General features: G+C 67.2%; 115 protein-coding genes, 1 tRNA gene, 1 other RNA gene and 2 pseudogenes (2 of these 119 only partly in view). 89 read left to right on the forward strand and 30 right to left on the reverse strand.

Going from position 1 to position 111,438, the window contains the following annotated elements; all coding sequences use genetic code 11:
- On the reverse strand, window positions 1-868 hold the 5' portion of the coding sequence (gene livM / locus ULB03_RS10295) for a high-affinity branched-chain amino acid ABC transporter permease LivM (protein WP_322483053.1). It extends 449 nt beyond the left edge of the window; the window shows 868 of its 1,317 coding nt (coding positions 1-868); its start codon is at window positions 866-868; its stop codon lies beyond the left edge, outside the window.
- Between the two features lie 4 nt (window positions 869-872).
- Complete coding sequence (locus ULB03_RS10300) at window positions 873-1,805, reverse strand: ABC transporter permease subunit (protein ID WP_004273582.1); 933 nt, start codon at window positions 1,803-1,805, stop codon at window positions 873-875.
- Window positions 1,806-2,179: 374 nt separating this feature from the next.
- Here ULB03_RS10300 and ULB03_RS10305 point away from each other — a divergent pair, with 374 nt between their 5' ends.
- Window positions 2,180-2,590, forward strand: coding sequence for a hypothetical protein (locus ULB03_RS10305; protein WP_322483054.1), 411 nt, complete (start codon window positions 2,180-2,182; stop codon window positions 2,588-2,590).
- Here the strand turns inward: ULB03_RS10305 and ULB03_RS10310 are convergent.
- The 3 genes and pseudogenes from ULB03_RS10310 to ULB03_RS10320 all read right to left on the reverse strand — a co-directional run.
- A complete protein-coding gene (locus tag ULB03_RS10310) occupies window positions 2,567-3,103 on the reverse strand; it encodes a GNAT family N-acetyltransferase (protein WP_322483055.1) in 537 nt (178 codons plus the stop codon). The two genes, ULB03_RS10305 and ULB03_RS10310, sit on opposite strands and share 24 nt — an antisense overlap.
- A 21-nt stretch (window positions 3,104-3,124) precedes the next feature.
- Window positions 3,125-3,496, reverse strand: coding sequence for a cupin domain-containing protein (locus tag ULB03_RS10315; protein WP_322483828.1), 372 nt, complete (start codon window positions 3,494-3,496; stop codon window positions 3,125-3,127).
- A 92-nt stretch (window positions 3,497-3,588) separates the two neighbouring features.
- Window positions 3,589-3,717 (reverse strand): annotated as a pseudogene (locus ULB03_RS10320) (hypothetical protein); the annotation flags it as partial.
- A gap of 190 nt (window positions 3,718-3,907) precedes the next feature.
- On the opposite strand from ULB03_RS10320, the gene ggt reads away from it, so the two are divergent.
- From ggt to ULB03_RS10345, 5 genes are all read left to right on the forward strand, one after another.
- Entirely contained in the window at window positions 3,908-5,623 is a 1,716-nt protein-coding gene (gene ggt / locus ULB03_RS10325; protein ID WP_322483056.1) for a gamma-glutamyltransferase, read from the forward strand.
- Window positions 5,624-5,816: 193 nt separating this feature from the next.
- Complete coding sequence (locus ULB03_RS10330) at window positions 5,817-6,131, forward strand: hypothetical protein (RefSeq protein ID WP_322483057.1); 315 nt, start codon at window positions 5,817-5,819, stop codon at window positions 6,129-6,131.
- Window positions 6,132-6,222: 91 nt separating this feature from the next.
- On the forward strand, window positions 6,223-6,435 hold the full coding sequence (locus ULB03_RS10335) for a hypothetical protein (RefSeq protein WP_322483058.1): 213 nt from the start codon (window positions 6,223-6,225) through the stop codon (window positions 6,433-6,435).
- A gap of 287 nt (window positions 6,436-6,722) precedes the next feature.
- Window positions 6,723-7,292 carry an elongation factor P gene (gene efp, locus ULB03_RS10340; RefSeq protein WP_145729568.1) on the forward strand — a complete coding sequence of 190 codons (570 nt, stop codon included), beginning with the start codon at window positions 6,723-6,725 and terminating at the stop codon, window positions 7,290-7,292.
- A 140-nt stretch (window positions 7,293-7,432) separates the two neighbouring features.
- Window positions 7,433-8,242, forward strand: a complete 810-nt coding sequence (locus tag ULB03_RS10345) for an inositol monophosphatase family protein (protein WP_322483059.1) — start codon at window positions 7,433-7,435, stop codon at window positions 8,240-8,242.
- Window positions 8,243-8,314: 72 nt separating this feature from the next.
- Here ULB03_RS10345 and ULB03_RS10350 read toward each other — a convergent pair whose 3' ends face one another.
- Window positions 8,315-9,703, reverse strand: a complete 1,389-nt coding sequence (locus ULB03_RS10350; protein ID WP_322483060.1) for an ATP-binding protein — start codon at window positions 9,701-9,703, stop codon at window positions 8,315-8,317.
- Entirely contained in the window at window positions 9,700-10,428 is a 729-nt protein-coding gene (locus tag ULB03_RS10355; RefSeq protein WP_416211112.1) for a response regulator, read from the reverse strand. The genes ULB03_RS10350 and ULB03_RS10355 overlap by 4 nt, the downstream gene beginning before the upstream one ends.
- Before the next feature lie 274 nt (window positions 10,429-10,702).
- Here ULB03_RS10355 and ULB03_RS10360 point away from each other — a divergent pair, with 274 nt between their 5' ends.
- Window positions 10,703-11,467, forward strand: a complete 765-nt coding sequence (locus tag ULB03_RS10360; RefSeq protein ID WP_322483061.1) for a MipA/OmpV family protein — start codon at window positions 10,703-10,705, stop codon at window positions 11,465-11,467.
- Window positions 11,468-11,527: 60 nt separating this feature from the next.
- On the opposite strand, the gene ULB03_RS10365 is transcribed toward ULB03_RS10360, so the two are convergent.
- The gene (locus ULB03_RS10365) at window positions 11,528-12,037 is read right to left on the reverse strand and encodes a glutathione peroxidase (RefSeq protein ID WP_322483062.1); all 510 of its coding nucleotides are present in this window, start codon (window positions 12,035-12,037) and stop codon (window positions 11,528-11,530) included.
- A gap of 432 nt (window positions 12,038-12,469) precedes the next feature.
- Here ULB03_RS10365 and ULB03_RS10370 point away from each other — a divergent pair, with 432 nt between their 5' ends.
- The 3 genes from ULB03_RS10370 to ULB03_RS10380 all read left to right on the forward strand — a co-directional run bounded on the left by ULB03_RS10370 (window position 12,470) and on the right by ULB03_RS10380 (window position 15,478).
- Window positions 12,470-13,180: an OmpA family protein gene (locus ULB03_RS10370; protein WP_322483063.1), complete on the forward strand. Its 711-nt coding sequence runs from the start codon at window positions 12,470-12,472 to the stop codon at window positions 13,178-13,180.
- Window positions 13,181-13,249: 69 nt separating this feature from the next.
- Window positions 13,250-14,425 (forward strand): flagellar motor protein MotA, encoded by a 1,176-nt coding sequence (locus ULB03_RS10375; RefSeq protein WP_322483064.1) that lies wholly within the window; start codon window positions 13,250-13,252, stop codon window positions 14,423-14,425.
- A 3-nt stretch (window positions 14,426-14,428) separates the two neighbouring features.
- On the forward strand, window positions 14,429-15,478 hold the full coding sequence (locus ULB03_RS10380) for a peptidoglycan -binding protein (protein ID WP_322483065.1): 1,050 nt from the start codon (window positions 14,429-14,431) through the stop codon (window positions 15,476-15,478).
- Here the strand turns inward: ULB03_RS10380 and ULB03_RS10385 are convergent.
- Window positions 15,475-16,461, reverse strand: coding sequence for a lipid II:glycine glycyltransferase FemX (locus tag ULB03_RS10385; protein ID WP_322483066.1), 987 nt, complete (start codon window positions 16,459-16,461; stop codon window positions 15,475-15,477). The two genes, ULB03_RS10380 and ULB03_RS10385, sit on opposite strands and share 4 nt — an antisense overlap.
- 116 nt (window positions 16,462-16,577) lie before the next feature.
- Here ULB03_RS10385 and epmA point away from each other — a divergent pair, with 116 nt between their 5' ends.
- The 3 genes from epmA (at window position 16,578) to ULB03_RS10400 (ending at window position 18,403) form a co-directional block, all read left to right on the forward strand.
- Window positions 16,578-17,633 (forward strand): EF-P lysine aminoacylase EpmA, encoded by a 1,056-nt coding sequence (gene epmA, locus ULB03_RS10390; RefSeq protein ID WP_322483067.1) that lies wholly within the window; start codon window positions 16,578-16,580, stop codon window positions 17,631-17,633.
- 75 nt (window positions 17,634-17,708) lie between these two features.
- The gene (locus tag ULB03_RS10395; protein WP_322483068.1) at window positions 17,709-18,017 is read left to right on the forward strand and encodes a hypothetical protein; all 309 of its coding nucleotides are present in this window, start codon (window positions 17,709-17,711) and stop codon (window positions 18,015-18,017) included.
- The gene (locus ULB03_RS10400; protein WP_322483069.1) at window positions 18,014-18,403 is read left to right on the forward strand and encodes a type II toxin-antitoxin system VapC family toxin; all 390 of its coding nucleotides are present in this window, start codon (window positions 18,014-18,016) and stop codon (window positions 18,401-18,403) included. The genes ULB03_RS10395 and ULB03_RS10400 overlap by 4 nt, the downstream gene beginning before the upstream one ends.
- A gap of 14 nt (window positions 18,404-18,417) precedes the next feature.
- Here the strand turns inward: ULB03_RS10400 and thiE are convergent, their stop codons facing one another.
- The 5 genes from thiE to ULB03_RS10425 form a co-directional block, all read right to left on the reverse strand.
- Window positions 18,418-19,047 (reverse strand): thiamine phosphate synthase, encoded by a 630-nt coding sequence (gene thiE, locus ULB03_RS10405; protein WP_322483070.1) that lies wholly within the window; start codon window positions 19,045-19,047, stop codon window positions 18,418-18,420.
- A 4-nt stretch (window positions 19,048-19,051) separates the two neighbouring features.
- Window positions 19,052-19,981: a class I fructose-bisphosphate aldolase gene (locus tag ULB03_RS10410; protein WP_322483071.1), complete on the reverse strand. Its 930-nt coding sequence runs from the start codon at window positions 19,979-19,981 to the stop codon at window positions 19,052-19,054.
- A 145-nt stretch (window positions 19,982-20,126) separates the two neighbouring features.
- Window positions 20,127-20,339 (reverse strand): diguanylate cyclase domain-containing protein, encoded by a 213-nt coding sequence (locus ULB03_RS10415; protein WP_322483072.1) that lies wholly within the window; start codon window positions 20,337-20,339, stop codon window positions 20,127-20,129.
- Window positions 20,312-23,257 carry a two-component regulator propeller domain-containing protein gene (locus tag ULB03_RS10420; protein WP_322483073.1) on the reverse strand — a complete coding sequence of 982 codons (2,946 nt, stop codon included), beginning with the start codon at window positions 23,255-23,257 and terminating at the stop codon, window positions 20,312-20,314. Before ULB03_RS10420 ends, ULB03_RS10415 begins: the two co-directional genes overlap by 28 nt.
- Window positions 23,258-23,486: 229 nt before the next feature.
- The gene (locus ULB03_RS10425; RefSeq protein WP_322483074.1) at window positions 23,487-23,894 is read right to left on the reverse strand and encodes a hypothetical protein; all 408 of its coding nucleotides are present in this window, start codon (window positions 23,892-23,894) and stop codon (window positions 23,487-23,489) included.
- A 79-nt stretch (window positions 23,895-23,973) separates the two neighbouring features.
- Here ULB03_RS10425 and ULB03_RS10430 point away from each other — a divergent pair, with 79 nt between their 5' ends.
- Window positions 23,974-25,083, forward strand: coding sequence for an AAA family ATPase (locus ULB03_RS10430; protein ID WP_322483075.1), 1,110 nt, complete (start codon window positions 23,974-23,976; stop codon window positions 25,081-25,083).
- Entirely contained in the window at window positions 25,080-25,709 is a 630-nt protein-coding gene (locus ULB03_RS10435; protein ID WP_322483076.1) for a DUF4276 family protein, read from the forward strand. Before ULB03_RS10430 ends, ULB03_RS10435 begins: the two co-directional genes overlap by 4 nt.
- Before the next feature lie 64 nt (window positions 25,710-25,773).
- On the opposite strand, the gene gap is transcribed toward ULB03_RS10435, so the two are convergent.
- Window positions 25,774-26,781, reverse strand: a complete 1,008-nt coding sequence (gap, locus tag ULB03_RS10440; RefSeq protein WP_322483077.1) for a type I glyceraldehyde-3-phosphate dehydrogenase — start codon at window positions 26,779-26,781, stop codon at window positions 25,774-25,776.
- Between the two features lie 219 nt (window positions 26,782-27,000).
- Window positions 27,001-29,016 carry a transketolase gene (gene tkt, locus ULB03_RS10445; protein ID WP_322483078.1) on the reverse strand — a complete coding sequence of 672 codons (2,016 nt, stop codon included), beginning with the start codon at window positions 29,014-29,016 and terminating at the stop codon, window positions 27,001-27,003.
- A 445-nt stretch (window positions 29,017-29,461) separates the two neighbouring features.
- Between tkt and ULB03_RS10450 the strand changes: the two genes are divergently transcribed.
- From ULB03_RS10450 to thiD, 21 genes are all read left to right on the forward strand, one after another.
- The gene (locus ULB03_RS10450; protein WP_322483079.1) at window positions 29,462-29,716 is read left to right on the forward strand and encodes a hypothetical protein; all 255 of its coding nucleotides are present in this window, start codon (window positions 29,462-29,464) and stop codon (window positions 29,714-29,716) included.
- A 6-nt stretch (window positions 29,717-29,722) separates the two neighbouring features.
- Window positions 29,723-30,073 (forward strand): cell division protein ZapA, encoded by a 351-nt coding sequence (locus ULB03_RS10455; protein WP_322483080.1) that lies wholly within the window; start codon window positions 29,723-29,725, stop codon window positions 30,071-30,073.
- 14 nt (window positions 30,074-30,087) lie between these two features.
- Window positions 30,088-30,247: non-coding RNA, 6S RNA (gene ssrS, locus ULB03_RS10460), on the forward strand.
- A gap of 82 nt (window positions 30,248-30,329) precedes the next feature.
- Window positions 30,330-31,040 carry a 5-formyltetrahydrofolate cyclo-ligase gene (locus ULB03_RS10465; RefSeq protein WP_322483081.1) on the forward strand — a complete coding sequence of 237 codons (711 nt, stop codon included), beginning with the start codon at window positions 30,330-30,332 and terminating at the stop codon, window positions 31,038-31,040.
- Window positions 31,041-31,066: 26 nt separating this feature from the next.
- Complete coding sequence (locus tag ULB03_RS10470; RefSeq protein ID WP_322483082.1) at window positions 31,067-31,897, forward strand: TIGR00282 family metallophosphoesterase; 831 nt, start codon at window positions 31,067-31,069, stop codon at window positions 31,895-31,897.
- 281 nt (window positions 31,898-32,178) lie between these two features.
- Window positions 32,179-32,928: a YebC/PmpR family DNA-binding transcriptional regulator gene (locus ULB03_RS10475; RefSeq protein ID WP_145729547.1), complete on the forward strand. Its 750-nt coding sequence runs from the start codon at window positions 32,179-32,181 to the stop codon at window positions 32,926-32,928.
- 26 nt (window positions 32,929-32,954) lie between these two features.
- On the forward strand, window positions 32,955-33,479 hold the full coding sequence (gene ruvC, locus ULB03_RS10480) for a crossover junction endodeoxyribonuclease RuvC (protein WP_322483083.1): 525 nt from the start codon (window positions 32,955-32,957) through the stop codon (window positions 33,477-33,479).
- The gene (gene ruvA / locus ULB03_RS10485) at window positions 33,476-34,102 is read left to right on the forward strand and encodes a Holliday junction branch migration protein RuvA (RefSeq protein ID WP_322483084.1); all 627 of its coding nucleotides are present in this window, start codon (window positions 33,476-33,478) and stop codon (window positions 34,100-34,102) included. The genes ruvC and ruvA overlap by 4 nt, the downstream gene beginning before the upstream one ends.
- Window positions 34,099-35,184, forward strand: coding sequence for a Holliday junction branch migration DNA helicase RuvB (gene ruvB / locus ULB03_RS10490; RefSeq protein WP_322483085.1), 1,086 nt, complete (start codon window positions 34,099-34,101; stop codon window positions 35,182-35,184). Before ruvA ends, ruvB begins: the two co-directional genes overlap by 4 nt.
- On the forward strand, window positions 35,177-35,767 hold the full coding sequence (locus ULB03_RS10495; RefSeq protein ID WP_322483086.1) for a YbgC/FadM family acyl-CoA thioesterase: 591 nt from the start codon (window positions 35,177-35,179) through the stop codon (window positions 35,765-35,767). The genes ruvB and ULB03_RS10495 overlap by 8 nt, the downstream gene beginning before the upstream one ends.
- An 8-nt stretch (window positions 35,768-35,775) precedes the next feature.
- Window positions 35,776-36,504: a protein TolQ gene (gene tolQ, locus ULB03_RS10500; protein ID WP_322483087.1), complete on the forward strand. Its 729-nt coding sequence runs from the start codon at window positions 35,776-35,778 to the stop codon at window positions 36,502-36,504.
- Window position 36,505: 1 nt separating this feature from the next.
- Window positions 36,506-36,955 (forward strand): protein TolR, encoded by a 450-nt coding sequence (tolR, locus tag ULB03_RS10505; RefSeq protein ID WP_322483088.1) that lies wholly within the window; start codon window positions 36,506-36,508, stop codon window positions 36,953-36,955.
- Window positions 36,956-36,975: 20 nt separating this feature from the next.
- Window positions 36,976-37,938 carry a hypothetical protein gene (locus tag ULB03_RS10510; protein ID WP_322483089.1) on the forward strand — a complete coding sequence of 321 codons (963 nt, stop codon included), beginning with the start codon at window positions 36,976-36,978 and terminating at the stop codon, window positions 37,936-37,938.
- Window positions 37,938-39,272: a Tol-Pal system beta propeller repeat protein TolB gene (tolB, locus tag ULB03_RS10515; protein WP_186455577.1), complete on the forward strand. Its 1,335-nt coding sequence runs from the start codon at window positions 37,938-37,940 to the stop codon at window positions 39,270-39,272. The genes ULB03_RS10510 and tolB overlap by 1 nt, the downstream gene beginning before the upstream one ends.
- A gap of 173 nt (window positions 39,273-39,445) precedes the next feature.
- The gene (pal, locus tag ULB03_RS10520; protein ID WP_322483090.1) at window positions 39,446-39,949 is read left to right on the forward strand and encodes a peptidoglycan-associated lipoprotein Pal; all 504 of its coding nucleotides are present in this window, start codon (window positions 39,446-39,448) and stop codon (window positions 39,947-39,949) included.
- A gap of 294 nt (window positions 39,950-40,243) precedes the next feature.
- Entirely contained in the window at window positions 40,244-41,296 is a 1,053-nt protein-coding gene (gene ybgF, locus ULB03_RS10525) for a tol-pal system protein YbgF (protein ID WP_322483091.1), read from the forward strand.
- A gap of 24 nt (window positions 41,297-41,320) precedes the next feature.
- Entirely contained in the window at window positions 41,321-42,781 is a 1,461-nt protein-coding gene (tilS, locus tag ULB03_RS10530) for a tRNA lysidine(34) synthetase TilS (protein WP_322483092.1), read from the forward strand.
- 114 nt (window positions 42,782-42,895) lie between these two features.
- A complete protein-coding gene (gene ftsH / locus ULB03_RS10535) occupies window positions 42,896-44,836 on the forward strand; it encodes an ATP-dependent zinc metalloprotease FtsH (protein WP_322483093.1) in 1,941 nt (646 codons plus the stop codon).
- Between the two features lie 158 nt (window positions 44,837-44,994).
- Window positions 44,995-46,104 (forward strand): dihydropteroate synthase, encoded by a 1,110-nt coding sequence (gene folP, locus ULB03_RS10540; protein WP_322483094.1) that lies wholly within the window; start codon window positions 44,995-44,997, stop codon window positions 46,102-46,104.
- Between the two features lie 157 nt (window positions 46,105-46,261).
- The gene (gene glmM, locus ULB03_RS10545; protein ID WP_322483095.1) at window positions 46,262-47,641 is read left to right on the forward strand and encodes a phosphoglucosamine mutase; all 1,380 of its coding nucleotides are present in this window, start codon (window positions 46,262-46,264) and stop codon (window positions 47,639-47,641) included.
- Between the two features lie 4 nt (window positions 47,642-47,645).
- Window positions 47,646-48,458, forward strand: a complete 813-nt coding sequence (gene thiD / locus ULB03_RS10550) for a bifunctional hydroxymethylpyrimidine kinase/phosphomethylpyrimidine kinase (RefSeq protein WP_322483096.1) — start codon at window positions 47,646-47,648, stop codon at window positions 48,456-48,458.
- Window positions 48,459-48,465: 7 nt separating this feature from the next.
- Here the strand turns inward: thiD and ULB03_RS10555 are convergent, their stop codons facing one another.
- Window positions 48,466-49,857, reverse strand: a complete 1,392-nt coding sequence (locus tag ULB03_RS10555; protein ID WP_322483097.1) for an aminotransferase-like domain-containing protein — start codon at window positions 49,855-49,857, stop codon at window positions 48,466-48,468.
- Window positions 49,858-49,972: 115 nt separating this feature from the next.
- Here ULB03_RS10555 and ULB03_RS10560 point away from each other — a divergent pair, with 115 nt between their 5' ends.
- From ULB03_RS10560 to ULB03_RS10585, 6 genes and pseudogenes are all read left to right on the forward strand, one after another.
- Window positions 49,973-50,779 carry a PhzF family phenazine biosynthesis protein gene (locus ULB03_RS10560; protein WP_322483098.1) on the forward strand — a complete coding sequence of 269 codons (807 nt, stop codon included), beginning with the start codon at window positions 49,973-49,975 and terminating at the stop codon, window positions 50,777-50,779.
- Between the two features lie 398 nt (window positions 50,780-51,177).
- Window positions 51,178-52,884: a hypothetical protein gene (locus tag ULB03_RS10565; protein WP_322483099.1), complete on the forward strand. Its 1,707-nt coding sequence runs from the start codon at window positions 51,178-51,180 to the stop codon at window positions 52,882-52,884.
- Window positions 52,885-53,199: 315 nt separating this feature from the next.
- Window positions 53,200-54,368 (forward strand): annotated as a pseudogene (locus ULB03_RS10570) (phosphoserine transaminase).
- A 118-nt stretch (window positions 54,369-54,486) separates the two neighbouring features.
- Window positions 54,487-56,070: a phosphoglycerate dehydrogenase gene (gene serA, locus ULB03_RS10575; RefSeq protein WP_322483100.1), complete on the forward strand. Its 1,584-nt coding sequence runs from the start codon at window positions 54,487-54,489 to the stop codon at window positions 56,068-56,070.
- A gap of 250 nt (window positions 56,071-56,320) precedes the next feature.
- A complete protein-coding gene (locus ULB03_RS10580; RefSeq protein WP_004273812.1) occupies window positions 56,321-56,668 on the forward strand; it encodes a methyl-accepting chemotaxis protein in 348 nt (115 codons plus the stop codon).
- A 292-nt stretch (window positions 56,669-56,960) separates the two neighbouring features.
- Window positions 56,961-58,010 carry a GGDEF domain-containing protein gene (locus ULB03_RS10585; protein ID WP_322483101.1) on the forward strand — a complete coding sequence of 350 codons (1,050 nt, stop codon included), beginning with the start codon at window positions 56,961-56,963 and terminating at the stop codon, window positions 58,008-58,010.
- 53 nt (window positions 58,011-58,063) lie between these two features.
- Here ULB03_RS10585 and ULB03_RS10590 read toward each other — a convergent pair whose 3' ends face one another.
- On the reverse strand, window positions 58,064-58,420 hold the full coding sequence (locus tag ULB03_RS10590) for a hypothetical protein (protein WP_322483102.1): 357 nt from the start codon (window positions 58,418-58,420) through the stop codon (window positions 58,064-58,066).
- A 235-nt stretch (window positions 58,421-58,655) separates the two neighbouring features.
- Here ULB03_RS10590 and ULB03_RS10595 point away from each other — a divergent pair, with 235 nt between their 5' ends.
- Complete coding sequence (locus ULB03_RS10595; RefSeq protein WP_322483103.1) at window positions 58,656-61,088, forward strand: ATP-dependent helicase; 2,433 nt, start codon at window positions 58,656-58,658, stop codon at window positions 61,086-61,088.
- 62 nt (window positions 61,089-61,150) lie between these two features.
- Here ULB03_RS10595 and ULB03_RS10600 read toward each other — a convergent pair whose 3' ends face one another.
- Entirely contained in the window at window positions 61,151-61,816 is a 666-nt protein-coding gene (locus tag ULB03_RS10600) for a YbhB/YbcL family Raf kinase inhibitor-like protein (protein WP_322483104.1), read from the reverse strand.
- Window positions 61,817-61,948: 132 nt separating this feature from the next.
- Here ULB03_RS10600 and ULB03_RS10605 point away from each other — a divergent pair, with 132 nt between their 5' ends.
- The 7 genes from ULB03_RS10605 (at window position 61,949) to ULB03_RS10635 (ending at window position 70,344) form a co-directional block, all read left to right on the forward strand.
- Window positions 61,949-62,587, forward strand: coding sequence for a TetR/AcrR family transcriptional regulator (locus ULB03_RS10605; RefSeq protein ID WP_322483105.1), 639 nt, complete (start codon window positions 61,949-61,951; stop codon window positions 62,585-62,587).
- Window positions 62,588-62,680: 93 nt separating this feature from the next.
- The gene (locus tag ULB03_RS10610; protein ID WP_322483106.1) at window positions 62,681-63,538 is read left to right on the forward strand and encodes a 2OG-Fe(II) oxygenase; all 858 of its coding nucleotides are present in this window, start codon (window positions 62,681-62,683) and stop codon (window positions 63,536-63,538) included.
- On the forward strand, window positions 63,448-63,783 hold the full coding sequence (locus ULB03_RS10615; RefSeq protein ID WP_322483816.1) for a 2OG-Fe(II) oxygenase: 336 nt from the start codon (window positions 63,448-63,450) through the stop codon (window positions 63,781-63,783). Before ULB03_RS10610 ends, ULB03_RS10615 begins: the two co-directional genes overlap by 91 nt.
- Window positions 63,784-63,908: 125 nt before the next feature.
- Window positions 63,909-65,795 carry an oligoendopeptidase F gene (pepF, locus tag ULB03_RS10620; RefSeq protein ID WP_322483107.1) on the forward strand — a complete coding sequence of 629 codons (1,887 nt, stop codon included), beginning with the start codon at window positions 63,909-63,911 and terminating at the stop codon, window positions 65,793-65,795.
- Window positions 65,796-65,916: 121 nt separating this feature from the next.
- Window positions 65,917-66,777, forward strand: a complete 861-nt coding sequence (locus tag ULB03_RS10625; RefSeq protein ID WP_322483108.1) for a 50S ribosomal protein L11 methyltransferase — start codon at window positions 65,917-65,919, stop codon at window positions 66,775-66,777.
- Between the two features lie 380 nt (window positions 66,778-67,157).
- Window positions 67,158-69,200 carry an aminopeptidase P family protein gene (locus ULB03_RS10630; protein WP_322483109.1) on the forward strand — a complete coding sequence of 681 codons (2,043 nt, stop codon included), beginning with the start codon at window positions 67,158-67,160 and terminating at the stop codon, window positions 69,198-69,200.
- A gap of 91 nt (window positions 69,201-69,291) precedes the next feature.
- The gene (locus ULB03_RS10635; protein WP_322483110.1) at window positions 69,292-70,344 is read left to right on the forward strand and encodes a S66 peptidase family protein; all 1,053 of its coding nucleotides are present in this window, start codon (window positions 69,292-69,294) and stop codon (window positions 70,342-70,344) included.
- An 11-nt stretch (window positions 70,345-70,355) separates the two neighbouring features.
- On the opposite strand, the gene ULB03_RS10640 is transcribed toward ULB03_RS10635, so the two are convergent.
- The 5 genes from ULB03_RS10640 to ULB03_RS10660 form a co-directional block, all read right to left on the reverse strand.
- Entirely contained in the window at window positions 70,356-71,864 is a 1,509-nt protein-coding gene (locus ULB03_RS10640) for an ABC transporter permease (RefSeq protein ID WP_322483111.1), read from the reverse strand.
- The gene (locus ULB03_RS10645; protein ID WP_322483112.1) at window positions 71,861-72,823 is read right to left on the reverse strand and encodes an ABC transporter ATP-binding protein; all 963 of its coding nucleotides are present in this window, start codon (window positions 72,821-72,823) and stop codon (window positions 71,861-71,863) included. Before ULB03_RS10645 ends, ULB03_RS10640 begins: the two co-directional genes overlap by 4 nt.
- Window positions 72,824-73,003: 180 nt before the next feature.
- Window positions 73,004-74,413, reverse strand: a complete 1,410-nt coding sequence (locus ULB03_RS10650; RefSeq protein ID WP_145729520.1) for an NAD(P)(+) transhydrogenase (Re/Si-specific) subunit beta — start codon at window positions 74,411-74,413, stop codon at window positions 73,004-73,006.
- Between the two features lie 15 nt (window positions 74,414-74,428).
- A complete protein-coding gene (locus tag ULB03_RS10655) occupies window positions 74,429-74,857 on the reverse strand; it encodes an NAD(P) transhydrogenase subunit alpha part 2 (RefSeq protein ID WP_040848625.1) in 429 nt (142 codons plus the stop codon).
- Window positions 74,858-74,862: 5 nt separating this feature from the next.
- Window positions 74,863-76,086, reverse strand: coding sequence for a Re/Si-specific NAD(P)(+) transhydrogenase subunit alpha (locus ULB03_RS10660; protein WP_322483113.1), 1,224 nt, complete (start codon window positions 76,084-76,086; stop codon window positions 74,863-74,865).
- 545 nt (window positions 76,087-76,631) lie between these two features.
- On the opposite strand from ULB03_RS10660, the gene ULB03_RS10665 reads away from it, so the two are divergent.
- From ULB03_RS10665 to ULB03_RS10675, 3 genes are all read left to right on the forward strand, one after another.
- Window positions 76,632-76,832, forward strand: a complete 201-nt coding sequence (locus tag ULB03_RS10665) for a hypothetical protein (protein WP_244909245.1) — start codon at window positions 76,632-76,634, stop codon at window positions 76,830-76,832.
- 88 nt (window positions 76,833-76,920) lie between these two features.
- Window positions 76,921-77,244, forward strand: coding sequence for an HNH endonuclease signature motif containing protein (locus ULB03_RS10670; RefSeq protein ID WP_322483114.1), 324 nt, complete (start codon window positions 76,921-76,923; stop codon window positions 77,242-77,244).
- Between the two features lie 184 nt (window positions 77,245-77,428).
- Window positions 77,429-79,138: a methyl-accepting chemotaxis protein gene (locus ULB03_RS10675; RefSeq protein ID WP_322483115.1), complete on the forward strand. Its 1,710-nt coding sequence runs from the start codon at window positions 77,429-77,431 to the stop codon at window positions 79,136-79,138.
- Window positions 79,139-79,355: 217 nt separating this feature from the next.
- On the opposite strand, the gene rpsU is transcribed toward ULB03_RS10675, so the two are convergent.
- On the reverse strand, window positions 79,356-79,559 hold the full coding sequence (rpsU, locus tag ULB03_RS10680; protein WP_012567245.1) for a 30S ribosomal protein S21: 204 nt from the start codon (window positions 79,557-79,559) through the stop codon (window positions 79,356-79,358).
- 365 nt (window positions 79,560-79,924) lie between these two features.
- Here rpsU and def point away from each other — a divergent pair, with 365 nt between their 5' ends.
- Both def and ULB03_RS10690 read left to right on the forward strand, forming a co-directional pair.
- Window positions 79,925-80,464, forward strand: a complete 540-nt coding sequence (gene def, locus ULB03_RS10685; protein WP_322483116.1) for a peptide deformylase — start codon at window positions 79,925-79,927, stop codon at window positions 80,462-80,464.
- 94 nt (window positions 80,465-80,558) lie between these two features.
- Complete coding sequence (locus tag ULB03_RS10690; protein WP_322483117.1) at window positions 80,559-81,317, forward strand: COQ9 family protein; 759 nt, start codon at window positions 80,559-80,561, stop codon at window positions 81,315-81,317.
- Window positions 81,318-81,408: 91 nt separating this feature from the next.
- Here the strand turns inward: ULB03_RS10690 and ULB03_RS10695 are convergent, their stop codons facing one another.
- The gene (locus ULB03_RS10695) at window positions 81,409-83,079 is read right to left on the reverse strand and encodes an MFS transporter (protein ID WP_322483118.1); all 1,671 of its coding nucleotides are present in this window, start codon (window positions 83,077-83,079) and stop codon (window positions 81,409-81,411) included.
- A gap of 572 nt (window positions 83,080-83,651) precedes the next feature.
- Between ULB03_RS10695 and ULB03_RS10700 the strand changes: the two genes are divergently transcribed.
- Window positions 83,652-83,727: transfer RNA gene (locus ULB03_RS10700), tRNA-Ile, on the forward strand.
- Window positions 83,728-83,736: 9 nt separating this feature from the next.
- Here ULB03_RS10700 and ULB03_RS10705 read toward each other — a convergent pair.
- Window positions 83,737-84,426: a hypothetical protein gene (locus ULB03_RS10705; RefSeq protein WP_322483119.1), complete on the reverse strand. Its 690-nt coding sequence runs from the start codon at window positions 84,424-84,426 to the stop codon at window positions 83,737-83,739.
- A 281-nt stretch (window positions 84,427-84,707) separates the two neighbouring features.
- Here ULB03_RS10705 and ULB03_RS10710 point away from each other — a divergent pair, with 281 nt between their 5' ends.
- The 4 genes from ULB03_RS10710 (at window position 84,708) to ULB03_RS10725 (ending at window position 88,984) form a co-directional block, all read left to right on the forward strand.
- Window positions 84,708-85,925 (forward strand): FAD-dependent oxidoreductase, encoded by a 1,218-nt coding sequence (locus ULB03_RS10710; protein ID WP_322483120.1) that lies wholly within the window; start codon window positions 84,708-84,710, stop codon window positions 85,923-85,925.
- Between the two features lie 145 nt (window positions 85,926-86,070).
- Window positions 86,071-86,835, forward strand: coding sequence for a class I SAM-dependent methyltransferase (locus tag ULB03_RS10715; RefSeq protein ID WP_322483121.1), 765 nt, complete (start codon window positions 86,071-86,073; stop codon window positions 86,833-86,835).
- 127 nt (window positions 86,836-86,962) lie between these two features.
- Window positions 86,963-87,868, forward strand: coding sequence for a phosphorylase family protein (locus ULB03_RS10720; protein ID WP_322483122.1), 906 nt, complete (start codon window positions 86,963-86,965; stop codon window positions 87,866-87,868).
- 111 nt (window positions 87,869-87,979) lie between these two features.
- On the forward strand, window positions 87,980-88,984 hold the full coding sequence (locus tag ULB03_RS10725; RefSeq protein ID WP_322483123.1) for an LLM class flavin-dependent oxidoreductase: 1,005 nt from the start codon (window positions 87,980-87,982) through the stop codon (window positions 88,982-88,984).
- An 81-nt stretch (window positions 88,985-89,065) separates the two neighbouring features.
- Here ULB03_RS10725 and ULB03_RS10730 read toward each other — a convergent pair whose 3' ends face one another.
- From ULB03_RS10730 to rimO, 3 genes are all read right to left on the reverse strand, one after another.
- Entirely contained in the window at window positions 89,066-90,742 is a 1,677-nt protein-coding gene (locus ULB03_RS10730; RefSeq protein WP_322483124.1) for a M28 family metallopeptidase, read from the reverse strand.
- Window positions 90,743-90,914: 172 nt separating this feature from the next.
- Window positions 90,915-92,591 (reverse strand): M28 family peptidase, encoded by a 1,677-nt coding sequence (locus ULB03_RS10735; protein WP_322483125.1) that lies wholly within the window; start codon window positions 92,589-92,591, stop codon window positions 90,915-90,917.
- A gap of 148 nt (window positions 92,592-92,739) precedes the next feature.
- Entirely contained in the window at window positions 92,740-94,092 is a 1,353-nt protein-coding gene (rimO, locus tag ULB03_RS10740) for a 30S ribosomal protein S12 methylthiotransferase RimO (protein WP_322483126.1), read from the reverse strand.
- Window positions 94,093-94,631: 539 nt separating this feature from the next.
- Here rimO and rpsL point away from each other — a divergent pair.
- From rpsL to rpsK, 29 genes are all read left to right on the forward strand, one after another.
- A complete protein-coding gene (gene rpsL / locus ULB03_RS10745; RefSeq protein WP_004274236.1) occupies window positions 94,632-95,003 on the forward strand; it encodes a 30S ribosomal protein S12 in 372 nt (123 codons plus the stop codon).
- An 11-nt stretch (window positions 95,004-95,014) separates the two neighbouring features.
- A complete protein-coding gene (rpsG, locus tag ULB03_RS10750) occupies window positions 95,015-95,485 on the forward strand; it encodes a 30S ribosomal protein S7 (protein WP_088871760.1) in 471 nt (156 codons plus the stop codon).
- Window positions 95,486-95,515: 30 nt separating this feature from the next.
- Window positions 95,516-97,585, forward strand: coding sequence for an elongation factor G (fusA, locus tag ULB03_RS10755; protein ID WP_322483127.1), 2,070 nt, complete (start codon window positions 95,516-95,518; stop codon window positions 97,583-97,585).
- Between the two features lie 32 nt (window positions 97,586-97,617).
- Window positions 97,618-98,808, forward strand: coding sequence for an elongation factor Tu (gene tuf / locus ULB03_RS10760; protein WP_322481798.1), 1,191 nt, complete (start codon window positions 97,618-97,620; stop codon window positions 98,806-98,808).
- 76 nt (window positions 98,809-98,884) lie between these two features.
- Window positions 98,885-99,193, forward strand: a complete 309-nt coding sequence (rpsJ, locus tag ULB03_RS10765; protein WP_040848411.1) for a 30S ribosomal protein S10 — start codon at window positions 98,885-98,887, stop codon at window positions 99,191-99,193.
- Window positions 99,194-99,251: 58 nt separating this feature from the next.
- Window positions 99,252-99,959, forward strand: coding sequence for a 50S ribosomal protein L3 (rplC, locus tag ULB03_RS10770; protein ID WP_145729958.1), 708 nt, complete (start codon window positions 99,252-99,254; stop codon window positions 99,957-99,959).
- Between the two features lie 5 nt (window positions 99,960-99,964).
- Window positions 99,965-100,585: a 50S ribosomal protein L4 gene (rplD, locus tag ULB03_RS10775; RefSeq protein ID WP_145609111.1), complete on the forward strand. Its 621-nt coding sequence runs from the start codon at window positions 99,965-99,967 to the stop codon at window positions 100,583-100,585.
- Complete coding sequence (locus tag ULB03_RS10780; RefSeq protein ID WP_044564206.1) at window positions 100,582-100,899, forward strand: 50S ribosomal protein L23; 318 nt, start codon at window positions 100,582-100,584, stop codon at window positions 100,897-100,899. The genes rplD and ULB03_RS10780 overlap by 4 nt, the downstream gene beginning before the upstream one ends.
- Before the next feature lie 11 nt (window positions 100,900-100,910).
- Complete coding sequence (rplB, locus tag ULB03_RS10785; RefSeq protein ID WP_322483128.1) at window positions 100,911-101,738, forward strand: 50S ribosomal protein L2; 828 nt, start codon at window positions 100,911-100,913, stop codon at window positions 101,736-101,738.
- 11 nt (window positions 101,739-101,749) lie between these two features.
- Window positions 101,750-102,028, forward strand: a complete 279-nt coding sequence (rpsS, locus tag ULB03_RS10790) for a 30S ribosomal protein S19 (protein ID WP_004273665.1) — start codon at window positions 101,750-101,752, stop codon at window positions 102,026-102,028.
- Between the two features lies 1 nt (window position 102,029).
- Window positions 102,030-102,425 (forward strand): 50S ribosomal protein L22, encoded by a 396-nt coding sequence (gene rplV / locus ULB03_RS10795; protein ID WP_004273664.1) that lies wholly within the window; start codon window positions 102,030-102,032, stop codon window positions 102,423-102,425.
- Between the two features lies 1 nt (window position 102,426).
- Complete coding sequence (gene rpsC / locus ULB03_RS10800) at window positions 102,427-103,107, forward strand: 30S ribosomal protein S3 (RefSeq protein WP_322483129.1); 681 nt, start codon at window positions 102,427-102,429, stop codon at window positions 103,105-103,107.
- Between the two features lie 29 nt (window positions 103,108-103,136).
- Entirely contained in the window at window positions 103,137-103,562 is a 426-nt protein-coding gene (rplP, locus tag ULB03_RS10805) for a 50S ribosomal protein L16 (protein WP_044564203.1), read from the forward strand.
- Window positions 103,559-103,765 (forward strand): 50S ribosomal protein L29, encoded by a 207-nt coding sequence (gene rpmC, locus ULB03_RS10810; protein WP_145729960.1) that lies wholly within the window; start codon window positions 103,559-103,561, stop codon window positions 103,763-103,765. The genes rplP and rpmC overlap by 4 nt, the downstream gene beginning before the upstream one ends.
- A gap of 14 nt (window positions 103,766-103,779) precedes the next feature.
- Complete coding sequence (rpsQ, locus tag ULB03_RS10815; protein WP_004273663.1) at window positions 103,780-104,037, forward strand: 30S ribosomal protein S17; 258 nt, start codon at window positions 103,780-103,782, stop codon at window positions 104,035-104,037.
- A gap of 25 nt (window positions 104,038-104,062) precedes the next feature.
- Window positions 104,063-104,431: a 50S ribosomal protein L14 gene (rplN, locus tag ULB03_RS10820; RefSeq protein WP_004273662.1), complete on the forward strand. Its 369-nt coding sequence runs from the start codon at window positions 104,063-104,065 to the stop codon at window positions 104,429-104,431.
- Window positions 104,432-104,746 (forward strand): 50S ribosomal protein L24, encoded by a 315-nt coding sequence (gene rplX / locus ULB03_RS10825; RefSeq protein WP_145729962.1) that lies wholly within the window; start codon window positions 104,432-104,434, stop codon window positions 104,744-104,746.
- 8 nt (window positions 104,747-104,754) lie between these two features.
- Window positions 104,755-105,297 (forward strand): 50S ribosomal protein L5, encoded by a 543-nt coding sequence (rplE, locus tag ULB03_RS10830; RefSeq protein WP_040848402.1) that lies wholly within the window; start codon window positions 104,755-104,757, stop codon window positions 105,295-105,297.
- Between the two features lie 16 nt (window positions 105,298-105,313).
- Window positions 105,314-105,619 carry a 30S ribosomal protein S14 gene (gene rpsN / locus ULB03_RS10835; protein ID WP_004273661.1) on the forward strand — a complete coding sequence of 102 codons (306 nt, stop codon included), beginning with the start codon at window positions 105,314-105,316 and terminating at the stop codon, window positions 105,617-105,619.
- Window positions 105,620-105,634: 15 nt separating this feature from the next.
- On the forward strand, window positions 105,635-106,033 hold the full coding sequence (gene rpsH / locus ULB03_RS10840) for a 30S ribosomal protein S8 (RefSeq protein WP_004273660.1): 399 nt from the start codon (window positions 105,635-105,637) through the stop codon (window positions 106,031-106,033).
- 12 nt (window positions 106,034-106,045) lie between these two features.
- Entirely contained in the window at window positions 106,046-106,579 is a 534-nt protein-coding gene (gene rplF, locus ULB03_RS10845; RefSeq protein ID WP_004273659.1) for a 50S ribosomal protein L6, read from the forward strand.
- A gap of 11 nt (window positions 106,580-106,590) precedes the next feature.
- Window positions 106,591-106,953: a 50S ribosomal protein L18 gene (gene rplR, locus ULB03_RS10850; protein ID WP_322483130.1), complete on the forward strand. Its 363-nt coding sequence runs from the start codon at window positions 106,591-106,593 to the stop codon at window positions 106,951-106,953.
- A gap of 12 nt (window positions 106,954-106,965) precedes the next feature.
- Window positions 106,966-107,568, forward strand: coding sequence for a 30S ribosomal protein S5 (gene rpsE / locus ULB03_RS10855; protein WP_145729964.1), 603 nt, complete (start codon window positions 106,966-106,968; stop codon window positions 107,566-107,568).
- Entirely contained in the window at window positions 107,568-107,759 is a 192-nt protein-coding gene (rpmD, locus tag ULB03_RS10860) for a 50S ribosomal protein L30 (RefSeq protein ID WP_040848399.1), read from the forward strand. Before rpsE ends, rpmD begins: the two co-directional genes overlap by 1 nt.
- 33 nt (window positions 107,760-107,792) lie before the next feature.
- Entirely contained in the window at window positions 107,793-108,269 is a 477-nt protein-coding gene (gene rplO, locus ULB03_RS10865) for a 50S ribosomal protein L15 (protein ID WP_322483131.1), read from the forward strand.
- A 180-nt stretch (window positions 108,270-108,449) separates the two neighbouring features.
- The gene (gene secY, locus ULB03_RS10870; protein WP_322483132.1) at window positions 108,450-109,784 is read left to right on the forward strand and encodes a preprotein translocase subunit SecY; all 1,335 of its coding nucleotides are present in this window, start codon (window positions 108,450-108,452) and stop codon (window positions 109,782-109,784) included.
- Window positions 109,781-110,428, forward strand: a complete 648-nt coding sequence (locus ULB03_RS10875) for an adenylate kinase (protein WP_322483133.1) — start codon at window positions 109,781-109,783, stop codon at window positions 110,426-110,428. Before secY ends, ULB03_RS10875 begins: the two co-directional genes overlap by 4 nt.
- A 416-nt stretch (window positions 110,429-110,844) precedes the next feature.
- Window positions 110,845-111,213, forward strand: coding sequence for a 30S ribosomal protein S13 (rpsM, locus tag ULB03_RS10880; RefSeq protein ID WP_004273657.1), 369 nt, complete (start codon window positions 110,845-110,847; stop codon window positions 111,211-111,213).
- A gap of 19 nt (window positions 111,214-111,232) precedes the next feature.
- Window positions 111,233-111,438: the 5' portion of a 30S ribosomal protein S11 gene (gene rpsK / locus ULB03_RS10885; protein ID WP_004273656.1), read on the forward strand. 193 nt of this gene lie beyond the right edge of the window; 206 of the gene's 399 nt are visible here — the first part of the coding sequence; its start codon is at window positions 111,233-111,235; the stop codon falls past the right edge of the window.

Here is a 111,438-nt window from a genome sequence, read left to right on the forward strand (position 1 = left end):
CGACGGTGTAGGCCGCCAGCGCGGTCAATGCCAGGATCAGCAGGTAGAGGAAGATCAGCCGGTGTTCCGGCGCGTAGGCGATGCCGGTGATCTCGCTGAAAGTGTGGCCGCCCTCGGGCGCCCGCCGGTCGAAGGTCAGGCCGAACAGGGTGGGCCGGGCGATGCCGGACACGCCGTTGGGCCCGCCGGTCAGGCCCTGCCAGTTTAGGATGACGATGCGGGTGATCTCGCCAAAGCCCAGGGTGACGATGGCGAGATAGTCGCCGCGCAGCCGCAGGATGGGCAGGGACAGCAGGATCGCGAACAGGCTGGACGCCAAGCCGCCCGCCGCCAGCGCCGGCCAGAAGCCCCAGTGCAACTGTGTGGTCGTTAAAGCGCAGGTGTAGGCGCCGATGGCGTAGAAGGCGGCGAAGCCCAGGTCCAGCAGCCCTGCCAGGCCCACCGTGATGTTCAGGCCCGTCGCCAACAGGATGTAGATCAGCGCGGTGGTGCCCAGGTCGATGACATAGCGGTTGGCGAAGGGCAGGAAGGGCAGGGCGGCGGCGGCCAGCACCAGCAGCGGCCCGCCCCAGGGGCGCAGGCGCTGGGCGCCCGCCGGAGGGCGCCACGCCGTGAGTGGGGCTGTGGCTTTGGCCAGCGGATCCGCCAGGAGGCCCAGGACCAGGCGGCCCAGGAAGACGAGGACGCCGGCCAGGGGCACATAGGCCAGGTTGGCCTGCACCACCAGGCCCTGGTCCAGGTTGACGGTGCGCAGGCCCAGGAAGGGGATGGCCAACGCCATGGCGACCAGACCGGCGACGCCGGCGTCACGCAGGCGATGGGCCAAGGGAATCGGGGTGCCGGTGGACGGGGATGCGGGTGCGGCCATGACCTCACACCTTCTCGATGTCAGGGCGGCCCAGCAGGCCCGAGGGGCGGACCACCAGCACCAGGATCAGGATGGAGAACGCCGCCACGTCCTTGTAGGCGCTGGAGACGTAGCCGGAGAAGAAGGCCTCGATCAGGCCGATCAGCAGGCCGCCCAGCATGGCGCCCGGCAGGCTGCCGATGCCGCCCAGCACGGCGGCGGTGAAGGCCTTCATGCCGGCCAGGAAGCCGATGTAGAAGTCGATGACGCCGTAGTAGAGCGTGACCATGACGCCGGCCACCGCCGCCAGCCCCGCCCCGAGCACGAAGGTGAGGGAGATGGTGCGGTCGACGTTGATGCCCAGCAGGGCCGCCATGGTCCGGTCCTGCTCACACGCCCGCTGGGCGCGGCCCAGCGCCGTGCGGTTGATGACCAGGGTGAACCCGGCCATCAGCGCCACGGTCAGCAGGATGATGAACATCTGGATATTGGTCAGGCCCAGGCTGAAGTCGCCGTCGTGCCACAGGGTGACGCCGCCCGTCATGACCGGCGGCAGCGACTTCGACCGCGCGCCCTGGGTCAGCATGACGAAGTTCTGCAGCAGGATGGACATGCCGATGGCGGAAATGAAGGGCGCCAGCTTGGGCGCCGTGCGCAGCGGGCGATAGGCCACGCGCTCGATGGTCCAGCCATAGGCGGCGGTGAAGGTGCAGGAGATGGCCAGCACGATGACCAGGGCCAGCGGCACCGAGGTGACGCCCGCGCCCAGCAGCAAGGTGAAGGTGGTGACGGCGATGAAGGCGCCGATCATGTAAATCTCGCCATGGGCGAAATTGATCATGCGGATGATGCCGTACACCATGGTGTAGCCGATGGCGATCAGTCCGTAGATGGCGCCCAGGGTCAGGCCGTTGATCAAATGCTGTAGGAATGTGCCAACTGCCAGCGTGAAACCCATTGCCGCCCTAACCGCCCCTATCCATGGCTGTCCGGCGTGCTTCGGGCCGGTTCCCACGCCGGCTTTGGCGCGGGTCCGCCGTGCCGGGACCGGCTGCGACCTTAACCCTAGTGCGCAGGGGCGGCAAGGCGGGGCAGGGTGTCCGGGGGTAAAAACGCACGCACCGCAACATTTCCAATGACCCTAGATTAGGAAATGGTGCAGGCGGGGCCGTCGGGTATCGCAATCAACGGAATTTCTCTGTTGAACTATCGTTCAATCAATGAGCGGGATCGCATGTTCTGGATGTCTGCTGGAGGTTGTAATTCGGTTATTTCAACCTTAGACTGGCATTATTCTTCTTTAGCCGAAGAATATAATTTCGGAGAAGGTTAATGGATATAGAAATAAAATTCCAGGATATTCGACCGTCATCTCTTGTTGAGATGGCGGGCGTCGACGAGAATTTTTATGTCGGTAATGCCGGAAGCCGACCCGATCTGGGTTCCTGCTATTTTTATGGAGATAAGAATGATCAGTTTTTCTTTTATCTAAAGAGTGATGCTCTTGATTCCGGTCATTACAATGTTAACATATATGCCGCTTCAATGAACAGGTTGGCAGGTCCATTCTTCTCTATGACCCACCTGCAAGATAAAAAATTTAAAAGCATAAAATCGAACATTATAAAATTTTTCTCCACTATCGATTTCTTCTACCCGTTAAGTGGTGCTCCGCCTAATATACGGCAAAAGGAGGTCGTATTCACCTGGGGTGGTGAACTATTTGGCGAGTCCCGGCGCTAGGTGTTTATAGAGCAGGGTCGTCGCCAGGGCCGAACCATCGACATGGATGGCATAGCCCGGAATGTCGCCCACGGTCTGGAACCCGACGGAGCGGTACAGCGCCCGGCCTTCATCACTACCCGTGTCCAGCAGCAGCAGGGTGCGGCCTTCCGTTCGAGCCAGCGCCTCGACGGCGGTCATCAAGGCGCGGCCGATGCCGCGCTGGCGGGCGTCGGGATGGACCAGCATCTTGGCCACCTCCGCCCGGTGGCGACCGTTGGGCGGGCCGGCCAGCAGCAACTGCACCGTGCCCACCAGGCTGTCCCCCAGCCAGGCGCCCAGCAATCGCCGCCCACCCGTCTCCAGGCCCGGCCTCAGGCCCTGCCAGAAGGCGGCGGCCTCGCCCTCGGTGAAGGGCAGGATGAAGCCGACGCTGGCCCCGCCCAGGACGCAGGCGTGCAGGATGTGGCTCAGGGCGGGGGTATGGGTGTCCAGCTCGGCGGCGGCGATTTCGCGGATGGTCAGGGCGGTCATGGGTTTCCCAGGCGCGGCGTCTCAGGGGTGGGTGATGGCGATGACGTAATGCGCGGCGTCCGGGCCGGGGCAATGAAAACGGCTGCCACCCGTCAGGCGATAGCGCAGCGTGTCCCCCGCCGACAGGGCGTGGTGCGTGCCGTCCAAGGTCAGCTCCAGCCGGCCGGCCAGCATCCACAAATGATGCTCCAGCCCCGCCACCGATGGCGCCTGATAGGCGATGACGGCACCTGCGGGCAGGGCGCCCTCCACCATCTCCGTCATGTAGCCGCTGGCGGGCGGGGAGACGCCACGACGGCGGAAGCCGGTTTCCGGGTCGGTCCAGACGGGCTGGGACTCGCGGGGGATGACCTGCTGCGTATCGGCCTCCACCTCCGCCAGCAGGCGGGACATGGGCCGTTCGTAGGCGGTGCACAGCCGCCCCAGCAGGGCGGCGGTGGGGCTGGTTTCCCCCGTTCCAGCCGGGACAGGGTGGCACGGCTGATGCCGCTGCGCTCCGCCAGGGTGTCCAGGGTCCAGCCGCGCTCCAGGCGCAAGCTGGCCAGACGGGCGGCCAGGCGTTGGTCGAAAGGGTCGGGGGCGGGCGTCTGTTCCATAATGGGAATATTTCCCATATATGAGAAAAAGATCAAGCCCCGCTCATCCTATCGCAGCGCAAAATCATCTTATCTTTCGCGGGCGACCTGGGCATGCTGAACCCTTCCGCGGTTGAGCGGACAACGATGGACACAAGAGGGGTGACCGATGGGGTCGTGGCAGGGTGGCAGGGGGCAAGGTGGCAGGGGGCAGGGCCTTAAGGAACAGTTGGCGACGGGCGTCACGCGCCGGTGGGTTCTCAATGCCCTGGGCGGGACGCTGGTCGGGTTGGCACTGGTCGCCGCCCTGCCGCAGGTCCAGGCCAAGGAGAGCGCCGCGGCGCCCGCCGCGCTGCTGTCGGGCGGTGCCGTGGCCTCGGCCGACAGCTTCGGCACGGCGGCGGGGGCGGAGATCCTGAAGGCCGGCGGCAACGCCGTGGACGCGGCCGTGGCCACCGCCTTCGCCTTGGCTGTGACCTATCCTGAGGCCGGCAATATCGGCGGCGGCGGGTTCATGACCCTGTTCGTCGATGGCAAGCCCTACTTCGTCGATTACCGCGAGGTGGCGCCCAGGGCCGCCACCCGCACCATGTACCTGGACGCCCAGGGCAACGTGATTCCCAAGCTCAGCTTGGTGGGCGCCAAGGCCGCCGGCGTGCCCGGCACCGTCATGGGGCTGTGGGAGGCGCACCACCGCTTCGGCACGCTGCCATGGGCGCGCGTGATCCAGCCGGCCATCACCCTGGCGGAAAAGGGCTTCCTGCCGTCCGACAAGATCATCGCCTATCGCACCGACATGATGGCCCAGTTCTCGGCCACCAACTTCGCCCGGTATTTCGGCCAGATGCAGGCGGGCAAGACCTTCATCCAGCCGGAATTGGCCGAGACGCTGAAGCGCATCGCCAAGGACGGGCCCCAGGAGTTCTACACCGGCAAGACGGCGCAGATGCTGGTCGCGCAGATGAAGAAGGACGGCGGCCTGATCACGGCGCAGGACCTGGCGGACTACAAGGCCAAATGGCGGGAACCCATCCAGTTCACCTGGCAGGGCAACGTCGTCTACACCGCCCCGCCGCCCAGCTCGGGCGGGGAGGCGCTGGCCCAGCTCCTGAAGATGAAGGAGCTGCGCGCCGCGGACTTCAAGGACGTGCCGCTGAACTCCGCCAAGTACATCCACCTGCTGGCGGAGATCGAGAAGCGGGTGTTCGCCGACCGCGCCGAGTACCTGGGCGACCCGGACTTCTACAAGGTGCCGGTGGAAAAGCTGATCAGCGACGACTACCTGGCCAAGCGGGCGGGGGAGATCAACCCCACCGCCATTTCGCCCACGCCCGACGTGAAGCCGGGGCTGGAGCCCAACGAGACCACGCATTTCTCCGTGGTCGACAAGTGGGGCAACGCGGTCTCCAACACCTACACCCTGAATTTCGAGTTCGGGAATGGCGAGGTGGTGGAGGGCGCCGGCTTCCTGATGAATGACGAGATGGACGACTTCAGCGCCAAGCCGGGCGTGCCCAACGGCTTCGGGGTGGTGGGCAAGGATGCCAACGCCATCCAGCCGGGCAAGCGCATGCTGTCCTCCATGACCCCCACCATCGTGACCCGCGACGGCAAGGTCAGCCTGGTGCTGGGCACGCCCGGCGGCTCCCGCATCTTCACCGGCGTCTTCCAGGTGATGAGCAACGTCTATGACTTCCACATGCCCCTGCAGGCGGCGGTGGCGGCCCAGCGGGTGCACCACCAGCTCTTGCCCAAGGACACCATCTACTACGACCCCTACGCCCCGCTGACAGGTCCGGAGGCCGACAAGCTGAAGGCCATGGGCTACACGCTGGTGAACCAGGGGTGGAACATGGGCGATGTGGAGGCCGTGCGCGTGATCGGCACGGATTTGGAAACCGCGTCCGATCCGCGCGGCCGCGGCGCCGGCCAGGTCGTCCGCTGAGCAAGCCGACAATGCATTGAATTAGTTGATGAAACGGCCGGGCGTGTACTGCTCCCGGCCGTTTTTAATTGCGGTCGCATTAAGGCAAACATCGCCCTTAAATCGTCAACATCCCCCTCCAAATTACCAGTCATGGGAAGCCGACGACGGCACGAGCCGACAAGCGAGCGTCCCACCTTTTGGAGGTAAGATCATGACGAGCGATTTCCTGCGTCTGGCGAAGGTAAAGCGCTTTGCCGCGGTTGCCGCCCTGGTCGTGGTCGGGGTCGCCGCATCCGGTCTGACCGCGACCCAGGCCAAGGCTGATGAGTACTGGCACCATCACCACGGCTACTACCGCTATCACGATTACTACGGCCCCCGGGTTTACGTGGCGCCGCCCCCGTACTACTACGCCCCGCCGCCCCGCCCGGTGTACGTCCCGCCCCCGGTGTACTACGCCCCCCCGCCGCCCCCGCCGGTCTACTATCCGCCGGCCGGCCTGAACGTGGTCATCCCGATCCGCTAACCCAATCCATCCAGCCGGCATCAAGTACGGCCCGGGGCGGGGCCCTTCCGGCTCCGCCCCAGTTCAAAACATAGAGAGCTCTGAGGCTATCATGGTGAAGAAAGCTGTCATCGTCGTCGTCGCCGGTTCCTTGCTGGCCGGCTGCTCCGGTCTGAACGCCCGCCAGCAGCGGGCGCTGTCCGGTGGCGCCATCGGCGCCGCGGGTGGTGCCGCCCTGACCGCCATCGTCGGCGGCCCGGTCCTGGCCGGTGCGGCGATCGGCGCCGCGGGCGGTGCCGCGGTCGGCGCCCTGATTAAGCCCTGACCTGATTAAACCCAGAGTCTTGTTGGCTTCGTTTCCATCTTCTTGAATCCCCTCATTTCCCTGTTTCCCCCTCCCAGACTTGATCAGGCCCGGCCGGCATCCGCCCGCCGGGCCTTTTTCCCTGTGCGCCCGTTTTCGCCCCTCGACCGCGGGCCCGTCGGCCTCTTTCTCGCGGGATAACGCCGAAGGGGCATGCGCCCGGGGAACTTCGGCCGATCTTGTCCGGCCGGCCACAAGCTGCTAGGGTCCCCGCCGCTCGCAAACACCCAGGTTAAAGTTGAAGCACCATGAAGGTTAACGCCAACACCATGCGCCCCGGCCACGTTATGGAGAATAACGGCAAGCTGTGGGTGGTCGTGAAGACGCAGATCGTGCAGCCCGGCAAGGGCGGCGCCTTCATCCAGATCGAGATGAAGGACGTGCGCACGGGCACCAAGACGATCGAGCGCTTCCGGACCCAGGAAAGCGTGGAACGTGCCCGCCTGGACGAACATGAAATGACCTTCCTGTTCGCCGAGGACGGCGACAGCTACACCTTCATGGACAAGGAAACCTTCGAGCAGGTCTCCATCCCCGGCGATGTTGTCGGCGACGGCAAGGTCTTCCTGACCGACGGCATGGAAGTGACGGTGCAGACCTTCGAGGGCGCGCCGCTGTCCGTCGAACTGCCGCAGACCGTGACCCTGCGGATCACCGAGGCCGACCCGGTGGTGAAGGGCCAGACGGCCTCTTCGTCCTACAAGCCGGCCGTGCTGGAAAATGGCGTGCGCATCCTGGTTCCGCCCCACATCGAGGCCGGCACCCGCGTGGTGGTCAGCACCGCCGAGGGCGAATATATGGAACGCGCGAAGGACTAAGCCTCCTTCCCGCCGCCGCCTTCGGGTGGCTGGTTCGTTGCCAGAGCGAATTCCGCCTTCCGGTGGAATTCGCTCTCGGCTTTTATGGTAGGGCGGTCCCCCGGGGACCCGCCTTGTGATGAGATCAAAAGGGACACCCCATGGCCGCCCGTTCCGCTATCCTCAACGTCATGACCAAAGCCGCCGAGAAGGCGGGCCGCGCCCTGGTGCGCGACTTCGGCGAGGTGGAGCAGCTGCAGGTTTCCCGCAAGGGCCCGGCCGACTTCGTGTCCGCCGCCGACCGCAAGTCCGAAAACATCATCCGTGAGGAACTGGCCAAGGCCCGTCCCAGCTTCGGCTTCCTGCTGGAGGAGACGGGCACCGTCGCCGGCAGCGACCCGTCGCATCGCTGGATCGTCGATCCGCTGGACGGCACCACCAACTTCCTGCACGGCCTGCCGCACTGGGCCATCACCATCGCGCTGGAGAAGGAAGGCGAGATCGTCGCCGGCGTGGTGTACGAGCCGGTGCATGACGAGATGTTCTGGGCGGAAAAGGGCGCCGGCGCCTTCCTGAACCACACCCGCCTGCGCGTCTCCGCGCGCCGCAACCTGCCCGACTCCCTGATCGCCACCGGCATTCCGTTCAAGGGCCATGGCGACCACGCCGCCTATCTGCCGCAGTTGCAGGCGGTGATGGGTGAGGTCGCCGGCATCCGCCGTCTGGGCGCCGCCGCCCTGGACCTGGCCTACGTCGCGGCCGGCCGGTTCGATGGCTTCTTCGAGACCAACCTGAAGCCGTGGGACGTGGCCGCGGGCCTGCTGATGGTGACCGAGGCCGGCGGTTTCGCCACCGAGATCGGTGGCGGTCGCAACCCGGCCAGCGGCGCCAGCGTGCTGGCCGCCAATGCCCATCTGCACCTGCCCCTGGGCACGCTGCTGCGCAACGCCGGCAAGAAGGCCGCCGGCTGAAGGGTTTATCCCGATTGATGGAAACGGCCCGGACCTTCCCGTCCGGGCCGTTTCATTTTCAGGGGAATGGGTTCAGGTGACGGGCAGTGTCACCCGGGCGTCCAGCCCCCCGCCCGGCCGGTTGGCCAGGACGATGTCGCCGCCATGGGCGCGGATTATGGCGAGTGCCGCCGTCAGCCCCAGGCCCACGCCGCCCGTGACCCGGTTGCGGGAGCGGTCCAGGCGGAAGAAGGGGCTGAACACCTGATCCAGCGCGTCGTCCGGGATGCCCGGCCCGTCGTCCCGCACCGTGATCGCCAGCATTCCCCCCGCGTCTTGGCCCGTTCCGTTGTGCGCCGGCACTTCTTCAAGCGTCACCGTCGGCGGTGTGGCGTGCCTGACGGCGTTTTCGACCAGGTTGGTGAACGCGCGTTTCAGCGCGAAGGGCCGGCCGCGATAGACGGCATGGGGCGGCCCCGCATAGGGGATGGTGATTCCCTGGTCGGCGAATTCGTCGGCGATGGTGATCAGTAGCCCCGCGAGGTCGAAGGCTGTCACGGCTTCCTCATCCGCGTCATCGCGGAAAAATGCCAGGGCGCCGTCCACCATGGCCTGCATCTCGTCCACGTCGCGGAACAGCCGCGCCTGCTGCACGGGGTCCTCCACGAATTCGCCACGCAGCCGCATGCGGGTCAGCGGGGTGCGCAGGTCGTGCGAAATGGCCGCCAGCATGGCGGTGCGGTATCCCACGAACTTCTGGATTTGCCCCTGCATATCGTTGAAGGCCCGGATGACGCCGCGTAGTTCGCGGGGACCCGACTCGCTGATGGGGGGCGCCTTGGGATCGGTGCCGAACTGCCGCGCGGCGGCGGCGATGCGTTCGATGGGGCGGGACAGTTGCCGCGCCGCGATCAGCGAAACCGCCGCGGCCGACAGCAACAGCAGCACCAGGATGATGGCGATGCGGGACAGACGCACCAGATCCCGGGACCAGTCCCGCGCCATGTAGACCAGCCAGCTGCCATCCTTCAGCGGCACGCCCAGGAAGCGTGGGCGCGGGTGCGTTTCCATGTCGGCCCGCAAGCCCATGCGGCTCGCGTCCGCCGCCGTCGCGGTGAACACCAGGGCCCGCCGGCCCAGCGCCTCCAGCCAGGGGCTGGGCAGGGGATGGATGTCCTCCGGTCCTGACTCCCGGTCCAGCGCCACGGCCAGGGGGCTGGCGGCGTCGTACCAGTCGACCTCATACAGCTTGGTCGAAGCGGCGCGGGCCAGGGCCGGCCGCATCTCCGGCGGGGCGACGTCTATGGCGTGGCTGATGCTGGTGACCGCCTGGAACAGGCCGGCCTCGTTGGCGGGCGACGACAGCCAGCTTCCGGCCAAACTGACGGCCAGGGCGCTCAAGGTCGCGGCCACCGTCACCGCCGCCATGATGGTCAGGGCGAAGCGGCGGGCGATGGTGTCCTGCGGCCAAAGCGACATCATTGCCGCCGGACCTGGGGCGTGAAGATATAGCCGCCGTTGCGGACGGTGCGGATCAGGGCGGGGGTCTTGGGATCGTCCTCCAGCTTGTGGCGCAGGCGGCTGACCTGCACGTCGATGCTGCGGTCATAGGCCCCGTGGCTCAGCCCCCGCGCCAGGTCCAGCAACTGGTCACGGGTCAGCACGCGCTGCGGATGCTCCACGAAGGCCAGCAGCAGGTCGAACTCGCCGCCGGACAGCAGCACCAGGGTGCCGTCCTCTGACCGCAGCTCACGCCGCGCCACGTCCAGCCGCCACCCGGCGAAGCCCAGGCAGGGGCGGGTCTCGGCCGCCGGGCCGCCCCCCTCGCGGGTGCGCCGCAGGACGGCCTTGACCCGGGCCAGCAGTTCGCGCGCGTCAAAGGGCTTGGTCAGGTAATCATCGGCCCCGATTTCCAGCCCGACGACGCGGTCGGTATGGTCGGCCATAGCGGTCAGCATGATGACCGGCACGCGGGACGCCGTGCGCAGGGAGCGGCATAGGCTGAACCCATCCTCCCCGCGCAACATGACGTCCAGGATGACCAAATCCACGGGCTCCGCCGCCAGGGCCGCGTGCATGCCCCCGCCATCCTCCGCCACGCGCACGTTGTAGCCGTGCTTTTGGAAGAACAGGGTCAACAGGGACAGGATGTCCTCATCGTCATCGACGATCAGCAGGGTGGGGGAGGGGGGCAGCGTCAGGTTCATGGCCGCATGCTAGCACGCCCATTCCCCGCGCCTGTGTCCGTTGTCCCGGCCGATTGTTTCAGGGCGGACACATTGTGCCGCCGCCGCAGCAAACACGACATCAGCCGCCAAGATTGGCAAGGCACGATCCCCGCGTCTTGGCGGTCGGCGCAGTTGGGGGCCGCCACCGGACGCCGTTTTCCCTGTGAGAGGCCAAGCGCCCATGTTTCCCCGCAAGATTCTCCTTCCCGCATCCACCCTTATGATAACCGTCTCCCTGCTCGCCGGGACGGCGATGGCCGAGGATGGAATCGCCCAGCCGGCCCCGGTCTCGCCAACACCGGTCGGGCCAGCCCCGATTTGGGACGTCAGCCTGGGTGCCGGCGTGGCGGTACGCCCGACGTATGAGGGCAGCGACCATTACCAGGCCAGCCCCATGCCGCTGTTCAGCGTCCGCTATAACGACATGCTGACCATGGGACCGGAGGGGCTCAGCGCCTATTGGCATCATGGCGATTTCCGCGTCGGCGCCGGCCTGACCTTCGACCCCGGCCGCAACGACAGCAAGGGCAACGGGCTGTTCAACAACGGCGACGACCGGCTCAAGGGCATGGGCGACGTGGACAAGTCCCTGGGCTTCAAGGTCTTCGGCGCCTATCAGCTGGGGCGGCTCAGCCTTGACCTGTCCGCCGTGAAGTACACCGGGGACCATAATGATGGCGTGGTGGTGACGGGGGGCGTCGGTCTGCCGCTCAAGCTGGCCGAGCGCCTGACCCTGACGCCGCATGTCGGCGTGAGCTGGGCCAGCGACAGTTATATGCAGGCCTATTTTGGCGTCACCCCGGCCCAGGCCGCCGCCAGCCGCTTCGCCGCCTACAGTGCCGGGGCCGGCTTCAAGGATGTCAGCGCCGGCGCCCTGGCCCGGTATCGCGTGACCGACCATTGGTTCGTGACCGGCGACGTCACGGTGAAACGTCTGCTGGGTGATGCCGCCGACAGCCCGGTGACCTACGCCGCCACCAGCGCCCGCGCCTTCGCGGCGGTTGGCTACCGCTTCTGACTAAGCCGCCCCTGGCACCCATGGTGCCGGGGGCGGTTCAGTCGCGCCCCCACGGGGCGATCAGGCCAGGGCCGTTTCCACCGCCTTGATGATCGCCTCGTTGGAGGGGCGGAAGACGGACGACCAGTAACGGACCAGGCGGCCGTCCTTGCCCAGCAGGTACTTGTGGAAGTTCCAGCGCGGGGCGGCGTCCTCCCCGGCGACATCCACCAGCCAGCCGAAGAACGGATGGGCGGTGGCGCCCACCACCACTTCCTTGTCCGCCATGGTGAACTCGACACCATAGTTGCGCTGGCAGAAGGCGCCGATTTCCGAGGCGGAGCCGGGTTCCTGCTTGCCGAAGTCGTTGGACGGCACCCCCAGGACCACCAGGCCGCGCGGGCCGTACGTGGCATGCAGGGCCTGCAAATCCTCATACTGGTTGGTGAAGCGGCAGTTGCTGGCGGTGTTCACCACCAGAACCGGTTGCCCGGCGAAGGCGGCCAGGGGAATGGCGCCCTTGCCGCCCAGGCGCTGGAACGTGAAAGCGTGGGCCGAGGGGGCGGCGGCGGTCTGCGGCTGGGGCAGCATGGGGGTGGGCTCCTGACCGGTGGTCTGGTGAGGCGGCGCCGAATGGGCCGCCGGTGTTAATCAGAGATTTAGAATTATTCTAAATCATCGGGTGGCGTCAAGCACGAGATGCGGCAGGCGGCGTCATGAAACAGGGCCGGTGAGCCAAAGCGGTGATAAAAGGGTTGCGCGGACCATGGATTGGCCACATTTCCAAGGTCTAGTCAGCCTGCCGAAAGCCGTTACCCGTATGCGTCGCCCCACCATGCCCCCTGTGCCCGTTTTCGCTGTCGTGGCCGCCGCGTTGCTGGCGATTCCGGCCTATGCCCAGACCGCGCCGACGGACTCCCCCCGGCCAGTGCGTCCCCATCCAATGCTTCCCCATCCGGGGCGCCTCAGAACGGGACGTCCGACGCCGCAAGGGGCGACGCCGCAAAGGGCCCCAGCCCGCAGGTGCCGGCGGCGCAGTCCGCCCCGAAGTCGAAGGCCACCCAGCATAAGGCGCCCAAGCCCGCGCCGGCACCGGCCGTCCCCGGCCAATCCACCGACAGCCAATCGGGCAAGGCGACCACCCCGCCCAGTTCCGGTGAGCTGGGCACGCCCACCATCGAACGGGCCAAGCCCGCGCCCACGCCCAAGGTGGTGCCGGTGCCCGACATGCCGAAGCCGCTGACCAAGCCGGAGGCGACGCCCATTCCCGGCCGCACGCCGGAACCCGACGGGGCCCAGCCGCCCGTCACCACGGAAATTCGGCCGCGGGGCGTCACCCATGTGGACAAGGGCACGCCCGCTACCCCGGCCGACCATCTGGTGGTGCCCTTCGCCGCTGGGGGAACCACCCTGGACAAGAAGCAGGAGGCGGCCTTGACCGCCGTCGCGGGGCGCCTGGGCCAAGATCCCAACCGACGCCTGGAGATACGGGGATACGCCCCGCTGCCGGCCCTGGACCGGGAGGCCGCCGCCCGGCGCCTGTCCCTCATGCGCGCCAACGCCGTGCGCGATCGCCTGATGGCCTTGGGCGTGCCCAAGGAGCGGCTGGTAGTGTACGCCATGGGGTCCGTCAACGGCAATGAGGACGACAAGAACGCCGTGCGGGGCGCCAACAAGGGATCGGACCTGCCGGCGGAAGCCTTCGACCGGGTGGAGCTGACCTTCATCCACTGAGCCAGTCCCCGCGGGCCGGGACGGTGGCAGCCGACCGGGATCAACCCGCCGCAGCGATAAAGGAAAACAATGTCGCGCCCGACCCCCTACCTGTTCCGCATGTGTGTGTTCCTGGCGGCCATCGCCGCGGTGATGGGGGTGCTCTACCCGCAGGTGGAGCGGTTCTTCATGGCCAACCCCGCCCTGAATGGCTTGATCCTGGGGGCGCTGGCCATCGGCATCCTCTACATCTTCCGCCAGGCTCTGATGCTGCGGCCGGAGGTGGAATGGCTGGAGACCTTCCGCAGCGGCGGCGCCACCTCCACCCAGCCGCGCCTGCTGGCGCCCATGGCCCACATGCTGGGGGATCGCGGCCGGGGCGGCACGGCGGGCATGGCGGGCAGCCGTCTCAACCTGTCGGCCATCGCCACCCGGTCCCTGCTGGATGGCGTCAGCGCCCGCTTGGATGAAAGCCGGGAGATCAGCCGTTACCTGATCGGCCTCATGATCTTCCTGGGTCTGCTGGGGACTTTCTGGGGGCTGTTGCAGACCGTCTCCACCATCGGCGGCGTCATCTCCGGTCTCAAGATGGGCAACGGCGACGCGGTCGCCATCTTCTCCGAACTGCAGCAGGGCCTGGCCGCCCCGCTGGCCGGCATGGGCACGGCCTTCAGCGCCAGCCTGTTCGGTTTGGCCGGCTCCCTGGTGCTGGGCTTCCTGGAGCTGCAGGCCGGGCAGGCGCAGAACCGCTTTTACATGGATCTGGAGGATTGGCTGGCCGGGTCCACCCGCATCGGCGGTGGCGGCCTGGTGGAGGCGGGTGACCAGCCGGTGCCGGCCTACATCCAGGCCCTGCTGGAGACGACGGCCGAGAACATCGAGAAGCTGCAATACACCATGGCGCAGGGGGAGGATAACCGGCGCAACGCCAACAGCCACCTGGTGGCGTTGACGGAGCGGCTGGCCACCCTGTCGGACCAGATGAAGGCGGAACAGCAACTGATGGTGCGGCTGGCGGAAGGCCAGATGGAGATGCGGCCCGTTCTGCAGCGCCTGACCGACCAACTGGCCGGCGGTGGCGGCGCCCTGGGCGGTGGTGGCCTGGACGATGCCAGCCGCGCCCACCTGCGCAACCTGGACCTCTACCTCGCCCGCCTGGTGGAGGAGGTGGCCACCGGCCGCGTCCAGTCCACCCAGGAAATCCGCACCGAGATCAAGATCCTGACCCGCACCATCGCGGCGCTGGGCGAAGGGGCGGAGCGCTAAGCCATGGCGGGCATCGGCCGGCGGGCCTCACGCCGCCACCTCGACATCTGGCCGGGCTGGGTGGACGCGCTGTCCTCCCTGGTCATGGTCATCGTCTTCCTGCTGATGGTGTTCGTGCTGTCGCAGTTCGCGCTCACCTCCCTGCTGCACGGCAAGGATGAGGCGCTGGCCCAGCTGAACAGCCGCATCGCCCTGCTGGCCGACCAACTGGCCATGGAGCAGGCGGACAAGGCCAAGCTGACCGCCGACATGGCGGCGCTGACGGAGCAGTTGCAGGCGTCGCTCGCCAAGAACACCCAGTTGCAGGCGGATCTGGACGCGGCGGGCAAGGCCAAGGACGACCTGGCGGCCCAGGTGCAGGCCCTGACCGATGCCGCCGGCGCCAAGCAGGCGGAGCTGGATAACGAGAAGAATGTCAGCGCCCAGGCCAAGGCCCAGGTCGACCTGCTGAACCAGCAGTTGGCGGCGCTGCGCCAGCAATTGGCCCAGTTGAACGCCGCGCTGGCGGCGTCGGAGCAGAAGGACAAGGAACAGCAGGTCCAGATCGTGGATTTGGGCAAGCGCCTGAATGCCGCCCTGGCCGGCAAGGTGGCGGAACTGGCCCGCTATCGCTCCGAGTTCTTCGGCAAGCTGCGCGAGGTGCTGGGCGACCGGCCGGACATCCGCATCGTCGGCGACCGCTTCGTCTTCCAGTCCGAGGTGCTGTTCGACAGCGGCAGTGCGGAGCTGGGCGACCGGGGCCGCAAGCAGTTGGCCAGCCTGGCCAAGACCCTGTTGGACATCTCCAAGAAGTTCCCCAAGGACCTGAACTGGATCCTACGGGTGGACGGCCATACGGATGCCGTGCCCATCCATACCCCGGCTTTCGCCAGCAACTGGGAGCTGTCGTCGGCCCGCGCCACCGCGGTGGTGAAGTTCCTGATCCAGCAGGGCGTGGCGCCGGAGCGCCTGGCCTCCACCGGCTTCGGTGAGTTCCAGCCGCTGGAACCGGGCGACAGCCCGGATGTTCGCGCCCGCAACCGCCGCATCGAGCTGAAGCTGGACCAGCGCTAATTCCACACGCCGGCCAGTTCCACTTCTTCCCCGCCCAGGCCGCGCTTGAAGGTGTTGATGCCCTCCACGTCCGGGGTCAGGCCACCCAGGTCGAAGGCGACGCGGCCCTGGGCCTTCAACTCCAGGCAGGCCCGCCATAGCAGCAAATGGTGGGCGCGGGTGCGGCGGCCTTCCGGGCCGCTCCACCCCACCTGGTAGGTCGCGGCCACGCCATGGCCGAAGATCAGCATGCCCGCCACCGGCTCCCCCTCCAGCAGGGCGCGCAGGACCATCACGTCGCCATCCTTGTGCATGGCGGTGCGCAGGCGGGTCAGCAGCTTGGTGCTGGCGGCGCGGTACTTCCGCTCCTTACGGTCGGCCTCGTGCTTTTCCAACAGCCAGGGCAGGGTGGCGCCGTCACGGTCCACCTCCACCACCAGGCCGGACTTTTCGCCCTGGCGCAGCTTGTTGCGCCACTTTGGGTCCAGCTTGGCGCGCAAGGCGGCCTCATCCGGCGTCAGGTCCAGCCAGATGGTGCGGTAGCCGGGTCCTGGTTGATGGCGCCAGCCGGCCCAGGTCAGCGCCGTGGTGGCCAAGGGGCCGGCCGGCACCTCGGCGATCACGCTGGGCCAGCGCAGCAGGCCGGTGGGATAGGCCTGGCGCAGCAGGCGGTAGACCACGCCCACGGTGCTCCAGTCCTGCGCCTCCGGCACCAGCAAGGGGCCGCGATGCACCTTGGCCACGTGGACGGCGCGGGCCAGGCGCTTTTCCAGCACCAGCACCAGCCCGACGGGCTGTCCCTCCCGTTCGAAGATGCCCAGGCGCGGTTTCCAGCCCTCCACCGTCATCATGGCGGCGGCATAGCCGAAGCATTGCGTCAGGCTGCTGCGCGGCACCCGTTTCAGCAGGGCGTTCCATTCGCTGATGCGGGCGCCGTCCCAGCGCAGGGTGACGTTGGGGGCAGCACCCGTCGCCTTGGGCTCCGGCTTGGGCGCGGGCGTCACCGCGGGCGGGGTCTTGGATTTTTTGACAGGGGTGGATTTGGCCACGGGACTCGACAGCGGCAGGTGGGAACGGTATGCCGCCCAGCATATCGCTTGTCGTGGAAGGACCACCAGCCATGAAGACCCCCGCCCAACCGTGGTGGCACCCCGACCGCATGGCCCGGCGCGCCGCCAACCTCAAGGTGCGCGGCGCCATGACCCGCGCCCTGCGCCGCTGGTTCGAGGAGGGGGACTTTGAGGAGGTGGAGACGCCGGCCCTGCAGGTGTCCCCGGGGCTGGAGCCGCACCTGATGGCCTTCGCCACCGACCTGGTGGGCAGCCACCCCGACGACCGGCTGACCCTGCGCCTGCACACCAGCCCGGAATTCACCATGAAGAAGCTGCTGGTGGCCGGCCTGCCGCGCATTTTCCAACTGGCCCACGTCTACAGAAACGGCGAGCGTTCCCCCACCCACAGCCCGGAATTCACCATGCTGGAATGGTACCGGGTGGGGGCGGGCTACCGCGACCTGATGGACGATTGCATCGGCCTGACCCGGACGCTGTGCGCCGCCGCCGGCGTCGACATCCTGCGCCGGGGCGACCTCACCTGCGATCCGCTGGCGGAGTGGGAGGTGCTGACGGTGCAGGAGGCGTTCCAGCGCCATGTCGGCATCGACCTGCTGGCGACGGCGCCCGATCCCGCCCGGCCGGACGTGGCCCTGCTGGCCCAGGCGGCCGAGGCCGTTGGCATCCACGCCCATGCCGGCGACACCTGGGAGGATCTGTTCTTCCGCATCAGCCTGGATCGCATCGAGCCGCACCTGGGCATGGGCCGGCCGACCTTCCTGACCGACTACCCCGTCTCCATGGCCGCCCTGTCGCGGCCCAAGCCGGAGGACGGCCGCGTCGCCGAACGGTTCGAGCTGTACGCCTGCGGCGTGGAACTGGCCAACGCCTTCGGTGAGCTGACGGATGCGGCCGTTCAGAAGGCTCGTTTCGAGGCCGATATGGATTTGAAGCAGGCGCTGTATGGCGAGCGCTATCCTATCGACGCCGATTTCCTGGCGGCCCTGGACTTCGGCCTGCCGGACTGCGCCGGCATCGCGCTGGGCTTCGACCGCCTGGTCATGCTGGCCACCAACGCCGCCGCCATCGATGACGTGCTGTGGGCGCCGGTGGTGCTGCCGTGAGGCGATTCGACTCGGGGAACGCTATGCCGTATAGTGAGGTTGCTCCATAGGCAACGACGGTGGCGGGAGTCAGGCATGGCACGTAACGCGACACTGGTGATCGAGCTTCCTTCCGATGTGACGGCGAGCTTGAGCCGCCTTGCGACCGTGACCCAGCGGGGGCAGTCGGCTTTGGCTGCGGACGCGATTACCGACTACGTCACCCGAGCGGAAGCCGATACCACCGCGTGCTTGTCAGAAGCGGAGTGGCAGGTAGCAAAAGAGCGGCGTAACGCCTTCTTACGCGAGATATTGAAAGAGGCCCGGCGCCGTTCGACCGGAGAAGCGTTCGATGCCGCCCGGAGTCAGGATTTCCTCTATGACGAGGATGGCTTGCCCGGATGATATCCATCGTGGTGGATAGTTCAGCGTTGATCGAAATCGTCCGGGATGGTCCTCGGGCTGATGAATGCGAGGCCTGCCTGGAGCGGGCGGATCAAATGTTCATCAGCGCAGGAACTTTGGCTGAGGCATTGATCGTCGCGCGGCGTAAAGGGCTCGGGGATCTTTTGGAACTTTTGGCCGGTCGTCAGGCGATGATTATGGTTCCTATCAGCGCGAACGAAGCGCGCCGCGTCGCCGATGCCTATGATCGCTGGGGGAAAGGCGTGCACCCGGCAGGGCTGAACATGGGCGACTGCTACGCCTATGCCTTGGCGTGGGAGCGCAACCTGCCGCTTCTCTTCGTCGGTGATGATTTTTCCAAGACGGACGTGATCCCGGCGCTGTAGGCGCCGGGGATGCGTCACGCCTCGGCGATGGCCTTGTTGAAGGCCCGCACCGCTGCACCTGGCCCTTCCGGATGCTGCCAGACGGAGGAGACCACCGCCAGGAAGTCGGCGCCGGCGCGCACCACGTCGCCGCAGTTCTCCGGCGTGATGCCGCCGATGGCGACGCAGGGGATTTCCATCATCTCCTGCCACCAGGTCAGCAGCTCGGGCATGGCCCGATGCTCCGTTTCCTTGGTGCCGGTGGGGAAGAAGGCGCCGAAGGCGACGTAGTCCGCCCCGTCCTCGCCCGCCACCATGGCCAGGTGGCGACTGTCGTGGCAGGTCACCCCGACGATGGCCTCGCCGCCCATGATCTTGCGCGCCTCGCGGTAGGGCATGTCGGTCTGGCCGACATGGACACCGTCGCAGCCCGTTTCCTTGGCCAGGCGCGGATGGTCGTTGAGGATGAAGGCCACCTCACGCTCTTGCGCCACCGGGCGCAGCGCGTCGATGGCGCGACGCACCGTGTCGTCGTCCACATCCTTCAGCCGCAGCTGGACGCAGGCGACATCGCCCGCGTCCAGGGCCGTGGCCAATTGAATGGCGAACGCCGCCGGCTCCAGGGCCGGCGGCGTCACCAGGTAAAGACGGCAATCAGCCTTCAAAAACTTATTCCTTGCCCTGGTAGATGCGAACGATCCGGTCCAGCAGGGCCAGCGCGTCCTCTCGGCTGCGCTGGAAGCTGTTGCGGCCGATGATGGAACCGTTGCCGCCGCCGTCACGGATGGCGCGGGCGTCGTCGAACACCGCGTCCTCGCCCTTGGCGGCGCCGCCCGAGAAGACCACCAGGCGCTTGCCGTTGAAGGCGGAACGCATCACGTCGGCCACGCGCTCGGCCTGGGTGGACCGGGCGATGTTCTTGGCCTCGTAGACCTTCTTGGACTCCTTGTTGCCCAGATGGTCGGTGGCCAGCTTCACCTTGATGATGTGGGCGCCCAGCAAGGCGGCCATGTGGGCGGCATAGGTGCTGATGTCGATCGCCAGCTCTGCGTCCTTGTCCAGGTCGCCGCCGCGCGGGTAGGACCACAGCACGGTGGCCAGGCCGCAGGCCTTGGCCTCGGCCGACAGTTCGCGGAACTCCTCGAACTGGTCGAACATGGCGTCGGAGCCGGGGTAGATGGTGAAGCCGATGGCGGAGCAGCCCAGGCGCAGGGCGTCGGCCACGGTGGCGGTCACCGCCTGGTCCGGCGCATCACCGCCGCGCGACAAGCTGTTGGAGCTGTTCATCTTAAGGATGGTGGGGATGGCGCCCGCGAAGGTGGCGGCGCCCTGCTCCAGCATGCCCAGGGGGGCGGCGTAGGCGTTCAGGCCGGCGTCGATGGCCAGCTGGAAATGGTAGTGCGGGTCGTAAGCCGGCGGGTTGGGCGCGAAGCTGCGCGCGGGGCCATGCTCAAAGCCCTGGTCGACGGGCAGGATGACCATTTTGCCGGTGCCGCCCAGGCGGCCTTCCATCAGGATGCGGGCCAGATTGGCCTTGGTGCCGGGATTGTCGCTCTCGTACCAGGAAAGGATTTCCTTAACGCGGCGGGTCAGCTTCATGGTTACGGTATCCCCGAGTTTGTTTTGAATGTTTGTGTTTATTGTACGCGTGATGCCGGGTTGATATCCCAGCACCGGGTGCTTGGCAATCTGCCCCAGCCTCGGGGCGAGATCATGGCAGATTTCCGCCAATCGCGACGGTGGACTAGTGATCTTCCTGGGGCCGGGCGTCGCGTTCTTCGCCCTTGCCATTTCCGCCCCGGGTCCCGGCAAAGGCCGCCACCCGGTCGCGGCCCGCGCGCTTGGCGGCGTACAGGCCATGGTCGGCCCGGTCCAGCAATTGCTTCAGCGTCACCGGGGGCAGGGCCGCGGCGACGCCGATGCTGATGGTCACGGCGATGGACGTCTCGTCGTCCACGCCATAGGGCGTTCCCCCACCGCCCGCCGCACGCGGTCCGCCACCGCCAGGGCCATGGACTCGTCCGCATCGGGCAGCAGCAGGGCCAATTCCTCGCCGCCCAGGCGGGCGAAGACGTCGGTCTTGCGCAGCAGGGCGCGGATGCGGCCGACCACCGCCAGCAGCACCTCGTCGCCCGCGCTGTGGCCCAGGGTGTCGTTCACCTGCTTGAAATGGTCGATGTCCATCATCAGCAAGGCGGTCGGCTTGGGCGTGGGACGCGCCCGGGCCAGCGCCGCCTCGGCCAATTCCATGAAATGGCGGCGGTTATGGATTCCGGTCAGCGGATCCCGGTTGGCCAAATCCTTCAGCCGCTCATTGGCGGACAGCAGGTCACGGGTCTGGCGGGCGACCTGTTCCTCCAGCATGGCGCGGCGGCGGCGCAGATAGGTGGTGCGAACCTGCACCAGGGCCACCACCCCACCCAGCGCCAGCGCGGCGGCGGCCAGCTTGGCCCACAGCGTCTGCCACCAGGCCGGCTGAACCTTGATGGACAGCTTCAGCGGCGTGGACCAGTCGCCCGCGCTGGTTCCGGCCTTGATCAGCAGGCTGTACCGGCCGGGCGGCAGGTTGGTGTAGGAGGCGACCCGCTGCGTCGCGTCGGTCTCCGTCCAGTCCTTGTCGAAGTCGGTCAGCTTGTAGGCGTAGCGCATTTCCTCCGGCGCCGCGTAGTTCAGCGCGGCGAAGGCCACCTCCAGGCTGCGGTCGCGGTGTCCCAGCCGGATGGGCAGGGGCGCCGTCGCGTCGCCGGTGGGCACCGCTTGGCCGGCGACGCGGACGGCGGTGACGACCAGTGGCGGCGGGGCGGTCCTGGGCTTGAACCGGTCGGGATGCACCACCGTCGCGCCGCCGCCGCCGCCGAAGATCAGGCTGCCGTCGGGCAGGACCGCGCCGGAATGGATCCAATAGGCGGGGAGGGCGACGCCGTCGGCACGCCCCAGGGGCCGGGTGGCCCAGGTCCGCGGATCGATGATCGCCAGGCCGTCGGCCGTGCTGGCCCAAACCCGGCCGCCCCTGTCCAGCAGCAGGGTGCCAATGTTGTCATTGGGCAGGCCGTCGGCCACGCTCAGCCGCCGGAACACGCCATGGGGGTGGGCGGGGCTGGCGGCTTGTTCCAGGACGCCGATTCCCCCACCCAGTGTACCGGCCCACAGCCGGCCCTCGCCGTCGCGCAGCAGGGTGGTGACCAAGTCCGCCGGCAGGGATTGGCGGTCGGCCGGGTCGTGGGTGTAATGGTTGAAGGCGCCGGTGGCGAGGTCCAGGCGGTCCAGGCCGTGACGGGTGCCCACCCACAGTCCGCCGGCCTCATCGCCCAGCATGACGTTGACGCTGTCATCGACGAGGGAGGTCGGCTCGGCGCTATGCCGGTACACCGTCGTCTCCCCGGTGGCGGGGGTGTAGCGCACCAGCGGCCCGGCGGCGAACCACAGCGTGTCGCCCTCCGCCAGGCCATAGATGACCGGGCCGACCGCGGCGCCGGGGAAGGCCCGCTGCTCCAGCGCGCCGTTTCGCGGATCATGGCGGAACAGGGTGCGACCGGCACCGGCGCCCAGCCAAACGTTGCCGTCCGGCGCCCCGGTGATGCTGAGCACACCGCCGGGGGGCAAGGAGGCGACATTGGGCAGGGGGGTGATCGTGCCGGCCGCGGAATCCAGCAGGGCCGCGCCATGGTCCTTGAACCCCATCCAGGCGCGCCCGTCCGGGGTGGTGGCGATTCCCAGGACGTTGTCGTCCGGGAGGCCCTTGCCGGCGGCCCCGCCGATGCCCGGATCGGGCAGCAGGGTGTCGATGGCGTCGGCGTGCAGGTCGGTGCGGCTGACCCCCAGGTTGGTGGCCGCCCACAACAGGCCCTTGCGGTCACGCAGCAGGGCGCGGACGCTATCGTCCGCGATGCTGGACGGGGTCAGCGGATTATGGCGCACCGTGCGCAGCGCGCCCGTGGCGGCGTCGATGATGGTGATGCCCCCGGCCAGCCGCCCCACCCAGATTTCGCCCGGTCGGCCCTCGGTCAGGCAGAACACCAGGGGACCGCCCAGGGCCTGGGGGCTGGCCTCCGGCACCAGATGGGCGACACCCCAGCCGCTGGCGCCAGCGGTTTCGGATTCGGTGGGCAGCACCCGTCCCAGGCCGGAGCGCACGGTGGCGAACCACACGCGGCCGGCGCTGTCCTGGGTCATGGCCATCACTTCATCCACCACCGGGTGGCCCTGCGCGTCCAGCACGGCGACGGGGGCGAACCCTTGGGCGCCAGGCGCGCGGCGCAGTAGGCCGGTCACCGTGCTGACCCATAGGCTGCCATCCCGGGTGCGCAGCAGGGACCGGATGCGGTCCGCCGGGGCGGAGGTGGCATCGCCCTCCCGGTGCGGCTCCCGCGTCACGGCGCCTGCGGAATTGATATGCTCCAGGCCGGCGTTGGTGCCCACCCATACCCCGTCGCCGCCATCACTGATCATGCTCAGCACGCCGCCCCGGGCGGCTTGGCCTTGCGGTTCGGGAAAGATCTGGAACTTGCCGGTCGTCGGATCGTAGCGCGCCACATCTCCGGTGGCGGTGGAAACCCACAGCCGGCCGGCGGCGGCGGGAACCAGGGCGGTGACGACATTGCCGGGCAGGCTGCCGTCCACGTCGTCGCGGTGGAAAAAGGTGCGGAAGCGGTAGCCGTCATAGCGGGACAGGCCGCCCTGGGTACCCACCCAGATGAAGCCGTCGCTGTCCTGCGCCAGGGCCATGGCGATGGGATGGGGCAGCCCCGCCTCCCGGCCGACGTTGGTGAAGACGGTGGCGCGCAGCCGGTCCCAGCCGCTGACCTCCGCCTGCGCGCCGCCGGCGAACAGGGGCGCCATCGCCAGCAGGGTCAGGATTCGTCGTAATCGCCGCACAGGGACTCCCGCAAGCCTGGAATCGCCGGACCTGAGGCTAGGGTCGCACACGGTTCGGCCGTCTGAATAGGGCGATTGAGGGAGGATGGGGACGGCCCGTGATTGGACAGGTTCCGGGCCGATCCTTCCATCACCCGCCCCGTACTTAAGGGAGGAAGTTTGAGGAGAGGTTAATACCACTGGATATTGGGAATTGTAGGGGGCCACGCCGTACCTGAAGCGTCAAAGCTCACGGGTGCGCCAACCAGTCGCGGCAGGTGGACACCGGTTCGCGATGGCCGCGCAGGTCCAACACCTCCCGCGTCTGCGGCGGGTGCAGCCGCGCCCCGAGGGAATGCGCGATGTCGGCCAGCCGGGCCGCGGCGGCGTCCTCGCCGGAAAAGGCGATGTCGGGGATGCCCGCGGCCAGGGCCGCCACGGCATGGCCCGCCGCATCGCCGCAGTCCAGCACGGCCGTCATCGGCGCGCCGGGAAACTCGGCGGCGATAAGATCCAGCAGCGCCCGCCAACCGCCGGCCCCCAGGGCGCCGGCGGCGTCCGGCGCGCTCAGCAGATGCACGGGCGTGCCCGCCGCTGCCGTCAGCGCGGCACGGGCGTGATCCAGCGACAGGATGCGGATGGGACGGGACAGCTTCAATCGTGATGACATTAGTTTCGGTGACGATGGCTTCGGTGATATCACCAGGGCGGGCTTGTTTTGATGCGAGCAGGTGGTGATGGCGGATATCGGTAAGCTACAGAACATCAAGGTCGCGGGATTCAAATCCATCAAAAAGGTGGATTTTGACCTGCAACCTTCCATGAATCTGCTCGTGGGCTCCAACGGCGCAGGAAAGTCGAATTTCATCGGTATTTTTCGGCTCATGAACAATATTGTGGAGCACGATCTCCAACTGTTCGTGGGGCAGCGAGGGAAAGCAGACAAATTCCTGCACTTTGGCGCGAAAGTCACCGACGAGATTCGTATCGACCTGAAATTTGTGCCTAATTCCTATCACTGCACCCTAGTGCCGACGGCGACCAATGGATTGGTATTCAAAGAGGAATACGCGCGTTTCTATCCAGGTGAAATAGAATACCAAGGCGGTATAAAAAGATTCCCCCTCGCAAAAGCTGGGGCAGAGGAAACCGGCCTGCCCCGATATTCAGCAGGAAGACCATCTATAGCAGATCGGGTTGCCCAACATTTCCGAGGTTGGCACATTTATCATTTCCACGATACAAGCGATACCGCCCACGTAAAGAAGAGCGGGCGGATAACGGACGCGCGGGAGCTTCGCGCGGATGCGGTGAACTTGGCAGCCTATTTGCGTCGAATCCGCCAAACGCATCCCGACGCCTATGATGAACTCGTGGCGACTGTGCAGCGTGTGGCGCCGTTCTTCCATGATTTTATTCTAGAGCCAAGCCCACTCGATCCATCTGAAATCTCATTGCAATGGAAACATCGGGGCACCGATGCCTTCTTTGACGCATCTGATCTGTCCGATGGAACTTTGCGGTTCATCTGCTTGGCCACTTTGTTGCTTCAACCGGTTTTGCCAACCACCATCTTGTTGGATGAACCTGAACTGGGGCTGCATCCCTACGCCATTCAGTTGCTCGCGGGCTTGATGCGCAGCGCCGCCAGCCGGACCCAGATCATCGCGGCTACGCAATCCATCACCCTGGCCAACCAGTTCAGTTACGAAGACCTGATTGTGGTGGATCGGGAGGACAATGCGTCGGTGTTCAGGCGGCTTACTGAATCAGAGGTCGCGGCTTGGCTCGATGATTACGGTATGGGCGACATCTGGCAGAAGAACTTGATCGGGGGGACGCCGTGAGGCCCGTTGCGGTTTCGGTGGAAGGACCAACGGAGCGGGAGTTTGTCAGCAAGGTCCTTTCGCCCCATTTGGCGGCCTTCGGACTGTACGCGAAACCCATCCCCCTGAATGGCAGCGTGTCGGTCGCTCGTGCTACAGATGATATACGACGACTGCTGAAAGATGACGGGTATATGGCAGTCACTACCCTCTACGATTGGTATGGCTTTCAAAAGCGTCAGCAATGGGAAAAGCCTCACCAATTGGAAAGCGAACTGCATGCCCAAGTTTCCGGTAATCATCGCTTCATTCCATACATTCAGGTGTATGAGTTCGAGGCGTTGATTTTTGCCGGCCCTGACGAGACGGGGGAGGTCCTGCGCAATCCGCAGCTTCCGGCGAAGATGCGGGTGGAACTTCGGAGTTGCCATACCCCGGAAGATCTGAATGACGGGTATGATACTTGCCCGTCACGGAGGCTGAAGCGGCTCCACCCCGGTTACGATAAGGTCAATCACGGCTACAGAATCACGGAGGCCATTGGCCTGGATCGAATCCGGATCTCATGTCCGCGATTTGGGGGATGGCTAACCCGCCTGGAGAGCCTGGGCTCTGCGGGAGCTCAGCCAGTAACCAGCGAGAACTAAAAAAGGCGCCCCGGCCGGAACCGGGGCGCCTCTTCACTTTAACTCAAACCCAATCCCGCAGGGATCAGCCAACCTTGTGCATGGCGACGGCGGTGTCGCTCATGCGGTTGGAGAAGCCCCACTCGTTATCGTACCAGGTCATGATGCGCACGAAGGTGCCGTCGATGACCTTGGTCTCGTTCAGCGCGAAGATGGACGAGTGCGGGTCGTGGTTGAAGTCGGTGGACACCAGCGGCTCGGCATAGGCGCCCAGGATGCCCTTCAGCGGGCCCTCGGCGGCGGCCTTGATGGCGGCCGAGACTTCCTCGACCGTGGTGGCCTTCTTGGCCACGAACTTGAAGTCCACGACCGAGACGTTGGGGGTGGGGACGCGCAGCGAGGTGCCGTCCAGCTTGCCCTTCAGTTCCGGCAGCACCTTGCCCACGGCCTTGGCGGCGCCGGTGGAGGTCGGGATGATGTTCAGCGCGGCGGCGCGGGCGCGATGCAGGTCCTTGTGCATCGTGTCCACCGTGTTCTGGTCGCCGGTGTAGCTGTGGATGGTGGTCATGAAGCCGTGCTCGATGCCGATGGCATTGTTCAGCACGAAGGCCACCGGGGCCAGGCAGTTGGTGGTGCAGCTGGCGTTGGAGACGATCTTGTGCTCAGGCGTCAGCTTGTCGTGGTTCACGCCATAGACGACGGTGATGTCCTCATCCGTGCCGGGGGCGGAGATCAGCACCTTCTTGGCGCCGGCGGTCAGGTGCTTGGCGGCGGCGTCGCGGGCGGTGAAGATGCCGGAGCATTCCATCGCCACGTCGATGCCCAGGTCGCCCCACGGCAGCTTGGCCGGGTCGCGTTCCTGCACCACCTTCACCGTGTGGCCGTTGACCACCAGGTTGCCGTCCACCACCTCGACCGTGCCGGGGAAGCGGCCGTGCACGCTGTCGTACTTCAGCAGGTGGGCGTTGGTCTTGGCGTCGGCCAGGTCATTGATGGCGACCACTTCGACGTCCTTGCGGCCGCTTTCGTAAATGGCGCGCAGCACCAGACGGCCGATGCGCCCGAACCCGTTGATGGCAACACGAACAGCCATGTGTCTTCCTCCGACATCGTTGAACCGCCCGAGGGATCGGGCCGGCTATGCTGAAACCTTGAAGATGGTAAACGTCACGCCACCCTTTTAGGCGCTATGGGGCTTGCATGGCAGGCCTACCATAGTGGGACGTCTCATCCCCTACCCTGCGTCGAAGCGGGGCGCCCCGGATTTGACACCGATCGCCCCGCCTCCTTGTTTTGTTACCCCGTGCCCTGGTTACAGGCGGGCCTTGGCGGCGGCGACCACGCCGTCCACGGTGATGCCGAAGTGGGCGTACAGCTCCTTGTAGGGGCCGGACTCGCCGAAGCCCGGCATGCCGACGAAGCCGCCCTTGGGGCCGATCCAGCGGTCCCAGCCCATACGCACCATGGCCTCCACGCCCACGCGGACCACGTCATCGCCGCCCAGGACCTGGGCCTGGTAGGCCTCGCCCTGCTCGACGAACAGTTCCCAGCTGGGCATGGAGACGACGCGGGTGGGGACCCCCTCGGCCTGCAGCACGTCGCGGGCCTGCACGGCGATCTCCACTTCCGAGCCGGTGGCCAGCAGGACCACCTTGGCGGCGGCGCCGTCGGCCTCGCGCAGGACGTAGGCGCCCTTGGCGGTCAGGTTGTCGTCGGTGTGCTCGGTGCGCAGGGTGGCCAGGTTCTGGCGGGTCAGCGCCAGGACCGACGGGCGGGTCTTGGAGCGCAGCGCCAGCTGCCAGCATTCCGCCGTTTCCACCTGGTCGGCGGGGCGGAAGACCAGCAGGTTGGGGATGGCGCGCAAGGCGGCCATATGCTCCACCGGCTGGTGGGTCGGGCCGTCCTCGCCCAGGCCGATGCTGTCATGGGTCATGACATGCACCACCCGCTGCTTCATCAGCGCGCCCAGGCGGATGGCCGGGCGGCTATAGTCGGCGAAGCACAGGAAGGTGCCGCTCAGCGGGATCACGCCGCCGTGCAGGGCCATGCCGTTCATGGCGGCGGCCATGGCGTGCTCGCGCACGCCATAGTGGATGTAGCGGCCCTCGTACTTGTCGCGCTGCAGGCTGACGACGCCCTTGGTACGGGTGTTGTTGGACCCGGTCAGGTCGGCGGAACCGCTCATCAGTTCCGGCACCACGTCGAAGATGGCGTCCAGCACGTTGCCCGAGGCCTGGCGGGTGGCCACGCTGGGGCGGGCTTCGCTGGTGGCGCGCTTGAAGGCGGTGATGGTGGCGTCCAGCGCGGCCGGCGCGTCACCCGACTGGGCGGCCTTGAAGGCGGCGACCAGGCCGTTGTCGGCGGCGGCCAGGCGCTGGTCCCAGGCGCTGGCGGCGGTCGCACCCCGGGCGCCGTACTGGCGCCAGGCGTCCAGGATGGGGGCCGGGATTTCGAAGGGGCCATACTCCCAGCCATAGGCGGCGCGGGCGCCGGCGATCTCGGCAGCCCCCAGGGGCGAGCCGTGGCTGGAGTTCTTGCCGGCCTTGGTCGGGGCGCCCAGGCCGATGGTGGTGCGGCAGGCGATCAGCGACGGCGTGCTGGTGGTCTTGGCCTGGGCGATGGCGGCGGCCACGGCCGCCGGATCATGGCCGTCCACGGCCTGCACGTCCCAGCCATAGGCGACGAAGCGCGCCTTCACATCCTCGGACAGGGACAGGTTGGTGGGGCCGTCGATGGAGATGCTGTTGTCGTCCCACAGGACGATCAGGCGGTCCAGGCCCAGGTGGCCGGCCAGCGAGGCGGCCTCATGGCTCACCCCTTCCTGCAGGCAGCCGTCGCCGGCGATGACATAGGTGTGGTGGTCGACCAGGGCGTCGCCGAAGCGGGCGTTCAGGTGACGCTCCGCCAGGGCCATGCCAACGGCGGTGGCGATACCCTGGCCCAGCGGGCCCGTGGTCATCTCGATGCCGCGGGCCATGCCGTATTCCGGGTGGCCGGCGGTGCGGGCGCCCAGCTGGCGGAACTTCTTGATCTGCTCCAGATCGATGTCCTCATACCCGGTGAGGTAGAGCAGGGCATAGATCAGCATGGAGCCGTGGCCGGCGGACAGCACGAAGCGGTCGCGGTCGGCCCAGTCGGGACGCTTGGGATCAAACTTCAGGAACTGGGTGAACAGCACCGTGGCGACATCGGCCATGCCCATGGGCATGCCGGGATGGCCCGACTTGGCCGCCTCGACGGCATCCATGGCCAGGACGCGGATGGCGGTGGCGAGGTCCTTGTGGGGAACGCCCCCGACGACATCTCCGGTGGCGGGCTGGGACGACATGGGCAGAGGGCCTTTCATCAAGCGGGTGCGCTGTTCAGTGGCGTTGTTCGGTGGCGCTCAGGGGCCGTCCGGGAAAGCCGTCACGGGAAGGGCCTTCCCGGGAACCGATCCCGGGCCCGATGCTCCCGATTCTTTGCGCCGCCGCACCACCCTTTTCCGGGTGTCGTGCGCGCACAATCCGGGCGCGAGGGGCGGCGGCACCATGACCGCCACCGCCGGCCGCGTCAAGGTCCGGGGCCCTCCGAAAACTGCAAGCGCGGCCAGCGTTAACGCCTGTGTCCGCAGGGTCTTTGCCGCCCGTCCTGGCGATCATTTCCCGCTTTGGCCCTCGCCTTGGCCGTTTTTCGCTGGTCCCTGCCGCTTTCTTTCTTTATTCGACGCCACAGCTTGATCCATCCTATTCCGCCTGACACCCGTCCATTGCCAATCGGACCCGTTCCATTCCATGGATAGACTGAAGACCGCGCTGGATCGTCTGGACGCCGCCGTCCTTGTTCTGGATGGTGCGCTGGAACGCCGCCTCGCTCAGCCGGTGGTCGTTTCCGCTGACGATGGGGCGGCCAAGGCCCGCATCGCCGAGCTGGAGCGGGCGCTGGCGGCGGCGGAAGGGCGGGAGCAGGGTGCCAAGGCCGCGACCGCGGCCTTGTCGGAGCGGCTGGACCGAACCATCGGGCAGCTGCGTGCGGTGCTGGAGGACTGATTACAGATGGCCCGCGTGGACATCATCCTGAATGGACGCCCCTATGGCCTGGCCTGCGACGATGGCCAGGAACAGCGCCTGCGCGAGCTTGGCTCCTACGTCGACGCCCGCCTGCGCGAGGTGGCGCATGACGCCTCCGGCGGCAGCGAGACGCAGCTGCTGGTGCTGACCGCCCTCATGCTGGCTGATGAGATTTTCGACCTGCGGGCGGAACTGGGCGGCCAGCGCCGTCCGGCGCCCGCGCCGGTGCAAGAGCCGACCCCTGCGCCCCGCGCAGAGGACGATAGCGTCATCGCCGCCGTCGATAGCCTGGCAAAACGCATCGAAGACATTGCGGCCAGGCTGGATCGCTCCTAAATTAGGGTTCTGGAAGGGGGCTGCGCGGTTCGACAGGACGCATTATCCCCAGGGCCGATACCCAATCCTCTAGGGGGCTGTCCCTGCCGACGCCGTGGTGTCGGACATATGGCTCCCACCTGCCTTGGCAGGCCGTGGAGGATACGCTTCTCCATCGGCCGTCGCGGCTCCTTCCAGACCCCTTTGCCCAGACCCCTTTGCCCTCCTGTCCCTGACGACAAGGTCCGGGCCATCCTTCGAGGGACCCCATCCTCCCGTGACCGCCGCATCGCCCCGTACCCACGACGCCTCCCTGGCCCCTGCCGCCGCGACAGGTACGGATGCTGTCGTCCCCCACCCCTCGGTGGAGGAGGCGGCGCGCGCCGCCAAGAAGTCGGTACGGATATCCGCCCGCCGCGTCCGCGCCGCGCTGGAGCTGGATCGCGCGGCGGCCTCCAAGGCCCTGGCCGACAATTTCCTCGACGCTTTGCCCCAGATCACCGACGGCCTGGCCCCGGTGGGCCTGACCGTCGCTTTCTACTGGCCGGTGGGGGATGAGATCGATCCCCGCCCACTGATGCACCGCGTGGTCGCCACCGGCATCAAGGGGGCCCTGCCGGTCTGCCAGGCCAAGGGCCTGCCCCTGCTGTTCCGCCGCTGGTGGCCCGGCACCCTGCTGTCGCCGGACATCATGGGCGTGCCCGCCCCGATGGAGGAGGCGGCGCCCGGCGGTGGCGCCGTGATGCCGGACGTGGTGCTGGTGCCGCTGCTGGCCTTCGACCGGCGGGGCGGCCGCCTGGGGTACGGCGCGGGTTTCTATGACCGCACCCTGGCCCAGTTGCGGCGGGAGCGCGCCATCCAGGCGGTGGGCATCGCCTTCGCTGACCAGGAACTGGACAAGGTGCCCTGCGACGCGCATGACCAGCGATTGGATTGGATCGTCACCGAGCGCTACGCCGTTCGGGCCGGGCAGCGCCGCAAGCGCTGAGCCCGTTCTTTTATCGAGGTTGGGTCATGCGGTTGTTGTTCCTGGGTGATGTGGTGGGCCGCAGCGGCCGCGACGGCGTGATGCGGCACCTGCCGGATCTGCGCAAGGCGCTGGCGCTGGATTTCGTCATCGTGAACGGGGAAAACGCCGCCGGCGGCTTCGGCATCACCGAGAAGATCGCGCAGGAGTTCTTCGCCGCCGGCGTCGACTGCCTGACCACGGGCAACCACGTCTGGGACCAGAAGGAACTGGTGGGCCAGATCGACCGCCTGCCCAATGTGCTGCGCCCGCTGAACTATCCGGAGGGCACGCCCGGCCGGGGCGCCTCGCTGCTGCCCACGCGCGACGGGCGGCGCAAGGTGCTGGTGGTCAACGTCATGGCCCGCCTGTTCATGGACGCGCTGGACGACCCCTTCGCGGCGGTGGAGAAGGTGCTGCGCACCTACCGCCTGGGGCCCAACGCGGCGGACGCCATCGTCATCGACGTGCATGGCGAGGCGTCGTCGGAAAAGATGGCCATGGGCCATTTCTGCGATGGGCGCGTCACCCTGGTGGTCGGCACGCATACCCATACGCCCACCGCCGACACCCAGATCCTGAACGGCCGCACCGCCTATCAGACCGACGCCGGCATGTGCGGCGATTATGACAGCGTCATCGGCATGAAGAAGGAGGCGGCGGTGCTGCGCCTGACGCGCAAGCTGCCGACCGACCGCCTGACCCCGGCGGAGAACGACGCCACCGTCAGCGTCTGCGGCGTGTTCGTCGAGACGGATGACCGCACCGGCTTGGCCGTGCGGGCGGAGGCGGTGCGCGTCGGGGGCCGTCTGGCCCAGGCCATCCCCCGGCTGGGCTGAGCCCGGCGCCCGCAGGTCAGCGCCCGGGTCACCCTGGGGGCGGGACATGCGTCGGGGGATGATTTAGCCCCTTTCCGGGGTGCGTTGCAGAAACCGCCTTGGCGACATTGCCGGAATTCCGCCATAAAGCCGCCGTACCTCGGACGGAAAGCATCGTCCTGTGACAAGCCTGTGGCACGCATTGCCCCCAGGCCTGTCCCCAGGCGTGCCGGATGCCACAATATGTGGTATAAGCTGCCCGGATATACCCCCGCTCAACCCCATATAGAGTTCAGGGTCCCATGGCTGGACATTCACAGTTCAAGAACATCATGCACCGCAAGGGCGCCCAGGACGTCAAGCGGTCCAAGCTGTTCAACAAGCTTGCGCGTGAAATCACCGTGGCCGCCAAGGCGGGCCTGCCCGACCCGGGGCACAACCCGCGCCTGCGTGCCGCCATCCAGGCCGCCCGCGTGCAGAACATGCCGCGCGACCGCATCGACCGCGCCATCAAGCAGGGCACGCCTGGCGCCGGTGACGACACCAATTACGATGAGGTGCGGTACGAGGGCTACGGCCCCGGCGGCGTCGCCCTGATCGTCGAGGCGCTGACCGACAACCGCAACCGCACCGCCTCGGAAGTGCGCTCCGCCTTCTCCAAGCATGGCGGCACGCTGGGCGAGACCAACTCGGTCAGCTTCATGTTCAACCGCATCGGCCTGATCACCTACCCGGCCGCCGTGGCGGATGCCGACACCGTGCTGGAGGCCGCCATCGAGGCCGGCGCCGACGATGTCAGCAGCGATGAGGAGAACCACTCCATCATCACCGGCGTGGATAGCCTGGGTGAGGTGCGCGACGCGCTGGAGGCCAAGTTCGGCGCGCCGGAAGGCGCCAAGCTGACCTGGCAGCCGCTGAACACGGTGGCCCCGTCGGAAGACGCGGCGCAGAGCCTGCTGAAGCTGCTGGACGTGCTGGACGACAGCGACGACGTGCAGAACGTCATCGGCAACTTCGAGCTGTCGCCGGAGCTTCTGGAGAAGCTGGGCTAAGCCGGACGGGAAGGGGGACGGCGGCCATGGGGGATCGGTCGATCCGCGTGCTGGGCCTTGATCCGGGACTGCGCAACATGGGCTGGGGCGTCATCGACGTTTCCGGCAACCGGTTGACGCATGTCGCCGACGGGGTCGTGCAGTCCAACGACCGGGACGATTTGGCCCGCCGCCTCGTCACCCTGTACGAAGGTTTGCAGGACATCATCCGGACCTGGACGCCGGATGAGGCGGCGGTGGAAGAGACCTTCGTGAACAAGAACCCCGTTTCCACCCTCAAGCTGGGGCAGGCGCGGGGCATCGCCCTGCTGGCCCCGGCGCGCGAAGGGCTGCCCGTGTCGGAATACCCGCCCAACCTGGTGAAGAAATCGGTGGTGGGCGCCGGTCACGCCGACAAGACGCAGGTGCAGGCCATGGTGCGCATGCTGCTGCCCGGCTTTCAGTTGTCCAAGGCCGATGCCGCCGACGCCTTGGCCGTCGCCATCTGCCACGCCCACCACAGCCAGACCCGGCGCCTGGTGGGCGGCATCATGGCGGGGGCGGCCCGATGATCGCCAAGCTCAAGGGCCTGTTGGACAGCACCGGCCTGGACTGGGCCATCATCGACGTGGGCGGGGTGGGCTATCTCGTCTCGGCCTCCTCCCGCACCCTGCGCCGCCTGGGCGGGGTGGGGGAGGCCGTCTCGGTGCTGACCGAGATGTGGGTGTCGGAAGACAAGATGCAGCTGTTCGCCTTCGCCGATGTGGCGGAGCGGGACTGGTTCCGCCTGCTGACCACGGTGCAGGGGGTGGGCGCCCGCGTCGCCCTGGCCGTGTTGTCCGTGCTGTCGCCGGAACAGATCGCCCAGGCCCTGATGGCCCAGGACAAGACGGCGCTGACCCAGGCTGACGGCGTGGGGCCGAAGCTGGCCACCCGCATGATCAGCGAACTGAAGGACAAGGTGCCCGCGCTGGCGCTGGCCCCGACCCTGGCTGGCACGGCACCCGGCAAGACGGACGCGGCCGCCGCCCCCGTCCCCAATGGTGCCGTGGCCGACGCTGTCTCCGCCCTGGTCAACCTGGGTTACAAGCGGCTGGAGGCCTTCGCCGCCGTTACCACCTGTGCCGCCCGCCTGGGGCCCGAGGCCGGCGTTTCCGAACTGATTCGCGCCGGGCTTAAGGAATTGAGCGCATGAGCGGCGGCCCGGAGTCGGATCGCCTGGTCAGCCGTGAGCGCGCCGCCGGCGATGCCCAGGACGTGTCGTTGCGCCCCCTGTCCCTGGCCGACTTCACCGGCCAGAAACAGGTGCGCGAAAACCTGTCCATCTTCATCCAGGCCGCCCGGTCGCGGGGCGAGTCGCTGGACCATGTGCTGCTGTTCGGCCCGCCCGGCCTGGGCAAGACCACCCTGGCCCAGATCGTGGCCAAGGAGATGGGCGCCGGCTTCCGCGCCACCTCCGGCCCGGTCATCGCCAAGGCGGGCGACCTGGCGGCCCTGCTGACCAATCTGCAGCCGCATGACGTTCTGTTCATCGATGAGATCCACCGCCTGTCGCCGGCGGTGGAGGAAATCCTCTATCCGGCCATGGAGGATTTCCACCTGGACCTCATCATCGGCGAGGGGCCGGCCGCGCGCTCCGTCCGCATCGACTTGCCGCCCTTCACCCTGGTGGGCGCCACCACCCGGTCGGGCCTCATCACCCGGCCCCTGCGGGAGCGGTTCGGCATTCCGCTGCGCATGCAGTTCTATGAGCCGGAGGAGTTGCAGCTGATCGTCGGCCGCGCCGCCCGCCTGCTGGACATGCCGCTGCTGCCCGAGGGCGCCCTGGAAATCGCGCGCCGGTCGCGCGGCACGCCGCGTGTCGCCGGCCGGCTGCTGCGCCGGGTGCGCGACTTCGCCGCCGTGGCGGGGGCGGAGGTCATCGACGCCCGCGCCGCCGACATCGCCCTGACCCGGCTGGAGGTCGACCGCCTGGGCTTCGACGCCATGGACCGGCGCTACCTCAACTGCATCGCCAACAACTACGGCGGTGGCCCGGTGGGGGTGGAGACGCTGGCGGCCGCCCTGTCGGAACAGCGTGACGTGCTGGAAGAGGTGATCGAGCCCTACCTGATCCAGCAGGGCCTGCTGCAGCGCACGCCGCGCGGCCGCCTGCTGACCGACATGGGCTACCGCTACCTGGGCCTGCCCGCCCCGGCGGCCACCCCGGCGCGTCAACTGGACCTGCTGGGCGCAATAGGCGGGGAGCCGGATGCGGAGGAGGGGCCCGATGTCTGAGGCGCCGAACCGCTCTGTTTCCCACTTGTCCGGATACATGGTGGGCGACGTCCACCACTTCCCCGTCCGTGTCTATTATGAGGACACGGACGCCGGCGGCATCGTCTACCACGCCAACTACCTGCGCTATGCCGAGCGCGCGCGGACGGAAATGCTGCGTGTTCTGGGCGTGCCGCACGCGGAACAGGTGGCGGCCACCGGTGTCGCTTTCGCGGTGCGCCGCTGTGTCATGGACTTCCTGGCGCCGGCGCGGCTGGAGGAAACGCTGGAGGTGCGCAGCCGCATCACCGGTGTCACCGGCGCCACGGTTTTAGCGGAACAGACCATATACCGGCCACAAAGTGGTGGCAGCATGCCGACGGCCATAGTGGGCGGCGACGCCCAAACCCTGGTCCGGCTGAGCCTGAAACTGGCCTGCATCAACGCCCAAGGCCGGGCGGTGCGGGTCCCGACGCCGGTGGCGCAGGCCTTCGCCCGCTTGGGCGTGGCCCGCGACTCCGGTGACAACACACGCCGCGGCGACGGCGACAAGATCAATTCGAAGGGTGACGGCGCGCCGGCGGGCGCCCCGTTGGAAGAGTGAGAGTGGCGATGCAGCATCAGATCATGAATTTCGTGGCCCTGGGCGCCAATCCGACGGCGGACATCTCGGCCCTCAGCCTGTTCATGACGGCCAACTGGCTGGTCAAGGCCATCATGCTGGGGCTGTTGGCGGCCTCGGTCTGGGTGTGGGCCATCATCTTCGACAAGTCGGTGAAGCTGCGCCGCATGAAGGCCGCCGCCGCCGATTTCGAGGAGCAATTCTGGTCCGGCGGCTCGCTGGACCAGCTGTATGAGGAGGTGGGCAAGGCCCCCAGCGATCCGCTGTCCGCCACCTTCGCCGCCGGCATGCGCGAATGGCGCCACGCCAACGAGCGCGGGCTGACCACCTCCGGCGCCATGCGGGCCAACCTGGCCCAGCGCATCGAGCGCGTCATGTCCGTGACCGTCAGCCGCGAGATGGCCCAGACGGAGCGCTACATCACCGTGCTGGCCACGGTCGGGTCCAACGCCCCCTTCGTCGGCCTCTTGGGCACGGTGTGGGGCATCATGCACAGCTTCACCAGCATCGCGGCGGCCGGCAACACCAGCCTGGCGGTCGTGGCCCCCTCCATCGCCGAGGCGTTGTTCGCCACGGCCCTGGGCCTGGTGGCCGCCATCCCGGCCAGCATCGCCTACAACAAGTTCTCGTCCGACATCGCCCGCTTCGGCGACCGGCTGGACTCGTTCGTGACGGAATTCAGCGCCATCCTGCAACGCCACCTGGAAGAGCGGGGCTGACATGGGCGCGTCGCTGTCGGGAAAGCAGTCCACCGGCCGGGGGCGGCGCCGCGCGCGTCCCATGGCCGACATCAACGTGACGCCCATGGTGGACGTGATGCTGGTGCTGCTCATCATTTTCATGGTGACGGCACCCTTGCTGACCGTGGGCGTGCCGGTCGACCTGCCCAAGGCCAACGCCAAGGCCATCCCGGGCCAGGATGAGCCGCTGGTGGTGTCGATCCGCGACAACGGCGACGTCTACCTGAACGAGACCAAGACGGACCTGACCGACCTGGTGCCGCGCCTCCAGGCGATCAGCCAGAACAACGCCGACGCCCGCATCTTCGTGCGGGGCGACAAGTCGCTGGCCTATGGCCGCATCATCGAGGTCATGGGGGCGATCAGCAGCGCCGGCTACAAAAAGGTGTCGCTGATCGCGCAGTTGCCCGACGCCCCGGCCCGTCATTAGCAGGAAGCCAGACCAGTCCCATGCGTCCGGCCATCATCTTTTCAACCGTCCTGCACATCGCGCTGCTGCTGCTGGCGATCCTGGGCCTGCCTTTGCTGAAAAGCGAACCGCTGGTCATGGATGAGCCGGTGGCGGTGGAGATGGACATCAGCCAGCTGACGAACACCTCGGTCAAGCCGCCGGAGACGCCGCAGCCGCCGGCACCCAAGGCGCCCGAGCCGCAGCCCGACCCGACCCCTCCAACCCCGCCGCAGCAGCAAGCCGAGGCTGAGCCGACTCCGCCACCGCCGGAAAAGGTGCCGGACAAGCCGGTGCCGCCCGAGCCCCCGAAGCCGGAACCGCCCAAGCCCGCCCCGCCGCCCCCGCCGGAGCCCGAAGCCCTGCCCATCAAGAAGATGGAAGTGCCGAAGGTGGAGGAGCAGAAGACGGCGGAGCTGGAGCAGCCCAAGCCGGTGCCGAAACCGGAGCCGCCGAAACCGGAACCCAAGCCCGAGCCGCCCAAGCCCGACCCCAAGAAGCCTGAGCCCAAGAAGGATGCGCCGTCGCTCGACAGCATCCTGAAGAACGTGGACAAGCTGAAGGAAGACAAGCCCAAGGAAACGGCGAAGGATACCCCGTCGAAAGACACGCCGAAGACACAGCAGACATCGACGGCTCAGCCTCAATCCGACCATCTTTCGGTGTCAGAGCAGGATGCCCTGCGCTCGCAATTGGCGGGATGCTGGGCCGTGCCGGCTGGCGGCAAGGATGTGGACAAGATGAGCGCCGACATTCGCGTCACTTTCGACAGTTCCATGCACGTCACCAAGGTGGACTACGTGTCCGGCAACGGCTCGCTGTCCAACCCGACTTATCGCAGCTTCGTGGAAAGCACCCTCCGCGCGCTGCAGAAGGACCAGTGTTCGACCTTGCGCCTGCCCAAGGAAAAGTACGGCGGGGCCGGGTCCATCGTGTTCACGTTCAGCCCGAAGGACATGTTCTGATGATCACGCGACAGACGCTAACCGCCCTACGGCGCGCCATCGCCCTGGCGGCGGTGATGCTTATGGCGGTCGCGGTTCAGGCCAAGGCCGAACTGCATCTCGATATCACCAAGGGCACGGTCCAGCCGCTGCCCATCGCCGTGACCCAGTTCTACGGTGAAGCGGTGGGCGCCCAGATCGCCAACGTGATCGAGGCCGATCTGGAACGGTCCGGCCTGTTCCGCCCCCTGGACCACCGCGCCTTCATCCAGACGCCGGAGCAGTTGGCCAACGGCCTGCCGCGCTACGGCGACTGGAAGGTCATCAACGCCCAGGCGCTGGTCAGCGGCACCGCCAGCGTGCAGCCGGACGGCCGGCTGAAGGTGGAATTCCGCCTGTTCGACGTGCTGGCGCAGCAGCAGCTGACCGGCCTGGCCTACTTCACCCAGCCCGACGGCTGGCGCCGCATCGCCCACATCATCGCCGACGCGATCTATAAGCGCGTCACGGGCGAGGACGGCTACTTCGACACCCGCATCGTCTACATCGCCGAATCAGGTCCGGCGACGTCGCGGCAGAAGCGCCTGGCCATCATGGACCAGGACGGGGAAAACAACCTGTACCTGACCGATGGGCGGGTCCTGGTGTTAACGCCACGTTTCTCGCCGACGGCTCAGGAAATTACATACCTGAGTTACTTCAACAACAAACCTCGGGTATATATCTTCAACGTGGACACTGGCCGGCAGGAAATCCTGGGTGATTTTCCGGGCATGACCTTCGCCCCGCGCTTCTCGCCGGATGGCAACAAGGTCATCATGAGCCTGGCCCAGAACGGCAACACCGACATCTATCTGCTGGACCTGCGCACCCGTCGTCAGACCCGGCTGACCGATAATCCGGCCATTGACACCGCGCCCTCCTTCTCCCCCGACGGAAGTAAAATTACTTTCGAGTCCGATAGAGGCGGAAGTCAGCAGATCTATACGATGAATGCTGACGGCACGAATGTTCAGAGAATTACTTTCGGCGCTGGAAAGTATGGCACACCGGTGTGGTCACCCCGTGGCGACCTCATCGCCTTCACACGGATCAACGGCGGCCGGTTCTCGATCGGCGTGATCCGCCCCGATGGCACCGGTGAGCGCGAATTGAGCACCGGCTACCTGGTTGAGGGCCCAACCTGGGCGCCAAATGGTCGCGTCCTGATGTATTTTAAGGAGAAGCCGGTGGGCGAGGGCGGCCGTCAGCGGCAGGTAAGGCTTTACTCCATCGACCTGACCGGTGCTAATGAGCGGCAGATGCTGACCCCCACGGACGCCTCCGACCCCGCTTGGTCGCCCTTGATTCCGTGATGGGCCCACAGTATTTTCGCAGCGCAAGAGCGACGTAAGACTTGTCGGTCTACAGAGACGGGAATAAGTGGTAGCCGCGGCTTGACGGCCGCGGCCGCTGCCTCACTTCAATCGAGATCGCGGTCGCGATAATATCAATCCCACTTAAAGTTGTCCGTAGGGGGTCTCAAACTATGCGCATGAAATACCTGAGCCTGTGTGCGGCTCTGGCCCTGGTGGCCGCTTGCTCCTCCACTCCGGAGAAGAAGGCTGAGGTCGCCACGGCCGGCCAGGCCACTGCCGCTCCGACGCCGGCCCCGGCCAAGCCGACCGGCCCGGTCCCGGGTTCCAAGGAAGACTTCGTGGTCAACGTTGGTGACCGCGTGTTCTTCGGTTACGACAAGTTCGACCTGACCCCGGAAGCCACCGCGACCCTGGATAAGCAGGCCGCTTGGCTGAAGAAGTACGGCCAGGTCACGATCACGATCGAAGGCCACACCGACGAGCGCGGCACCCGCGAGTACAACCTCGCCCTGGGCGAGCGTCGCGCCAACGCCGTGAAGAACTACCTGACCGCCACCGGTGTCGACCTGGCCCGCGTGCAGGTGATCAGCTACGGCAAGGAGCGTCCCGCGGTCCTTGGTTCCAACGAGGCCGCTTGGGCGCAGAACCGTCGCGGCGTGACGGTCATCAACTAAGCTGCCCCATAAGGGTGGTTGGTTCAGGGGCGCCGTTCGACCCATCGGGTCGGGCGGCGCCCTTTTACTTTGTGCATATTACTTTCAGTTTGGTCTTTATTACTTTTGAGGCGGTGCGGTAGGCGGTCCCCTCTTTCGGGGGCGCGTCGGCCGCGCTATCCCCACAGCCGAGCGGAGTCCCGTCCAAAGGCGATTCCCCCTTTGGGCGAACTGCTCTAAGGTCGCGCGTGGCCGGCGGTCTGGACCCGGCCGAGCTTCTCTCCCCGTCCCGCTGATTCTTGCCGGAACCGATCCATGACGCCGTCGCTGTCGTCCCCGATTTCTCTCCGCACCCACAACCGCGCCGGCGCCTGGTGGCGTGGCGCGCTGTCCCACAGGGCCGCCCGCTGTGCCACCCGATGGGCCGCCTTGTGCGGCATGGCCGCTGTCGTCGTGGCCCCGCTGCTGGCGCCGGTGCCGGCCCAGGCGCAAAGCCGGGACATGCAGGACCTGCTGAACCGCCTCTCCCGGCTGGAAACGGATGTGCAGACCCTGTCGCGCGACGTGTACCGCAATGGCGTGAAGCCCTCCGGCCCCATGAACGGTGCCCCCGGCGGCAACGGCCCGTCGGCCGCCGCCGAGATCGAGGTGCTGAAGCTGCAGATGGAAACCCAGACGCAGCAGCAGACCGGCAAGTATGAGGAGCTGGCCTACCAGGTCAGCCAGATCAAGGAACGGCTGGACAAGCTGTCGGCCGACATCGACCTGCGCCTGCAGAAGCTGGAGGACAAGGCCGGCATCGGCCTTGGGGCGTCTGTGGGGGGCGGCGCTGGGGGCGGTGACGCCGGTGCCCCGCCGACCGACCTCAAGGGCGGCAAGCCGCCGCTGCCGTCCACCGACACCGGTCCCGTGCCGCCGCCGGCCGGCAACAAGGGGGCGGCCAATTCCGCCGCCGGGGCCGACTCCGCCGGCACCCTGCCCGCCGGCCCGGTGCAGGACCAGTACGATTATGCCTTCAACCTGCTGCGCCAGGGCGACGCGCCCAATGCGGAGAAGGCCTTCTCCCAATTCCTGAAGCAGAACCCCGACAGCCCGCTGGCGTCCAACGCCCAGTACTGGCTGGGTGAAACCTTCTATATGCGCGGCAACTACAAGGCCGCCGCCGTGGCGTTCGGCGATGGCTACAAGAAGTACCCGAAGAGCAACAAGGGGGCCGACTACCTGCTGAAGCTGGCGCTGTCCCTGGACGGCCTGGGCGACAAGACCAGCGCCTGCGTGGTGCTGAAGCAGTTGGACGCGGACAAGGATGCCGCCCCCACGCTGAAGCGCCGGGGTGAGGACCAGAAGAGCCGCCTGGGCTGTAAGTAAGTCCGGCGCACCCCGGGGGCGGGGATGGCGACGGCAGGGGGCGGCATGGGCGAGGGCGAGTCGATCCCCCCTGGCGGGGTGGACGGGATGGCCATCGACGATGCGCTGTTCGACCGCCTCATGGCGCCCCTGGGGCCGTTCGAGAACGCCCCCCTTCTGGGCGTGGGGGTTTCCGGCGGCCGCGACAGCCTGGCCCTGACCCTTCTGGCCGACCGCTGGGCCCGCGCCCGTGGTGGCGCGGTCCACGCCCTGACCGTCGATCACGGCTTGCGGCCGGAGTCGGCGGCGGAGGCGGCCCAGGTCGGCCGTTGGCTGGCTGGCCGGGGCATCGCCCACACCATCCTCACCTGGACCGGGCCCAAGCCCGCCAGCGGGTTGCAGGCCGCGGCGCGGCAGGCCCGCTATGACCTGCTGGCCGGCGCCTGCCGGGCCCGGGGCATCCTGCATCTGTGCCTGGCCCATCAGCGCGAGGATCAGGCCGAAACCGTGGCCCTGCGCCGCGCCGGGGGCAGCGGCGCCGACGGCCTAGCCGGCATGGCGGCGGCCCGCGCCCTGGCCGATGTCCGCCTGCTGCGGCCCCTGCTTCCCGTCGGGCGCGCCGACTTGGCCGCCACCTGCCGCGCCTTCGGCCAGCCCTGGATCGACGACCCCTCCAACCTCATGGACCGCTATGCCCGGGTCCGTCTGCGGCGCCAGGGTCTGCCCGTGGCGGCGCTGCTGGCCGACGCGGCGACGGCGGGCCGGGCGCGGGCGGCGCTGGACCGTGCCGTTGCCGATGCCGTCGCCCGCCATGGGCTGCTGGCGCCGGAGGGATACGCGGTCCTGGATGCCGAGGCGCTGTTGGCGGACATGGCCCGGCCGGTGGCCCTGCGCCTGCTGTCCGGCCTGGCGGCGGCGCTGGGCGGGCAGCCGTATCCGGCGTCGCCGCAGGGGGCGGAGCGGTTGCTGGCGGCGCTGCCGGGCCTGTGGCGGGCCGACGCCGGCGCCTTGGCCCTGACCCTGGCGGGCTGCCAGGCGCGGCGCTTGGCCGGTGCCGGACGCCCGCTGCTGTTGTTGCGCCAAGGGGGACGCATGGCGCCCCCCGTTCCCCTGGATGCCATGGGGACGCGATGGGATGGGCGGTTCCAGGCGACAGGGGGCGGCATCGTCCCCGGCCTGACCCTGGGCGCGCTGGGGATGGCCGACGCCCGGCGGATGGCCGCGCTGGATCTGGCGGCGTTGGCCCGGATTCCCAAGGCGGTATGGTCCACCTTGCCGGCGCTGCGCCGGGATGGGGCGCTGGTGGCGGTGCCACATCTGGATTGGACCATGGGGCCGCTTGCCCCGGACGCTGGTCAATCAACCGGCGGGCTGGAGGGGGAGGGGGCCTTGCCCCGGCTGGTGTTCCGCCCGCTGTCGCCCCTGGCACCTCCCCCGTTTTTGCCGTCCGATGAGGGCGGACTAAACGTGATGGCAGTTGTCTCGGACGCGCGCGTCATTATCTAATGGGAACAGTCCCGGTGGGTGGCATACTCATCGGGTGGGCTGCGGCCCCCGCCATTGAAACCGATCATGCGGGTCGGGTGGCAGGGCGCGGTTGTCGAGGAAAGGCTGAGAGACGTGAACAACTTCGGTAAAAATTTGGCGCTGTGGGCGTTTATCGGCGTCTTGCTGTTCGTTCTGTTCAACCTTTTCCAGACCTCCACCAATCGGACGACGCAAACCAGCATCCCCTTCAGCGAACTGCTGGAAGAGGTTGAGCGCGGTACCGTCGCCGACGTGACGATCAAGGGGCCGCAGGTCACCGGCCATTTCCGTGACAACCGCACCTTCTCGACCTACGTGCCGCCGGAGAGCAACCTGGTGAGCCGCCTGGCCGACAAGAACGTGAAGATCACGGCGGTGCCGGATGACAGCGGCAATCCCACGCTGTTCAGCATCATCCTGTCCTGGCTGCCCATGCTGGTCCTGATCGGCGTGTGGATCTTCTTCATGCGCCAGATGCAGTCCGGCGGCGGCAAGGCCATGGGCTTCGGCAAGAGCCGCGCCCGCCTGCTGACCGAGAAGGTGGGCCGTGTCACCTTCGACGACGTGGCCGGCATCGACGAGGCCAAGCAGGAACTGGAAGAGATCGTGGAGTTCCTGAAGGACCCGCAGAAATTCCAGCGCCTGGGCGGCAAGATCCCGAAGGGCGTGCTGCTGGTCGGCCCGCCGGGTACGGGTAAGACGCTGACGGCGCGCGCCGTGGCGGGTGAGGCCAACGTGCCATTCTTCACCATCTCCGGCTCCGACTTCGTGGAAATGTTCGTCGGCGTGGGCGCGTCCCGTGTCCGTGACATGTTCGAGCAGGGCAAGAAGAACGCCCCCTGCATCATCTTCATCGACGAGATCGACGCCGTCGGCCGCCATCGTGGCGCCGGCCTGGGCGGCGGTAATGACGAGCGCGAGCAGACCCTGAACCAGTTGCTGGTTGAGATGGACGGCTTCGAGGCGAACGAGGGCGTCATCCTCATCGCCGCCACCAACCGTCCCGACGTGCTGGACCCGGCGCTGCTGCGCCCCGGCCGCTTCGACCGCCAGGTGGTGGTGCCCAACCCCGACGTTTCGGGCCGTGAGAAGATCCTGAAGGTCCACATGCGCAAGGTGCCGCTGGCCCCCGACGTGGACGCCCGCACCATCGCCCGCGGCACCCCCGGCTTCTCCGGCGCCGACCTGTCCAACCTGGTGAACGAGGCCGCCCTGCTGGCCGCCCGCGCCGGCCGCCGCGTGGTCGGCATGGGCGAGTTCGAGGCCGCCAAGGACAAGGTCATGATGGGCGCCGAGCGCCGGTCCATGGTCATGACCGACCGGGAAAAGAAGCTGACCGCTTATCACGAGGCCGGTCACGCCCTGGTCGGCCTGTTCATGCCGGAAAGCGACCCGCTGCATAAGGTCACCATCGTGCCGCGTGGCCGCGCCCTGGGCGTGACCATGAGCCTGCCGGAGCGGGACAAGTACGCTTATTCCAAGATCGAGCTGGAATCCAAGCTGGCCATGATGTTCGGTGGCCGTGTGGCGGAAGAGCTGATCTTCGGGGCGGAGCAGGTGACCACCGGTGCTGGCAACGACATCCAGCAGGCCACCAACATGGCCCGCCGCATGGTGACCGAATTCGGCATGAGCGCGCGGCTGGGCCGGGTGCGCTACAACGCCAATGAGCAGGAAGTGTTCCTGGGCCATTCGGTGACCCAGCAGCAGAACATTTCCGAAGCGACCTCGCAGCTGATCGATGAGGAAATCCGCCGCATCATCGAGGAGGCCGAGGGCCACGCCCGCCACATCCTGACGGAGCACATGGACGACCTGCACAACGTGTCCAACGCCCTGCTGGAATACGAGACGCTGTCGGGTGACGAGGTTCGCGCCCTGTTGCGGGGCGAGAGCATCGTGCGGCCCGAATCGACCGAGCCGCCCAAGGTGCCGCCGCGCGGCGCCGGCCGGCGCACCTCGGTGCCCACCGCCGGTGGCACCACCAGTGCTGAGCCCGGCCCCTTCACGCCGGAACCGCAGCCCGGGACCTGATCCAGGCTCGACCCCTTCGCAAGACCCCCGGTCGCCCCAGGCGCCCGGGGGTTTTGTTTTTTCTGTAGTGCTCCACCGTAGGGCAGGGCTGCCGCCAGGGCGGGTGACGTCGGCGCGGGTGGGGGACTAGGATCGCGGCGTTGCGTGAGAGGGAATTCATGCCATCCGACCTGCCTTCCGTCCCCTCGGACCCGTGGGCGTCCGGGGCACCCGTTGCCGCCGAAGACGTGTATCTGACACCCGTGGGCCTGTTGTCCGGCTTGCATGCCCCCGATGGCCAGCCGCTGGCGGGTACGGCCCTGTCCTTCACCCAGGTGGAGGTGGCGGTGCGCCGCCCCGGTACCGTCGCCCGTAAAGTGATGGACCTGTACGACTTGGCGGCTTGGGCGATGGCGGCGGGCGTGGTGCCGGCGGTTGAGCAGCGCCTGGCCGCCCTGTCGGCGCCGCGCCCGGCCTTCGCCGGCCTGGACCTCTCCCGCCCCCTGGTCATGGGCATCGTCAACGTCACGCCCGACAGCTTTTCCGACGGCGGTGACTTCGCCGCCGCCGATGCCGCCATCGCCCATGGTCGCGCCCTGATGGAAGCAGGCGCCGACGTCCTGGACATCGGTGGCGAGAGCACCCGCCCCGGCGCCGCTCCGGTATCGCCGGCGGAGGAGGCCGCGCGCGTCGTGCCCGTCATCCGCGCGCTGGCGGCGGCGGGGGCGGTCGTCTCCGTCGATACCCGCCACGCCCCGGTCATGGCGGCGGCGCTGGACGCCGGCGCCCATATCATCAACGACATCAGCGCGCTGGAGGGCGACCCCGACAGCCTGGCCCTGGTGGCGGCGCGCGGCTGTCCGGTCGTGCTCATGCACATGCAGGGTGACCCCCGCACCATGCAGCTGGAGCCGCGCTACGCCGACGCCGCCCTGGATGTGATGGATTACCTGATGGCGCGGGTGCAGGCGTGCGTGGCCGCCGGCATCCCGCGCGGGCGCATCGCCGTCGATCCCGGCATCGGCTTCGGCAAGACGGTGGCGCATAATCTGGACATTCTGCGCCACACGGCGCTCTATCATGGCACCGGCTGCGCCCTGCTGGTGGGCCTGTCGCGCAAGCGTTTCCTGGCGGCTTTGTCGCGGGGGGAGGCGCCCAAGGATCGGCTGGCCGGGTCGCTGGCCGGCGGCCTTGCCTGCCTGGACCGGGGCGCGCATATCCTGCGGGTGCACGATGTGGCGGAGACGATGCAGGCGCGGGCCCTGTGGCAGGCGCTGCATGGTCGGTGAGACGATTGAAGGCCGGCGACGGCCGGCCCCGGAGCGAGTACCGCAGGGCGGAGCGAGGAAGCCAAGCCGCCGGATGGTGGCGCCCGGCGTTTGAGGGGGTCTTTTGGCGGTTACGGCAAAAGACCATGTGAGACAAGAATCGATGGCGTGAAAGACGATGGCGCGTAAACTCTTCGGTACCGATGGCATCCGGGGCACGGCCAATACCGAGCCCATGACGGCGGAAACGGCCCTGAAGGTGGCCATGGCGGCCGCCTTGCAGTTCCGGCGCGGCAATCACCGCCACCTGGTGGTCATCGGCAAGGACACCCGCCTGTCGGGCTATATGCTGGAACCGGCGCTGGTGGCCGGATTCGTCTCCATGGGCATGGACGTCACCCTGGTGGGCCCCATGCCCACGCCGGCGGTGGCCATGCTGACGCGCTCCTTGCGCGCCGACATGGGCGTCATGATCTCCGCCTCGCACAATCCCTTTTACGATAACGGCATCAAGCTGTTCGGGCCGGATGGCTACAAGCTGTCGGACGAGGTCGAGGCCGCCATCGAGGCACGCATGGTGGAGGGCTTCGCCGGTGACCTGGCCGGGGCCAAGGACCTGGGCCGCGCCCAGCGCCTGGATGACGCCATCGGCCGCTATATCGAGCAGGCGAAGGCCACCTTCCCGCGTGGCCTGCGCCTGGACGGACTTAAGATCGTGGTCGATTGCGCCAACGGCGCCGCCTACAAGGTGGCGCCCAAGGTGCTGTGGGAACTGGGGGCCGAGGTCATCCCGGTCGCTGTCGCCCCCGATGGCTTCAACATCAACAAGGACTGCGGCGCCACGGCGCCCAAGGCGATGCGGGACGCCGTGGTGGCCCACGGCGCCCACTTGGGCATCGCCCTGGACGGCGATGCCGACCGCCTGATCCTGGCGGACGAGACCGGCACCCAGATCGACGGCGACCAGGTCATGGCCCTGATCGGCTGCGCCAGCGCCGACGCCGGCACCCTGCGCGGCGGCGGCGTCGTGGCGACGGTCATGTCCAACCTGGGCCTGGAACTGCACCTGAAGGGCAGGGGCCTGAGCCTGGCCCGCACCCCCGTCGGCGACCGTTACGTGGTGGAGCATATGCGCGAGCATGGCTTCAACGTGGGTGGCGAACAGTCCGGCCACATCGTCCTGTCCGATCACGGCACCACGGGCGATGGCCTGGTGGCGGCCCTGCAGGTGCTGGCGGTCATCCAGCAGTCGGGCAAGCCGGCGTCGGAGGTGTTGCGCGTCTTCCAGGCGCTGCCCCAGGTGCTGAAGAACGTGCGTTTCGATCCGGCCGGTGGGGCCACCCCCCTGGCCGCGGCCAGCGTCCAGGACGCCATCCGCGCCGGCGAGGCGCGGCTGGGCGCCACCGGCCGGGTGCTGATCCGCAAGTCGGGCACGGAACCCCTGATCCGCGTCATGGCCGAGGGCGACGACCAGGGCCTGGTGACGGCGGTGGTGGACGACATCGTCGCCGCCATCAAGGACGTGGCGCCCGCGCCCGCCGCCAAGGTGGCGGAATAACGCCATGCGCGGCCGTGTCCTGATCGTCGCCGGGTCCGACAGCGGCGGCGGTGCCGGTATCCAGGCGGACATCAAGTCGGTCACGGCCCTGGGCGGGTATGCCATGACGGCGGTTTCCGCCCTGACGGCGCAGGACACCCATGGTGTCCGGTCCGTCATGCCCGTCCCGCCGGACTTCATCGCCCTGCAGATGCGGTTGTGCCTGGCCGACATCGGCGCCGACGCGGTGAAGACCGGCATGCTGGCGTCGGCGGAGGTCATCGAGGCGGTGGCCGAGGTGCTGAGCGAGGTGGGCGTGCCCGCCCTGGTGGTCGATCCGGTCATGGCGGCCAAGGGCGGCCAGCGCCTGCTGGAGGATCGCGCCCTGTCGGTGGCCATCGAGCGCCTGTTGCCCATCACCACCCTGCTGACCCCCAACACGGTGGAGGCCGCCGCCCTGACCGGCCTGCCCCTGGAAAGTTTCGAGGGCGACAGCCTGGACGGCATGCGCCGGGCGGCCGAGCGCCTGCTGGAGTTCGGTGCCCATGCCGTGCTGGTCAAGGGCGGCCATCGCGCCGGCCCCGTGGTGACCGACCTGCTGGTGACGCGGGGTGGGGAGCACAGCTACACCGCCCCCCGCCGGGAGACGGTCCACACCCATGGCACCGGCTGCACCCTGGCCTCCGCCATCGCCTGCGGCCTGGCCCAGGGCCTGGAGATGCCTAAGGCGGTGGAAAGGGCGCACGCCTACGTGCAGGAGGCCATCCGCACCGCCCCCGGCTTCGGCGGCGGCCACGGCCCCCTGAACCACGCGCACACCGTTCGGCCGTTTCCGTAAGGCACTGTCAGACGAAACTCTCGCCCATGGCCGCCGGCTCCGCCAGCAGGGCGGCCACCGTGCGCAGGCCCTGGTCCAGCAAGTCCGTCCGCTCCACCCCGCCGATGCAGACGCGCACGGCATGCGGCGTGTCGCCCCGGGCCACGGCGAAGGCGTCGGCGGGCGTGACGCGCACCCCGCGGCTCAACAGGGCGCGGGCGAAATCCTCCCGCCGCCAGGGTTCGGGCAGGCTCAGCCACAGGTGGGGGCAGGCGGGGTCGGAGGTGGCGCCGGGCAGCAGGCGGCGCGCCTGGGCCTGGCGGTCCGCCACCAGGGTCCGCCGCTGGGTGGCACTTTCCAGGGCCGCGCCGGACAGGATGAATTCCGCCGCCAATTCCGCTCCCAGCGGGTTGACGCCCAGCAAGGTGGCGCGCAGCAGGGTGCGCACCCGGTCTATCAGGGGCGGGGGGCACAGCAGGAAGCCGGTGCGCAGGCCGGGCATCAGGTTCTTCGACAGGCTGGTCAGGAACAGCACCCGTTCCGGGTCCAGCGCCGCCAGGGGCGGCAGATCCGGGCCATCGGCCAGGAATCCGTAGACATCATCCTCCACCACCCGGATGCCGGCGCGGCGGCAGGCGGCCATCACCGCGCGCCGGCGCTCCGCCCCTTGCGTCACCGTGGTGGGGTTGTGCAGCCGGGGCATGCAGTAGAGGGCGTGGGCGCCGTGCGCGTCCGCCGCCTGTTCCAGCGCGTCAGGCAGCAGCCCCTCGCCATCCATGGCCACCGGCACCAGCCGCAGGTCCAGCAGGCCCGCCAACGGCTTCACCGCCGGATAGGACAACTGCTCCACCAGCAGGCTGTCGCCCGGCCGGGTGATGGCGGCCAGGGCCAGGTGCATGGCGTTCTGCCCCCCGGCGGTGGGCAGGACACGGGACGGATCGACGGTCAGCCCGGTGGTCTGCTCGATCCACAGGGCGGCCGCCTGGCGATGCCGGGCGCTGCCATTCACCGGCGGATACTGCATCAGGCCCGACAGATCGTTGCGCTCCGCCAGCGAGGCCAAGGCCTGGCGCAAGCGGTCCTCGTTGGGGTGTTGGGTCAGGGCGTTCACCGACAGGTCGATGATGCCGCTGTCGTCCCCCGGCACCTCCGCCGGGCGGGGGTCGCGCACGAAGGTACCGCGCCCCACCTCGCCGCCGATCAGGCCGCCGCGCTCCGCCTCCGCATAGGCGCGGGTGACGGTGCCCACGGTCACGCCCAGGCGCCAGGCCAGGTCGCGGTGGGTGGGCAGCTTGGCGCCGATGGGCAGCGCGCCGCTGTCGATGTCGTCCCGCAAGGCGGCGGCGATGGCGCGGTAGCGCGGCCCGGGACGCTGGCTGATGTCGGGCAGCCAGCGCGGCTGTTTCTCCGTCATTGTCATGGCGACAATATCCGCATTGATGGGACAATGTCCCTGTTCTATTCCGGGATTGTGCCTATTGTCACCTGCCTTCCTCGGGAGACAGGCTCATCCCCAGCAGCGGAGTGTCATCGCCATGCGCCTGCCCATCTATCAGATCGACGCCTTCACCAGCGCCGTGTTCAGCGGCAACCCCGCGGCGGTGGTGCCCCTGGACGCCTGGCTGCCGGAAGCGCGGATGCAGGCCATCGCGGCGGAGAACAACCTGTCGGAAACCGCCTTCGTCGTGCCGCCGGGGGACACCGACGGGGGGGCCTGGGGCTTGCGCTGGTTCACGCCCGAGGTGGAGGTCGATCTGTGCGGCCATGCCACCCTGGCGACGGCGCACCTGATCATGAACATCCTGCAGCCCGGGACGGATCGGGTGGTGTTCAGCACCCAGAAGGCGGGCCTGCTGACCGTGACGCGGGAGGGGGGGCGGTTGACCCTGGACTTCCCCACCCGGGCGCCGGGGGCGCCGGACACGGTTCATCCCGGCCTGGTGACCGCCCTGGGCGGCCCGGCGCCCACCGCCATCCTGGCCGCGCGCGACTATCTGGTGGTCTATGACCATGCCGCCGACGTGCGGGCGCTGACGCCGGATGCGGCTGGGCTCATGGACATCGACCGTTTCGCGGTGATCGTCACGGCCCCCGGCGACGAACCGGGCGTGGACTTCGTCTCCCGCTTCTTCGCCCCGGCCAAGGGGGTGCTGGAAGATCCGGTCACCGGTTCCGCCCACTGCACCCTGATCCCCTATTGGGCGGACCGCTTGGGTGTCGACCGCCTGAGCGCCCGGCAGGTGTCGCGCCGGGGTGGGGAACTGGGCTGTCGGCTGGCGGGCGACCGCGTGCATATCAGCGGTGACGCGGTCCTGTTTCTGGAAGGACACATCCACATCTGACGACCTGCCCGGCTGCCGGCGCCGGCCCACCGCTGCGCGCCGGTGGGCCTATGCCGTTCAGCCGATTGATCCCGACACTCCCTTTTGGGGAGGATGCGCCCCTGCCCCGGAGTCGGAAGGGGTATGACACCGGTTGGTCTGCCCCCTTCCGGCGAGTCGCCCCCTTCCGCTCTGGGCAAGTCCAACCCGGGGTAGCGTCAGCCGGTGATTTACCCTGGTATGCCGCTCCCGGAAGTGGTGGTTGCGGACATTACCGTTTACCCGGCCCGTTGGATGCGGGATGATGGACCACGCAGTCATAAAATGGGGCGTTTAAGCTGTATTAATCATACGGCCGCGCCCCGCTATTGGTCGGAGCCAGGGTCCCAGTGGAGAGGCAACAGCATCTGGTCGGAACGGTGAAAACCGCGTTCGAGCTGCACAGCCTGCACAATGACCAGTGGCTTCTGGTCAAGGAAGGGCCCGACTTGCGGCAGATCGAGCCGGCCGCCGCCCTGCTCATCGACCGCAAGGAGGTCGACGGCGTGCGTATCGTCCGCCGCCGTGACTATCTGGACCACGACTTTAAAAGCCATATCACGGTGCGCAAGCGCCTGCGCCCCGGCGTGGCGGAGACGGATCCGCTGCAGATCGCCAACCCCGGCCGCGACGCCTCCTGGTGCGACAAGCCGGAGGACTTCACCGGGGACATCCAGCGCCAAGTCATCCGAGGCCTGTTCGCCCGCTATCTCGATGAGAACCGGCTGACCCCGCTGGAGGTGCTGTACTACGAGGTGGCCGCGCGGGCGCTGGACAATGCCGGCACCCTGGTGCAGGGCGCCCTGCAACGCCTGGCCAGCCAACAGGTGCGCGGCAGCCAGCAGACCGCCGTGTCGCGCATGAAGGAACTGATGGCCATGGTGGATGACGGTCTCAGCCGTCTGGTGGCCAAGTCCAAGGGCAATCCGGTGCCACCGCTGGCGCCGGGCGGTCTTAAGGCGCTGTCGGAAAAGCTGGCCGCTGGCGGGGCCGACCCCATTCCCGGGCTGTACCGCGCCACCGCCGCCTATCTGGCGGGCACCAAGACCTGGATGGAAAAGCTGGACCGGTTGTTCCGGCTGTTCACCCCCGACCTAACCGTGCGCGAGATGCGCATCATCGACAGCATCGCGGCGGAGATCATGGGGTCGTCCCTGGCGCTGCGCGAACTGGTGGGGAAGGAGGCGGACCGCATCGAACTGGTGCTGAACGCCATCAACCTCTATGTCGGCAAGTTGGGCAAGGTGGACATGGACGCCGGCGGCAGCCACCCGCCGGGCGTCATCGCCCTGTCCGAACTGCTGGCCCAGGGCGTGCTGCCCCGGACACTGGCGGAGCTGCGCCTGGGCCTGCTGCGCCACCTGCACGCGCGCCTGCCGTTCCATGGCGAGCGGCACATCCAGGATGAGTTGCGCGCCCTGGTCCGCATCCAGGACCATCTCAAGGTCACGGCGCCGTCCCTGGTGAACGATGAGGAAATCCAGGAAGCGATCGCGCTGCGCGCCGACAAGCTGATCCAGCCCGAGGCCATGGCCGACGTCATGGCCATGGCCCGGGGCACCTACGCCAAGATCAACCTGGTGCTGAGCCTGGTGAACATGGCCCCCGGGCGACAGGCCCGGGCCAAGCTGGCGCCGTATTTGCGCTCACTCATCGTGCCCGACGACATCGTCTGGGACATGGGCTGCCAGAACCGGCGCATGGACATCATCCCACCCTTGAGCGAATTGGCCGACCGCATCCAGAACGCCGGTCTGCCGGACGCCTCGAAGCGCGAAATCCTGGACATCCTGGACAGCGCCTTGTTCGAGACGGTGCGGACGGACATTGTCGGCAACCAGGCCATGGGTTTCGCCGACCGCATGCTGGCCCTCATCAACACCTGCGGCGGCTTGCCGGAGGGCAGGGCCCGCACCTTCGCCAGCGACACGCTGACCACGGCCTTGCGCCGGCCGGAGTTCATCCTGAACTACCTGGAACAATTCGACAGCGCGACCGAACGTCGGGATAACTATTTCAAGCTGTGCGAGGCCCTGGCCGCCAGCCGTCTGGTGCCCCCCGCCTTGATCCCCCACGCGGCGGCTTGATTTTATCGTTCCCTCAGGTGCCGGGCGCCGCCATCCGGCGGCTTGGCTGATCCTCCCTTTTCAGTCCACTGCGTTCCCCGAAAAGGTCCGGCGGACGCGGTCGCGTCCTACAGCGACATGAGCACATCGCATGCCGCTGGTACGGAAGTGGCTCGCGTCGCCTTATCCGAAAGGATGTTTCGCGGTGCATTCCGGCATGGCAGCAATGTGTCGTCGCCATGCCGTCATGATTGACGTTCTTGCGCGGCGCCCATAAGGTCCGCAGCGGGACACGCCTCCCCAACGAGGCGCAACTATTCTGCAAGGAATAGCATCATGACCGTACCGCCGAAGCCCGAGAGCCGGCCGTCGAATCCGAATTTCTCCTCTGGTCCCTGTGCCAAGCGTCCGGGTTGGACGCTGGAAGCCTTGAAGGGCGCCCTGGTGGGCCGCTCGCACCGGTCCAAGCCCGGCAAGGCCAAGCTGCAAGAGGTCATCGACCGCAGCCGCGCCCTTCTGAACATCCCGGCTGATTACCGCATCGGTATCGTCCCGGCTTCCGACACCGGCGCCGTGGAAATGGCCCTGTGGTCCCTGTTGGGCGCCCGTGGCGTCGACATGGTCGCCTGGGAAAGCTTCGGCAAGGATTGGGTGACCGACGTCGTGAAGCAGCTGAAGCTGGCCGACGCCCGCACCTTCACCGCCGGTTACGGCAAGCTGCCCGACCTGGCGCAGGTCGATTTCAAGAACGACGTGGTCTTCACCTGGAACGGCACCACCTCCGGCGTGCGCGTGCCCGATGGTGAGTGGATCGCGGCCGACCGCGAAGGCCTGACCATCTGCGACGCCACCTCCGCCGCGTTCGCCATGGACCTGCCCTGGGACAAGCTGGATGTGGTCACCTGGTCCTGGCAGAAGGTGCTGGGCGGTGAGGCGGCCCACGGCATGCTGGTGCTGAGCCCCCGCGCCGTCGCCCGCCTGGAAAGCTACAAGCCGGCTTGGCCGCTGCCCAAGATCTTCCGCATGACCAAGGACGGCAAGATCGTCGAAGGCATCTTCAAGGGCGAGACCATCAACACCCCCTCCATGCTGGCGGTGGAAGATGCCCTGGACGGCCTGCGTTGGGCCGAGTCCGTAGGCGGCTTGAAGGGCTTGATCGAGCGCTCCGAAAGCAACCTGGCCGCCGTGGCCGATTGGGTCGCCGCCGGCACCACCGCGGCCTTCCTGGCCGAGGTGCCCGCCACCCGCTCCTGCACCTCCATCTGCCTGAAGTTCGCCGACCCGAAGCTGGCCGGCCAGACGCCCGAAGTCCAGGCGGAGGTGGCGAAGAAGGTGGCGTCCCTGCTGGAAAAGGAAGGCGTGGCGCTGGACGCCGGCGCCTACCGCGACGCCCCCCGGGCCTGCGCATTTGGGGCGGCGCCACGGTGGAGCGGTCGGACATCCAGGCGCTGCTGCCCTGGATCGACTGGGCCTATGCCACGGTCGCGGCCGAACTGGTCGCCTGAACCCGCGCCTTTAGCGTCTTACACGCCTATTCCCGAGACATAACGGCCTGGCGCCGCCATGCACCTGGACTCCGTCCAGCGGCGGCGCCGGCCCATCCTCTAGAAGGATCAGAGAGCCATGCCCAAGGTTCTTATTTCGGACAGCCTGAGCCCCCGCGCCGTCGAGATTTTCAAGGAGCGCGGTGTCGAGGTCGACGTCATCACCGGCCTGAAGCCCGATGAGCTGAAGGCCATCATCGGCAAGTACGATGGCCTGGCCATCCGCTCGTCTACCAAGGTCACCAAGGAAGTCCTGGCCGTCGCCACCAACCTGAAGGTGGTCGGGCGCGCCGGCATCGGTGTCGACAACGTGGACGTGCCCGCCGCCACCGCCAGCGGCGTGGTGGTCATGAACACCCCGTTCGGCAATTCCATCACCACCGCCGAGCACGCCATCGCCATGATGTTCGCGCTGGCCCGTGAAATCCCGGCCGCCAACACCTCCACCCACGCCGGCAAGTGGGAAAAGAACCGCTTCATGGGTGTGGAGCTGTACGGCAAGACCCTGGGCGTCATCGGTTGCGGCAACATCGGCTCCATCGTCGCCGACCGCGCCGTGGGCCTGAAGATGCGCGTCGTCGCGTTCGACCCCTTCCTGTCGGCCGAGCGCGCCCAGGACCTGGGCGTGGAGAAGGTGGAGCTGGATGAGCTGCTGCGCCGCGCCGACTTCATCACCCTGCACACGCCGCTGACCGACGCCACCCGCAACGTCCTGGACGCCAAGGCCCTGGCCAAGACCAAGCCGGGCGTGCGCATCATCAACTGCGCCCGCGGCGGCCTGATCGTCGAGGCCGACCTGAAGGCGGCGCTGGACAGCGGCCATGTCGCCGGCGCCGCCCTGGACGTGTTCGCCGAGGAGCCGGCCAAGGAAAGCATCCTGTTCGGCAACGAGAAGATCATCTGCACGCCGCACCTGGGCGCCTCCACCACCGAGGCGCAGGAGAACGTGGCCCTGCAGGTGGCCGAGCAGATGTCCGACTTCCTGGTGACCGGCGCCGTGGTCAACGCGCTGAACATGCCGTCGGTCTCCGCCGAGGACGCGCCCAAGCTGAAGCCCTACATGAAGCTGGCCGAGCAGTTGGGCGGCTTCGCCGGCCAGATCACCGAGACCGGCCTGAAGTCGGTGACGGTGGAGTATGAGGGCCAGGTCGCCGACCTGAACACCCGTCCGCTGACCGCCATCGTGCTCATGGGCCTGCTGTCGCCGCTGCTGGCGTCGGTCAACATGGTCAACGCCCCCGTGATCGCCCGCGAGCGGGACATCAAGGTGGCGGAAACCAAGCGGGAGGAGGCCGCCGACTACCAGACGCTGATTCGCGTGGTGGTGCAGACCGAGCGCGCGACCCGCACCGTGGCCGGCACGCTCTTCGGCGGTGAGAAGCCCCGCATCGTGCAGATCGAGGAAGTGCCGGTCGAAGCGGAACTGAGCGAGCACATGCTGTTCATCCGCAACGAGGACAAGCCCGGTTTCATCGGCAAGCTGGGCACCACCCTGGGCGATGCCGGCGTGAACATCGCCACCTTCCACCTGGGCCGCACCGAGGCCGGCGCCAACGCCATCGCGCTGGTGTCCGTGGACCAGGAGGTCAACGACGCCCTGCTGGAACGCATCCAGGGCCTGCCCAGCGTGGTGCGCGCCAAGGCGCTGCGTTTCCAGGCCTAAGGCCCCGCTGACGGGACTATGGAAAGCCGCCCCGGGGAACTGACCCTGGGGCGGCTTTTCTTATGGCCTGGTCGTCCACTCCTTGATCATTCCGGTTCCGAACCAAATAAATCGGACCATATGCATATGGTCCGATTTTGTGCGTCCCGGCCCCTGTTCTTCTGTGGTATTAGAAAGCACCGGGTTGGCCGTCCCGGCAGGGACCCCCGGCCACCGTTCAGCGACACTCATTCAACCCTAGGTGCCATCGATGAGCTCCACGCCCACCAGTCTGTCGAAGACCGAGTTGTCCTCCGCCCTCCAGGAAATCAGCCGGGAACTGGAAGGCCTGCGCGCCGAGATCGAGAAGGTGGGCACCGTCGCCCAGCAGATTGACGCCATCGCCAAGCAGACCAATCTGTTGGCGCTGAACGCCACCATCGAGGCGGCCCGCGCGGGTGAGGCCGGCAAGGGCTTCGCCGTCGTGGCCGGCGAGGTGAAGAACCTGTCGGGCCAGACCGCCGCCGCCACCGCGGAAATCTCCGCCGTGCTGCAGAGCCTGACCAAGCGCACCCAGCACCTGGGCCAGCTGGTGGAGCGGGCGATCACCTCCGCCTGACAAGGTTAAGAGCGACCTGGAAAGAGTCGCCCTGTATTCACAGGCCCGCGCCCGGAGATGGTCCCCAGGCGCGGGCCTGTTTCTTTTCCGGCCAAGGATGATTTCTCGGCCGCACCCTTTGCCGGGTTGCCTGAACGCGCGGCCAACAATTCTGGATAAGGCCTGTCCGGCCGCTTTCCCTTGTTGGCAACCTTGACGGTTTATGACTTATTCTTATGGGGTAGATGGGGCGGTCGAGAGGACCGGCGCCCTGGCCCCTTGGCCAGCCCACTCACAGATGGCGGGAGAGTACGTGCTGTTCGCGGAGGGACCCCAGGCTGCCGGCCAGCTCGCCCAGCAGGCGATGGATCGCATGCGCGCCGAGGCTGTGGCCCCGCATCCCCACAACTTCACCGTCTGGTACGCCTATTACAGCGGCCGCTATCCGGACCTGACCCGCGCCGTCGACATCATCGCCAGCAACGGCCTGCCCTTCACGGAGGCGCGGTGCGGCGACCTGTACCACAAGTTCTTCGCCGCCGATGGCGAACTCCAGGCCATGCAGGAGATCGGGGACAAGCTGACCGAGGCCCTGGCCGGCATCGCCACCACCCTGTCCTCCGCCGGCAATGACGCCGGCAATTTCGGCGCGGCGCTCAAGACGTTCCAAGGCCAGGCCGAGCTGTCGGACACGCTGGCCCAGTTGCGCGGCATCATCCGCGTCATGACGGAGCAGGCGCAGCGCGTCGCCGTGCGCAACCAGTTCCTGCAAACCCAGCTGACCGACAGCGCGCACCAGCTGGAGAACATGCGCCGCGACCTGGACACCGTCCGGCGCGAGGCCATGACCGACGCGCTGACGGAGCTTGCCAACCGCAAGCAGTTCGACCAGGCCCTGCGCGAGGCCGCCGCCGCCGCCATGGAGGATGGGCGCCCCCTGTGCCTGCTGATGATCGACATCGACTTCTTTAAGAAGTTCAACGACAACCATGGCCATGTCGTGGGCGACCAGGTGCTGAAGCTGGTGGGCCGCACCCTGAAGGACTCGGTGCGCGGCCGGGACACCGCGGCCCGGTTCGGCGGCGAGGAATTCGCCATCGTCATGCCGGAATGCACCCTAGACGAGGCGCTGGCCTTCGCCGAGCAGACCCGGGCCACCATCGCCAACCGCCGCATCGTCAAGCGCACGTCCGGCGCGCCCATCGGCAATATCACCCTGTCCGTGGGCGTCGCCTTATATGAGCTGGGCGAGTCGCTGGGCCGTTTCATCCAGCGCGCGGATGAGGCGCTCTACGTGGCCAAGCATGAAGGCCGCAACCAGGTGCGGGCGCATGTCCACGCGGGCGAGGCGGCGTTTGTCTGAGGGGCCGGCTAGACAGCCAGCCGGTATGGCGCTTTAGGCGCGGCGCCGCACCCTTACCACTTGCGCTCGGTCTTCATGCCGCCGGCGTTGATGGCGTCCAGGAAGGCGCTGCCGGTGGACTTGCGGTCGCGGGTGGCGCGCAGCGTGCCGGGCGACCGGGTGGTGGTCACCACCTTGACGGCCGCCTCCGTCGCGTCCGTCTGGATTTGCCGGCGCACGTCGGGCTCCAGCGACTCGAACGCCTCCCGGGCGAAGACCAGCGCGTTTTCCGACCGGGTTTCCAGAACCTGGCGCAAGGCGTTGGCCGCCATGAGGCATTCCAGCCGCTCCGGCCCGGACAGGTCGTCCAGGACGTCGGCCAGGATGCCGATCGCTTGCAGCGTCTTGGTATCGTTCAAGCGCAGGTTCATCGGTTCACTCCCCGCTTCGCCGGCCGCCGCCCATACAGCATGGGCCGGACGAAGGGCTTCATCACGTCGACCCTCATCTTTCCACCATATGAACCACTTGTGCAACGGGATAGGTGCTCTGGCTTTCGCCGGGGCGTTCTTCCGGCGGGTGGGTCCAGCGGATGGGGTAGCCTGCCCGATGGCGCTTAAGCGGGGGGCAGACGCGGGCGGCGCGTGTGCTATATATGTTCCCATCATGACCGATCTGTTTTCCCGTCTGGACCCGCCAGCACCGCCCAAGCCCGCCCAGCCTGAAAAGGACGGGCGCCAGGCGGGCGCACCCCTTGCCGCGCCCACCGCCACCGCCCCGCGCCCGGCGCCAGCGCCGCCCCCGCCGCCGCCGCCCGGCTGGTCCCCCGCCTATCTCGATGCGTTGAACCCGGCGCAGCGCGAGGCGGTGGAAGCGCTGGACGGCCCCGTCCTGGTGCTGGCCGGCGCCGGCACGGGCAAGACCCGGGCGCTGACCACCCGCCTGGCCCATCTGCTGATGACCCGGCGCGTCAGCCCCTGGAACATCCTGGCCGTCACCTTCACCAACAAGGCGGCGCGCGAAATGCGCGAGCGCGTGGGCGCGCTGGTCGGGGGCGATACCGAGGGCTGGTGGATGGGCACCTTCCACGCCCTGGCCGCCCGCATCCTGCGCCGCCATGCCGAGCTGGTGGGACTGACCTCCAGCTTCACCATCCTGGACACCGACGACCAGTTGCGCCTGCTGAAGCAGCTGATGGAGGCGGAGGGGGTGGACGCCAAGAAGTGGCCGGCCCGCCTGCTGCTGTCGGTCATCGAGCGGTGGAAGGACCGGGCCCTGCCGCCCGACCGCCTGCGCCCCGAGGACGCGGGCGAGGCCGCCGGCGGCAAGGTGCTGACCCTGTACCGCCAATACCAGGAACGCCTGCGCACGCTGAACGCCTGCGACTTCGGCGACCTGCTGATGCACAACATCACCCTGTTCCAGGCCCATTCGGACGTGCTGGCGGATTATCATCGCCGCTTCCGCTACATCCTGGTGGACGAGTACCAGGACACCAACGTGGCGCAGTATTTGTGGCTGCGCCTGTTGGCCCAGGCGCATCACAACATCTGCTGCGTCGGTGACGACGACCAGTCCATCTATGGCTGGCGCGGGGCGGAGGTGGGCAACATCCTGCGGTTCGAGCAGGACTTTCCCGGCGCCAAGGTCATCCGCCTGGAACAGAACTACCGCTCCACCGGGCATATCCTGGGGGCCGCCGCCGGCGTTATCGCCCACAACCAGGGCCGCCTGGGCAAGACGCTGTGGACCGAGGCCGAGGGCGGGGAGAAGGTGCGCCTGCGCGGCCTGTGGGACGCCGACAGCGAGGCGCGCTGGGTGGGTGACGAGGTGGAGGCGCTGCAGCGCAAGGGCATGAGCCTGGATCAGATGGCCGTGCTGGTGCGCGCCGGCTTCCAGACCCGTGAGTTCGAAGAGCGTTTCATCACCCTGGGCCTGCCCTATCGCGTGGTGGGCGGCCAGCGCTTCTATGAGCGCCTGGAAATCCGCGACGCCATGGCCTATCTGCGCGTGGTCGCGCAGCCAGCGGACGATCTGGCGTTCGAGCGCATCATCAACACGCCCAAGCGCGGCATCGGCCCCGCCACCATCCAGCAGCTATACCAGACCAGCCGCGCCCTGGGCGTGCCGCTGCTGGAGGCGACTTGGCGCCTGACCGAGACGGATGAGCTGAAGCCCAAGGTGCGCGGCACCCTGCGCGGCCTGGTGGAGGACTTCGCCCGCTGGCGGGCGCAGATGGACACCGTGCGCCACACCGACCTGGCCCAAGCCATCCTGGATGAGAGCGGCTACACCCGCATGTGGCAGGAGGACAAGACGCCGGAGGCGCCGGGCCGCCTGGAAAACCTCAAGGAACTCGTCAACGCCATGGGCGAGTTCGAGAACCTGCTGGGCTTCCTGGAGCATGTCAGCCTGGTGATGGAGAACGCGGAGACGGTGGATTCCGCCCAGGTCTCGCTCATGACCCTGCACGGCGCCAAGGGGCTGGAGTTCAACGTGGTCTTCCTGCCGGGGTGGGAGGAGGGGGTGTTCCCTAGCCAGCGCACCCTGGATGAGAACGGCATCGCGGGGCTGGAGGAGGAGCGGCGTCTGGCCTATGTCGGCATCACCCGGGGCCGCAAGCGCGTCTATATAAGCCACGCCGCCAACCGCCGCATCCATGGCACCTGGTCCACCAGCCTGCCGTCCCGCTTCATCGGCGAACTGCCTGAGGAGCACATCACGGTGGAGAACGACCCCGGGCTCACCTCCGGGCATTGGGGGGCGGGGATGGGCGGCACCGATGGCGGCTACAGCCGGGGCGGCTCGTCCTGGGGGGGCCGCAGCGACAGTTTCAGCGACAGCTTCAACCGGATGGGCCGCCAGGCGCCGGCGGGCAACCGCACCAGCCGCCTGATCGAAGGCACGGCCCTGGACGTCACCCCCCGTGCCCGCCCGGACGCGCCTTTCCGCCCCGGCGCCCGCGTCTTCCACCAGAAGTTCGGCTATGGCGTGGTGAAGGCGGTGGAAAACGACAAGCTGGAGATCTACTTCGAACACTCCGGCACGAAGAAGGTCATGGACAGCTTCGTCGTGCCGGCGGATCAGGCGGGGAAATAGGGAGTTCTATTGTCCCCCCAGGCGCCAGGCGCCAGGCGCCGGCATCCGCCGGCTTGGCGTCCTCAAGCCCGCTCGAAAGTTCCCGTCAGGGCGCCCCAGGCCAGCACGGTCTGGGGCGTTAGGGCCGCCAGCAGGTCGCCCAGGCTGGGCAGTTCCGGCAGGGCCAGCGGGTGTTCCAGGGCCAGCAGCTGGAAGACATAGCGGTGGGGGCCATGGCCGCGCAGGGGCCTGGGGCCGGCATAGCCCACGCGGCCGAACAGGCCGCGGCCCAGGGTGACGCCGTTGCCCACGCGGGGGCACAGCTCACCCTCGTCAAAGGTTTTGCGCGTCGGTGCGATGCCGGTGGCCAGCAGATGGGTGACCGGCCGGGGCAGGGGCGCGTCCGGGTCCTGGATTACCAGCACCAGCGCCGCCGTGCCGGCCGGCGCCCCCGTCCAGCTCAAGGCGGGCGACAGGTTGTCGCCCAGGCCGCCGCCGGCATGCCGCAGGGGGATGGCGCCGCCCTGGGCGAAGGCCGGGCTGCTCAGGCGCAGGGTGGCCGGCGCATCTTTGACATGGGCGTGGTTGATGACCAGGCGTCCATCGCCGGCGCGCACGCCGCGCAGCAGACGCCCCAGCCAATGGCCCTGGTCGGTGGGAACGCCATGGGAGGTCTGGCCGGATGGCAAGAACTGGAGGTCGAGATGCTGGGGGATCAGGGGCAGGCGGCTATCCAGGGTGGTCCTCATGCGGCTCCTCCCGCTGAAGGTCGGCCCGCTGAAGGCCGGACGGCCCCCCTTCCTGTCGTCGCTATCGCGGAACGTGACGGCGGCGGTGGCCCGTGTTATGCGAGGATGGTCTCGCATAACGGATAGTTGAGGATGTCCTCGCAAAAGTCAACATCCACTGATACGGACGCGACCGGGGCCACCGATGCCGGCCGCGCGCCCAAGCGCGCGCGGGGGCGGATGCGCGTGGCGGCGCTGCTGGACGCGGCCACCCTGGTGTTCGCGGAAAAGGGCTATGACGCCGCCACGATGACGGAGATCGCGGCCCGCTCCAGCACGGCCATCGGATCCCTCTACCGCTTCTTCCCATCCAAGGAGGCCTTGGCGGAGGGGTTGCTGCACCGCTATGGCGAGCGGGCGGGGGCCGGCCTGGACGCCATCGCCGCCCGGGCGTCCGATATGACGGCGGCCCAGATGGCGGATGCGCTGCTGGATCTGATGATGGCGCTGAAAAGCGAGCGTACGGCGCTGAAGGTGCTGATGGATGCCCGTGTGGACGGCGCCAACCGGCGGCGCTATCTGCTCGGCGTTATCCGTGGCCGTATGGCCGGCGTGTTGTCCGCCCATGCGCCTGGGCTGTCGGCCGAACGGGCCGATCTTCTCTCCATCATGCTGTTGCACCTGATGAAGACCATTCCCGAATTGGCGCAGGAAGCGGAGGCCGCGGCCCTGTTCCAGGAGATGCGGCTGGTGCTGTCCGCCTATCTGACGGCGGCGGTGCCGGGCGGCTGACGCCGGTGCCAGCGGCAGAACGCCCCCTGGCGGCTGGGGGGTGGGTTGCTGCTATGGTGGTCCTCACAGGTGCCTTTAGGAAGTCAGGTCGTCATGTCGGCATCAGCCCCTTGGGAACGGTTTTCCTGCGGCGAGTCCGTTCCGTGGTTCAATGGACCCACGCACAGCCATCCGCGCTATGCCCTGGACAGCGTCGCCGGCCGCCATGCCCTGCTGGGCTTCTTCGCCTCCGCCGCGGACGGGGACGGGGCTGCCATGCTGGGCGCCGTGGCCGCGCACCGCGCGCTGTTCGATGATGAGCGGCTGTGCTTCTTCGGTGTCACCACCGATGCCGGGGACGATGCCGCCGGCCGTGTGGCGCCCCAGATCCCGGGCATCCGCTATTTCCTGGATTACGACGCCAGCCTCAGCCGGGGATATGGCGCCGTTGACGCTGACGGGGCGCACGCCGCCTTCTGGCTGCTGCTGGACCCCACCCTCCGGGTGCTGATGGCGGCGCCAGCGGCGGAAACGGATCGCGTCATGGCGGCGCTGGCGTCGCTGCCGCCGCCGGCCCTGCATGCGGGGATTGAGGTGCGGGCGCCCGTGCTGGTGGTGCCCCGGGTGTTCGAGCCGGATTTCTGCCGGGTGCTGATCGCCCTGCATGAGCGGCACGGCGGCTTGGATTCCGGGGTGATGAACGAGGTCGATGGTCGCTTGGTGGGGGTCTACGACTATGACCGCAAACGCCGCCGCGACTATTTCATGGAGGAGGAGGCGGTGTGCCAGGCCGCAACCGAGCGCATCGCCCGCCGCCTATTGCCCCAGGTGCGTCAGGCCTTCGCGTTCGAGGCCACCCGCATGGAGCGGCACGTCGTCGCCTGTTACGACGCGGCGGAGGGGGGCATTTCCGGGCGCATCGCGACAACACCGCCGCCGGCACGGCCCATCGCCGCTTCGCCGTCACCGTGAACCTGAACGCGGAGGAGTATGAGGGCGGCGACTTGCGCTTCCCCGAGTTCAGTTCCCACACCTATCGCGCGCCCACCGGCGGTGCCGTGGTCTTCTCCTGCAGCCTGCTGCATGAGGCCATGGCCGTCACCCGGGGCCGCCGCTACGCCTATCTGCCATTCCTGTTCGATGAGGCGGGGGAGCGGCAGCGGCAGGAGTATCAGGCGCGGGTGACGCAGGCTTCGGCTCCGGCGGGCACCCCGTAACGCGCCGGTTACAAACCATCGGGCGCGTTAAGGCCAAGTGCCTGATATAAAGGGCGCAATCTGCGGGCCGCATGTCGCCGGCCCGCCCGCGCCCATTCGGGCCATGACATCGGGGGCTCTTCTTAATGTCGGGCAAAACCACCTTGCGCCGCACCGTCCTGGCGGCGGCGTCCACCCTTTCCCTGCTGGCGCTGACCGTGCCGGCGCGCGCCGCGGACGATCCCAAGGTCGACCCCAAGTACATCTGGGACCTGAGCGACTATTACAAGTCGACGGCCGACTGGGACGCGGCGCGGGCCAGGATCAAGGCGGAACTGCCGGGCTTGGCCAAGTACAAGGGCACGCTGGCCCAGGGCCCCGCCGCCACCCTGGCGGCGCTGGAGGCCATTTCCCACGTCAATCATGAGCTGGAACAGGTGGGCACCTACGCCAGCACCATCGCCAACACCGATACGCGCGACGCCGCCGCGCAGGAGCGTGACGGCCTGGCGCAGGACCTGGCGGGCGAGGTGTCGGCCGCCACCGCCTGGCTGTCGCCGGAAATCCAGGACCTGGGGGCCGCCAAGGTCGACGCCTACCTCAAGGCCGAGCCCAAGCTGGCCAAGTTCGGCTTCGGCCTGCACGACGCCCTGCGCCTGAAGCCCCACACGCTGGGGGCGGAGGCGGAGGGTGTGCTGGCGGCGCTGGGCCCGGCGCTGGGCGGTGGGGGCACCACCTATAACCTGCTGGCCAACGCCGATATCGATTGGCCGACCATCACGCTTCCGAACGGCAAGTCGGTGAAGCTGACCCAGGCCAATTACCAGAAGTACCGGGAAGACCCGGACCGCGCCGTGCGCAAGGCCGTGTTCGACGCCTTCTGGACCAAGTTCGGCCAGTACGCCAACACCATGGGTTCCACCCTGGGCAACACGGTGCAGGGCGACGTCATCCAGTCCAAGCTGCGCCATTACCCGTCGGCGGTGGCGGCGTCCCTGTCCAGCAACGACATTCCCGAAGCCGTCTATCGCACCCTGGTGGCGGAGGCCAACAAGGGCCTGCCCACGCTGCACCGCTATTTCAAGCTGCGGCAGCGCATGCTGAACCTGCCCGACCTGCACTATTACGACATCTATCCGCCCCTGGTGCAGTCGGACGCCAAGTTCCCCATCCAGGAGGGGGAGAAGCTGGTGCTGGCGGCGGTGAAGCCGCTGGGTGAGGAGTACCAGAAGGCCCTGGCGGACGGATTCAGCCACCGCTGGATGCATGCCTACCCGCAGGAGGGCAAGCAGTCCGGCGCGTACCAGACCGGTGTCTACGGCCTGCATCCCGTCGTCTTCCTGAACTACCAGGACAATTACAACTCCGTCTCCACGTTGGCCCATGAGTGGGGCCACGCCATGCACACCACCTTCGCCAACCGCAGCCAGCCCTATGAACTGTCGGGCTATTCCCTGTTCATGGCGGAGATCGCGTCGACGGCCAACGAGTTCCTGCTGTCCGACTACATGCTGGCCAATGCCAAGACACGCCAGGAAAAGCTGCTGTACCTGGGCAATGAGCTGGAGACCATCCGCGGCACCTTCTTCCGCCAGACCATGTTCGCCGAGTTCGAGCTGCGGGTGCATGATGCGGTGGAGAAGGGTGAGCCCATGTCGGGCAAGCGCATGACCGAGATCTACCTGGATCTCCTGCGCAAGTATCACGGCGCCGACCAGGGCGTGATGCAGATCGACCCGGTGTACGCGGCGGAATGGGCCTTCATCCCCCACTTCTACCGGCCCTTCTACGTCTATCAGTATGCCACCTCCATCTCCGCCTCCGCCTATTTCACGGAGAAGATCCGGGATGGCGGCCCGGCGGCGCGCGATACCTACCTGGCGGTGCTGAAGGCCGGTGGCTCGGACTATCCGGTCGACGTGCTGAAGCGGGCCGGCCTGGACATGGCCTCGCCGGCCCCCTACCAGGCGCTGGTGCGGCGCATGGACACGGTCATCACCGAGATGGAACGGTTGCTGGATCAGAAGGACTGATTTCCTTCACAGGCGAATCAGCACCGTTTATAGAGGATGCGCAGGTTCCGGCGGGGCAGCCCGCCGGAACCTTTTCCCATGGGCTTCATGATTTTTGCGGGGAGTGTCGGTGATGTCGGGCATGTGGCGGGTCGCACTGACGGTGCATGAGGACGTGGTGCAGAACTTCGCCCAGGTGCTGGAGAGCCATGTCGACGCCGTGTCCACCTTCGAGTTGGAGGAGGGCGGCAACTGGCTGATCGAGGGCACCAGCCATGGTGAGCCCGACCAGTCCCGCCTGGTGGCCCGTGTCACCGTCCTGGCCATGGCCCTGGGGGTGCCGCAGCCGCAGATCGAGGTGGAGCCGCTGGCCCCCATCGACTGGGTCACCCAGACCTATCTCAGCTTCCCGCCCATCCGCGCCGGCCGCTTCTTCGTCCACGGCAGCCACCACAAGAAGCCGGTGCCCGCTGGCTGCATCGGCCTGCTGATCGAGGCCGCGATGGCCTTCGGTTCCGGTGAGCACGCCACCACCCAGGGCTGCCTGCGGGCCTTGAGCGACCTCAACAAGTCCATGCCCGTGACCCGGGCGCTGGACATGGGCTGCGGCTCCGGCATCCTGGCCTTCGCCATCGCCAAGCTGTGGCACGCCCCGGTGGCGGCGGTGGACATCGACGCCCTGTCCATCATGATCGCGGCGGAGAACGCCCGCCTGAACAAGGTGGACAAGCTGGTGACCTGCCGCGGCGGCGACGGCTATCGCACCCCCATCGTGCGGCAGAAGGGCCCCTATGACCTGATCGTCGCCAACATCCTGGCGCGGCCCCTGGCCCGCATGGCGCCGCAACTGCGCCGCAACCTGCGCCGGGGTGGCGTCGCCGTGCTGTCCGGCCTGTTGGCCCGGCAGGAAAAGCTGGTGATCGCCGCCCACCGCCGCCAGGGTCTGAAGCTGGTGCGCCGCTATCAGATTGGCGAGTGGAACACCCTGGTGATGAAGGGCTGACGCCCGCCCTTCCGGACGGCGTTTTCCCTTCTGTAAATTCATGTAACCAGACTGTAAACGCGGCAGACAGCCCCGGGGTCGCGGCGTATCACGAAGCCCGATGGTGACCGGTCGTCCTTCCTGGGAGGACCGGTCCCCGCGAACACGGCATCGGGCGACCGGCGCCGGTAAGTCGCGGCGGGGGTCTTCTCCCCGCGTTGGTCCCCGCCGCGACGCTTCCTCTCCCCACCAAAAAATTTGATGCTGTCAAAAGCCTCGCCTACACTGGCGCTATCGGGCTTGGGGGCGCATGCCCTTGCGCGCGGCCATGCCGCGTCCTAGGTTCGTCCCCCACATCAATCGGCCGCCCGCTTGCCGGTCTTGAGAGAGGCGTCTTACCCGTGGATAGCACCCATACTTCCCCCGCCGCCGCCGCCCCCTATGGTGGCGATGCCGAGTTGGCCCGCCTGCTGAAGGCGGCCGGCATCGACCGTGACGTCGCCGGGGTGAGGGAGTTGCTGCGCGGCGTTCGGGCGGCGCCGGAGGATGTGGACCCCGCGCATTTCCTGTCCCTGTTCGGCACCGATCTGCCGGACGAACTGGCGGCGCAACTGACGGCGCTGAAGTCGCTGATCGGGGCGCCGCCCCCGCCGCAGGTGGGGGACATCGCCGCCCGGGTGGCGGCGTTGCGCAGTGAACTGGCCCGCGCCGATCTGGACGGTTTCATCATCCCCCGCGCCGACGAATACCAGGGGGAATACGTGCCGGCGCGGGGTGAGCGCCTGGCCTGGATCACCGGCTTCACCGGGTCCGCCGGCGTGGCCGTGGTGCTGCGCGACCGCGCCGCCATTTTCGTCGATGGCCGTTACACCCTGCAGGCCCAGGCCCAGGTTTCCGGCAGCCTCTATGAGCGCCATCACCTGACCGAGACCTTCCATGGCGACTGGATCGCCGGCGTGGTCCGGCAGGGCGGGCGCATCGGCTATGATCCGTGGCTGCACACCGTGGGCTGGATCGAGCGCATGAAGACGGCGTTGGCCCGCGCCGGCGCCACGCTGGTGGCGGTGGACACCAACCCGCTGGACGCCATCTGGCATGACCGCCCCTCCGCCCCGCTGGGGCCCGTGGTCGCCCATACGCTGGCCCATGCCGGCCAGTCCTCCGCCGACAAGCGGGCGGAGATCGCGGCCGAGCTGAAGCGCAATGGCGAGCTGGCCGCCGTGCTGACCCAGCCGGACGGCATCGCCTGGCTGCTGAACATCCGGGGCGGCGACGTGCCCAACACGCCCCTGCCGCTGTCTTACGCCCTGCTGACCAACGACGGCGACGTCGACCTGTTCATCGACAACCGCAAGCTGGTGCCGGGGCTGGAGGTCCACCTGGGCAACCAGGTTTCCGTCCGCAAGCCGGAGGAACTGCGTGGCGCCCTGGAGGCCCTGGGCGCCACGGGCGGCAAGGTGCGCGTCGACCCCGTCTGGACCGCCTCCTGGGTGTTCGACCGCCTGACCGAGGCCGGCGCCCAGGTGGTGAAGGAGCGCGACCCCACCGTCTTCCGCAAGGCGGCCAAGAACACCGTGGAGATCGCCGGCTCCCGCGCCGCCCATGTCCGTGACGGTGTCGCCGTCACCCGTTTCCTGCATTGGCTGAGCGGGGCCGCCGCCGACGGCACGCTGACGGAGATCGACGCCTCGGACCGCCTGTTCGACTTCCGCAAGGAACAGCCGCTGTTCCGGGGCACCAGCTTCGACAGCATTTCCGGCGCCGGGCCCAACGGTGCCATCGTCCATTACCGCGCGGCCCCCGAAACCAACCGCGTGCTGGAAAAGGACAGCGTCTACCTGATCGACAGCGGCGGGCAGTACCTGGACGGCACCACCGACATCACCCGCACGGTGGCCATCGGCACGCCCCCGGTGGAGGCCAAGCGCCACTTCACCCTGGTGCTGAAGGGGCACATCGCCCTGGCCACCCTACGCTTCCCCAAGGGCACCACCGGGTCGCAGATCGACATCCTGGCCCGCCAGTTCCTGTGGGCCCAGGGCCTGGACTACGACCATGGCACCGGCCACGGCGTGGGCAGCTTCCTCTCGGTGCATGAGGAATCGGCCCGCATCGCCAAGGTGCCCAACACCGTGGCCCTGGTCCCGGGCATGATCCTGTCGAACGAGCCGGGTTATTACCGCACCGGGGCCTACGGCATTCGCATCGAGAACCTGGTGTTGGTGCAGCCCGCCGCCGCCATCCCGGGCGGTGACCTGCCCATGATGGCGTTCGAGTCCCTGACCCTGGCGCCCATCGACCGCAATCTGATCGAGCCGTCGCTGCTGACGGAGGCGGAGAAGGCCTGGCTGAACGCCTATCACGCCCGCGTGGCGGAAAAGGTGGGGCCGCACCTGGAGGCGGACGCCGCCGCCTGGCTGGCTGCGGCCACGGCGCCGATCTGAGCATGCCCATCTGAGCCTTGGAGATGCCGGCGGGTTTTCGGGCCCGCCGGCATCTTCTAAGCTGCCGTCCTGACCCATGAGGAGGATGGCTTTGGATCGGCGTTCTTTCCTGACAAGAACGGGCCTGGCCACGGCCGGCCTTACCACCGCCGCCATGATCACGGCGGCGGGCCCGGCGGTGGCGGCCGGCCCGGCCTTGCTCAAGCCCCCCATGCTGCGGGCTGGTGACAAGGTGGGCGTGCTGGATCTCAGCACCGCCGTCTATGACCCCGCCGTCGCCGACCGGGTCACCGCCGTCATTGAGGCCTTGGGCCTGGTGCCGGTGCTGTCCCCGCATCTCCTCGACCGGTCGCGCGCCTTCAAGGCCGCCGTCCAGGAACGGCTGTCCGACCTGCACGGCTTTGTCGCCGATCCATCCATCCGGGGCGTCTTCTGCGCGCGGGGCGGCTACGGCATCAGTGAGATCGTAGACCGCGTGGACTACGACCTGATCCGCCGCAATCCCAAGGTCTTCTTAGGATTCAGCGACCCGACGCTGCTGCACCTGGCCATCGCGCGCCGGGCGGGGCTGGTCACCTTCCACGGCCGCATGCCGGGCCTGGCCAAGTTCACCCCTTATTCGCTGGAGGCGCTGCGCCGCGCCGTTTGCGCGCCGGAGCCGGTGGGGACCTTGCGCAATCCGGAGGAGGGTAATCCGCTCCGTCCTGTTTACCCACTGCGCACCATCGCGCCGGGCCAGGCCGGCGGGCGCCTGGTGGGCGGCAACCTGTCCATGATCATGGCCGCCATGGGCACGCCGTGGGAGATCGACACGCGCGGCGCCATCCTCATGTTCGAGGATGTGGACGAGGCGCCCTACGCCATCGCCCGCATGCTGTGGACCCTGCGGCATGCCGGCAAGCTGTGGGCCGCCGCCGGCATCGTCGTCGGCGCCTGCGCCGGCTGCGACAAGCCCTCCGATGCCTCGCCCTATGGCCTGAACGAGGTGTTCGACCTGGTGCTGGGGGACCTGGGCATCCCCGTCTTCTCAGGCTTGGCCCTGGGCCATACCGACGACACCCTGACCGTGCCGCTGGGCGTCCAGGCCCACCTGGACGCCACGGCGCGGACGCTGACGGTGCTGGAGAGCGGGGTGGCGGCGTAGGGCCTTGGGGCTCAGGCCCGGCGCATGCGGGTGATGATGGTGGCCAGGCTGGGCCGTGAGCCCGCCGCCAGGATGCTGGCCCGGAACAGCCGGCCCAGCAGCATCACCTCCACCACGGTGAACAGGGCGAGGGTGGTGCCGGCGCCCACCACCTCCCACGTCGGCATGCCCAGGCCCAGCCGCGCCAGCACGGCGAAGGGCGTCCAGATGGGCACCCAGGTCAGGATCTCGATGCCGATGCCGCCGCCCCCCGCCAGGATGCCCTGGATCAGGGCGATGACGGGCATCAGGATGAGCAGCATCACTGGTGTCAGGTAGGCCTGGGCGTCGCGCATCGACTCGCTGATGCCGCCGATGGCCAGGAACACGACGGAGATGGCGACATAGCCCATCACCAGGAAGTAGACGATGACGACGACGGCCCCCGGCGATGACAGCGGCGCCAGCGCCGGCCGGATCATGTCGGCGATCACGCCATGGGTCGCATAGGCGGCGACGAACGCGCAGCCGATCCAGACCGCGATCATGGCCAGGCCCACGGCGATGGTTCCCGCCAGCTTGCCATACATCAGTTCATGCGGCGTCACGCAGGACAGCACGGCCTCGATCAGCTTGCTGGACCGCTCCTCCACCGTGCTCTGCAGCATCCAGCTGCCGGACAGCATGAGGCTCATCATCAGCATGTAGGCGGCGACCAGCGGCAGGATGGACCGGACCAGCATCGCCTCGCGCGCGCCACCGCCCGGCGGCGGCGCGGTGATGGTGACGATGGGCGTGATCGTCGCGGCGGCGTCGGCGACCTCGGCCGCGGCACCATGGGTCACCAGGAATCGGGTCCGCAGGTCGCGGGTCAGCACCTGCTGCAAACGGTCGACGAAACCGCCATGCGGCTGCCCGTTGGCCCAGAGCCTGACTTGGCTGGCGCTGCCGAAGTCGGCGGGGATCAGCACCACATAGTTGATCGCGCCGTCATGACCCCCAGGGGCGCCCCCGCTGGTGCTGTCCGGGTGCAACAGGGGATGCAGGGCCGTGTCCAGCCCGGCGTCGGGCGTCGCGGTCACCGGGGCCGGCGCCGCCACGAAGGAATAGTCCGCCCTGGGGGCGGTGAAGGCCGGCAGCTCCGGCGGGGCGACGGCCTGGATGCGGACCAGCGCCGCCGCCAGGCCGCCGTTGGCCCTGAACTGGCGGACATCCTGGTCGGTGTACCAGCGGCCGTGCGCCGCCCAGGGGGCCTGCGGATCGGCGCTTTCCAGGTGGTGGCGCTCGACATAGCGGCCCAACTGCACCAGCGTGGCGCGCTGCTCCTCCTGCTCAAAGGCGTCGCGGATGGCGGCTTCCACCCCGCCGTCACCCCGGTCGATGATCATGACCCGTTCGACCTCGTCCCGGCTCATGATGCTTTGGATGATGGGGCCCGCCGCCAGCATGATGGGCAGGATCAGCAGGGTGATCCAGAAGCTGCGGGTGCCGGTGATCTGGCGGAATTCACGGGTGGCGACAAGCAGGATGTGGCGGATCATGCCGCTGCTCCCTGGGTCAGCTTTTCGGGGGTGGGCTTTCCGGCGGGGTCGATGAACGACGGGCCGACGATGTGGACGAAGGCGTCATGCAGGCTGGCCCGGCGCTGTTCGAAGCGGCGGAGGGGCACCCCCTCGGCGACGCAGCGTTCCAGGACGTCCCCCGGGTCCACCCCGGGCGCCAGCTTCACTTCCCACTCCCGCCAGCCGTCGCCCAGGGGGGCGCCGGCGTCGACCGATTGCACCCCGGGAAAGGTGGTGGGATCGGCCCGGGTGACCACGGACAGGCGGGCGGGCAGCAGGGCGCGCGCCTCATCCTGGGTGCCCTCGAACCGCTTGCGCCCCTTGGCCAGCAGCAGCAGGCGATCGCACAGCCGTTCGGCATGCTGCATGACGTGGGTGGAAAAGATGACCGTGGCGCCGCCATCGCGCGCCCGCCTGATCTCATCCTCCAGCAAGCCCTGGTTCAGCGGGTCGAGGCCGGAAAAGGGTTCGTCCAGGATCAGCAGGCGCGGCTTGTTCACCACCGCCGTGGCCAGTTGCACCTTCTGCGCCATGCCCTTGGACAGCTTGTCGATCTGCGTCCGGTCGAAAGTGGCGAGGCCGAAGCGCTCCAGCAGGGCCCGCCCCTCGGCGCGGGCGTCGGCGGTGCTCATGCCCTTCAGCCGGCCATAGTAAACGATGGTGTCCAGCACCTTCATCGTGCGGTACAGGCCCCGCTCTTCCGGCAGGAAGCCGATCTCGCCCGAGCGCTTCCGGTCAGGCGGCCGCCCGAATATCGAGATTTCGCCCTTATCCGGGCGGATGATGTCCAGGACCATGCGCAAAGAGGTGGTCTTGCCCGCGCCATTGCCGCCCAGGAAGCCGAACACTTCCCCGTCGCGCACCTGGAAGCTCAAATCGTTGACGGCGAGCAAATCGGCGAAGGATTTGCTGACCGTGGTGAATTCCAGAGCGTTCATGCCCGCCGCCTGCCCCATATTATTGTCTGGCGCCTTGAGAATGCACTGGCCGGTTGCAGGGGTAAAGGGCCGCCAGCGCGTTCGTTTGCCCTGGCCAAGAGAAAGGCCCGGCGGATCGCTCCGCCGGGCCTCATCTCATGCGCTTACCGGAAAGGCTTATCGCCTGCCGGGGGTTACTTATCAATGTCCGCCGGACATGGCCTTCACGATCTCCTCGGTGACCTTCTTGGCGTCGCCGAACAACATCATGGTGTTGGGGCGGAAGAACAGCTCGTTCTCCACGCCGGCATACCCGGCGCCCATGGACCGCTTGATGAACAGCACGGTCTTGGCCTTTTCCACGTCCAGGATGGGCATGCCGTAGATCGGGCTGCTGGGGTCGGTCTTGGCGGCGGGGTTGGTGACGTCGTTGGCGCCGATGACGTAGGCGACATCCGCCTGGCTGAAATCGCGGTTGATCTCGTCCAGCTCGAACACCTCGTCATAGGGCACGTTGGCCTCGGCCAGCAGCACGTTCATGTGCCCGGGCATGCGGCCCGCCACCGGGTGGATGGCGTATTTCACGTCCACGCCTTCCTTCTTCAGGATGTCCGCCATTTCGCGCACGGCGTGCTGCGCCTGGGCCACCGCCATGCCATAGCCGGGCACGATGATGACGCTGGACGCGTTCTTCATGATGAAGGCGGCGTCGTCGGCGGAGCCGGACTTGAAGCTGCGGTCGCCCGCCGGGCCCGCCGCGGCACCGGCGGCGGCGTCACCGCCGAAGCCGCCCAGGATGACGTTGAAGATGGACCGGTTCATCCCCTTGCACATGATGTAGCTGAGGATGGCGCCGGAGGAGCCGACCAGCGCGCCGGTGATGATCAGCAGCGGGTTCTGCAGGGTGAAGCCGATGCCGCAGGCCGCCCAGCCGGAATAGCTGTTCAGCATGGACACGACCACCGGCATGTCGGCGCCGCCGATGGGCAGGATCAGCAGGAAGCCCAGGCCCAGCGACACCAGGATGATCAGCCAGAAGAAGAAGGCGCTCTGCGTCGCGCACAGCAGCAGGATCAGCAGCACCAGCCCGGCCGCCAGGGCGGCGTTCAGCGGGTGCTGCATGGGGAAGACCAGGGGCTTGCCGCTCATGCGGCCGTCCAGCTTCAGGAAGGCGACCAGGGAGCCGGTGAAGGTGATGGCGCCGATGGCGATGCCCAGGCTCATCTCGATGAGGGAGCCGACATGGATGTCGCCGTCCGTGCCGATGCGGTATTCCTCCGGCGCGTAGAAGGCGGCGGCCGCGATGAACACGGCGGCCAGGCCCACCAGGCTGTGGAAGGCCGCCACCAATTGCGGCAGCGAGGTCATCTTGATGGTGCGGGCGATGTGCGCGCCCGCCGTGCCGCCCAGCGCGATGCCGACGATGATGAGCACCGCCGCCAGGAAGGAGAACTGCGGCAGCACGAACAGGCTGGTGATGATGGCAATGGCCATGCCGGCGATGCCGAACATGTTGCCGTTGCGGGCCGTTTCCGGGCTGGACAGCCCGCGCAGCGCCATGATGAAGCACACGGCGGCCGCGAGATAGGCGAGCGAAGTCGCGATCAGCATGATGGTCCGGCCCCCTTACTTCTTGGCGCCCTGGGCAGGGGCCTTCTTCTTGTACATGGCCAGCATGCGCTGCGTGACCATGAAGCCTCCGAAGATGTTCACCGACGCCAGGATGACGGCCAGGAAGCCCATCACCATGGAGAAGCCGAAGTGGTGGGCGCCGGTGGCGATCAGCGCGCCGACGATGATGACCGATGACACGGCGTTGGTGACGCTCATCAACGGGCTGTGCAGGGCCGGCGTCACCCGCCAGACGACGTAGTAGCCGACGAACACCGCCAGCACGAAAACCGTCAGGCCGGTGACGATGAAGGGCATGCCCTGCTGGGCCTGGTCGGTGGCGATCTGGGTCGCCTGGTTGGCGACGTTGGCGGCCTGCTCGGCCAGCTTCTGCGCGTTGGTGGCGAGGTCGGCCGCGTTCTTGGCGTAGTTTTGCGCGTCCATGGGGCTTACTCCGCTTTCTCGGGCGCGGCGGCCGGTTCGGCGGCCGGGGCGGGTTCAGGCGCGGGCGCCGGGGCCGGTTGGGCCGCCGGTGGGGGGGCCGCTGGGGCGAAGGTCGGGTGGACGACGGCGCCGTCATGCGTCAGGGCCGTGCCCTTGATGATCTCGTCGTTCCAGTCGATCTTCAGGGCCTTCGCTTCCTTGTCCACCAGGGGGGTCAGGAAGTTCAGCAGGTTCTTGGCGTAGAGCGCGCTGCTGTCCACGGCGATGCGGCTGGGCACATTGGTGTGGCCCACGATCTTCACGCCGTACTTCTCCACGATCTTCCCGGGCTCGCTGCCCTCGACATTGCCGCCCTGTTCCACCGCCAGGTCCACGACCACGGCGCCGGGCTTCATGGTCCGCAGCATGGCGTCGGTCACCAGCACCGGGGCCTTGCGGCCGGGGATCAGCGCCGTGGTGATGACGATGTCCTGCTTCTTGATGGTCTCCGCCACCAGGGCCGCCTGCTTGGCCCGGTACTCGGCGCTCATCTCCTTGGCGTAGCCGCCGGCGGTCTGCGCCTGCTGGAACTCCTCATCCTCCACCGCGACGAAGGTGGCGCCCAGCGACTGCACCTGTTCCTTGGTGGCCGGGCGCACGTCGGTGGCCGAGACGATGGCGCCCAGGCGGCGGGCGGTGGCGATGGCCTGCAGGCCCGCCACGCCCACGCCCATGATGAAGGCGCGGGCCGGCGGCACGGTGCCAGCGGCCGTCATCATCATGGGGAAGGCGCGGCCGAACTCATAGGCCGCGTCCAGCACGGCGCGGTATCCCGCCAGGTTGGCCTGGCTGGACAGCACGTCCATGCTTTGCGCGCGGGTGATGCGGGGAATGAATTCCATGGCGAAGGCGTCGACGCCGGCATCGGCGTAGGACTTCACCCGGTCGGGGTCGCCGTAGGGGCTGAGGATGGCGGCCAGCTTGGCGCCGCGCTTGATCAGCGCCAGCTCCTCCGGTTCCGGCCGCTGCACCTTCAACACCACGTCCGCGTCCGCCAGCGCGCTGGCGGCGTCGGGCGCGATGGTGGCGCCGGCGGTGGTGAAGGCATCATCGGTGATGGCGGCGCCCAGGCCGGCGCCCGTCTCGATGGTGACGTCGAAGCCGAGCCCGACGAATTTCCGTACCGTCTCGGGCGAGGCGGCGACGCGCAGCTCCCCCGGTCGACGCTCTTTGGGTACGCCGATTTTCATTGGTTACGCTCCCCATGATCGCCAGCCCCGGCCGCGATGGCCAAGGCTGGCTTAGAGTCAGTGCAGCCGCGGGAAGGTTTCCCCCGCGGAAGGGTGATGACGCCGGGCCACCATGACCTATCCAGTAATCTTTGTGAAGAAGCGGACAGGCATGCGCATGGAACCGTCATTATCCGCGCGAACCCCCGCAGCAAAAATGATTAACGTCATCTGCGCCTCCCCCGCGCCGCATCCAGGATGGACGGGCGGAAGTGCAATTGTCCACCGGTTACCATAAGGGCCAGCCATGCGATTGCGGGGTGGCGCCCCAGTTTAATCCTTCCCATCGGGAAGCCGTTTCCGGGGGCGTCCACGTGGGGCATAGGGTCGCGGGGACCGCCCCGGTGGGCAAGGGGCGAAAAAGGCCTATGCGGGACATTGGGGTGGTTTGGTTCACAACACGCCGTTAAACTGCGCCCGGTGTCCGCCCCTCCGCCGTTGAACCGACATCAGACCGCAACGGCCTTTAAGGATGGGCGCACCCCATGTGGACGAGAGAATTCGTGATGACCGATTCCCATGCCTTGGCCGCGGCCGGGCGCGCCCTGTTCAAGGAACTGACGGAAGCCGGTCGCCCGGTGGTGGGCGTGGGCATAGGCGAGGGGCTGATCTATCTGCGCGTCACGGCGCCCGACCATGGCGCGCCGGAGAATTACAACGGCTATCCCGTGGTGGTGTTCGGTGAGGACGGCGCCCGCCGTCACTGAGGGGCTGCGGCGGCCCCGGCCCTTCCCCAGGGCCGGGTGACGCCGCATGGAACGCTTGTCGAAAAAACGCCCGCCAAAAGGACGCCCATTGGGCAAGGCCCGCGACAGCCGGGACGGCACCCCTCCTGATGGGCCCAACGGCATTTGCGCCCTGTGTGACCGGCCCCTGGTGCCGGGGCCATCGGTCGAACTGCATCACCTGGTCCCCCGCAGCGAGGGCGGGCGCGTGACGGTGCCCCTGCATCGGGTGTGTCACCGTAAAATCCACGCCGAATTGACGGAGCGGGAACTGGCCGTGGCCTATGCCACGGTGGAGGCCCTGCGCGCCCACCCGGCCATCGCCGCCTTCATCCGCTGGGTGGCCAACAAGCCACCGGAATTCACGACCCGCACCGCCCCCCGGCGGCGTTAAAGTAGCGGTTTGGCGTAGAGATAATAAGGCAATTTGATTCTATTGATGGGTTAATGCCTATAACCAAAAGAATAAGGCACTTCGGCGCTTAATAAAAAATTATTTAATATACATCAATACTCCTCCCGGAAGGTCAGCCGCCGGATGCGGCCTGGGCCACAAGATATTTGACGCCGGGGGGATCATGTCCACTTTCGCGAATCTTAAAATCACCGCCAAGATACTGGCGATGCTGGGCTTGCTGGGCGTGTTCGCCTTGGTCGCCTCCGGTTTTGCCGCCACGCGCATGTCCGCCATCGATGATAGCTACGGCCGCTTGCTCAGCGGCGCATCCAAGGCTTCGCTGGCTTTGGCGCGGGGTAACCGCAGCCTGGTGTTCATCGAACGCTCAATCTACGAAGGCATGACGGTGACCGACGACGCCGGTAACGCCAAGGCCGACGCGAACTATCGCAAGGGTGTCGACGCGTACTACGGCTTCATGGACCAGGCGAAGGCGGCCTTACCCAGCCGCGCAGCGGACATCGAGGCTTTGCAGCAGGAGATGCGATCCCTGCTGGCCCCCACTGGTATTTGCGGCCAGACGGTCGATGCCGCCACCAAATCCGCCTCCGCTGAGGAGAACGTCCGTATCAGCACCACCATGATGGGGCCGAAGTGCGACCCGGCGATGCTGAACCTGCTGGACCGACAGGCCAAACTGGCGGACGCCATTCGCGGTGATGCCGACGCCATCGCCATTCAGAATCATGAGGGGGCGATCAGCACCATCTGGCTGGTGTTCGGCATGGTGGTGGCCGGCTTGGCCCTGGTGGGCGGCCTGGCCTTCTATCTGACGGTGACCGGCGTCGGCCGGCCGCTGGCGCGGGTGACCGGTGGCCTTGTCAGCTTGGGGCAGGGGGACTATGGCGTCGACCTGGCCGGGTTGGACCGGAAGGACGAGGTTGGCCAGATGGCCCGGGCCTTCAATGACCTGAAGGCCGGCCTGATCCGGGCCCGCGACCTGGAGACGGCACAGCGGGCCGAGCAGGAGGAGAAGGCGCGCCGGGCCGAGCGCGTGGCCCGCATCACCCGTGATTTCGAGGCCAAGATATCGGAACTGTCCACCAGCCTGGCCAATGCCTCCAACGAGATGGACGCCACGGCCAAGGCCATGTCCAACAACGCCGAGGAAACCAACCGCCAGTCCATGGTGGTGTCGTCGGCGGCGGAGCAGACCTCCGCCAACGTGCAGACGGTGGCGGCGGCGGCCGAGGAACTGTCCGCTTCCATCCAGGAGATCGGGCGCCAGATGGGGCGCACCATGGACACGGTCAACGACGCGGTCACCGAGGCGCGCAACACCGACCACGTCGTTCAAACCTTGTCCAGCGGTGCGGAACGCATCGGCGATGTCGTCCGGCTGATCGCCGACATCGCCGCGCAGACCAACCTGCTGGCCCTGAACGCGACCATCGAGGCGGCCCGGGCGGGGGAGGCCGGCAAGGGCTTCGCCGTCGTGGCCAGCGAGGTCAAGAGCTTGGCCACCCAGACGGCCAAGGCGACCGACGAGATCGGCGCCCAGGTTGGTGAAATCCGCCAGGCGGCGTCCGACGCGGTGGGGGCCATCCAGGCCATCGCCCAGCGCATCCAGGACATCAACGGCATCGCCTCGGCCATCGCCGCGGCGGTGGAGGAGCAGGAGGCCTCGACCCACGAAATCGCCCGCAACGTCCAGGAGGCGGCGCGAGGGACGGAGGCGGTGACCACCAACATCGCCGGCGTTTCGGAGGCGGCGTCCAGCACCGGCACCGCCGCCTGCCAGGTCCAGTCCTCGGCCTCGCTGCTGGCGCGCGACTCCGACACCCTGAAGCGGACCGTCAGTTCCTTCACGGCGGAGATGAGTGCCGCCTGATCAGGCGCTTTCCCCGATTTGATTGAAGCGGTTCTGACGCAGACGGCCCGGGGATATCCTCGGGCCGTTTCTCTTTGGGGGCCGTTTCTTTTGGGGCCGGCGCGACACTCGGCGCAGACCAATTCCTAATCACCGGCGCAAAACGTGCGCATGACAAAAGCCGCCCACTGAGCTTCAGGGGCGGCTCCGTCCGTGCGTCTAACAGCGCGTGAGAGGCTTAGTAGCCCTCGCGCTCCAGACGCTTGCGCAGCAGCTTGCGGGCGCGGCGAATGGCCTCGGCCTTCTCACGGGCGCGCTTCTCCGAGGGCTTCTCGTAGTTGCGACGCAGCTTCATCTCGCGGAAAATGCCTTCGCGCTGCATCTTCTTCTTGAGAGCGCGGAGGGCTTGATCGACGTTGTTGTCACGAACCAGCACTTGCACGGGACGTCACCACTCCAAACAGAGTAAAAGGTTAACGGGTAATAGCCAAGACGCACGGTCGCGCAGGCAGCCCGATCGGAGGCCGGTGATATAACACAGCCCCCCGGCCCTGTGAAGCCTTTCCCGCCATCCCTGCGCGGGGCCCCCATGCGCCCGGCGGATGGGGGCCTGTCCTTCCCTCTGGTGCCCCACCAAAAGGACAGGCTTTCCCACATGGGGGACAGGGTGGGGTGACAGGGGCGTGCCGGCCGTGGAAACTGGCGGGGCGCTGCCCATATCCTGTGGGTCCGACCGGTTTGGTGGAACGCCCAAGGCGGGGCGGCGCGGGACGCGGCCGCACGATGGATGCGGGGAAAGGGGGAACGTTGGCAATCCTGAAGATCGCCCGCATGGGCCACCCGGTGCTGCGGCGCCCGGCGGTGCCGGTGGAGGAACCGATACCCGCGGTGGTGCGCCAACTGGCCCAGGACATGATTGAAACCATGGTCGATTCGTCCGGCGTCGGCCTGGCCGCACCGCAGGTGCATGTCGGCTGGCGCGTCATCGTCTTCCGCGTGCCGGCCGAGCGCGCGGCCGGCGATGGCGTCGAGGCCCAGGTGCTGGTCAACCCGGTGGTCGAGCCGCTGTCGGAGGAGATGCAGTTCGGCTGGGAGGGGTGCCTGTCCATCCCCGGGCTGCGGGGGGCCGTGCCCCGCTACAACCACATCCGCTATCGCGGCCTGGCGCTGGACGGCTCCGTCGTGGAGCGCGAGGCGCGGGGCTTTCATGCCCGCGTGGTGCAGCATGAGTGCGACCACTTGGACGGCGTGCTGTATTTGGACCGTATGGACGACCTGCGCTTCCTCAGCTTCACCGAGGAGATGAAGTATTTCGGCACCGATTCGGTGCCCCGGCTGCCCGGCTGACCTTTGGGGGGTGGAGGCGCGCGGGGCCCGCGCCTATAGTGGCGGCAGTTTTCGGCCACCCGTTGGCCGCAGTCCTTGCTAGGGAGTGTTTCCCATGGTCGCCCCCGATACCGACGCCCCGACCGATTCGATCCATGCCCCGTCGCCAACCGCCCCAGCGCCAACCGCCCCAGAGGCGGCGGGCCCGGCGGACGAGCGGCTGGCCCTGCGGGACCGTCTGATGCTGTCCATCCTGCCCCATGTCGCCTTCGACGGCTGGTCGGCGGCGGCGCTGCGTCAGGGGGCGGCGGACGCCGGGATGGGGCCGGCCCAGCTGGCGGCGCTGTTCCCCGGCGGTGTCGCCGATGTGGTGGCGCAGTTCAGCGATTGGGCGGACCGCGCCATGCTGGCGCAGCTGGCAGGGCGGGACCTGTCGGTCATGAAGGTGCGGGCGCGTGTCGCCCTGGCCGTGCGCCTGCGCCTGGAACTGCTGGCCCCCTGGGCGGAGGCGGTGCGGCGCACCTCTTCCTTCGTGGCGCTGCCCACGCACACGGCCTTGGCCGCCCGCCTGCTGTATCGCACGGTGGATGCGATTTGGTATGCCGCCGGCGATCAGTCGACGGACATCAACTATTACACCAAGCGGGCGTTGCTGGCCGGTGTGCAGACCGCCACGGTCCTGTACTGGCTGGGCGACCGGTCGCCGGATTACGCCGACACCTGGGCCTTCCTGGACCGGCGCATCGGGAATGTGATGACCCTGGGCCGCACGCTGGCCACCCTGTCCCCGCCCAAGCTGTCGTCGCTGAAAACCATGGGCGATCTTTTGCCGTCGCCGTTGCGCTTCTCCCGCCACCTGCGCCAGCGGGCCTGAACCGCGGTGGCGCGTCCTTAAAAAGGAAAGGGCCCGGACGGGGGAGGTCCGGGCCCTTTGATTTTAAGCGCCGCCCCTGGGGGCTGACCGCTCAGTTATCGTGGCTGACTTCCACGTCCTTGGTTTCCCGCACGAACAGCAGGCCGATCACGAAGGTGATGGCGGCCACGATGATCGGGTACCACAGGCCGGCGTACATCTGGCCGGTGGTGACCACGATGGCCAGCGAGATGGCGGGCAGGAAGCCGCCGAACCAGCCGTTGCCGATGTGGTAGGGCAGGGACATGGAGGTGTAGCGGATGCGCGACGGGAACATCTCCACCAGCATGGCGGCGATGGGGCCGTAGACCAGGGTCACGTAGATGACCAGGATCCACAGCAGGAAGGTCAGCATCGGCTTGTTGATGGCGGCATCGTCGGCCTTGGCCGGATAGCCGGCGGCCTTCACCGCGTCCGCCACCGCCTTCTCGAAGGCGGCCTTCTTCTCCTTCACGTCCGGCGCGTTGGCGTCGTAGCTGTCGATCACCGTGTCGCCGATCTTGATCTGCGCCACGCTACCGGCGCCACTGTCCACCGCGGTGTAGGGCACGCTCTTATCCACGAGCGCCTTCTTGGCCACGTCGCAACTGGACGTGAACTTGGAGGCGCCGGTGACGTTTAGTTGCCAGGTGCATTCCGCTGGATCGGCCGTCACCGTGGCCGGGGCCGCGGCCATGGCCGCCTCCAGCGCTGGATTGCCGTAGTGGGTGATGCCCCGGAAGATGGGGAAGTAGGTCAGGATGGCCAGGGCCAGACCGGCCAGGATGACCTTCTTGCGGCCGATGCGGTCGGACAGGCTGCCGAACACCACGAAGAAGGGGGTGGCGAGCAGCAGAGCGATGGCCGCCAGCGTGTCGGCGGTGTTGGCGTCGATTTTCAGCGTGTTCTTCAGGAAGAGCTGGGCGTAGAACTGGCCGCAGTACCAGACGACGGCCTGGCCGGCGACGACGCCAAACAAGGCCAGCAGCACGAACTTCAGGTTATAGAGGTTGCCGAAGCTGTCCAGGATGGGGGAGGAGGAGGTCTTGCCCTCCTCCTTCATCTTCTTGAACAGCGGCGATTCGTCCAGCTGCAGGCGGATCCACAGGGACACGGCCAGCAGGGCCAGGGACACCAGGAAGGGAATGCGCCAGCCCCATTCCTTGAAGTCCGCCTCCGGCAGGCTGGTGCGGCAGGCCAGGATGACCAGCAGCGACAGGAACAGGCCGCCGGTGGCGGTGATCTGGATCCAGGCGGTGTAGGCCCCGCGTTTGCCGTGGGGCGCGTGCTCCGCCACGTAGGTGGCGGCACCGCCATACTCGCCGCCCAGCGCCAGGCCCTGCAGCAGGCGCAGGGAGATCAGCAGGATGGGCGACAGCACGCCCACCGACTCATAGCTGGGCAGGAAGCCGATGACGGCGGTCGACAGGCCCATGATCACGATGGTGACCAGGAAGGTGTACTTGCGGCCCACCAGGTCGCCCAGCCGGCCGAAGACCAGGGCGCCGAAGGGGCGGACGAAGAAGCCGGCCGCGAAGCCCAGCAGCGTGAACACGTCCTTGGCGCCCTGCGTGGGCAGGCCCGAGAAGAACCGGGCGCTGATGATGGAGGCCAAGGCGCCATACAGATAGAAATCATACCACTCGAACACGGTGCCGAGGGACGAGGCGAAGATGACCTTGCGCTCCTCCTTCGTCATGCGGCTCGAGGCCCCACTGGTACTGCTGCTGGCGATGGTCGCCATCGTGACTCCTCCCATGGATGTTTTAATCGTGTGGCTGGCGGCGGGGCGGCCCGCGCGGCGCACCCGCCCTGCCGTTCGGACTCGGGCGTCCGCCTACGGCGCCGGGTGTCGCGCCTGCCGCCGGTGGCCCGCCGCGGGGCCAGAATCGGCGTCAAGGATTTCGATCGGATATCGGGCGTTGATGTCAGATTGCTGCCGCAGGCCCCCCTTCGCGTCCGTCCCCTTGGTCCAGGGTTTGACACCCTGGCCTGACACTCAACCGCGCTGTGGCGGGCCCCGTTGGCCGGAGCCTCATGCGGATTCCCGCTGCCGGGTTCCGCGTTTGCCGGAGGTGTTAGCGCTACCCACGCGTGCCCTCGCGGCCATTTGCCGCCTGGACAATTGGTTTCGGCGCCGTCTCAAGCCTTGCAAAGGTAACACCTCAGTCTTGACCCGGCAACATGGCATTCGTCCCTCAATGCCCGTCGAATCAAAAGGATAGGGGCTTCTTTCCAATGGTTTGGCGGCTGTCGTAAAAAATTGATGAAGGGTGTTGCATGCCGCGGCCACACCCGGCAAAGTGCGGCCCGCGTGGGCCTGTAGCTCAACGGTTAGAGCCGGCCGCTCATAACGGTCTGGTTGCAGGTTCGAGTCCTGCCGGGCCCACCACGCCTTCCCTCAGTCGAAATCGAAGACGTTGGTTTGCCTCAACGCCGTGCCCAGTGCGTGGATGTTGTCCGGCGTCGGGTCGATGCGGCCATCCGGCGCGAACGTGATTTTCTGGCCCGATGACCGCATGGCGTTGAAGAAGACGGCCCTGTAGCGAAGGCTCATCATCAGGTAGCCCACCTGCGGCGCCGTCAGGGCTTTGCCGCCATTGGCCACCTGTGCCGCTTCCACCATATCGTTCCAGCCTTGCAGGTCGGCGGTCGCTTCGTCCGTCATCTTGAGCATGATGAAAGTCGGCAGATCACGCGCCGTGCCGTCCGGGGCGCGCGGTTCCGGCGACGGGGTTTTGGCATGGGCCGCCAGGTGTCCGAGGACGAACGTCGTGTTGTTGGGCCGGATGGAGTCCGCCTCGACCACATCGAAAGGCCGTGTGCTCGCGACATCTCCTAGGAAAGTCGGGGTGAAAAGGATCTTCCCTTCCCGCGCACCGGCCCCGAACCGGCTAAGCCTGCCCGCCGTATCGATCTCGAATCCCTTCAGCAGGCCGCTGGCGGCCAAAGCCGACAGTTCCGCCGCCAATGAGGGTGAGGCCGTGATGGCCTCCGTCACTTGGGCGGCCTGCTGAGGCGGCGCCTGCTTGGCGAAGTCATCCAACAGGGCCTGCAGGGGGGCGCTCAGGGAAACGGCCAGGACGGCCATACCTGCCAGTGTGCTCACGTAACGGCCCCATCGCTTTTCGGTTTTTGATCTATGCCGGCTTGAAAGGCTCCCCTCTCAAGGGGCCTGTCTCCTGTCCCTAAATTGCCACCAATCCGTGTCATGGCAAAGCGCCGTCGATGGGGAAGGGGCCGGGATCACCTCCCGGCCCCGTATTTCGACCGTCGCGGACAAAGTCCTGGTTTATCAGGATAATCTTTTACCCTATCGTTTCTGCATGGCGGCGTCCCGGAGAGCGCCTCGCAATCAATAAGGGGGATGGCATGGCGGTTGAGCGCTGGGACAGTCTGGCCGGCGGGATGGGCCGACGCACGATGCTGATGGGGACGGGGGCCGCCTTGGCGCTGGCGGGCTGCGCGGTCAAGGGGGAGGATGGGCGGCATGGCGGCATCTCCGAAGCGGTGCGGTCGCCTTTGATGCTCACGCCCATCCGGGCCACGCCCGACCGTATCACCCGCGTCACCGTCTGCACGCGCCCCTTTCGGCCCCAGGGGCCCCGGCTGGAGGTGGAGCGCATCGGCGAGAAGCGGGTGCTCCACCATTATGGCCACGGCGGCAGCGGCTGGTCCCTGTCCTGGGGCACGGGTCTGGTCGCCACGGAAAAGGCCATGGCCCTGGGCGAGCGCGACATCGCCGTGATCGGCTGCGGCGCCATCGGCCTGACCACGGCGCTGCAACTGCAACGCGCCGGTGCCAAGGTCACCATCTACGCCAAGGACCTGCCGCCCGACACCCGGTCCAGCCTCGCCACCGGCGTGTGGTCGCCGGACTCGCGCATCTGCCTGGAACAGTACGCCACGCCGGAGTTCAAAGCGCTGTGGGCGCGCATGTGCCTGACCTCTTTCCAGGCCTATCAAAGCCTGCTGGGGTTGCCCGGCACGCCCATCGAGTGGGTGGACAATTACAACGTGGCCGACGCGGCCAACCAAGGGCATGAGGAGGCGGCGGATACCCGGCCCCCCTTCGCCGACACCTTGCAGCATGATTTGCTGCCCACCCTGACGCCACACCCCGTCGATGTGCCGGCCGGCCTGCACCCCTTTGGCGGCCGGGTCGTCCGGCGCGGCACCAACATGGTGTTCAACATCTCCAGTTACGCCCGCCTGCTGCTGGACGATTTCCATGCCAATGGCGGCCGCATCGAGGTGCAGGAGTTCCATACGCCGGCGGATTTCGCCCGGCTGCCGCAGAAGGTGCTGGTGAACTGCACCGGCTATGGCGCCCGCGCCCTGATGGGCGACGCCTCCATCGTGCCGGTGCGGGGCCAGTTGGCGCGCATGATCCCGCAGGACGATGTGCATTACGGCCTGTACTACAACGGCGTGTCCTTCGTGCCCCGGCGTGATGGCTTCGTCTTCCAGGTCATCGGGCCGGACGACTATTACGGCTATGGCGACGACAGCGTGGAGCCCGACCGCCCGTTGGCCGAGCAGGCGGTGCGCACCATCGCCAGCCTGTTTCCGCCGCCGGCCGTCGGCTGACCGCCCCTGGCGGCATCAAACTTTCCCGCGAGGCGGGATTGATTTATGGCCGCGGCGCCGCACCTTCTAGCGGCAGCCGTGTGCCTGTGGGCCAAAGATGGGGCCGTCCTGGCTCCCGGCTGACATCCAGGGAGGGAAGGGTACAATGTCTCGCGTTTCCGTCATCGCGCTGGCCCTGGGGCTGGCCGCGTCCAGCCTGGCGCTCGGCGCCGGCGCCGCCACCGCGCCGTCACCCGCCATCACCGCCGCCGTCGCGGACGCCAGCCGCCCGCAGGCCGACAAGGATCGCGACGCCGACCGCAAGCCGGCGGAGATGCTGGCCTTCGCCGGGGTGAAGCCGGGTGACAAGGTGGTGGATTTCATGCCGGGCGCCGGCTATTTCACCCGCCTGTTCGCCAAGGCCGTAGGCCCCAAGGGCCGCGTCTATTCCCTGCTGCCCGGCGAGATCGCCAGCCGGTCGCAAAAGGCGGTGGACGGGCAGAAGGCCCTGGCCGAGGACAAGGCCTATGGCAACATCGTTCCCCTGGTCGAGCCGGCCGCCGCCCTATCCCTGCCGGAGAAGGTGGACGTGGTCTGGACCTCGCAGAATTACCACGACGTCCACGCCTTCATGGGGGCCGAGACGGCGGCGGCGGTGAACAAGGCCGTCTTCAACGCCCTGAAGCCCGGCGGCGTCTACATCGTGCTGGACCATGTGGCGGAGGCGGGTTCCGGCCTGCGCGACGCCAACACCCTGCATCGTATCGACCCCGAAACGGTGAAGAAGGAGGTGGAGGCCGCGGGCTTCGTGCTCGATGGCCAGGACGACGCCCTGCGCAACACGGCGGACAACCACACCCTGAAGGTGTTCGACCCCGCCCTGCGCGGCCACACCGACCAGTTCATCTTCAAGTTCCGCAAGCCCAAATAAGAGCGTCCCGCGCTGGGGCCCCGCGACGGGGGTAATGAACGGGGGCTGCGTCGGTGGCACTTTGGCCATTGCGCAGCCCCTTGTTTTTGCGGACCCTTTCCCCCTCGACAGAAGAAGGGGGACAGGCATGGCGAAGGGGATGGCGGCACTGGTCGTGGTGCTGGGGGTGATGGGACTGATTGGCACCGCCAGGGCGGCGGAGGCCCCGTACCAGGTGCTGGGCGGTTATGCCCACCATGGCCATGAGGAACGGTTGAACACCCCGGCCGACGAGGTCGCCTGGCTGCGCAAGAACCGCTTCGTGCATGGCGAGCTGGACGATTTCCCCGCCGACGCCATCGTTCTGCACCGGGTGGATATCGAATCCTACCTGGACCAGGCCGGGTTCCAGGGGCGCTACACCCACCTGTCCTACGGCTTCACCGACCCCACCGACCTGTGGGTGGTGCGTAAGCCGGGCACGACGCCCTTCACCGTGGTGCGCGGCCTGCCCGGCGCCGGCGGCATCACCACCCAGGTGGCGGAGTTGCAGGCCCTGGGCGCCCGCCGGGTGATCCATGTCGGCACGGCGGGCCTGCTGTCGCCCGACGTGCCCTATGGTCAGATCATCGTGTCCGATGGGTCCTACCGCGACGGCGGTGCCTTCCTGCTGGCGCCCGACGCGCGGGCGCAGGTGGCCCGGCCGGACCAGGACTTCACCGCCCGGGTGCGCGCCGCCGCCGCCCGCTCCGGCCTGCCCAGCGCGCGGGGCATCGGCTACACCATGCCCATCTACTATTTCCAGCCGGGCAGCATCCTGCGGGACCTGCTGGCCATCAAGGGCCCGGACAAGCCCACCTTCGTGGAGATGGAGGAGGGGCCGTTCTTCACCTTGGCCACCCTGATGGGGCTGAAGGCCGCCAGCGTGGTCGTGGGGTCCGACCGCCTGGTCAACGACGGCGGCCGCCTGCATCAGTCGCTGTGGGACGGCGACCTGGACGCCCTGGAACTGGCGGCGTTCAAGGTGGCGGTGGCGGCGGTGACCACCCCGTGAGGGCTGAGGGCAAGCCACACTGTGACCGGCCTCACCTCGAAAAGCGGCGCGGACATGCTTAGGTGAGCCTTGGCAGTTCTGTCGTGGTTCGAAGAAAGGGCCGGTCCCCCCGTGTCGCTTCCCATTCCCCTGTCCGTCCTGGACCTTTCCCCCATCGTCGAGGGCGGCACCGCCGGCCAGGCCCTGCGCAACACCCTGGACCTGGCCCGCCATGCGGAGGCGCTGGGCTACCGCCGCTTCTGGGTGGCGGAGCACCACAACATGACGGGCATCGCCAGCGCCGCCACCTCGGTGGTCATCGGCTACATCGCCGGCGGCACTAAGAGCATCCGCGTGGGGGCCGGCGGCATCATGCTGCCCAACCATGCCCCGCTGGTGATCGCGGAACAGTTCGGCACGCTGGAATCCCTCTATCCCGGCCGCATCGACCTGGGTCTGGGCCGTGCGCCGGGCAGCGACCAGCGCACCGCCTGGGCCCTGCGCCGCGACCGGACGGACAACGGCGACAACTTCCCCCGCGACGTGCAGGAGCTGCAGGCCTATTTCCGCCCGGCCCAACCGGGGCAGCCGGTGCGCGCTGTCCCCGGCGCCGGCCTGGACGTGCCGATTTGGATTCTGGGTTCCAGCACCTTTGGCGCCCGGCTGGCGGCGGAACTGGGGCTGCCCTACGCCTTCGCCTCCCACTTCGCGCCGTCCCAGCTGCTGGAGGCGCTGCATGTCTACCGCCAGCACTACAAGCCCACCGCCGCCAACCCCAAGCCCCACGCCATGGTGGGGGTCAACGTCTTCGCCGCCGATACGGACCGGGAGGCGGAGGTGCTGTTCACCTCCCTGCAGGACCGGTTCGTGGCCTTGGCCCGCGGCAACCCCGGCCCCTTGCGCCCGCCGCAGCCGGACGTGCGCTGGAGCCCGGAGGAACGCGCCTGGGCGGATCAGGCGCTGCGCTACTCCGTCGTGGGTGGGCCGGAGACGGTGCGCCATGGCCTGGGCGCCATCCTGCAGCAGACCGGCGCCGATGAGATCATGGTAACCGCCGCCATCCACGACCATGCCGCCCGGCGGCGGTCGTTCGAGATCACGGCCCAGGTGGCCGGGCTGGCGCCGCGCGCCGACTGATACGCGCGGGACGCTGTCCGCCAAAGAAAAGGGCCGCGTCCCCGGGCATGGGGATGCGGCCCTTTTTGTCCCGTTCCGTCGCTATTTGCCCATGGACTTGTCGCGGGCGGCCTTGAACTCGGCCTTGTCGTACCATTTCGGCCAATCGGTGCCGAAGGCCAGCGGGCGGCTGAGGTCATAAATCATGTTGACCTCCATGGCGCCGCCGCTGAGGTCCAGGTCGGGCGACCATTTGTCCGACGGCTGGTGATAGTGCAGGCGGGTGAACTCGTCCTCCTTGGCCTTGCCCCACTCCGCGCCGTGCGCCACGCTGTCGATGCCGCTGTGGGCGTAGATCACCGGGATGCCGACCTTGGCCAGGTTGAAATGGTCGGAGCGGTAGTAATAGCCGCGCTCGGGGAAGGGCTCGGGGTTCAGGGCCATCATGTGGGCGTCGGTCCAGGCCTTCAGCCTGTCCTCCAGGTCGGACTTGCGCCCGCCGACCAGCACGATGTCGCGGGTCAGGCCCACGCTGCTCAGCATGTCCATGTTGAAGCCCGCGACCGTCTTGTTGGGCGCGAACAGCGGATGCTGGGCATAGTATTCGGAACCCAGCAGGCCCTGCTCCTCGGCGGTGTAGGCGATGAACAGCAGGGTGCGGTCCGGCTTCGGGCCCTTGGTGTAGCGCTTGGCCAGCTCGATCAGGCCGGCGACGCCGGACGCGTTGTCCATGGCGCCGTGATAGATGGTGTCGCCATCGATGGCCGGGCCGATGCCCAGATGGTCCCAGTGCGCGCCCACCAGCACCATCTCATCGGGATGCTTGGCGCCCGGAATGGTGCCGATGACATTGTGGGAAACGACGTCGCGCTCCGTCGGCGTGATGCCGACCGACATCTTGAGGGGCAGGGGCACAGCCTTGAAACCGCGCCGGGCGGCACTGTCCTTCAGCGTGCTGAAGTCCAGCCCGGCGGCCTGGAACAGGGCCTTGGCCTGGTCCAGCTGAATCCAGCCTTCCACGGCGGAACGGCTTTTCAGACCGCCGTCGGCCGGCATCAAGGTCAGCTTGGGGATGCTGCCGCCGTTGGCGACCACGCCCCAGGGGTAACCCGCGGCGCGCGTCTCATGCACGATGATGGCGGCGGTGGCGCCGTGGCGGGCCGCCTCCTCGAACTTGTAGATCCAGCGGCCATACCAGGTCATGGCGCCGCCGCCGAACAGCTTGGGATCGCCGGTGGCATAGCCGGGGTCGTTCACCAGGATGACCACCGTCTTGCCGCGCACATCGACGCCGGCATAGTCGTCCCAGCCGAATTCCGGCGCCGTGATGCCGTAGCCCACGAACACCATGTCGTTGTCCTTGACCTGGACATGGGGCGTGCGCTGGCGGGTCCAGACGATCATGTCGCTGAAATACTCCAGCGACAGCGGTTCCGCCTTGGGGCCGGTGATGACCATGGGGCCGTCGGCCTTGCTGACGATCTCCGTCAGGGGGACGTCCTGCAGATAGCTGCCGTCCACGGCCGGGGTCAGGCCGATCTTCTTGAACTGCTCCTGGATGTAGGCGATGGCCTTGGCCTCGCCCTCCGTTCCCGGCTTGCGGCCTTGGAAGTCATCGGACGCCAGGATGCGGATGTGCTCGGACAGGGCCTGGGCCGTTACCGGCGCTACATCCTTGGTGACCTTGGCGGCCGCCATCGTGGGCAGGGCCATGGCCACTGCGAGAGCCAGCGCCGCCGTGCCTTTCAGCAGGCGGGCGCGTCTGGTGTGGGTTCGCATGGGTTTCTTGCGTTCCTTATCTTTCCCGGGGCGCGTCCATTGGCGTCCCTCAAACCGCCCATACCCCCTGCCAGGGGTTACAGGCGCCGGCAAGGTTACGGCCCCGCTGTGCCGCTTCCCCGACTGAAAAAGGCCGCCGCGCCCCCTGCCAGGGCGCCGGCGGCCCTTATGCTCATTTGCCCTGGGACATGTCTCGGGCGGCCTTGAACTCCGCCTTGTCATACCATTTGGGCCAGGCGTCGCTGGTGGCCAGGGCGCGGCTGATGTCGTACCACATGTTGACCTCGACGGCGCCGCCGCGCAGGTCCATGGCCGGCGACCATTCGTCGGACGGCTGGTGGTAGTGCAGGCGGGTGTACTCCTCCTCCTTCGCCTTGCCCCACTCGGCCCCATGCTCCACGCTGTCGATGCCCATGCTGGCGTCGATGACGGGAATGCCGACCTTGGCCAGGTTGAAATGGTCGGAGCGGTAGTAGTAACCGCGCTCGGGGAAGGGCTCGGGAGTCACGACCATGCCGTGGGCATCGGTCCACGCCTTCAGCCGTTCCTCCAGGTCCGATTTTTTGCCGCCGACCAGGACCACGTCATGCACCGGGCCCAGCACGCCCAGGCCGTCCATGTTGAAGCCGGCCACCGTCCTGCCCGCAGGGAACAAGGGGTGCTGGGCATAGTATTCCGAGCCCAGCAGGCCCTGCTCCTCCGCCGTGTAGGCGATGAACAGCAGGGTGCGGTCCGGCTTGGCGGCGTGGGTGTAGCGCTTGGCCATCTCGATCAGGCCGGCGATGCCCGTGGCGTTATCCAGCGCGCCGTTATAAATGGTGTCGCCGTTCACCGCCGGGCCCACGCCCAGATGATCCCAGTGGGCGCCGACCAGCACCACCTCATCCGGATGCTTCGCGCCGGGGACGATGCCCACCACATTGTGCGAGACGACGTCGCGCACGACGGGGGTGATGCCCACCGACATCTTGGCGTTCAGGGGCACGGCCTTGAAGCCGCGCCGGGCGGCGCTGTCCTTGAGGGTGGAATAGTCCAGGCCGGCGGCCGCGAACAGTTCCTTGGCGACGTCCAACTGCACCCAGCCCTCGACGGCTGAGCGGCTTTGCAGGCCGCCGTCGGCCGGCATCAGGGTCAGCTTGGGCACGCTGTTGCTGTTGGCGACCACGCCCCAGGGGTAACCCGCGGCGCGCGTCTCGTGGACGATGATGGCGGCGGCGGCTCCATGGCGGGCCGCCTCCTCGTACTTGTAGGGCCAACGACCGTACCAGGTCATGGCGCCGCCGCCGAACAGGGCGGGGTCGCCGGTGGCGAATCCGGGATCGTTGACCAGGATGACGACCGTCTTGCCCTTCACATCGACGCCGGCATAGTCATCCCAGCCGAACTCGGGGGCGGTGATGCCATAGCCGACGAAGACCAGGTCGCTGTCCTTGACCTCGGCATGCGCGGTGCGCTGCCGGTTCCAGACGATCATCTGGCTGAAATACTCGTAGGACAGTGTCTTGGCCTGGCCGTCCTTGCCTGTGGCCGTGAACACCAGGGGGCCGTCGGCCTTGCTGGTGATTTCGGTCATGGGCACGTCCTGAAGGTAGCCCTTGGAGCCCGGTGCCGGCTTCAGGCCGATCTTTTTGAACTGGTCCTGGATATAGGCGATGGTCTTCTCCTCGCCCACCGTTCCCGGCTTGCGGCCCTGGAAGTCGTCGGAGGCGAGGATTTTGACATGGGCCGACAGGGCCTCGGGCGTTACCGGGGCGGCGTCCTTCGCCTGCCCGGTGGAAAGGGCCCCTAGATTGATCGCCAGGGCCGCGGCGAACAGTGCCGTCGTGCCTGTGCGTGGTCTGACTCCCATAAGCGTGAATCCCCATTGTCTTGGTCGGGGCGCCGGCGGGGTACAACCGCAGCGGCGCCGCTTGGGGCGGCAGCATACGGATGTACTGGCCGGGTTTCCATGCCCTGGGGTAGGGAGTCTGTCGAAAGTTGGATATTGGATAAGGGCGTCAGGCGTCGACGCGGGTGCCCCACAGGTCGTATTCCTCGGCATGTTCCACCGTCACCTGGACGATGTCGCCCACGGCCACGCTCGTGTCGCCGTTCAGGAAGACGCTGCCATCGATTTCCGGCGCGTCCGCGGCGGAGCGGCCGATGGCGCCCTCGTCATCCACCTCATCGATGATGACGTCGATGGTGCGGCCCACCTTGGCCTGCATGCGCTCTTCGCTGATGGCCTGCTGGTGGGCCATCAGGCGGTTCCAGCGCTCTTCCTTCACCTCTTCCGGCACGGCGCCCTCCAGGGCGTTGGCGGGGGCGCCGTCCACGGCCTCATACTTGAAGCAGCCCAGCCGGTCGATCTTGGCCTCCGATAGCCAGTCCAGCAGGAACTGGAAATCCTGCTCCGTCTCGCCGGGGAAGCCGACGATGAAGGTGGAGCGGATGGTCAGGTCGGGGCAGATGTCGCGCCAGCCGTGAATCCGGTCCAGCACCTTTTCCTGGTTGGCCGGCCGCTTCATGGCCTTCAGCACGTTGGGGCTGGCATGCTGGAAGGGGATGTCCAGATAGGGCAGCACCAGACCCTCCGCCATCAGGGGGATGACCTCGTCCACATGCGGGTAGGGGTAGACGTAGTGCAGGCGCACCCAGGCGCCCAGACCGCCCAGCTCCCGGGCTAGGTCGGTCATGTGGGCGCGGACCTGGCGGCCCTTGAACTCGCTCTCGGCATGGCGCAGGTCCAGGCCATAGGCGCTGGTGTCCTGGGAGATGACCATCAGCTCGCGCACGCCGGCGTTCACCAGGCGCTCCGCCTCGCGCAGCACGTTGCCGGCCGGCCGGCTGGCCAGGTCGCCGCGCAGCGAGGGGATGATGCAGAAGCTGCAGCGGTGGTTGCAGCCCTCGGAAATCTTCAGGTAGGCGTAATGGCGCGGCGTCAGGCGCAGGCCCTCGGGCGGAACCAGGTCGGTGTAGGGGTTGTGCACCGGGGGCAGGTGGTCGTGCACCGCCGACACCACCTGCTCGTACTGGTGGGGGCCGGTGACGGCCAGGACGTTGGGGTACATCTCGCGGATGCGGCCCTCTTCCACGCCCATGCAGCCGGTGACGATGACGCGGCCGTTCTCGCGCATGGCCTCGCCGATGGCGTCCAGGCTCTCCTGCTTGGCGCTGTCCAGGAAGCCGCAGGTGTTGACCAGCACCACGTCGGCGTCGTCATAGCTGGGCGACACCTCATACCCTTCCGAGCGCAGCTTGGTCAGGATGCGCTCGCTGTCCACCAGCGCCTTGGGGCAGCCTAGGCTGACGATGCCAACCTTTGGCGCGCCGGTGGCGGGGACGGTGGGGGTGTGGGTGGGCTTGCTCATGGCGGCGCTCGGGAATCCAAAAGGGCGCCGTCGGCGAACCCTCACGCCGCATGCGGTCGGCGGAGGTGTCTCTCGAAAGCGCGCTTACACTATACTATAAGGTGAGCGTCCGCCCTGGGGGCGCCGACGCTCGTCTGGCCCGGGTATATAGCCGCACCGGGCCCGTTTGCCCATCCCCCGCGCTGTTGGGAGCGCGTGCCAGAGGCGCAGGGGAGGGGCCCGCAAATGTGGGGCCGCCCCCTGTCCTAGACGCACGGCTTGCCCTGTATTTTTACGTGTAGGGCGCTTGACGGGGGGAGCGGACGTCCATATAGTCCGCCCACATTTTTCGAGGGGCAGGCTGTAGGCCGCCCTTGCGGGCTAGACGCTGTCTCTCAAAAAGACCCCCTCGAAAATCTGTATAGCCGCACCCGAGTCCTTGTTCGGACGGCGTTTGCAAGGCCCGCGCGGAGCCAGTTAGTGCTTCGTGACGGGACTTTCGTCGTTCGGGGCATGGGTTTGGGTGCCTTGTTGTTGGAACTGTGAACCGAGAGCGGTAGATGCCGACGATCAACCAGTTGATCCGCAAGTCCCGTGAGGGCGTGCCGGAGCGGGACAAGGTCCCGGCGTTGCAGGAATGCCCCCAGAAGCGCGGTGTCTGCACGCGCGTCTACACGACCACCCCGAAGAAGCCGAACTCGGCGCTGCGTAAGGTCGCCCGCGTGCGGCTGACCAACGGCCACGAGGTCATCAGCTACATCCCGGGCGAGGGTCACAACCTGCAGGAACACTCCGTGGTGATGATCCGCGGCGGCCGTGTGAAGGACCTTCCCGGCGTGCGCTATCACATCATCCGCGGTTCGTTGGATACCCAGGGCGTGAAGGACCGTCGCCAGCGCCGGTCCAAGTACGGCGCCAAGCGTCCGAAGTAAGGAGTTATCTCATGTCCCGTCGTCGTCGCGCCGAGAAGCGTGAAGTCCTGCCGGATGCCAAGTACGGCGATACCGTGCTGACGAAGTTCATGAACTGCCTGATGTACGACGGTAAGAAGTCCGTCGCCGAGCAGATCGTGTACGGCGCTCTGGAGCGTATCGAGGGCAAGGTGAAGGCTGATCCCATTCAGCTGTTCCACGATGCCCTGAACAACGTTCGTCCCTACCTGGAAGTTCGTTCCCGCCGCGTCGGCGGTGCGACCTACCAGGTGCCGGTTGAGGTCCGTCAGGACCGCGCCCAGGCCCTGGCCATCCGTTGGCTGATCGCCGCCGCTCGCGGCCGGTCGGAAAACACGATGACCGAGCGCCTGTCGGGTGAGCTGCTGGACGCGGCCAACCAGCGCGGCGTTGCCGTGAAGAAGCGTGAAGACACCCACCGTATGGCGGAGGCCAACAAGGCCTTCTCGCACTACCGGTGGTAAGGCTGGGAAAAGCTTAGGCCTTAAGGAATCATGGCGCGCTCCCATCCTCTCGACCGTTATCGGAACATCGGTATCTGTGCCCACATTGATGCCGGCAAGACGACGACGACCGAGCGGATCCTGTACTACACCGGCAAGTCCTATCGCATGGGCGAGGTCCACGAGGGCACCGCCGCGATGGACTGGATGGAGCAGGAGCAGGAGCGCGGCATCACCATCACTTCGGCGGCCACGACCTGTTTTTGGCGTGACCACCGGGTGAACATCATCGACACCCCCGGGCATGTCGACTTCACCATTGAGGTCGAACGGTCCTTGCGGGTGCTGGATGGTGCGGTGGCGCTGTTTGATGCCGTGGCCGGGGTCGAGCCCCAGTCGGAAACCGTGTGGCGGCAGGCGGACAAGTACCGCGTGCCGCGCATGTGTTTCGTGAACAAGATGGACCGGGTCGGCGCCGACTTCTTCGGCACCGTCCAGATGATCCGGGAGCGGCTGGGCGCCAACGCGGCGGTCCTGCAGCTTCCCATCAAGACGGAGGCCGGTTTCACCGGTGTCGTCGACCTGGTGAAGAACAAGGCCATCGTCTGGAAAGAAGAGACGCTGGGCGCCGAGTTCTTCGAGAGCGAGGTTCCGGCCGCGATGGTCGAGCAGGTGAGCGCCTACCGCGCCCGCCTGGTCGAGCAGGCGGTCGAGATGGATGAGGCGGCTACCGAGCGCTACCTCGAGGGTGAGGAACCCGACGAGGCGGCGCTCAAGGCGCTGATCCGCAAGGGGACGATCACGCTGCGCCTGGTTCCGGTGCTGTGTGGTTCGGCCTTCAAGAACAAGGGCGTTCAGCCGATGCTGGACGCCGTTGTCGACTTTCTTCCCTCGCCGCTCGACATCGCCGATGTCGCCGGCGTGGCGCTGGACGGGGAACCAGCCAGCCGGAAGACGGACGACGCGGCGCCCTTCGCTGGCTTGGCGTTCAAGGTGATGAACGATCCTTTCGTCGGCGCGCTCACCTTCGTCCGGGTTTACTCGGGTCGGGTGGCGGTCGGTGATCGCGTTCTGAACGCGAGCAAGGGTGAGAAGGAGAGCGTCGGCAAGATGTTGCTGATGCACGCCAACACCCGGGAAGAGATCGAGGCGGCCTGCGCGGGCGACATCGTCGCCCTGGCGGGGTTGCGGGACACGACGACGGGCGAAACCCTGTGCGATCCGGAAGCGCCGCTGGTGCTGGAACGCATGGAGTTCCCGGAGCCGGTGATCGAGGTGGTGGTCGAGCCTAAGACCCAGGCGGATCACGACCGGATGGCAATGGCGTTGCAGCGTTTGGCGTCGGAGGATCCGTCCTTCCGCGTCGGCCGTGACTCCGAGACGGGCCAAACCGTCATCGGCGGCATGGGCGAGCTGCATCTCGAAATCATCGTCGATCGCATGCGCCGGGAATACAGGGTTGAGGCCGATGTCGGCGCGCCGCAGGTGGCGTACCGGGAGACCATCGCCCAGAAGGCTGAGGTCGCCCACACGCTGAAGCGGCAGGTCGGCGCCATGGGGCAGTTCGCCCAGGTGACGTTGTCCTTCGAGCCGTCAGAGCCCGGCAGCGGGTTCCGGTTCGAGAACAAGGCGGGCGGGAAGCTGCCCAAGGAATTCGCCCACGGGGTCCAGAACGGCGTCGATGCCGCGAAGGACGGTGGGGTGATCGCCGGGTTCCCGGTGATCGATCTGAAGGTAGAGCTGGTGGACGGCGGTTTTCACGACGTCGATAGCTCCGTCGAGGTGTTCGAGCAGGCCGCTCGCGCCGCTTTCAGGGAAGGGATGGCGAAGGCCAAGCCCGTCCTGCTGGAGCCGGTGATGGCGGTCGAGGTGGTCACCCCCGACGATTACATGGGTGATGTCATCGGCGACCTGAACAGTCGCCGGGGACAAGTGACGGGAATGGATCAGCGGGGCAATGCGCGTGTCATCATTGCCAGGGTCCCGCTGGCCAACATGTTTGGGTATGTGAACAACCTGCGCTCGATGAGCCAGGGCCGGGCGCAGTACTCGATGCAATTTGACCACTATGAGCCGGTGCCGGCTGCCATCGCGGATGTCGTTCGCGCCAAGATGGCCTGATCTGGCAGAAGTCAAGAGAAGGAAGAGTAACCATGGCGAAGGCGAAATTCGAGCGCACCAAGCCGCACTGCAACATCGGCACCATCGGTCACGTTGACCATGGCAAGACGTCGCTGACGGCTGCGATCACGAAGGTGCTGGCTGAGACCGGTGGCGCGACGTTCACCGCGTACGACCAGATCGACAAGGCGCCGGAAGAGAAGGCGCGTGGCATCACGATCTCGACCGCCCACGTCGAGTACGAGACGTCCAACCGTCACTACGCCCACGTCGACTGCCCCGGCCACGCCGACTATGTGAAGAACATGATCACCGGCGCCGCGCAGATGGACGGCGCGATCCTGGTCGTGTCCGCTGCCGACGGCCCGATGCCGCAGACCCGCGAGCACATCCTGCTGGCCCGTCAGGTCGGCGTGCCGGCTCTGGTGGTGTTCATGAACAAGGTCGACATGGTCGACGACCCCGAGCTGCTGGAGCTGGTGGAGCTGGAAGTGCGCGAGCTGCTGAGCAGCTACGACTTCCCTGGCGACGACATTCCGATCGTGAAGGGCTCCGCCCTGTGCGCCCTGGAAGACCGCAGCCCCGAGATCGGCAAGGAAGCCATCCTGGAGCTGATGAAGCAGGTCGACGCCTACATCCCGCAGCCGGAGCGTCCGGTTGACAAGCCCTTCCTGATGCCGATCGAAGACGTGTTCTCGATCTCTGGCCGCGGCACTGTGGTGACCGGCCGTGTCGAGCGCGGCATCGTGAAGGTGGGCGAGGAAATCGAGATCGTCGGTCTGAAGACCACGGTCAAGACGACCGTGACCGGCGTTGAGATGTTCCGCAAGCTGCTGGACCAGGGCCAGGCTGGCGACAACATCGGCGCGCTGCTGCGCGGCACGAAGCGTGAAGACGTCGAGCGCGGCCAGGTCCTGGCCAAGCCCGGCTCGATCACCCCGCACACCAAGTTCGTGGCCGAAGCCTACATCCTGACGAAGGAAGAAGGCGGCCGTCACACCCCGTTCTTCACCAACTACCGTCCCCAGTTCTACTTCCGCACCACGGACGTGACGGGCATGGTCTCGCTGCCGGAAGGCACCGAGATGGTGATGCCGGGCGACAACGTGCAGGTGACCGTGGAGCTGATCGCCCCGATCGCCATGGACGAAGGCCTGCGCTTCGCCATCCGTGAAGGCGGCCGCACCGTCGGCGCCGGCGTGGTCGCGAAGATCATCGCCTGATAGTACCCACTGATTTGATTGACCGGTGTGCGGTGCCGTTGCTATACGGCACCGCTTCCAACCAAGGTTTAGGACGATGGAAAGCCAGAATATCCGGATCCGCCTGAAGGCGTTCGATCATCGCGTGCTCGACCAGTCGACCAGCGAGATCGTGAATACGGCCAAGCGGACCGGTGCCCGGGTGCGCGGTCCGATCCCGCTTCCGACCCAGGTCGAGAAGTTCACGGTGAACCGCAGCCCGCACATCGACAAGAAGTCGCGTGAGCAGTTCGAGATCCGCACCCACAAGCGCCTGCTGGACATCGTCGATCCGACCCCGCAGACCGTGGACGCGCTGATGAAGCTCGACCTGGCCGCCGGCGTCGACGTCGAGATTAAGCTGTAAGTTTTGAGTAGTGGGACCTCTCCCCTGAGGATGTCCCCTGTTAGGAGAAGAGACTAAAATGCGATCCGGTTTGATCGCGCAGAAGCTCGGCATGACCCGCATCTTCACGGATGAGGGTGAGCACGTGCCGGTGACTGTGCTGAAAGTCGACAATTGCCAGGTCGTCTCCCACAAGACCGAGGAACGGGACGGGTACACCGCCCTGGAAATCGGCGTGGGCAAGGCCAAGGTGAAGAACGTCACGAAGGCTGAGCGCGGCCACTTCGCCAAGGCGAAGGTGGAGCCGAAGAAGAAGACCGTGGAGTTCCGGGTGACCCCGGACGCCCTGGTCGAGGTCGGTGCGGAGATCACCGTCGACCACTTCGTCGCTGGCCAGTTCGTGGACGTCACCGGGACGACCATCGGTAAGGGCTTCGCCGGTGGCATGAAGCGCTGGAACTTCGGCGGCCTTCGCGCCACGCACGGTGTGTCCGTGTCGCACCGTTCGCACGGTTCGACCGGTCAGCGTCAGGATCCCGGCCGCACCTTCAAGAACAAGAAGATGGCCGGTCACCTGGGCGTTGAGCAGGTCACCACCCAGAACCTGAAGGTCGTCTCGGTCGATGTCGAGCGCGGCCTGATCCTCGTCCGCGGCGCCGTCCCCGGCTCCGAAGGCGGTTACATCCTGGTCAAGGACGCCGTGAAGAAGAAGCTGCCGGAGGGTGTTCCCTTCCCGGCCGCCTTCCGTGCGCCGACGCAGGACGCTCCTGCCGCGCAGGAGGGCTGAGCATCATGAAGACGACCGTTAAGAACCTGAAGAACGAGCAAGTCGGCGAGATCGAGCTGGACGACGCCGTGTTCGGCCTGCCGGCCCGCGCCGATCTGCTGGCCCGCATGGTGAACTGGCAGCTGGCCAAGCGCCGTCAGGGCACGCACAAGACCAAGGGGATCTCCGAGATCTCCGGCACGACCAAGAAGCCGTGGAAGCAGAAGGGCACCGGCCGTGCCCGTCAGGGCTCCCTGCGCTCGCCGCAGTTCCGCGGCGGCGCGGTGATCTTCGGTCCGGTGGTGCGCAGCCATGAGCACGACCTGACGAAGAAGGTCCGCAAGCTGGCCCTGAAGACCGCCCTGTCGGTCAAGGCCGCCGAGGGCAAGCTGGTCATCCTCGACGATGCCCGCGCCGAGACGCACAAGACCAAGGCTCTGGTCGAGCAGTTCGGCGCGCTGGGCCTGAGCTCGGTGCTGATCATCGACGGCGCCAACCTGGATGAGAACTTCGTCCGGGCCGCTGGCAACATCCCGCATGTGGATGTGCTGCCGGAGCAGGGCGCCAACGTGTACGACATCCTGCGGCGCGACACCCTGGTGTTGACCCGCAACGCGGTCGAGCAGTTGGAGGCTCGCCTGAAATGAGCAAGAACGCGAAGCCGTTTGTGAGCGCCGAGCGCATGTACGATCTGATCGTCGCGCCGGTCATCACCGAAAAGTCCACCATGGGCTCCGAGCATAACCAGGTCACCTTCCGGGTGCCCCTGGATGCCACGAAGCCCGAGATCAAGCAGGCCGTCGAAGGCCTGTTCAAGGTCAAGGTGACGGCCGTGAACACCATCGTCTCGAAGGGCAAGACCAAGCGCTTCCGGGGCATCGTGGCTCGCCGGTCCGACTTCAAGAAGGCCATCGTGACCCTCGCCGAAGGGCACACGATCGACGTCACCACCGGCGTGTGAGGGCATTAACGATGGCACTTAAGACTTACCGTCCCATTACCCCGAGCCTGCGCCAGCTGGTGCTGGTCGACCGCTCGGAGCTGTACAAGGGCAAGCCGGTTAAGCGTCTGACGGAGGGCCTGAGCGGCACCGGCGGTCGTAACAACACCGGTCGCATCACCGCGCGTCGCATGGGCGGCGGCCACAAGCGCCGTTACCGTCTGGTCGACTTCAAGCGCAACAAGTTCGGCGTCCCGGCGACGGTCGAGCGTCTGGAGTACGATCCGAACCGGACGGCCTTCATCGCTCTGATCCGCTATCAGGACGGCGACCTGGCCTACATCCTGGCTCCGCAGCGTCTGAAGGCCGGCGACGTCGTCGTCGCTGGTGAGAAGGTCGACGTGAAGCCCGGCAACGCCATGCCGCTGAAGAACATCCCGGTCGGCACCATCGTCCACAATGTGGAGCTGCGTGCGGGCAAGGGTGGGCAGATCGCCCGCTCCGCCGGTACGTTCCTGCAGCTGGTCGGCCGTGACCAGGGCTATGCCCAGCTGAAGCTGCCCTCGGGCGAGCTGCGCATGGTCCGGGGCGAGTGCCTGGCCACCATCGGCGCGGTGTCCAACCCCGACCAGTCCAACACCGTGATCGGCAAGGCCGGTCGCAACCGTTGGCTGGGCCGCCGCCCCGCCGTCCGTGGTGTCGCCATGAACCCGATCGACCACCCGCACGGTGGTGGTGAAGGCCGTACCTCCGGTGGCCGTCATCCGGTCACGCCGTGGGGCAAGCCGACCAAGGGCAAGAAGACGCGTAGCAACAAGAAGACGGACGGGCTGATTATCCGTCGTCGTCGCTCTAAGTAAGGAGTAGGACCGTGACCCGTTCCGTCTGGAAGGGGCCGTTCATTGACGGCTACCTTTTGAAGAAGGCAGAGAAGGCGCGCGCGTCCGGCCGCAACGAGATCATCAAGATCTGGTCGCGCCGTTCCACGATCCTGCCCCAGTTCGTCGGTCTGACCTTTGGCGTGTACAACGGCCATAAGTTCCTGCCGGTGCTCGTGACCGAGAACATGATCGGCCACAAGTTCGGTGAGTTCTCTCCGACGCGGACTTTCTACGGCCACGCGGCCGACAAGAAGGCGAAGAGGAAGTAACATGAGCAAGCCTCAATCTGAACGGCCCTTCGCCGACAACGAGGCTGCGGCGCACGGTCGGATGATCAAGTCCAGTGCCCGCAAGCTGAACCTCGTCGCCCAGATGATCCGCGGCAAGGAAGCCGGCACCGCCCTGGCCATGCTGACCTTCTCCAAGCGCCGCATCGCCGGCGAAGTGAAGAAGGTTCTGCAGTCGGCCATCGCCAACGCCGAGAACAACCACCAGCTGGACGTTGACCGTCTGGTGGTCGCTTACGCCACCGTGGGCCGCGCCCTGGTGATGAAGCGCTTCCATGCCCGGGCCCGCGGTCGCGGCGCCCGTGTCGAGAAGTCTTACAGCAACTTGACCGTGGTTGTGCGCGAGCGCGCCGAGGAAGCCACGGGGGAGACCGCGTAACATGGGTCAGAAAGTCAACCCCATCGGGCTCCGCGTCGGTATCAACCGGACCTGGGACAGCCGCTGGTTCGCCAGCCGCGACTATGCCACGCTGCTGCACCAGGACCTGCGCCTGCGTAAGCACCTGCAGGGCAAGCTGGCCGCGGCCGGCGCCTCGCGCATCATCATCGAACGTCCGGCCAAGAAGGCCCGCGTCACCATCCACACGGCCCGTCCGGGTGTGGTGATCGGCAAGAAGGGCGCGGACATCGAGAAGCTGCGTTCCGATCTGAGCCGCATGACCGGTTCCGAGGTCAGCCTGAACATCGTCGAGATCCGCAAGCCGGAACTCGACGCCCGGCTGATCGCCGAGAACATCGCCAGCCAGCTGGAGCGTCGTGTCGCCTTCCGTCGCGCCATGAAGCGCGCCGTGCAGTCGGCCATGCGCCTCGGCGCCCAGGGCATCCGCATCAACTGCGGCGGCCGTCTGGGCGGCGCTGAGATCGCTCGTATGGAGTGGTACCGCGAAGGTCGCGTGCCTCTGCACACGCTGCGCGCCGAGATCGACTACGGCACGGCCACGGCGAAGACCACCTACGGCACCTGCGGTGTCAAGGTGTGGGTGTTTAAGGGCGAAATTCTGGCGCACGATCCGTTCGCCCAGGACAAGCGCGCCGATCAGCAGCCCGTCGCGGCGCGCTGAGGGTGAACGGATACTAGAGGGCAATTGCCATGCTGAGTCCGAAACGTACTAAGTACCGCAAGCAGCACAAGGGGCGCATCCACGGCGCCTCCAAGGGTGGCACCCAGCTGAACTTCGGCGCCTTTGGCCTGAAGGCGGTCGAGCCGGCGCGCATCACCGCGCGCCAGATCGAAGCGGCCCGCCGCGCGATCACCCGTCACATGAAGCGTCAGGGCCGGGTCTGGATCCGGATATTCCCGGACGTGCCGGTGTCGAGCAAGCCCGCCGAAGTCCGCATGGGCTCCGGTAAGGGTTCGCCCGAGTTCTGGGCGGCCCGCGTGGCCCCCGGCCGCATCATGTTCGAGCTGGATGGTGTGCCGGCGGACCTCGCCAAGCGCGCCTTCGAGCTGGCGGCCGCCAAGCTGCCGATTAAGACCCGATTCATCACCCGCCTGGGTGAGGGAGCTGAGGCATGACCAAAGCCGTCGACCTGCGCACTAAAAGCGTGGATGAGTTGCAGGACCAGCTCTTGCAGCTGAAGAAAGAGCAGTTCAATTTGCGCTTCCAGCGCGCCTCCGGGCAGCTGGAGAATACCGCGCGTGTCGGCCAGGTTCGGCGCGACATCGCTCGGATCAAGACCATCCTGGGCCAGCGGGAAACCGCTGCGCCCGCGTCCTGACAGGGGGAAGCGTAATGCCCCGGCGTGTTTTGCAGGGCACGGTGGTGAGTGACAAGGGCGATAAGACCGTGATCGTACTGGTCGAGCGTCGCGTCATGCACCCCGTGTACAAGAAGTTTATTAAGCAGTCGAAGAAGTATGCTGCTCATGACGAGCAGAATGCTTATAAGGCTGGCGACACGGTCACCATCGAGGAATGCCGTCCGATTTCCAAGCGGAAGCGGTGGGCCGTCGTCGTGGAAAGCGCCGCCCCGTCGGGCGCCGCCGTCTAACTGTTTTGCTTAAGGAAGCCAAACCATGATCCAGATGCAAACCAACCTGGAGGTCGCTGACAACAGCGGCGCGCGCCGGGTGCAGTGCATCAAGGTGCTGGGCGGCTCCATGCGGAAGGTCGCGGCCGTTGGCGACGTCATCGTCGTCTCGGTCAAGGAGGCCATTCCGCGGGGTCGCGTGAAGAAGGGTGACGTGCATCGCGCCGTCATCGTTCGCACCGCCAAGGAAATCCGTCGCACCGACGGTTCCGCTATCCGCTTCGACCGCAACGCGGCTGTGCTCATCAACAAGCAGGGTGAGCCGATCGGGACCCGTATCTTCGGGCCGGTCACGCGTGAGCTGCGCGCCAAGAAGTTCATGAAGATCATCTCCCTGGCGCCGGAGGTCCTGTAAATGTCGAAGATTAAGAAGGCCGATAAGGTCATCATCATCGCCGGCAAGGACAAGGGCAAGCAGGGCGAGGTGATCGCCGTTCTGCCGAAGGAGAACCGCGTCAAGGTGCGCGGCGTGAACCTGGTCAAGAAGCACCAGCGTCCGACTCCGACGCAGCAGGGTGGCATCGTTGAGCTCGAGGCGTTCATTGACGTCTCCAACGTCGCCCATGTCGACCCCAAGACCAACAAGCCGACCCGCGTCGGCTACCGGATCCTGGAAGACGGCCGCAAGGTCCGTTTCGCCAAGGTTTCCGGTGAAGTCATCGACCTGTGAGGCGCGTTATGGCTGCCAGGCTTAAAGAACATTACGATTCCGTCGTCCGTGCGTCGCTGAAGAGCGAATTCAACTACGCCAACGACCTGGAAGTGCCGCGGATCGAGAAGATCATCATTAACATGGGCGTTGGCGAAGCCACCTCCGATGGTAAGAAGATCAACGCCGCCGTCACCGATCTGACCGCTCTGTCGGGTCAGAAGCCGGTGGTGACCCGCGCCCGCAAGTCCATCGCGCAGTTCAAGCTGCGCGAGGGCATGGCCATTGGTTGCAAGGTGACCCTGCGCCGTGACCGCATGTACGAGTTCCTGGACCGTCTGATCACGATTGCCCTGCCGCGCGTCCGCGACTTCCGCGGCGTGTCGGGCACGAGCTTCGACGGCCGTGGCAACTACGCCATGGGGCTCAAGGAGCAGATCATTTTCCCGGAAATCGACTACGACCGCGTCGATGAAATCCGGGGGATGGACATCATCATCGTCACCACGGCGAAGACCGACAAGGAGGCCAAGGCCCTCCTGAAGGGCTTCCAGATGCCGTTCGCGAACTGAGCGGCAGGAGCTTCCCATGGCCAAGACCAGTTCTGTTCAGAAGAACAAGCGCCGTGAGCGCCTCGCGAAGCAGTACGCCGGCAAGCGTAATGCTCTGAAGGCCATCGCGTCTGATCGCACCCTTCCGCCCGAGGAGCGGTTCGCCGCTCGCCTCAAGCTTGCGGAGCTGCCGCGCAACTCCAGCCCGACCCGTATTCGGAATCGCTGCGAGCTGAGCGGTCGTCCGCGTGCTTTTTACCGCAAGTTTAAGCTGTCTCGTATTGCCCTGCGTGACCTGGCCTCGACCGGCCAGATCCCGGGCATGACGAAGTCCAGCTGGTAATCGGAGGTTCGGGAAATGGCGTTGAGCGATCCCTTGGGCGATATGCTGACCCGCATCCGTAATGGACAGCGGGCTCGCATGCAGTCTGTCACCAGCCCGGCCTCGAAGCTGCGCACCAACGTTCTGGAGGTGCTGAAGCGCGAGGGTTATATCCGTGGCTACTCCCTGGACACGGTTCGTCCGGGCGTCCATAGCGTGCGTATCGAGCTGAAGTATCACGAAGGCGAGCCTGTCATTAAGCAGGTGCAGCGCGTGTCGAAGCCCGGCCGCCGCATTTACTCCAAGATCGCCGATCTGCCGCGGGTCTTTAATGGCCTCGGCATCTCGATCCTGTCGACGCCCCGTGGCGTCATGTCGGACAGCGAGGCCCGTGCCGCCAATGTTGGCGGCGAGGTCCTCTGCAAAGTGTTCTAAGGAGCTGGCCACATGTCTCGTATCGGCAAGCATCCGGTGCCCGTTCCGGCTGGCGTGACCGTTCAGGTCACGGGCCAGGACGTCACCGTGAAAGGCAAGCTGGGCCAGCTCAGTCTGACCCTGGTTGACGACATCTCCGCCACGCTGGAAAACGGCGCTGTGGTGGTGAAGCCCGCGAACGACAGCCGCAAGGCTCGCGTGAACTGGGCCACCTCCCGCACGCTGCTGGCCAACATGGTCAAGGGTGTCGACACCGGCTTCACCAAGAACCTCGAGATCACCGGCGTGGGTTACAAGGCCGCCGTCCAGGGCCAGGAATTGCTCCTGAACCTGGGCTTCAGCCATGACGTGCGCTTTCCGATCCCGGCCGGCATCACGATGAAGTGCGATAAGCCCACTTCCATCTCGATCACCGGTTTCGATAAGCAGAAGATTGGCCAGGTTGCGGCTGAGATCCGCGCGTATCGTCCGCCCGAGCCCTACAAGGGCAAGGGCATCCGGTACGCGGATGAGGTGATCATCCGTAAAGAAGGCAAGAAGAAGTAAGGCGCACGATCATGAGCAATGCGAAAGTTCTGAGCGCGCGCCGCAAGCAGCGGGTGCGCACGCGGATCCGGAAGCTGGGGCAGGGGCGTCCACGCCTGTCCATCTTCCGCTCCAGCCAGCATATCTACGCCCAGGTCATCGACGACGTGGCCGGCCTGACCAAGGCCGCCGCCTCGTCCATCGACAAGACCCTGCGCGAGCAGCTGAAGACCGGTGCCGACATCGAGGCGGCCAAGGCGGTTGGCAAGCTGATTGCCGAGCGGGCCAAGGAAGCCGGCATCACGGAAGTGGTGTTCGATCGCGGTTCGTACCTGTTCCATGGCCGGGTCAAGGCCCTGGCCGACGCCGCGCGCGAAGCCGGCCTGCAGTTCTAAGGGGTAGCGATTATGGCACGTAACGAAAGGGACGGCGGCAACAGCGGCGGTCGCGAGCGTGGCGGGGACCGGGATCGTACGCCCCGGGACCGTGAGGAAAGCGAGCTCGTCGAAAAGCTCGTTGGTATTAACCGCGTCGCCAAGGTGGTGAAGGGTGGCCGTCGCTTCGGCTTCGCCGCCCTGGTCGTGGTGGGTGACGCCAAGGGTCGCGTCGGCGTGGGTTCGGGCAAGGCCCGCGAAGTGCCGGAAGCCATCCGCAAGGCCACCGACCAGGCCAAGCGTTCCATGATCCGCGTGCCGCTCCGCGAGGGCCGGACGCTGCATCATGACGTCCATGGTCACTTCGGCGCCGGCCGGGTGGTGCTGCGCACCGCCGACGCCGGTACCGGCATCATCGCCGGTGGTCCGATGCGCGCGATCTTCGAGGCTCTCGGCGTCCAGGACGTCGTGACCAAGTCGGTCGGCACCTCGAACCCGCACAACATGATCAAGGCGACCTTCGACGCCCTGTCCCAGTGCGTCAGCCCCCGCGCCGTCGCCGCTCGCCGTGGCCGTCGCGTCAGCGACATCCTGGGCCGCCGCGAGGCCGGTGCCGAGGTGAAGGAGAGCGCGTGATGAGCGAGAAGAACACCGTCATCGTGACCCAGATCGGCAGCCCGATCGGCCGCCAGAAGGACCAGCGGGCGACGCTGGTGGGTCTTGGTCTCAACAAGCTGCACCGTACCAGCGAGCTGGAGGATACCCCTTCGGTCCGCGGTATGATCGCCAAGGTGCAGCACCTCGTGCGCGTCGAGAAGGCCTCCTGAGGCCTTCCCGATACGGCTTGAAGGGATAAAGTCATGAAGCTTACGGATATTCGCGACAACCCGGGCGCCCGCAAGGCGCCCACCCGGGTTGGTCGGGGCATCGGCTCCGGCAAGGGCAAGACCGGCGGCCGTGGCGTGAAGGGTCAGACCTCGCGTTCCGGCGTGTCGATCAACGGCTTCGAAGGCGGTCAGATGCCTCTGCATCGCCGCCTGCCGAAGCGCGGTTTCAACAACCTGTTCGGCACCGAGTATTCGGTGGTGAACGTCGGCACCGTCCAGAAGGCCATCGATGAAGGCCGTCTGAACGCCGCTGACGTGATCACCGCCGACGTGCTGGTCGCCGCCGGCCTGGTGCGTCCGTCCCGCGACGGCGTGCGCCTGCTGGCCAAGGGCAGCATCACCGCGAAGGTGGCGTTCGACGTCGCCGGCGCCTCCGCCGCGGCCGTCGCCGCCGTGGAAGCGGCTGGTGGCTCGGTCAAGGTGCCCGCGGTCGAAGCGGCTGCCGAGTAATTAAGGAAGTGCGGCCGGCGTTCGTGTTAAAAGCGAGCGCCGGCCGTCTTTCTTTCTGCCGCAGGTCTCCCCATCTGGGGTGGGACCCGTTAGGGGGACCGGCGACGGTCCCTTTTCTTTTGGCCTTTTGATACTGTCTGTGCCGCGCCGATAAAGGCGCCTCGATAGGATACGGATTCCATGGCTTCAGCCGCCGAGCAGCTCGCCGCCAATCTTAATTTCGGCTCCTTCGCCAAGGCCACGGAACTGAAGAAGCGGCTCTGGTTCACCCTGGGAGCGCTCATCGTTTTCCGCCTGGGCACCTACATTCCCCTGCCGGGTATCAACGTCCAGGCTTTCGCCGACGTTTTCAACCAGGCCAAGGGCGGCATCCTGGGCATGTTCAACATGTTCGCCGGTGGTGCCATCGAGCGCATGAGCATCTTCGCGCTCAACATCATGCCCTACATCTCCGCCAGCATCATCGTGCAGCTGCTGACGGCCGTGATCCCCAGCCTTGAAACCATGAAGAAGGAAGGCGAGGCGGGTCGCAAGAAGATCAACCAGTACACCCGCTACGGCACGGTCATCCTGGCCATCTTCCAATCCTACGGCCTCGCTGTGGCGCTGCAGGGTGCCAAGGGCGGCACGGTGATCGACCCCGGCCCCTTCTTCATCATCAGCACCGTCGTCACCATGGTCGGCGGCACCATGTTCCTGATGTGGTTGGGGGAGCAGATCACCGCCCGCGGCGTCGGCAACGGCACCTCGCTGATCATCTTCACCGGCATCGTCGCGGCACTGCCCAAGGCGCTGATGCAGCTGCTGGAACTGGGGCGCACCGGCGCCATCGGCATTCCCCTGCTGCTGCTGCTGCTGATCATCGCTGTGGGCGTGATCTTCTTCATCGTCTTCATGGAGCGCGCGCAGCGTCGGCTGATCGTGCAGTATCCGAAGCGCCAGGTGGGCAACAAGGTCTATGGCGGCGAGGCGTCGCACCTGCCCTTGAAGCTGAACACCTCGGGCGTCATTCCGCCGATCTTCGCCAGCTCGCTGCTGTTGCTGCCGGCCACCGTCACCGGCTTCTCCGGCGGCACGGGCCCTGAGCTGCTGCAGACCGTCGCCCGCTACATCACCCACGGCCAGCCGCTGTATATCGTGCTGTACATGGCGTTGATCGTCTTCTTCAGTTTCTTCTACACCGCGGTCGTGTTTAACCCGACCGAAACGGCGGAAAACCTGAAGAAGTATGGCGGATTCATCCCCGGTATCCGTCCGGGTAAGAACACGGCCGACTATCTGGATTTCGTCCTGACCCGTTTGACGGTGTTGGGCGCGGGTTACCTGGTCATCGTTTGTCTATTGCCCGAACTGTTGATGGCCAAGAACGCTATTCCTTTTTATTTTGGCGGCACCAGCCTGCTAATTGTGGTAACGGTGACTATGGACACCGTCGCCCAGATCCATTCGCATCTGCTGGCGCATCAATATGAAGGCCTCATCAAGAAGGCAAAGCTGAGGGGGAGGCGTGGATGAACCTGATTCTTCTGGGGCCGCCGGGCGCCGGCAAGGGAACGCAGGCGCAGCGGCTTGAACGGAAGTTCGGGTTGGTGCAGTTGTCGACGGGCGACATGTTGCGGGCGCTGGTCGCCGGCGGCAGCCCGTTGGGGCAGCAGGCCAAGGAGATCATGGGGGCGGGCAAGCTCATGCCGGATGCCCTCATGGTCCAGATGATCGCGGACCGCATCACCCAGCCCGATTGCGCCAAGGGTTTCATTCTGGACGGGTTCCCCCGCACGGTTCCCCAGGCGGAAGCGCTGGATCAGATGCTGGCGGAAAAGAACCTGAAGCTCGATCACATCATCGAGATGGTGGTGGACGACGCCGCCTTGGTGGAGCGGGTGACTGGCCGGTATACGTGCGCCAAGTGCGGCGCCGGCTATCACGACACCTTCCACCAGCCCAAGGTGGCCGGTGTGTGCGACATCTGCGGTTCGACCGAGTTCAAGCGCCGCGCCGACGACAACGCCGAGACCTTCACCAAGCGCTTGGCCGAATACCACGCCCTGACCGCGCCGATCCTGCCCTACTATCAGGGTAAGGGCGTGCTGAAGCAGGTGGATGGCATGGCCGAGATCGACGAGGTCACGCGTCAGCTTGAGGCCATCATCGGCGCCTGACCGCAAGGATGGGCCGTGAGTTCCGGAAAGGGCCGCGTTCCCGATGGGGAGGCGGCCCTTTCTTTTTGGGCCGGTGCAGGCATGCGCGAGGCGCGAAGGCCAAGGCGCGCGCCGGCACGTGGGCGTGGTTGACATCCAGACGCGCCTGCGTATACTCCCGCATCCGATCCGTAGTGGGCTTGCCCATTCCGGGTCCGGATGAAACCGTCTCTCAGTCCGCGCCCTGTGGGTGCGGGGTGGGGTTGGTTCGTATGCGCATTTGGAGATCCTGGGTTTATCCAGGTTTTCTTCGGATGAGATGCCCCGAAGGTCATTGGACGTCCCCGCCACGGGAGCCGGTGATCAGGCGGGGTGTGGACGAAGATCGCATTGCCTGGGCGTGACGCCCGGGCGGGCATGAACGATGGAGAAAGCGCGTGGCGCGTATCGCTGGCGTTAATATTCCCACCGCGAAGCGGGTGGAAATCGCCCTTCAGTACATTCACGGCATCGGTCCCTTCATGGCGAAGGAGATCTGCGGCAAGGTCGGCATTCCGCTGGAGCGCCGCGTGCATCAGCTCACCGACGATGAAGTCCTGCGTATCCGCGAAGTCATCGACAGCGACTACTCGGTCGAAGGCGACCTGCGTCGCTCTGTCGCCATGAACATTAAGCGGCTCATGGACATGGCCTGCTACCGCGGCCTGCGTCACCGCAAGGGCCTGCCGGTCCGCGGTCAGCGCACGCACACCAACGCGCGCACCCGCAAGGGCCCGGCCAAGCCGATCGCCGGTAAGAAGAAGTAAGCTGAAGGACTGATAAGAAATGGCAAAGCCCAACGCTTCTGCCGCCCGGCTTCGTCGCCGCGAGCGCAAGAACATCACCTCGGGCGTGGCGCATGTGAACGCCTCGTTCAACAACACCATGATCACCATCACCGACGCCCAGGGCAACACCATTGCCTGGTCCTCCTCGGGCATGATGGGCTTCAAGGGTTCGCGTAAGTCCACCCCCTACGCCGCCCAGATGGC

Source organism: Nitrospirillum goiasense (genome assembly GCF_034427435.1).
In the GTDB taxonomy this organism is placed as follows: Bacteria; Pseudomonadota; Alphaproteobacteria; order Azospirillales; family Azospirillaceae; genus Nitrospirillum.

Excerpts from the sequence above, each read along its gene's own strand:
- ULB03_RS10300 (WP_004273582.1), bottom strand. The coding sequence starts at position 1,805 with ATGGGTTTCACGCTGGCAGTTGGCACATTCCTACAGCATTTGATCAAC.
- ULB03_RS10305 (WP_322483054.1), top strand. The coding sequence starts at position 2,180 with ATGGATATAGAAATAAAATTCCAGGATATTCGACCGTCATCTCTTGTT.
- ULB03_RS10310 (WP_322483055.1), bottom strand. The coding sequence starts at position 3,103 with ATGACCGCCCTGACCATCCGCGAAATCGCCGCCGCCGAGCTGGACACC.
- ULB03_RS10315 (WP_322483828.1), bottom strand. The coding sequence starts at position 3,496 with ATGTCCCGCCTGCTGGCGGAGGTGGAGGCCGATACGCAGCAGGTCATC.
- ULB03_RS10330 (WP_322483057.1), top strand. The coding sequence starts at position 5,817 with ATGACGAGCGATTTCCTGCGTCTGGCGAAGGTAAAGCGCTTTGCCGCG.
- ULB03_RS10335 (WP_322483058.1), top strand. The coding sequence starts at position 6,223 with ATGGTGAAGAAAGCTGTCATCGTCGTCGTCGCCGGTTCCTTGCTGGCC.
- efp (WP_145729568.1), top strand. The coding sequence starts at position 6,723 with ATGAAGGTTAACGCCAACACCATGCGCCCCGGCCACGTTATGGAGAAT.
- ULB03_RS10345 (WP_322483059.1), top strand. The coding sequence starts at position 7,433 with ATGGCCGCCCGTTCCGCTATCCTCAACGTCATGACCAAAGCCGCCGAG.
- ULB03_RS10350 (WP_322483060.1), bottom strand. The coding sequence starts at position 9,703 with ATGATGTCGCTTTGGCCGCAGGACACCATCGCCCGCCGCTTCGCCCTG.
- ULB03_RS10355 (WP_416211112.1), bottom strand. The coding sequence starts at position 10,428 with ATGAACCTGACGCTGCCCCCCTCCCCCACCCTGCTGATCGTCGATGAC.
- ULB03_RS10360 (WP_322483061.1), top strand. The coding sequence starts at position 10,703 with ATGGCCGAGGATGGAATCGCCCAGCCGGCCCCGGTCTCGCCAACACCG.
- ULB03_RS10365 (WP_322483062.1), bottom strand. The coding sequence starts at position 12,037 with ATGCTGCCCCAGCCGCAGACCGCCGCCGCCCCCTCGGCCCACGCTTTC.
- ULB03_RS10375 (WP_322483064.1), top strand. The coding sequence starts at position 13,250 with ATGTCGCGCCCGACCCCCTACCTGTTCCGCATGTGTGTGTTCCTGGCG.
- ULB03_RS10380 (WP_322483065.1), top strand. The coding sequence starts at position 14,429 with ATGGCGGGCATCGGCCGGCGGGCCTCACGCCGCCACCTCGACATCTGG.
- epmA (WP_322483067.1), top strand. The coding sequence starts at position 16,578 with ATGAAGACCCCCGCCCAACCGTGGTGGCACCCCGACCGCATGGCCCGG.
- ULB03_RS10395 (WP_322483068.1), top strand. The coding sequence starts at position 17,709 with ATGGCACGTAACGCGACACTGGTGATCGAGCTTCCTTCCGATGTGACG.
- ULB03_RS10400 (WP_322483069.1), top strand. The coding sequence starts at position 18,014 with ATGATATCCATCGTGGTGGATAGTTCAGCGTTGATCGAAATCGTCCGG.
- ULB03_RS10410 (WP_322483071.1), bottom strand. The coding sequence starts at position 19,981 with ATGAAGCTGACCCGCCGCGTTAAGGAAATCCTTTCCTGGTACGAGAGC.
- ULB03_RS10430 (WP_322483075.1), top strand. The coding sequence starts at position 23,974 with ATGGCGGATATCGGTAAGCTACAGAACATCAAGGTCGCGGGATTCAAA.
- gap (WP_322483077.1), bottom strand. The coding sequence starts at position 26,781 with ATGGCTGTTCGTGTTGCCATCAACGGGTTCGGGCGCATCGGCCGTCTG.
- tkt (WP_322483078.1), bottom strand. The coding sequence starts at position 29,016 with ATGTCGTCCCAGCCCGCCACCGGAGATGTCGTCGGGGGCGTTCCCCAC.
- ULB03_RS10450 (WP_322483079.1), top strand. The coding sequence starts at position 29,462 with ATGGATAGACTGAAGACCGCGCTGGATCGTCTGGACGCCGCCGTCCTT.
- ULB03_RS10455 (WP_322483080.1), top strand. The coding sequence starts at position 29,723 with ATGGCCCGCGTGGACATCATCCTGAATGGACGCCCCTATGGCCTGGCC.
- ULB03_RS10470 (WP_322483082.1), top strand. The coding sequence starts at position 31,067 with ATGCGGTTGTTGTTCCTGGGTGATGTGGTGGGCCGCAGCGGCCGCGAC.
- ULB03_RS10475 (WP_145729547.1), top strand. The coding sequence starts at position 32,179 with ATGGCTGGACATTCACAGTTCAAGAACATCATGCACCGCAAGGGCGCC.
- ruvC (WP_322483083.1), top strand. The coding sequence starts at position 32,955 with ATGGGGGATCGGTCGATCCGCGTGCTGGGCCTTGATCCGGGACTGCGC.
- ruvA (WP_322483084.1), top strand. The coding sequence starts at position 33,476 with ATGATCGCCAAGCTCAAGGGCCTGTTGGACAGCACCGGCCTGGACTGG.
- ruvB (WP_322483085.1), top strand. The coding sequence starts at position 34,099 with ATGAGCGGCGGCCCGGAGTCGGATCGCCTGGTCAGCCGTGAGCGCGCC.
- ULB03_RS10495 (WP_322483086.1), top strand. The coding sequence starts at position 35,177 with ATGTCTGAGGCGCCGAACCGCTCTGTTTCCCACTTGTCCGGATACATG.
- tolQ (WP_322483087.1), top strand. The coding sequence starts at position 35,776 with ATGCAGCATCAGATCATGAATTTCGTGGCCCTGGGCGCCAATCCGACG.
- tolR (WP_322483088.1), top strand. The coding sequence starts at position 36,506 with ATGGGCGCGTCGCTGTCGGGAAAGCAGTCCACCGGCCGGGGGCGGCGC.
- ULB03_RS10510 (WP_322483089.1), top strand. The coding sequence starts at position 36,976 with ATGCGTCCGGCCATCATCTTTTCAACCGTCCTGCACATCGCGCTGCTG.
- tolB (WP_186455577.1), top strand. The coding sequence starts at position 37,938 with ATGATCACGCGACAGACGCTAACCGCCCTACGGCGCGCCATCGCCCTG.
- pal (WP_322483090.1), top strand. The coding sequence starts at position 39,446 with ATGCGCATGAAATACCTGAGCCTGTGTGCGGCTCTGGCCCTGGTGGCC.
- ybgF (WP_322483091.1), top strand. The coding sequence starts at position 40,244 with ATGACGCCGTCGCTGTCGTCCCCGATTTCTCTCCGCACCCACAACCGC.
- tilS (WP_322483092.1), top strand. The coding sequence starts at position 41,321 with ATGGCGACGGCAGGGGGCGGCATGGGCGAGGGCGAGTCGATCCCCCCT.
- folP (WP_322483094.1), top strand. The coding sequence starts at position 44,995 with ATGCCATCCGACCTGCCTTCCGTCCCCTCGGACCCGTGGGCGTCCGGG.
- glmM (WP_322483095.1), top strand. The coding sequence starts at position 46,262 with ATGGCGCGTAAACTCTTCGGTACCGATGGCATCCGGGGCACGGCCAAT.
- thiD (WP_322483096.1), top strand. The coding sequence starts at position 47,646 with ATGCGCGGCCGTGTCCTGATCGTCGCCGGGTCCGACAGCGGCGGCGGT.
- ULB03_RS10555 (WP_322483097.1), bottom strand. The coding sequence starts at position 49,857 with ATGACAATGACGGAGAAACAGCCGCGCTGGCTGCCCGACATCAGCCAG.
- ULB03_RS10560 (WP_322483098.1), top strand. The coding sequence starts at position 49,973 with ATGCGCCTGCCCATCTATCAGATCGACGCCTTCACCAGCGCCGTGTTC.
- serA (WP_322483100.1), top strand. The coding sequence starts at position 54,487 with ATGCCCAAGGTTCTTATTTCGGACAGCCTGAGCCCCCGCGCCGTCGAG.
- ULB03_RS10580 (WP_004273812.1), top strand. The coding sequence starts at position 56,321 with ATGAGCTCCACGCCCACCAGTCTGTCGAAGACCGAGTTGTCCTCCGCC.
- ULB03_RS10590 (WP_322483102.1), bottom strand. The coding sequence starts at position 58,420 with ATGAACCTGCGCTTGAACGATACCAAGACGCTGCAAGCGATCGGCATC.
- ULB03_RS10595 (WP_322483103.1), top strand. The coding sequence starts at position 58,656 with ATGACCGATCTGTTTTCCCGTCTGGACCCGCCAGCACCGCCCAAGCCC.
- ULB03_RS10600 (WP_322483104.1), bottom strand. The coding sequence starts at position 61,816 with ATGAGGACCACCCTGGATAGCCGCCTGCCCCTGATCCCCCAGCATCTC.
- ULB03_RS10605 (WP_322483105.1), top strand. The coding sequence starts at position 61,949 with ATGTCCTCGCAAAAGTCAACATCCACTGATACGGACGCGACCGGGGCC.
- ULB03_RS10610 (WP_322483106.1), top strand. The coding sequence starts at position 62,681 with ATGTCGGCATCAGCCCCTTGGGAACGGTTTTCCTGCGGCGAGTCCGTT.
- pepF (WP_322483107.1), top strand. The coding sequence starts at position 63,909 with ATGTCGGGCAAAACCACCTTGCGCCGCACCGTCCTGGCGGCGGCGTCC.
- ULB03_RS10625 (WP_322483108.1), top strand. The coding sequence starts at position 65,917 with ATGTGGCGGGTCGCACTGACGGTGCATGAGGACGTGGTGCAGAACTTC.
- ULB03_RS10640 (WP_322483111.1), bottom strand. The coding sequence starts at position 71,864 with ATGATCCGCCACATCCTGCTTGTCGCCACCCGTGAATTCCGCCAGATC.
- ULB03_RS10645 (WP_322483112.1), bottom strand. The coding sequence starts at position 72,823 with ATGAACGCTCTGGAATTCACCACGGTCAGCAAATCCTTCGCCGATTTG.
- ULB03_RS10650 (WP_145729520.1), bottom strand. The coding sequence starts at position 74,413 with ATGCTGATCGCGACTTCGCTCGCCTATCTCGCGGCCGCCGTGTGCTTC.
- ULB03_RS10655 (WP_040848625.1), bottom strand. The coding sequence starts at position 74,857 with ATGGACGCGCAAAACTACGCCAAGAACGCGGCCGACCTCGCCACCAAC.
- ULB03_RS10660 (WP_322483113.1), bottom strand. The coding sequence starts at position 76,086 with ATGAAAATCGGCGTACCCAAAGAGCGTCGACCGGGGGAGCTGCGCGTC.
- ULB03_RS10665 (WP_244909245.1), top strand. The coding sequence starts at position 76,632 with ATGACCGATTCCCATGCCTTGGCCGCGGCCGGGCGCGCCCTGTTCAAG.
- ULB03_RS10675 (WP_322483115.1), top strand. The coding sequence starts at position 77,429 with ATGTCCACTTTCGCGAATCTTAAAATCACCGCCAAGATACTGGCGATG.
- ULB03_RS10690 (WP_322483117.1), top strand. The coding sequence starts at position 80,559 with ATGGTCGCCCCCGATACCGACGCCCCGACCGATTCGATCCATGCCCCG.
- ULB03_RS10695 (WP_322483118.1), bottom strand. The coding sequence starts at position 83,079 with ATGGCGACCATCGCCAGCAGCAGTACCAGTGGGGCCTCGAGCCGCATG.
- ULB03_RS10705 (WP_322483119.1), bottom strand. The coding sequence starts at position 84,426 with ATGGCCGTCCTGGCCGTTTCCCTGAGCGCCCCCCTGCAGGCCCTGTTG.
- ULB03_RS10710 (WP_322483120.1), top strand. The coding sequence starts at position 84,708 with ATGGCGGTTGAGCGCTGGGACAGTCTGGCCGGCGGGATGGGCCGACGC.
- ULB03_RS10715 (WP_322483121.1), top strand. The coding sequence starts at position 86,071 with ATGTCTCGCGTTTCCGTCATCGCGCTGGCCCTGGGGCTGGCCGCGTCC.
- ULB03_RS10720 (WP_322483122.1), top strand. The coding sequence starts at position 86,963 with ATGGCGAAGGGGATGGCGGCACTGGTCGTGGTGCTGGGGGTGATGGGA.
- ULB03_RS10730 (WP_322483124.1), bottom strand. The coding sequence starts at position 90,742 with ATGCGAACCCACACCAGACGCGCCCGCCTGCTGAAAGGCACGGCGGCG.
- ULB03_RS10735 (WP_322483125.1), bottom strand. The coding sequence starts at position 92,591 with ATGGGAGTCAGACCACGCACAGGCACGACGGCACTGTTCGCCGCGGCC.
- rimO (WP_322483126.1), bottom strand. The coding sequence starts at position 94,092 with ATGAGCAAGCCCACCCACACCCCCACCGTCCCCGCCACCGGCGCGCCA.
- rpsL (WP_004274236.1), top strand. The coding sequence starts at position 94,632 with ATGCCGACGATCAACCAGTTGATCCGCAAGTCCCGTGAGGGCGTGCCG.
- rpsG (WP_088871760.1), top strand. The coding sequence starts at position 95,015 with ATGTCCCGTCGTCGTCGCGCCGAGAAGCGTGAAGTCCTGCCGGATGCC.
- fusA (WP_322483127.1), top strand. The coding sequence starts at position 95,516 with ATGGCGCGCTCCCATCCTCTCGACCGTTATCGGAACATCGGTATCTGT.
- tuf (WP_322481798.1), top strand. The coding sequence starts at position 97,618 with ATGGCGAAGGCGAAATTCGAGCGCACCAAGCCGCACTGCAACATCGGC.
- rpsJ (WP_040848411.1), top strand. The coding sequence starts at position 98,885 with ATGGAAAGCCAGAATATCCGGATCCGCCTGAAGGCGTTCGATCATCGC.
- rplC (WP_145729958.1), top strand. The coding sequence starts at position 99,252 with ATGCGATCCGGTTTGATCGCGCAGAAGCTCGGCATGACCCGCATCTTC.
- rplD (WP_145609111.1), top strand. The coding sequence starts at position 99,965 with ATGAAGACGACCGTTAAGAACCTGAAGAACGAGCAAGTCGGCGAGATC.
- ULB03_RS10780 (WP_044564206.1), top strand. The coding sequence starts at position 100,582 with ATGAGCAAGAACGCGAAGCCGTTTGTGAGCGCCGAGCGCATGTACGAT.
- rplB (WP_322483128.1), top strand. The coding sequence starts at position 100,911 with ATGGCACTTAAGACTTACCGTCCCATTACCCCGAGCCTGCGCCAGCTG.
- rplV (WP_004273664.1), top strand. The coding sequence starts at position 102,030 with ATGAGCAAGCCTCAATCTGAACGGCCCTTCGCCGACAACGAGGCTGCG.
- rpsC (WP_322483129.1), top strand. The coding sequence starts at position 102,427 with ATGGGTCAGAAAGTCAACCCCATCGGGCTCCGCGTCGGTATCAACCGG.
- rplP (WP_044564203.1), top strand. The coding sequence starts at position 103,137 with ATGCTGAGTCCGAAACGTACTAAGTACCGCAAGCAGCACAAGGGGCGC.
- rpmC (WP_145729960.1), top strand. The coding sequence starts at position 103,559 with ATGACCAAAGCCGTCGACCTGCGCACTAAAAGCGTGGATGAGTTGCAG.
- rpsQ (WP_004273663.1), top strand. The coding sequence starts at position 103,780 with ATGCCCCGGCGTGTTTTGCAGGGCACGGTGGTGAGTGACAAGGGCGAT.
- rplN (WP_004273662.1), top strand. The coding sequence starts at position 104,063 with ATGATCCAGATGCAAACCAACCTGGAGGTCGCTGACAACAGCGGCGCG.
- rplX (WP_145729962.1), top strand. The coding sequence starts at position 104,432 with ATGTCGAAGATTAAGAAGGCCGATAAGGTCATCATCATCGCCGGCAAG.
- rplE (WP_040848402.1), top strand. The coding sequence starts at position 104,755 with ATGGCTGCCAGGCTTAAAGAACATTACGATTCCGTCGTCCGTGCGTCG.
- rpsN (WP_004273661.1), top strand. The coding sequence starts at position 105,314 with ATGGCCAAGACCAGTTCTGTTCAGAAGAACAAGCGCCGTGAGCGCCTC.
- rpsH (WP_004273660.1), top strand. The coding sequence starts at position 105,635 with ATGGCGTTGAGCGATCCCTTGGGCGATATGCTGACCCGCATCCGTAAT.
- rplF (WP_004273659.1), top strand. The coding sequence starts at position 106,046 with ATGTCTCGTATCGGCAAGCATCCGGTGCCCGTTCCGGCTGGCGTGACC.
- rplR (WP_322483130.1), top strand. The coding sequence starts at position 106,591 with ATGAGCAATGCGAAAGTTCTGAGCGCGCGCCGCAAGCAGCGGGTGCGC.
- rpsE (WP_145729964.1), top strand. The coding sequence starts at position 106,966 with ATGGCACGTAACGAAAGGGACGGCGGCAACAGCGGCGGTCGCGAGCGT.
- rpmD (WP_040848399.1), top strand. The coding sequence starts at position 107,568 with ATGAGCGAGAAGAACACCGTCATCGTGACCCAGATCGGCAGCCCGATC.
- rplO (WP_322483131.1), top strand. The coding sequence starts at position 107,793 with ATGAAGCTTACGGATATTCGCGACAACCCGGGCGCCCGCAAGGCGCCC.
- secY (WP_322483132.1), top strand. The coding sequence starts at position 108,450 with ATGGCTTCAGCCGCCGAGCAGCTCGCCGCCAATCTTAATTTCGGCTCC.
- ULB03_RS10875 (WP_322483133.1), top strand. The coding sequence starts at position 109,781 with ATGAACCTGATTCTTCTGGGGCCGCCGGGCGCCGGCAAGGGAACGCAG.